This window comes from Treponema sp. C6A8 (assembly GCF_000619925.1).
In the GTDB taxonomy this organism is placed as follows: domain Bacteria; phylum Spirochaetota; class Spirochaetia; order Treponematales; family Treponemataceae; genus Treponema_D.
Genome location: NZ_KK211042.1, coordinates 1 through 115,343 on the forward strand (window position 1 = coordinate 1; position 115,343 = coordinate 115,343).

The 115,343-nt window shown below is 41.5% G+C and carries 94 protein-coding genes, 3 tRNA genes, 1 rRNA gene and 1 pseudogene (1 of these 99 running past the window's edge); 42 read left to right on the forward strand and 57 right to left on the reverse strand.

Annotation, left to right across the window (positions count from 1 at the left end):
* The 6 genes from T530_RS0111985 to T530_RS14905 form a co-directional block, all read right to left on the reverse strand.
* A 16S ribosomal RNA gene (locus tag T530_RS0111985) occupies window positions 1-93 on the reverse strand; the annotation flags it as partial.
* Between the two features lie 351 nt (window positions 94-444).
* Window positions 445-2,346: an RNB domain-containing ribonuclease gene (locus T530_RS0111990; protein WP_027729218.1), complete on the reverse strand. Its 1,902-nt coding sequence runs from the start codon at window positions 2,344-2,346 to the stop codon at window positions 445-447.
* A 32-nt stretch (window positions 2,347-2,378) separates the two neighbouring features.
* Window positions 2,379-3,644 carry a hypothetical protein gene (locus T530_RS0111995; RefSeq protein WP_027729219.1) on the reverse strand — a complete coding sequence of 422 codons (1,266 nt, stop codon included), beginning with the start codon at window positions 3,642-3,644 and terminating at the stop codon, window positions 2,379-2,381.
* 99 nt (window positions 3,645-3,743) lie between these two features.
* Window positions 3,744-4,865, reverse strand: a complete 1,122-nt coding sequence (locus T530_RS0112000; protein WP_009104877.1) for an ABC transporter ATP-binding protein — start codon at window positions 4,863-4,865, stop codon at window positions 3,744-3,746.
* Window positions 4,866-4,957: 92 nt separating this feature from the next.
* Complete coding sequence (locus T530_RS0112005; protein WP_027729220.1) at window positions 4,958-6,478, reverse strand: phosphoglucomutase; 1,521 nt, start codon at window positions 6,476-6,478, stop codon at window positions 4,958-4,960.
* Window positions 6,479-6,515: 37 nt separating this feature from the next.
* On the reverse strand, window positions 6,516-7,367 hold the full coding sequence (locus T530_RS14905; protein WP_051537979.1) for a phosphatase PAP2 family protein: 852 nt from the start codon (window positions 7,365-7,367) through the stop codon (window positions 6,516-6,518).
* 141 nt (window positions 7,368-7,508) lie between these two features.
* Between T530_RS14905 and T530_RS0112015 the strand changes: the two genes are divergently transcribed.
* The gene (locus T530_RS0112015; protein ID WP_027729221.1) at window positions 7,509-8,342 is read left to right on the forward strand and encodes an oxidoreductase; all 834 of its coding nucleotides are present in this window, start codon (window positions 7,509-7,511) and stop codon (window positions 8,340-8,342) included.
* Window positions 8,343-8,353: 11 nt separating this feature from the next.
* On the opposite strand, the gene T530_RS0112020 is transcribed toward T530_RS0112015, so the two are convergent.
* The 13 genes and pseudogenes from T530_RS0112020 to rpe form a co-directional block, all read right to left on the reverse strand.
* Window positions 8,354-9,124: a hypothetical protein gene (locus T530_RS0112020; RefSeq protein ID WP_027729222.1), complete on the reverse strand. Its 771-nt coding sequence runs from the start codon at window positions 9,122-9,124 to the stop codon at window positions 8,354-8,356.
* A 31-nt stretch (window positions 9,125-9,155) separates the two neighbouring features.
* The gene (locus T530_RS14910) at window positions 9,156-9,833 is read right to left on the reverse strand and encodes a tetratricopeptide repeat protein (protein ID WP_051537980.1); all 678 of its coding nucleotides are present in this window, start codon (window positions 9,831-9,833) and stop codon (window positions 9,156-9,158) included.
* A 37-nt stretch (window positions 9,834-9,870) separates the two neighbouring features.
* A complete protein-coding gene (locus T530_RS0112030; protein ID WP_027729223.1) occupies window positions 9,871-10,782 on the reverse strand; it encodes a sigma 54-interacting transcriptional regulator in 912 nt (303 codons plus the stop codon).
* A gap of 54 nt (window positions 10,783-10,836) precedes the next feature.
* Window positions 10,837-13,189 (reverse strand): annotated as a pseudogene (rpsA, locus tag T530_RS0112035) (30S ribosomal protein S1).
* Window positions 13,190-13,329: 140 nt separating this feature from the next.
* Window positions 13,330-14,073, reverse strand: a complete 744-nt coding sequence (locus tag T530_RS0112045; RefSeq protein WP_156011660.1) for a pseudouridine synthase — start codon at window positions 14,071-14,073, stop codon at window positions 13,330-13,332.
* A gap of 52 nt (window positions 14,074-14,125) precedes the next feature.
* Window positions 14,126-14,665 carry an SMC-Scp complex subunit ScpB gene (scpB, locus tag T530_RS0112050; RefSeq protein WP_027729227.1) on the reverse strand — a complete coding sequence of 180 codons (540 nt, stop codon included), beginning with the start codon at window positions 14,663-14,665 and terminating at the stop codon, window positions 14,126-14,128.
* A gap of 116 nt (window positions 14,666-14,781) precedes the next feature.
* Window positions 14,782-15,594: a ScpA family protein gene (locus tag T530_RS0112055; RefSeq protein ID WP_027729228.1), complete on the reverse strand. Its 813-nt coding sequence runs from the start codon at window positions 15,592-15,594 to the stop codon at window positions 14,782-14,784.
* On the reverse strand, window positions 15,569-16,141 hold the full coding sequence (gene folK, locus T530_RS0112060; RefSeq protein WP_027729229.1) for a 2-amino-4-hydroxy-6-hydroxymethyldihydropteridine diphosphokinase: 573 nt from the start codon (window positions 16,139-16,141) through the stop codon (window positions 15,569-15,571). The genes T530_RS0112055 and folK overlap by 26 nt, the downstream gene beginning before the upstream one ends.
* Before the next feature lies 1 nt (window position 16,142).
* Window positions 16,143-17,276: a recombinase RecA gene (gene recA / locus T530_RS0112065; protein WP_027729230.1), complete on the reverse strand. Its 1,134-nt coding sequence runs from the start codon at window positions 17,274-17,276 to the stop codon at window positions 16,143-16,145.
* Window positions 17,277-17,400: 124 nt separating this feature from the next.
* Window positions 17,401-18,495, reverse strand: a complete 1,095-nt coding sequence (locus tag T530_RS14370; RefSeq protein ID WP_051537981.1) for a lipopolysaccharide assembly protein LapB — start codon at window positions 18,493-18,495, stop codon at window positions 17,401-17,403.
* A gap of 10 nt (window positions 18,496-18,505) precedes the next feature.
* Window positions 18,506-19,843 carry a hypothetical protein gene (locus T530_RS0112075; RefSeq protein ID WP_027729231.1) on the reverse strand — a complete coding sequence of 446 codons (1,338 nt, stop codon included), beginning with the start codon at window positions 19,841-19,843 and terminating at the stop codon, window positions 18,506-18,508.
* Window positions 19,844-19,848: 5 nt separating this feature from the next.
* The gene (locus T530_RS0112080) at window positions 19,849-20,850 is read right to left on the reverse strand and encodes a tol-pal system YbgF family protein (protein WP_027729232.1); all 1,002 of its coding nucleotides are present in this window, start codon (window positions 20,848-20,850) and stop codon (window positions 19,849-19,851) included.
* 3 nt (window positions 20,851-20,853) lie between these two features.
* Window positions 20,854-21,486 (reverse strand): ribulose-phosphate 3-epimerase, encoded by a 633-nt coding sequence (rpe, locus tag T530_RS0112085; protein WP_027729233.1) that lies wholly within the window; start codon window positions 21,484-21,486, stop codon window positions 20,854-20,856.
* Window positions 21,487-21,693: 207 nt separating this feature from the next.
* Here rpe and T530_RS0112090 point away from each other — a divergent pair, with 207 nt between their 5' ends.
* The 3 genes from T530_RS0112090 to T530_RS0112100 all read left to right on the forward strand — a co-directional run bounded on the left by T530_RS0112090 (window position 21,694) and on the right by T530_RS0112100 (window position 26,536).
* Window positions 21,694-22,629: a tetratricopeptide repeat protein gene (locus T530_RS0112090; RefSeq protein ID WP_027729234.1), complete on the forward strand. Its 936-nt coding sequence runs from the start codon at window positions 21,694-21,696 to the stop codon at window positions 22,627-22,629.
* Window positions 22,630-22,739: 110 nt separating this feature from the next.
* Window positions 22,740-25,499 (forward strand): transcription elongation factor GreA, encoded by a 2,760-nt coding sequence (greA, locus tag T530_RS0112095; RefSeq protein WP_027729235.1) that lies wholly within the window; start codon window positions 22,740-22,742, stop codon window positions 25,497-25,499.
* Between the two features lie 80 nt (window positions 25,500-25,579).
* Window positions 25,580-26,536: an MBL fold metallo-hydrolase gene (locus tag T530_RS0112100; RefSeq protein WP_027729236.1), complete on the forward strand. Its 957-nt coding sequence runs from the start codon at window positions 25,580-25,582 to the stop codon at window positions 26,534-26,536.
* On the opposite strand, the gene deoC is transcribed toward T530_RS0112100, so the two are convergent.
* Window positions 26,533-27,246: a deoxyribose-phosphate aldolase gene (deoC, locus tag T530_RS0112105; RefSeq protein WP_027729237.1), complete on the reverse strand. Its 714-nt coding sequence runs from the start codon at window positions 27,244-27,246 to the stop codon at window positions 26,533-26,535. The genes T530_RS0112100 and deoC overlap by 4 nt on opposite strands.
* Before the next feature lie 144 nt (window positions 27,247-27,390).
* Between deoC and T530_RS0112110 the strand changes: the two genes are divergently transcribed.
* The 5 genes from T530_RS0112110 to T530_RS0112130 all read left to right on the forward strand — a co-directional run bounded on the left by T530_RS0112110 (window position 27,391) and on the right by T530_RS0112130 (window position 32,847).
* Window positions 27,391-27,561 (forward strand): DUF362 domain-containing protein, encoded by a 171-nt coding sequence (locus tag T530_RS0112110; RefSeq protein ID WP_027729238.1) that lies wholly within the window; start codon window positions 27,391-27,393, stop codon window positions 27,559-27,561.
* A gap of 88 nt (window positions 27,562-27,649) precedes the next feature.
* Window positions 27,650-28,618, forward strand: coding sequence for a M23 family metallopeptidase (locus T530_RS14375; protein WP_051537982.1), 969 nt, complete (start codon window positions 27,650-27,652; stop codon window positions 28,616-28,618).
* Window positions 28,619-28,637: 19 nt separating this feature from the next.
* On the forward strand, window positions 28,638-29,630 hold the full coding sequence (locus tag T530_RS0112120; protein WP_156011648.1) for a hypothetical protein: 993 nt from the start codon (window positions 28,638-28,640) through the stop codon (window positions 29,628-29,630).
* A 198-nt stretch (window positions 29,631-29,828) separates the two neighbouring features.
* On the forward strand, window positions 29,829-32,408 hold the full coding sequence (locus tag T530_RS0112125; protein ID WP_027729240.1) for a penicillin-binding protein 1A: 2,580 nt from the start codon (window positions 29,829-29,831) through the stop codon (window positions 32,406-32,408).
* A 31-nt stretch (window positions 32,409-32,439) separates the two neighbouring features.
* Complete coding sequence (locus T530_RS0112130; RefSeq protein ID WP_027729241.1) at window positions 32,440-32,847, forward strand: ParB N-terminal domain-containing protein; 408 nt, start codon at window positions 32,440-32,442, stop codon at window positions 32,845-32,847.
* Window positions 32,848-32,878: 31 nt separating this feature from the next.
* On the opposite strand, the gene T530_RS14380 is transcribed toward T530_RS0112130, so the two are convergent.
* The 11 genes from T530_RS14380 to pgk form a co-directional block, all read right to left on the reverse strand.
* Complete coding sequence (locus tag T530_RS14380) at window positions 32,879-33,763, reverse strand: 23S rRNA (adenine(2030)-N(6))-methyltransferase RlmJ (RefSeq protein WP_051537983.1); 885 nt, start codon at window positions 33,761-33,763, stop codon at window positions 32,879-32,881.
* Window positions 33,757-35,769: an NAD(+) synthase gene (locus T530_RS0112140; protein WP_027729242.1), complete on the reverse strand. Its 2,013-nt coding sequence runs from the start codon at window positions 35,767-35,769 to the stop codon at window positions 33,757-33,759. The genes T530_RS14380 and T530_RS0112140 overlap by 7 nt, the downstream gene beginning before the upstream one ends.
* A gap of 21 nt (window positions 35,770-35,790) precedes the next feature.
* Window positions 35,791-38,385, reverse strand: coding sequence for an ATP-dependent chaperone ClpB (clpB, locus tag T530_RS0112145; protein WP_027729243.1), 2,595 nt, complete (start codon window positions 38,383-38,385; stop codon window positions 35,791-35,793).
* An 84-nt stretch (window positions 38,386-38,469) separates the two neighbouring features.
* The gene (locus tag T530_RS0112150) at window positions 38,470-39,642 is read right to left on the reverse strand and encodes a hypothetical protein (RefSeq protein ID WP_027729244.1); all 1,173 of its coding nucleotides are present in this window, start codon (window positions 39,640-39,642) and stop codon (window positions 38,470-38,472) included.
* Between the two features lie 101 nt (window positions 39,643-39,743).
* Window positions 39,744-39,962: a hypothetical protein gene (locus T530_RS0112155; RefSeq protein ID WP_009105739.1), complete on the reverse strand. Its 219-nt coding sequence runs from the start codon at window positions 39,960-39,962 to the stop codon at window positions 39,744-39,746.
* Window positions 39,963-40,013: 51 nt separating this feature from the next.
* Window positions 40,014-43,028: an insulinase family protein gene (locus T530_RS0112160; protein WP_027729245.1), complete on the reverse strand. Its 3,015-nt coding sequence runs from the start codon at window positions 43,026-43,028 to the stop codon at window positions 40,014-40,016.
* A 19-nt stretch (window positions 43,029-43,047) separates the two neighbouring features.
* Window positions 43,048-44,457: a flagellar motor switch protein FliG gene (locus tag T530_RS14385; protein WP_027729246.1), complete on the reverse strand. Its 1,410-nt coding sequence runs from the start codon at window positions 44,455-44,457 to the stop codon at window positions 43,048-43,050.
* Between the two features lie 93 nt (window positions 44,458-44,550).
* Window positions 44,551-44,943 carry a 30S ribosomal protein S9 gene (gene rpsI / locus T530_RS0112170; protein WP_009105733.1) on the reverse strand — a complete coding sequence of 131 codons (393 nt, stop codon included), beginning with the start codon at window positions 44,941-44,943 and terminating at the stop codon, window positions 44,551-44,553.
* Between the two features lie 15 nt (window positions 44,944-44,958).
* Window positions 44,959-45,387 (reverse strand): 50S ribosomal protein L13, encoded by a 429-nt coding sequence (gene rplM / locus T530_RS0112175; protein ID WP_009105730.1) that lies wholly within the window; start codon window positions 45,385-45,387, stop codon window positions 44,959-44,961.
* A 146-nt stretch (window positions 45,388-45,533) separates the two neighbouring features.
* A complete protein-coding gene (locus tag T530_RS0112180; protein ID WP_009107157.1) occupies window positions 45,534-45,755 on the reverse strand; it encodes a hypothetical protein in 222 nt (73 codons plus the stop codon).
* A gap of 219 nt (window positions 45,756-45,974) precedes the next feature.
* Window positions 45,975-47,243: a phosphoglycerate kinase gene (gene pgk / locus T530_RS0112185; RefSeq protein ID WP_027729248.1), complete on the reverse strand. Its 1,269-nt coding sequence runs from the start codon at window positions 47,241-47,243 to the stop codon at window positions 45,975-45,977.
* Between the two features lie 301 nt (window positions 47,244-47,544).
* On the opposite strand from pgk, the gene T530_RS0112190 reads away from it, so the two are divergent.
* Both T530_RS0112190 and T530_RS0112195 read left to right on the forward strand, forming a co-directional pair.
* A complete protein-coding gene (locus T530_RS0112190) occupies window positions 47,545-48,558 on the forward strand; it encodes a radical SAM protein (RefSeq protein ID WP_027729249.1) in 1,014 nt (337 codons plus the stop codon).
* Between the two features lie 29 nt (window positions 48,559-48,587).
* Window positions 48,588-49,070: a hypothetical protein gene (locus tag T530_RS0112195; RefSeq protein WP_027729250.1), complete on the forward strand. Its 483-nt coding sequence runs from the start codon at window positions 48,588-48,590 to the stop codon at window positions 49,068-49,070.
* A 214-nt stretch (window positions 49,071-49,284) separates the two neighbouring features.
* Here the strand turns inward: T530_RS0112195 and gap are convergent, their stop codons facing one another.
* Together gap and T530_RS0112205 are read right to left on the reverse strand one after the other, a co-directional pair.
* Window positions 49,285-50,316, reverse strand: coding sequence for a type I glyceraldehyde-3-phosphate dehydrogenase (gap, locus tag T530_RS0112200; protein WP_009107166.1), 1,032 nt, complete (start codon window positions 50,314-50,316; stop codon window positions 49,285-49,287).
* A 141-nt stretch (window positions 50,317-50,457) separates the two neighbouring features.
* Window positions 50,458-50,530: transfer RNA gene (locus tag T530_RS0112205), tRNA-Lys, on the reverse strand.
* A 199-nt stretch (window positions 50,531-50,729) separates the two neighbouring features.
* On the opposite strand from T530_RS0112205, the gene T530_RS0112210 reads away from it, so the two are divergent.
* Window positions 50,730-51,035: a hypothetical protein gene (locus tag T530_RS0112210; protein ID WP_027729251.1), complete on the forward strand. Its 306-nt coding sequence runs from the start codon at window positions 50,730-50,732 to the stop codon at window positions 51,033-51,035.
* 7 nt (window positions 51,036-51,042) lie between these two features.
* Here T530_RS0112210 and T530_RS14915 read toward each other — a convergent pair whose 3' ends face one another.
* Genes T530_RS14915 through T530_RS0112225 form a run of 3 tightly spaced genes read right to left on the reverse strand, consistent with a single transcriptional unit; the run spans window position 51,043 to window position 57,815 of the window.
* Window positions 51,043-52,443 carry a hypothetical protein gene (locus tag T530_RS14915; RefSeq protein WP_051537984.1) on the reverse strand — a complete coding sequence of 467 codons (1,401 nt, stop codon included), beginning with the start codon at window positions 52,441-52,443 and terminating at the stop codon, window positions 51,043-51,045.
* Between the two features lies 1 nt (window position 52,444).
* Window positions 52,445-55,339 (reverse strand): hypothetical protein, encoded by a 2,895-nt coding sequence (locus T530_RS0112220; RefSeq protein WP_027729252.1) that lies wholly within the window; start codon window positions 55,337-55,339, stop codon window positions 52,445-52,447.
* A complete protein-coding gene (locus T530_RS0112225) occupies window positions 55,287-57,815 on the reverse strand; it encodes an adenylate/guanylate cyclase domain-containing protein (protein ID WP_027729253.1) in 2,529 nt (842 codons plus the stop codon). Before T530_RS0112225 ends, T530_RS0112220 begins: the two co-directional genes overlap by 53 nt.
* Window positions 57,816-58,032: 217 nt before the next feature.
* Between T530_RS0112225 and T530_RS0112230 the strand changes: the two genes are divergently transcribed.
* The 6 genes from T530_RS0112230 to T530_RS0112250 all read left to right on the forward strand — a co-directional run bounded on the left by T530_RS0112230 (window position 58,033) and on the right by T530_RS0112250 (window position 63,216).
* Window positions 58,033-59,223 carry an ABC transporter ATP-binding protein gene (locus tag T530_RS0112230; RefSeq protein WP_027729254.1) on the forward strand — a complete coding sequence of 397 codons (1,191 nt, stop codon included), beginning with the start codon at window positions 58,033-58,035 and terminating at the stop codon, window positions 59,221-59,223.
* A gap of 32 nt (window positions 59,224-59,255) precedes the next feature.
* The gene (locus T530_RS0112235) at window positions 59,256-60,164 is read left to right on the forward strand and encodes an ABC transporter permease (RefSeq protein WP_027729255.1); all 909 of its coding nucleotides are present in this window, start codon (window positions 59,256-59,258) and stop codon (window positions 60,162-60,164) included.
* The gene (locus T530_RS0112240; RefSeq protein WP_027729256.1) at window positions 60,164-61,042 is read left to right on the forward strand and encodes an ABC transporter permease; all 879 of its coding nucleotides are present in this window, start codon (window positions 60,164-60,166) and stop codon (window positions 61,040-61,042) included. The genes T530_RS0112235 and T530_RS0112240 overlap by 1 nt, the downstream gene beginning before the upstream one ends.
* A 100-nt stretch (window positions 61,043-61,142) precedes the next feature.
* Window positions 61,143-62,189: an extracellular solute-binding protein gene (locus T530_RS0112245; protein ID WP_027729257.1), complete on the forward strand. Its 1,047-nt coding sequence runs from the start codon at window positions 61,143-61,145 to the stop codon at window positions 62,187-62,189.
* 45 nt (window positions 62,190-62,234) lie between these two features.
* Window positions 62,235-62,432, forward strand: a complete 198-nt coding sequence (locus T530_RS15380) for a uracil-DNA glycosylase family protein (RefSeq protein ID WP_371180465.1) — start codon at window positions 62,235-62,237, stop codon at window positions 62,430-62,432.
* 100 nt (window positions 62,433-62,532) lie between these two features.
* Window positions 62,533-63,216 carry a GTP pyrophosphokinase family protein gene (locus T530_RS0112250; RefSeq protein WP_027729258.1) on the forward strand — a complete coding sequence of 228 codons (684 nt, stop codon included), beginning with the start codon at window positions 62,533-62,535 and terminating at the stop codon, window positions 63,214-63,216.
* A 6-nt stretch (window positions 63,217-63,222) separates the two neighbouring features.
* Here T530_RS0112250 and T530_RS0112255 read toward each other — a convergent pair whose 3' ends face one another.
* Window positions 63,223-64,227, reverse strand: coding sequence for a bile acid:sodium symporter family protein (locus tag T530_RS0112255; protein WP_027729259.1), 1,005 nt, complete (start codon window positions 64,225-64,227; stop codon window positions 63,223-63,225).
* A gap of 135 nt (window positions 64,228-64,362) precedes the next feature.
* On the opposite strand from T530_RS0112255, the gene T530_RS15350 reads away from it, so the two are divergent.
* The gene (locus T530_RS15350; RefSeq protein ID WP_051537985.1) at window positions 64,363-65,607 is read left to right on the forward strand and encodes an OmpA family protein; all 1,245 of its coding nucleotides are present in this window, start codon (window positions 64,363-64,365) and stop codon (window positions 65,605-65,607) included.
* A gap of 28 nt (window positions 65,608-65,635) precedes the next feature.
* Here the strand turns inward: T530_RS15350 and T530_RS14400 are convergent, their stop codons facing one another.
* Complete coding sequence (locus T530_RS14400; protein ID WP_197018284.1) at window positions 65,636-67,300, reverse strand: bifunctional diguanylate cyclase/phosphodiesterase; 1,665 nt, start codon at window positions 67,298-67,300, stop codon at window positions 65,636-65,638.
* Window positions 67,301-67,418: 118 nt separating this feature from the next.
* Between T530_RS14400 and T530_RS0112270 the strand changes: the two genes are divergently transcribed.
* Entirely contained in the window at window positions 67,419-69,017 is a 1,599-nt protein-coding gene (locus tag T530_RS0112270) for a RecQ family ATP-dependent DNA helicase (RefSeq protein WP_081773739.1), read from the forward strand.
* Here the strand turns inward: T530_RS0112270 and T530_RS0112275 are convergent.
* Together T530_RS0112275 and T530_RS0112280 are read right to left on the reverse strand one after the other, a co-directional pair.
* Entirely contained in the window at window positions 68,965-69,189 is a 225-nt protein-coding gene (locus T530_RS0112275; protein WP_027729261.1) for a hypothetical protein, read from the reverse strand. The genes T530_RS0112270 and T530_RS0112275 overlap by 53 nt on opposite strands.
* A complete protein-coding gene (locus T530_RS0112280) occupies window positions 69,186-69,629 on the reverse strand; it encodes a cytidine deaminase (RefSeq protein ID WP_027729262.1) in 444 nt (147 codons plus the stop codon). Before T530_RS0112280 ends, T530_RS0112275 begins: the two co-directional genes overlap by 4 nt.
* A 197-nt stretch (window positions 69,630-69,826) precedes the next feature.
* On the opposite strand from T530_RS0112280, the gene T530_RS0112285 reads away from it, so the two are divergent.
* Window positions 69,827-69,900 (forward strand) — tRNA-Arg (locus T530_RS0112285).
* 42 nt (window positions 69,901-69,942) lie between these two features.
* Here the strand turns inward: T530_RS0112285 and T530_RS0112290 are convergent.
* Window positions 69,943-72,174: a hydratase gene (locus T530_RS0112290; RefSeq protein WP_027729263.1), complete on the reverse strand. Its 2,232-nt coding sequence runs from the start codon at window positions 72,172-72,174 to the stop codon at window positions 69,943-69,945.
* A gap of 202 nt (window positions 72,175-72,376) precedes the next feature.
* Window positions 72,377-74,554 (reverse strand): DUF4954 family protein, encoded by a 2,178-nt coding sequence (locus T530_RS0112295; RefSeq protein WP_027729264.1) that lies wholly within the window; start codon window positions 74,552-74,554, stop codon window positions 72,377-72,379.
* Window positions 74,555-74,599: 45 nt separating this feature from the next.
* Between T530_RS0112295 and T530_RS0112300 the strand changes: the two genes are divergently transcribed.
* On the forward strand, window positions 74,600-77,413 hold the full coding sequence (locus tag T530_RS0112300) for a pitrilysin family protein (protein WP_027729265.1): 2,814 nt from the start codon (window positions 74,600-74,602) through the stop codon (window positions 77,411-77,413).
* 95 nt (window positions 77,414-77,508) lie between these two features.
* A tRNA-Asn gene (locus tag T530_RS0112305) sits at window positions 77,509-77,581 on the forward strand.
* Window positions 77,582-78,027: 446 nt separating this feature from the next.
* Here the strand turns inward: T530_RS0112305 and queD are convergent.
* Window positions 78,028-78,432 (reverse strand): 6-carboxytetrahydropterin synthase QueD, encoded by a 405-nt coding sequence (queD, locus tag T530_RS0112310; RefSeq protein WP_027729266.1) that lies wholly within the window; start codon window positions 78,430-78,432, stop codon window positions 78,028-78,030.
* A 79-nt stretch (window positions 78,433-78,511) separates the two neighbouring features.
* On the opposite strand from queD, the gene T530_RS0112315 reads away from it, so the two are divergent.
* From T530_RS0112315 to T530_RS15050, 9 genes are all read left to right on the forward strand, one after another.
* Window positions 78,512-80,218: a UDP-N-acetylmuramoyl-L-alanyl-D-glutamate--2,6-diaminopimelate ligase gene (locus T530_RS0112315; protein WP_038074717.1), complete on the forward strand. Its 1,707-nt coding sequence runs from the start codon at window positions 78,512-78,514 to the stop codon at window positions 80,216-80,218.
* 26 nt (window positions 80,219-80,244) lie between these two features.
* Window positions 80,245-81,378, forward strand: coding sequence for a D-alanine--D-alanine ligase family protein (locus T530_RS0112320; protein ID WP_027729268.1), 1,134 nt, complete (start codon window positions 80,245-80,247; stop codon window positions 81,376-81,378).
* 44 nt (window positions 81,379-81,422) lie between these two features.
* A complete protein-coding gene (locus tag T530_RS0112325) occupies window positions 81,423-82,889 on the forward strand; it encodes a peptidylprolyl isomerase (protein WP_027729269.1) in 1,467 nt (488 codons plus the stop codon).
* Window positions 82,890-82,899: 10 nt separating this feature from the next.
* Window positions 82,900-84,543, forward strand: coding sequence for a 6-hydroxymethylpterin diphosphokinase MptE-like protein (locus T530_RS0112330; protein ID WP_027729270.1), 1,644 nt, complete (start codon window positions 82,900-82,902; stop codon window positions 84,541-84,543).
* A gap of 66 nt (window positions 84,544-84,609) precedes the next feature.
* Window positions 84,610-84,759 carry a hypothetical protein gene (locus tag T530_RS15170; protein ID WP_156011650.1) on the forward strand — a complete coding sequence of 50 codons (150 nt, stop codon included), beginning with the start codon at window positions 84,610-84,612 and terminating at the stop codon, window positions 84,757-84,759.
* 166 nt (window positions 84,760-84,925) lie between these two features.
* The gene (locus tag T530_RS0112340) at window positions 84,926-85,138 is read left to right on the forward strand and encodes a FeoA family protein (RefSeq protein ID WP_027729271.1); all 213 of its coding nucleotides are present in this window, start codon (window positions 84,926-84,928) and stop codon (window positions 85,136-85,138) included.
* A 25-nt stretch (window positions 85,139-85,163) separates the two neighbouring features.
* Entirely contained in the window at window positions 85,164-85,385 is a 222-nt protein-coding gene (locus tag T530_RS0112345; protein WP_027729272.1) for a FeoA family protein, read from the forward strand.
* Window positions 85,386-85,396: 11 nt separating this feature from the next.
* Entirely contained in the window at window positions 85,397-87,775 is a 2,379-nt protein-coding gene (feoB, locus tag T530_RS0112350; RefSeq protein ID WP_027729273.1) for a ferrous iron transport protein B, read from the forward strand.
* Window position 87,776: 1 nt separating this feature from the next.
* Window positions 87,777-87,920, forward strand: coding sequence for a FeoB-associated Cys-rich membrane protein (locus T530_RS15050; protein ID WP_081773741.1), 144 nt, complete (start codon window positions 87,777-87,779; stop codon window positions 87,918-87,920).
* A gap of 190 nt (window positions 87,921-88,110) precedes the next feature.
* Here T530_RS15050 and asnS read toward each other — a convergent pair whose 3' ends face one another.
* A complete protein-coding gene (gene asnS / locus T530_RS0112360; protein WP_027729274.1) occupies window positions 88,111-89,571 on the reverse strand; it encodes an asparagine--tRNA ligase in 1,461 nt (486 codons plus the stop codon).
* A 104-nt stretch (window positions 89,572-89,675) separates the two neighbouring features.
* Between asnS and T530_RS0112365 the strand changes: the two genes are divergently transcribed.
* Genes T530_RS0112365 through T530_RS0112385 form a run of 5 tightly spaced genes read left to right on the forward strand, consistent with a single transcriptional unit; the run spans window position 89,676 to window position 94,567 of the window.
* Entirely contained in the window at window positions 89,676-90,929 is a 1,254-nt protein-coding gene (locus T530_RS0112365; RefSeq protein WP_027729275.1) for a YhjD/YihY/BrkB family envelope integrity protein, read from the forward strand.
* Between the two features lie 40 nt (window positions 90,930-90,969).
* Window positions 90,970-91,500 (forward strand): adenine phosphoribosyltransferase, encoded by a 531-nt coding sequence (locus tag T530_RS0112370; RefSeq protein ID WP_027729276.1) that lies wholly within the window; start codon window positions 90,970-90,972, stop codon window positions 91,498-91,500.
* Window positions 91,501-91,512: 12 nt separating this feature from the next.
* Complete coding sequence (gene asnA / locus T530_RS0112375; RefSeq protein WP_027729277.1) at window positions 91,513-92,544, forward strand: aspartate--ammonia ligase; 1,032 nt, start codon at window positions 91,513-91,515, stop codon at window positions 92,542-92,544.
* Window positions 92,545-92,555: 11 nt separating this feature from the next.
* Window positions 92,556-93,542 (forward strand): hypothetical protein, encoded by a 987-nt coding sequence (locus T530_RS0112380; protein ID WP_027729278.1) that lies wholly within the window; start codon window positions 92,556-92,558, stop codon window positions 93,540-93,542.
* A complete protein-coding gene (locus tag T530_RS0112385; protein ID WP_027729279.1) occupies window positions 93,533-94,567 on the forward strand; it encodes an RluA family pseudouridine synthase in 1,035 nt (344 codons plus the stop codon). The genes T530_RS0112380 and T530_RS0112385 overlap by 10 nt, the downstream gene beginning before the upstream one ends.
* On the opposite strand, the gene T530_RS0112390 is transcribed toward T530_RS0112385, so the two are convergent.
* Window positions 94,532-96,370 carry a hypothetical protein gene (locus tag T530_RS0112390; protein ID WP_038074718.1) on the reverse strand — a complete coding sequence of 613 codons (1,839 nt, stop codon included), beginning with the start codon at window positions 96,368-96,370 and terminating at the stop codon, window positions 94,532-94,534. The two genes, T530_RS0112385 and T530_RS0112390, sit on opposite strands and share 36 nt — an antisense overlap.
* A gap of 1 nt (window position 96,371) precedes the next feature.
* Complete coding sequence (locus T530_RS0112395) at window positions 96,372-97,343, reverse strand: hypothetical protein (protein WP_027729281.1); 972 nt, start codon at window positions 97,341-97,343, stop codon at window positions 96,372-96,374.
* A gap of 145 nt (window positions 97,344-97,488) precedes the next feature.
* On the opposite strand from T530_RS0112395, the gene T530_RS0112400 reads away from it, so the two are divergent.
* From T530_RS0112400 to T530_RS0112415, 4 genes are all read left to right on the forward strand, one after another.
* Window positions 97,489-98,043 (forward strand): STAS domain-containing protein, encoded by a 555-nt coding sequence (locus tag T530_RS0112400; RefSeq protein ID WP_027729282.1) that lies wholly within the window; start codon window positions 97,489-97,491, stop codon window positions 98,041-98,043.
* Window positions 98,044-98,463: 420 nt separating this feature from the next.
* Window positions 98,464-99,516: a polyprenyl synthetase family protein gene (locus T530_RS0112405; RefSeq protein WP_027729283.1), complete on the forward strand. Its 1,053-nt coding sequence runs from the start codon at window positions 98,464-98,466 to the stop codon at window positions 99,514-99,516.
* Complete coding sequence (locus T530_RS0112410; protein WP_027729284.1) at window positions 99,516-100,037, forward strand: tetratricopeptide repeat protein; 522 nt, start codon at window positions 99,516-99,518, stop codon at window positions 100,035-100,037. The genes T530_RS0112405 and T530_RS0112410 overlap by 1 nt, the downstream gene beginning before the upstream one ends.
* Entirely contained in the window at window positions 100,034-100,336 is a 303-nt protein-coding gene (locus T530_RS0112415) for a hypothetical protein (RefSeq protein ID WP_027729285.1), read from the forward strand. Before T530_RS0112410 ends, T530_RS0112415 begins: the two co-directional genes overlap by 4 nt.
* A 65-nt stretch (window positions 100,337-100,401) precedes the next feature.
* Here the strand turns inward: T530_RS0112415 and T530_RS0112420 are convergent, their stop codons facing one another.
* The 4 genes from T530_RS0112420 to T530_RS0112435 all read right to left on the reverse strand — a co-directional run bounded on the left by T530_RS0112420 (window position 100,402) and on the right by T530_RS0112435 (window position 104,363).
* Window positions 100,402-101,598, reverse strand: coding sequence for a chemotaxis response regulator protein-glutamate methylesterase (locus T530_RS0112420; protein ID WP_027729286.1), 1,197 nt, complete (start codon window positions 101,596-101,598; stop codon window positions 100,402-100,404).
* A gap of 44 nt (window positions 101,599-101,642) precedes the next feature.
* On the reverse strand, window positions 101,643-102,470 hold the full coding sequence (locus tag T530_RS0112425; protein ID WP_027729287.1) for a protein-glutamate O-methyltransferase CheR: 828 nt from the start codon (window positions 102,468-102,470) through the stop codon (window positions 101,643-101,645).
* Window positions 102,471-102,555: 85 nt separating this feature from the next.
* Window positions 102,556-103,581, reverse strand: a complete 1,026-nt coding sequence (locus T530_RS0112430) for a sugar kinase (protein ID WP_027729288.1) — start codon at window positions 103,579-103,581, stop codon at window positions 102,556-102,558.
* Between the two features lie 164 nt (window positions 103,582-103,745).
* Window positions 103,746-104,363, reverse strand: coding sequence for an imm11 family protein (locus tag T530_RS0112435; protein ID WP_027729289.1), 618 nt, complete (start codon window positions 104,361-104,363; stop codon window positions 103,746-103,748).
* A gap of 231 nt (window positions 104,364-104,594) precedes the next feature.
* Between T530_RS0112435 and T530_RS0112440 the strand changes: the two genes are divergently transcribed.
* Entirely contained in the window at window positions 104,595-105,458 is an 864-nt protein-coding gene (locus T530_RS0112440; protein ID WP_027729290.1) for an Rpn family recombination-promoting nuclease/putative transposase, read from the forward strand.
* Window positions 105,459-105,539: 81 nt separating this feature from the next.
* Here the strand turns inward: T530_RS0112440 and T530_RS0112445 are convergent, their stop codons facing one another.
* The 7 genes in view from T530_RS0112445 to T530_RS0112475 are tightly spaced (at most 32 nt apart) and all read right to left on the reverse strand, a layout consistent with a single transcriptional unit that may run on beyond the window.
* Window positions 105,540-106,646: a hypothetical protein gene (locus T530_RS0112445; protein ID WP_027729291.1), complete on the reverse strand. Its 1,107-nt coding sequence runs from the start codon at window positions 106,644-106,646 to the stop codon at window positions 105,540-105,542.
* Window positions 106,643-107,056 carry a biopolymer transporter ExbD gene (locus T530_RS0112450; RefSeq protein ID WP_027729292.1) on the reverse strand — a complete coding sequence of 138 codons (414 nt, stop codon included), beginning with the start codon at window positions 107,054-107,056 and terminating at the stop codon, window positions 106,643-106,645. The genes T530_RS0112445 and T530_RS0112450 overlap by 4 nt, the downstream gene beginning before the upstream one ends.
* A gap of 22 nt (window positions 107,057-107,078) precedes the next feature.
* Window positions 107,079-107,687 carry a MotA/TolQ/ExbB proton channel family protein gene (locus T530_RS0112455; RefSeq protein ID WP_027729293.1) on the reverse strand — a complete coding sequence of 203 codons (609 nt, stop codon included), beginning with the start codon at window positions 107,685-107,687 and terminating at the stop codon, window positions 107,079-107,081.
* A 32-nt stretch (window positions 107,688-107,719) separates the two neighbouring features.
* Window positions 107,720-109,402 (reverse strand): hypothetical protein, encoded by a 1,683-nt coding sequence (locus T530_RS0112460; protein ID WP_027729294.1) that lies wholly within the window; start codon window positions 109,400-109,402, stop codon window positions 107,720-107,722.
* A gap of 10 nt (window positions 109,403-109,412) precedes the next feature.
* Complete coding sequence (locus T530_RS0112465; RefSeq protein ID WP_215904675.1) at window positions 109,413-112,319, reverse strand: tetratricopeptide repeat protein; 2,907 nt, start codon at window positions 112,317-112,319, stop codon at window positions 109,413-109,415.
* Complete coding sequence (locus T530_RS0112470) at window positions 112,306-113,694, reverse strand: hypothetical protein (protein WP_027729296.1); 1,389 nt, start codon at window positions 113,692-113,694, stop codon at window positions 112,306-112,308. The genes T530_RS0112465 and T530_RS0112470 overlap by 14 nt, the downstream gene beginning before the upstream one ends.
* A gap of 23 nt (window positions 113,695-113,717) precedes the next feature.
* Window positions 113,718-115,343 carry the 3' end of a 2-hydroxyacyl-CoA dehydratase gene (locus tag T530_RS0112475; RefSeq protein WP_027729297.1) on the reverse strand. The gene runs 2,892 nt beyond the window's last position, so the window shows 1,626 of its 4,518 coding nt (coding positions 2,893-4,518); its start codon lies beyond the right edge, outside the window — the gene reads right to left on this strand; it ends in the stop codon at window positions 113,718-113,720.

Below are 115,343 nucleotides of genomic sequence, written 5' to 3' on the forward strand. Positions count from 1 at the left end.
TCATGATTAGCAAGCTAACCAATCACGCTCGACTTGCATGCTTAAGACGCGCCGCCAGCGTTCGTTCTGAGCCAGGATCAAACTCTCCATGATTATTTCAAAACCCCGAAGGGTATTGATTACCAATGAATTAAAGTTCAATCAAGCTTTTTCTTATCTGCTGAATTGATTTACAATCGAACCTCAAGAACTGAGATTCGCGGGTATGTTTTTAATGATACAAAACATATAAAACTTGAACTATACAGTTAGTTATTTCCTTCCCTGTTCTGTCAAAAACCTTTTTAGAAGTGTCGCTCAGCGGTGCTGTGCGACGGTGAAAATTAATATATATTCTTTATAAAAAAGTGTCAACACTTGAGTTATTTATTTTTCAAATATTTTTAAGAAATATTTGTTATTTTAATTATTGCCGGAACACATCCAGCAATGACATTTTCGTCTTTATACAACTTCAAAATCTGCAGATAATTCCGGTATATCAACTTTTTTCATCTTTAAAGTGCGCTTATCATTAAGTTCTATATCAGTGATTCCCTTTATAGTAGCCTGCATATCAATTAAAGGAATCAGAAACAAGGCTTCATTTCCTCTAATATCGATACAAACGCCTTCAAAAGTCAATTCAGGATTCTGCAAAAGATAAACAAGCTTCCAGTGGGTATCACTTTTTCGGCTTGCCTTTTTAGCGGCAATAGAAGCGGCATCGCCGGCGGCAACTTTTTCAAGCATTTCATCCTTTGGCATAAGGCGGCGGCCGTCAATAAAAGCGCGGAGCTGCTGGTGGGCAATCAAATCTCCATAGCGGCGGAGAGGTGAAGTAACCTGCGAATAAAAAGAAAGCCCAAGCCCCGCATGTGGAGCAGGAGTAATTCCTACGCTGCGCTTTCGCATGCACTTGATTTTTGCAAAATCGCCGGCAAGACCGTCAGGGATTTTATCAGGAAATTCCGGCGCTTCCTGACTAACAAAAGGAAAAGGAATCTGATTTTTAAATGCAAACTTTGCAGCACCCTCACCTGCAAGAACCATAAGTTCTGCAATCATTCCGTTACTTTCGTATTTTTCGTCCGGGGCTACGGTAACTTTCTTTGTTTCCTTATCAACTGTAATATCAACTTCCGGCATCTGAATTGTTACGGCATGATTTTCTTCGCGGCGGGCCTTATTTTTTCTTGCAATTTCAAAAAGAGGCTTTAATTCAGGAGACTCTTTTTTATCTTCAGCTTCTTTATAAGTCATGCGGTGAACTGTAATTTTTGTTTTAAGAACTGTACATTCATCAATCTGACAGTCATCAGTAAGCTTTAACCTGAAAGAAAGGGCACGCGAATCTTCTTTTAAGCCAAGAGCATAATCTTCAAGGGCACTTTCGCAAAGCATTCGGGAAGCCCCTTCAGGAATATAAAGGGTTGTTCCCCTGCCCCTTGCCGCAATATCGATTTTTGAATCAGGAAGCACAGAACTTGCAGGATCTGCAATATGAACCCAAAGATACTGGCCGTCCCAGGCTACTGCATCATCAGGGTCATTCGAATGCTCACTGTCTATTGCATAGGAAATTCCCGGCACTTCAACTCTTTCTTCTTCAGGCATTGGGCCAAGCTGCTCGCTGGCAGAAGAAAAAGAAAAACCAAAACGTGAAGGATGTGGATTTTTTGTATAATCCCAGATTCCTGTGTCTATCAAAAGTTTATGAGCCTTTTCTATCGTCTGAGAAAAGCCTGCTTCCTGCATAACTTTAGATTTTTCAGTTTTACAGAGGGCAAAAGCTTCAACTTCCCCCATAAATTTTGCATCTTCAGGAAGATTGAGTTTTTTCTGCTTAAGGCGGGCAATAAATGCTTCCCTTATTTCAGCTTCGTGTTCTTTTTCGTAATTTTTCTGATTAAGGGCATCAATTTCTGTCTGAGAACGAGGTGTAAAAATCAGATTTCCGTTTTTGATTTCATTCTGATTAAGTAAAAACTCAGAAGAAGAGGCCAGAACTTTGTAAAAAGCCCAGATTTCATCAGTTTTAATGCCGCTGCAAGCTAAATCTGCAAGATCAGAAAAAGATAAGGGTTCAAAGGCAGTAGAATCATCACTCTGCAAAAGTTCCCAGGCTTCATGCAACATTGAAGTAAACTTTTCCCCGTCAGCCGCAAGAATATTTTCCAGAGAAGAACATGGATTATTATGTAAAAGGATTATGTCTTTTTCGCGCACTTTCTGCTCACCGTAAACGGCTTTTTTGCCGGTTGGAGTGGCTGCAGAAACCAGATAGCGCACAAGATATTTATCGCCGTCACGATCTTCAATGACGGCGGCTTGATTTTTATATAATACGACAGATTTTTTTTCCATAACCCGAATATATCAGATTATGGAAAAAATGACTATTTAGAACTCTTGCAGGTCCAGTAAAGTCCTGTTGCCCAGGTATTAAGTTTTTCGTGAGCGTAGTTGTCGCGGTACTGGAAGTCAAGGAAGGCTGTAAAGGAATTATTTTTATCCAAAGTCCAGGTAAAGTCAGGGCGGATATCAAGAATGCTTCCTCCCCAGTAATCTTTCTTTACAGGATCATCTTCCCACTTGCTGTCTTTTGAACCAAAGGCAATTGAAGACCAGCCGCCAAAGGCGAATTTTTCTGCAAACTGCCAGTTAATTCTGATTCCTGTGTAGAAGGCCATTGTGTAATCAGCATAGGTGTAGAAAGTAAAGCCTGCTTCAGGTTTTAACATAAGGTTGATTTTGCTGAAGTTGAATGTAAGGGCAGCGCCTGTTCCCCAGCGGCCGCCGTTTTCTTTATTGCTCTCTTTATAATCAATTCCAAGATAAGCATCAAAAATAAATGGCTTGAAGCCGACTGTTACGCCAGTGTAAATATTTCCTGTTGAACGGAAAACACCGTCAACTGCAGCGGCAATTGTAAGGAAATCAACCGGATGAATTTTTGCGCCGGCATTGAATAAAGGCTTGTCTGTTGTTACTCCGCTTGGAATTGCGGCACCAACTTCAATAAAGTCCTTGTAGTGGAAGCGGGCTGCAAGAGATGCTTTTTTCAATTCATCTCTTGGACCACCATTGTAATAAGAAGTATAAGAATTTGCATAATAAGTATAACCGGCAACATCAGCATCACCAGGCTTTGCGTCTTTAAGACCACCCTGAACGATATGACAGAAAGGCTCCCAGAGATTGCCGTTAAATGTTGGTGCAGGTCCAACCTTCCATTCAAGGCGGGTTCCCATTCCTAAATCCCAGTATTTATGCGGGTGATAGATAAAGTTTACGTAATAAGATTCTGCCTCACCATTAGTCCACCAGGAACCATTCTGATAGTGGTTTGTATACCAGAAAGGAGTTATTGTAGTATTTGCAAAATAAAAATCATCTGTAAATTTATTAGCAGCAATATTTGTAAGAGCGCCCCAGTTGAGCATTGCATCAACCGTACACTTTGCAACATCAATACGAGCCTGAACTGTATCTACAAAGCCGAAGAAACGCAATCCAGCAGCATCATATTCGCTGTCATTATTAAAATAAGAATTTCCGAAACTTACCGAAAGGGTATTTTTTACTCCAGGCTCGCTTAAAACCTGAGTCCAGGCTGCAGCAGTAAACATAAGAGCCGCTGCCAGCGCAACAATTTTTTTCATTTTTTTTCCTCCTAAAATAAAAAAAAAGCACCGCACCCGAAGGTACGATGCTTCTGTTTTAACAGATTATTATGTTTTAGTCAAAAAGACAGGCATTAATTACCATTTCTTTTCGATTACATCACAAATATTCTTTTCACCTTCATCAAGTGAGAAGAATTTTGCTTTTTCCATGTTAGGAACAACGTTTACAGAATCGCCAAGGCGGAATTCTGCATTTGCAGTTGTTTTAGCAATAATCTGCTGACCTTTGTTTGATACAAGGTAAAGGTGTGTTTCAGCACCAAGAGGTTCTTTGTTAACAATCTTCATCTGCATATCATCTTTTGCAGCTGGCTTGTCAACATAAGTCAAGTCTTCTGGGCGGATACCGAATGAAACTTCTTTTCCAACATAAGCTTTAAGAGACTTAGCCTGTTCAGCTGTTGGGTTAATTTCAAATGAACCTTCATCACAAACGATTGCACCGTTCTTTTCAAGAACTTTTACAGTCAAGAAGTTCATTGGAGGAGTTCCGATGAATCCTGCTACGAACTTGTTGATTGGGTTGTTGTACAAGTACAATGGTGCACCAATCTGCTGGATGAAACCGTCTTTCATTACAACGATTTTTGTACCAAGAGTCATAGCTTCAATCTGGTCGTGAGTTACGTAAATCATTGTAGCCTGAAGTCTGTTGTGAAGAGCAGCCAACTCAGAACGCATTGTTACACGAAGTTTTGCATCCAGGTTAGAAAGTGGTTCATCGAACAAGAATACTTTAGGGTTACGAACGATAGCACGTCCTACAGCAACACGCTGGCGCTGTCCACCAGAAAGTGCCTTTGGTTTTCTTTCAAGATACTGTTCAAGGTCGAGCTGTTTTGCAGCATCACGAACACGGCGGTCGATTTCTGCCTTATCCATCTTGCGGATTTTAAGACCGAAAGCCATGTTGTCATATACTGTCATATGTGGATAAAGAGCGTAGTTCTGGAATACCATTGCGATATCACGGTCTTTTGGAGGAACGTCGTTCATCTCAACGCCATCGATATACAATTTACCTTCGGAAATGTCTTCCAAACCAGCGATCATACGGAGAGTTGTTGACTTACCGCATCCTGAAGGACCTACGAATACGCAGAATTCCTTGTCTTCAATTGTGATATTGGAATTTGTTACAGCGTGAACTCCGCCGTCATAGATTTTACCAATACCTTTAAGCTCTACTTTTGCCATTATTGGCCTCCTGATAGGGTTATATTATTATTTCAATTTTATTCGACATCATGGCAGAAGTCAAATTCAAATTGTTAGATTTATGAAAAATTTTACATTAAGCTGCTGCGGTCCAGGCGGTCAAATCCGTCTGTAAGCTTGCGGGCAATTTCCACAAGCTTGGCAAGGTCGCCTTTGCGTCCGCCTTCAATGTTCAAAGGCATTACAGGATCATGAAGACTGAGGCGGAGCAAAATCCAGCCCTGAACTTCTTCAGATTTGAATGAAAGACGAACACCTTCGTAAGACTGAGGCATTGTGTAGCCTGCAGCAGCGGCACGAGATTTGAACTCTTGCAAAACTTTATTTCCGTATTCCTTAAAGTCATCGCCGGAAATCTTAAAGCGGAACTCCCCTTCTTCTACAAGAGGAGGAAGTTTTTCTATAAGACTGTCCAGTTTTTTACCTTCTTTAGCTGCCTTTGCAAGGGCAATAACAAGTTTTACGGCAAGGAAGGCACCGTCATCAAGGAAGAAGTTATCTTTCAGCGCACCGTGACCGCTTGTTTCCATGGCAAGTGGCGCAACAGTTCCGGCAGCATTGAGCTCCTTCTGCTTGTTGATAACGTTTTTGTAGCCTCTCATATAGCAGAGGTGCTTAAGGCCAAGAACTTCTTCCAGAAAGTAAGTAAGGCGGTCAGAAGTAACGCTGTCTGTAATGATTGTACTTCCAGGATATTCCGGAGCAAGGATTGCAGAAATCATGGCGATGATTGAATCGCGGTTAACTTCGCTTCCGTCACTCAAAACGGCACTCATTCGGTCTACGTCGGTATCGAAAATAAGTCCCAGGTCTGCCTTGTTCTTCAAAACGGCGCTGCGAATTGCTTCCATTGCCTGTTTGTTTTCCGGGTTTGGAATATGATTTGGAAAGTTTCCGTCAGGTTCAAGGAACTGGCTTCCGCTTACGTCGGCGCCTAAAGGAGCAAGAATCTTATCTACAAAGAATCCCGAGGCACCGTTTCCGCTGTCTACAACAATGTGAAGCTTAGAAAGAGGCTTTTCTCCATCACTAATTCCCTCTTTAATCTTGTTTTTAAGGTATTCGGCGTAAATGGAAATCAAATCACATTCAGCGTCAGCCTTAAATCCGCCCGCAAGCAGGTCAGAAGCGGCTTTATCTTCCATTTTTGAAGCAATTTTAAGGACATCAGTAATATCTTCATGCTCAAGACCGCCGTCTGCATTAAAGAACTTAATTCCGTTTCTATTGAAAGGAAGATGGCTTGCAGTAATCATTGCAGAGCCGTCAAATTTTGTCTGGTCAAAGACAATTGACATGAACATTGCAGGGGTCGTTGCCATATTGCAGTTTACAACCTTGGCTCCGGCGTGAACGATACCGCATGCAAGCGCATTTAAAAGCGCAGGACCGGATACCCGGGAATCCCTGCCGACACCAATTTTCAAATCACCGGCAGCCTTTCCAGTTTTTTTAGAAAGCCATTCCACAAAGGCGCATCCGATTTTTACAGCAATCGGATTTGTAAGGTTTACGTTTTCCCCTTCAACGCCTTCAAGCGCAACACCACGAACGTCACTTCCGTTCTGCAGTTTCATAATGTCAAATGCCATAGTTTTTTTCCTCTAATTTATTTTTTTTATAATCTTTCTATTTTCTGATTGTGAACACAAGGGCTCCAGGCGCAAGGTTCATTTCAAGTCCGCGAGTCTTTTCAACTTTATTAGCAGAAGTTTTTCTTGAAGAAGGCAGCAGGGTATGAATCCAAGGGATTAAAAATCCGTATGCCGAACCAATCACAGCTCCAGTTAATACGTCTGTAAAATAATGACAGCCGCCAGCCATACGAAGGGCTGCCACAGTAGTTGCAAGACCAAAGCTTATGCCTGTTACACCCCAGCGCCAGCCAGATTCCGGATAATATTGCCAGAATACATAGCTTGTAAAAGCCGCAGATGCAAATGTAATTGAAGTATGTCCAGATGGAAATGATTTTTTCCAGTCGCCGTTTTTAAGGTCTTCATCAGGAGTTCCATCATAATACATATAAGGTCGGGTACGAAGGACACAGTTTTTTATAAGGTCTGTAGTTCCCCAGGTCCACAAAAGAGTTTCGCCGTACATAGTCGCAAGCGTAAACCACTCGGATTTTTGAGTAGTAAAGGCAAAAAGCGGAACAGGAGCCAGAAGCATGGCAGTTCGCACGATATCACAGGTTACATCCAGTCCTTTTGAATATTTATTCATAAAAAGCTGGTCAAATGCCGGAACAGAACTTTTATCTTCCAGGTTTCCGTTATATTCATCATGATTCAGCTTGCAAAAGTTATCTAAAACAAAAATAGTTCCTGCAAAGGCAGCGCCGCTTCCAAAAAGAATAGGATCAAGAACCGGCGAAAGATTAAAAACTTTTTCCTGACTTAGAGCAGGCCTTACATCATCACAAAAAGCATGAACACTAAAGAAAGCCAGAAGGCTTATAACTGCACAAATTTTTTTCATATTTCAATTATAACACAGATGAGGGGTAATATTAAATGCATTGGAAGCTTTACTGAAGTTTTTCTTACTTTCAAAAGGTAGCATTTTTTTTATTATGCGTATAAAATTATTATAACAAAAAAATATTAAGGTCAAAATAGAATGTCAAAGAAAGTCGTATTAATCACAGGCGCATCTTCAGGGATTGGACTGACAACAGCGAAGATGCTTTTGAAAGATGGGTACACTGTATACTGCGCAGCGCGAAGAACCGAACTGATGGAAAGCCTGAAGGAAGATGGAGGACACACTGTATTCCTTGACTTAAACGATGATGCATCCATCAAATCATGCGTTGATTCGGTTCTTAAGGCAGAAGGTCATGTTGACATTCTGATTAACAATGCCGGCTATGCTACAGGCGGCTCTCTTGAAGACACATCAATTGAAGAAGCAAAACGTCAGTTTGAAGTAAACGTTTTTGGTCTGATAAGAATTACCCAGCTCTGCCTTCCTTCAATGAGGGAACAGAAAAGCGGATTAATCATAAACATTTCTTCTATGGCAGGCTTATTCTCAAGTCCTTTTCTGGGCTGGTACCATGCCGCAAAATATTCTGTAGAAGCCCTGAGCGATTCTTTGCGAAATGAAGTAAAATCCTTTGGAATTAAGGTTGCAATTATTGAACCTGGCCTTATTAAAACAAACTGGGGCGTTATTGCCGGCAATGTAATTGAAAAGAATTCCGGAAGCACAGCCTACAAGGACAATGCCCTTCTCTATTCTGATTTTTACAAGCGAAACTATAATGAAAATGCAAAAGTTTCAAATCCTTCTGTAATTTCAAAGGCAATCTACAAGGCAATCAAAGCCAGAAATCCAAAAAGCCGCTACAGAACAGGAAAATATTCTCATTCCTTTGTATTCTTAAAACGAATTTTACCGGACTGGCTCTTTGATTTCTGCACAGACAGACTGATTAAGTATTTTGGATAAGGATTAAACAGTTAGTTTTCGTAGGTATTATCAACTATACAAAGAGTGCCAAGATGACAAATAGGGCTGTAATAAGTTGTAAAACTTGAATCATGCCCTTTTGTAAAGGCATATAAAGTCACATACCAGCAATTCTCTTTAGTAACAGATGTATTTGTACTTACGTCGTCCTCATAATAAGTAGAACGCGGAAGAGGCGCAGAGTAATAGTTTGTATATCGCACAAAATCAAAATATCGTGAACCATAATATCTAACCGGCACACCGACTTTGCCTTCATTAAATTTTATAAAAGCCCTGTATTCCTCTTTATCCTGTTCTTGAAGATATTGAGTAAGGCGGATTTTTACCCTGACAGCAGAACCGTCATGATTTACAAAAGTATCATCAGAAGAAGAATTATTCTTTAATTTCTGAAATTTATATGAGTTTATAAGTGATGAAGCGGAACTTGCCTTTGTAGAAGCATTATTTGCAAGAACATTCAGGGCGCTGTATTCAGAAGCACAGGTTGAATAATTTGAATAAATCTTATAATAAACATCCGTGCCGTCAACGCTAAAAGAACCTTCTGAGCTGTCACTGGGATTTGTAGTAAATTCGACATATTTGTTCGGGAAGGTCAAAGGGTTGCTTTCTGAATAAACCGGACAAAAAATGGAAGAAGGCCCATTCAATACATAATATTCATCCAGTCCGCATGAAGGATTTAAAATAACAAAGCACGCAACAAACATACAAGAAAGAGTGATATTTAATGTACGTTTTATGCGTGCTTTCATATGATTTATTAACAGTTCAAACTGCTTTTAGTTACTCAGCTTTACCTTCAAGCTTCAACTGAATGATACGAGTTTTTGCAAGCTTTGCAAAAGTATCATCAGGAAGTTCATCATTAAGTTTTGTGTATGCTTCTACAGCTTCTGCATATTTACCCTGAGCTTCAAGTACGCGGCCATAGTTGAATGCAGCATGTGAACGCATTACAAAATCCTTATTGTCTGCAGCAAGCTTGTAGTTTGCAGCAGCGTCGTCAAGTTTGTCCAAATCTTCATAAGCAGAAGCAATGTTGAAATAAGCAATTGGAGCTGTGTAAGCTTTTTTACCAGCCTTTGCAGCTGCCTTCCAGTATGCTACTGCATCTTCCTTGTTTCCAGCCTGATAAGCGATATCAGCAGCAAGAAGATTAGCGCGAACACCACTTACACCACTATTCTTTACAAAAGAAGCAAGGTCTTCCAGAGCCTTTGTACGGCGTCCTGCAAGTTCATCATCAGAAAGGCCTGCAGAACCATTTGTAAGTGCATAAGAAATCTCATCAATTTTCTGAAGATTCTTTGCATTAAAACTTGAACTTACGCTTACAAAAATAATGTAAGCAACAAGAATTACAACAGCGGCTACAAGAACAGTAACCAGCCCCTTCTTATTTTTTTCCAGAAAATTCGCTGCCTTAGAACTTGCAGTTGGTTTTACTTCGATTTCTGCCATTTTTTTAACCTCAATTTTTTTCCCGGTAAATCCGGTCTTATTTTTTTTGTATATGTAATTCGTTTATTAATCTTATCACATAAGTACGTTGAATTCCTAGTATTCGGGCTGTTTTTGTCTGGTTCCAGCCGTTCTCTTCAAGAATCTGAGTAACGTACTCTTTTTTGAATGAATCAAGGGCGGTCTTTAAAGACTTATCCGGAAGCGAAAGGTCAGAAGGTGATGACGCAGGCGCACCCGCAAGCATAAAGTCAGAAGCCTTAAGTAAAGGAGGCTCCCCTACTATAAAGGCATGCTGCACAAGATTTTTAAGCTCGTCTATATTGCCCGCAAAAAAATAATCCTGCAAAAGGTTTACTGCAGACTGACTGAAAGCAGTGTAATTAAAACCTGTCTGCTTACAGTAAAGTTTACGATAAAATTCCAGAAGGACCGGGATCTCATCTTTACGCTGACGAAGCGGCTGCACATTAATTACAACAGAATTAATTTTGTAAAAAAGTGATTCAAGAAAATCACCGCTGGCAATCATAGATTCAATATTTTCTTCTGTAGAACTGATAACCTTAAGATTTCTTCCCAGCCTTGCGCATTCGCTCAAAAAAGCGTCTACAGGCTGCTGCAAATCTAAGGACATTTTGTTCACGCAGTTTAAGAAAAGTGTCGCATAGTTGTTCTGGCCGCCTAAAAACCAGACCTTTGCCCCGTCAAGAACCTCGGCATTTTTTAAAGTGCTGAAGCTCTTGCAGTTGATTTCAAAAAAGTTCTGGGCGTTTCCGCCCTTTTTCTGATGAACGCTGGAAGCGATATAACTTTTTCCTGTTCCCTTTTCACCATATAAGAGAACAGAAGCGTTATTTTCGCAAAGATGAGGGATTATTTTTTTTACTTCATCCATTTTTTCGTCCATCAAAGCATCAAAATAAAAACGCATTGATGCGGAAAACATGCAATGCGTTTTATCAAAGCTAAAATCTAAAAGAGTTTATTAACCGCTATAGATTTATTTTTTTGAGTTGATCATATCTCCAAGAGTATATGCTCCGTCGTCTTTGCTTTCAGAATCCATATACTGAGAAATTTCATCACGCTGCTGCTTTCTCTTGTACTCGCGAACAGAGAATGCAACCTTTTCTTTATCAGTGTTTACGTCAACTACGAATACGTTGATTTTGTCACCAACTTTGTATTTAGCAACTGCTTCTTCGAATGGAACGTCTTTGTCATCGCTAAGGTTAGCTTTGTTTACAAGACCTTCAATTCCGTTTGGAGCTTTTACGAATACACCAAAGTCTGTGATAGAAGTGATTTCTCCTTCGAGTGTCGAACCAACCTGGTATTCATCAGCAAATGCCTTCCAAGGGTTATCTGTAACCTGTTTAAGACCAACCTTAATGCGGTGAGCCTCTGGATCACATTCGATAACAACAGCTTCAACATCCTGTCCTACTGTAAGTTCGCTTCCAGGGTGTTTAACTTTCTTTGTCCAAGAAATGTCATCTGCGTGGAGGAATGCGTCGATTCCTTCATCAATAGAGATGAAAGCTCCGGCAGCTGTAAGTTTTACAACTTTTCCGTTTACCTTAGTTCCAACAGGGAATTTTTCACCGATTGAATCCCAAGGATTTTCTGTAGCCTGTTTAAAGCCAAGTGAAACACGACCAGCCTGGATATCATATCCAAGAATCATTGCTTCTACTTCCTGACCAACAGTTACCATATCACCAGGTTTGTTGATTTTCTTTGTCCAAGAGAACTCAGAAATATGAACAAGACCTTCAATTCCTTCTTCAAGTTCAACGAATGCACCAAATTCAGTAAGTTTTGTAACCTTACCTTTTACGATGTCATTAACGTGATATTTTTCTTCAAAGTGAATCCATGGATCTTCTGCAAAGTGTTTAAGAGAAAGGTTGATTCTCTTTTCTGCAGGGTCAAGACGGATAACTTTAAGTTCAATTTCCTGACCTTTCTTTACAAAGTCCTTAGGGCGAGCTACGTGTCCCCAGCTCATATCATTGATATGGAGAAGACCGTCGAATCCGCCAAGGTCGATGAATGCACCGAAACTTGTAAATGATTTTACAGTTCCCTTTACAGTATCACCGATATTAACTGAATTGAAGAAAGCATCGCGCTTTTCATCAATCTGTTCTTCAAGATATTTACGGCGATTTACTACTGGATTCAATTTATTATCTGTGTAAAGGCGCTCAATATAGAACTTAGATTTCAATCCGAGCAATGATTCAGGTTTTTCAACCTTTTCTGCATCAGCCTGACTGATTGGCAGAAATGCAGCACGGTCAATACCAAGATTAACCTCATAACCGCTCTTAACAACTTTTGAAATTGTTCCGTCAACAGGAGTCTTATCTTTCCAAGCCTGCTGAATGTCTTTCAAATAGCGCTTTGAATCAGCTTTTTTCTTTGATAAAACAGGACCGTTATTGTTGTGTCCAATCAACAAAGCCTGAACAGTATCCCCGATTTTCGGCAGATCATCTGCGAACTCCTCTGCAGGGATTAAGCCCTCTGATTTGTCACCTACATCAACGTAAACATAATCGCTTGTAACCTGAATTACTGTACCTTCTACAAGCTGACCTGCCTGAGGTGCATCAAAATTTTTGAGGGATTCCTCTAATTGTGCCTGGAATTCGCTCTTGGAGTTCTGAGTTCCTTCCATTTCCACTTCCATTTCGTCCATAGTAAACCCTTTTTTAAGAAATTTTATTTAGTATTATTTCACAAACCTTATCTATGGTCAAGTCAGATGTATCTATATAAATAGCATCTTCTGCAATTTTTAGAGAACCTTCTTTCTTGTTTTTATCCATTTCATCGCGTTTGATAATAGACTCTTTTATCTCTTCCAGCGTCATGTCGCTTACACCCTGATCAAAGCGGCGTTTTGCGCGAACTTCGGCGCTGGCATCAAGGTAGATTTTGTATTCGGCGTTAGGGAATACAACAGTTGTCATATCGCGGCCTTCGCAGACAATGCTGAGGCTTGCGGTAATCATTCTCATAAGGTCGTTTACAAGGTGGCGAACCTCTACGATTGAACTTACCTGCGAAGTATTTGCAGTTACGCGGTCATCATGAAGATGAGCTGTAACGTCCTTGCCGTTCAAAATAAAATGACTTTCTTTTGTGTATTCAATCGTCTGTTTTTTGCAGAAATCCAGAACGGCAGCTTCGTTTGTGATGTCAATTCCGGCATCCAGAAGGGCCATTGTAAGGGTGCGGTAAAATCCGCCTGAATTCAAAAATGTAATCTTTAATTTGTCTGCAATAATGTTCGCAATTGTAGATTTTCCAGTTCCGGCTGGTCCGTCGATGGCAATAATCATTATTTTTCCTCCAATAATCAGGTTATAGGTCTTAGGTTCCAGATTTCAGAAAGAGGGGAAAGCCTTCCCCTGCGGCCGCACTTCGTTGCGTCCTACCCCTTCTGCGGGCTCAAACGCCGCCCGCAACGCCTGCTATTATCCTAACACCTCTCACCTAATAAACCTTTTATTTCTTCTTTCGTTAAATCTCTACACTCGCCTGGTCGTAAATCGTCCAGGTTGACGCAGCCTATGCGCACACGCACAAGGGATTTTGTACCGATATTCTGGCTTTCGAGCATTCGTCTGATTTCGCGGTTTTTACCTTCAATCAAAATGATTTTGATTTTGCGGGCTTTTAAAACCTTACAGGATTTACATTTATAAAAAACGTTGTCTACGCGGACACCGTGCTCTAAAAGTTTTGCTGTTTCTTCACTTACGTCCTGGCTTGTTTCTACGATATACTCTTTTTCAATCTGACTTGAAGGGTGAGAAAGCTTTGCGGCAAAATCTCCGTCGTTTGTAAAAAGGATTGCGCCCTTACTGTACATATCAAGGCGGCCTACATTGTAGAGGCGTTCGCTGTATTTTTCGGAAAGCAAATCTGCGGCAACAGAACGGCCCTTTTCATCTGAAAGGGAGCATACAAAACCTGCAGGCTTATTCAAAAGGACATAGCGTTTTTTTTCTTCCAGGCTGATTTTTTTTCCGTCTACGAAAACTTCATCTTTTGAGGTGACTTTTGTGCCTAACTCCGTAATGACAGTGCCGTTTACGCTTACGCGGCCGTCAAGAATTATCTGTTCGCTTGCGCGGCGGCTTGCCACGCCTGAATGTGCTAAAAAAACCTGAAGGCGGAGAGGCTCTTCCTGTGCGTGCTCTGTCTTCAAGCCGCTGCGCACATCATCTTTATTTGCCTTAACGGCAGTTTTATTCTTATTTTTGAGAAAATCGTTAGCGGGCAAGTTCGAATCTCTCCTGTTCGTCTTCGTCGAGTTTTGGAAGTTCTGAAATTGAGTTGAGGCGGAAGAGCTTTAAGAACTCTTTTGTGGTTCCGAAAAGTGTCGGACGGCCTGCAACTTCTTTTTTGCCCACTTCCTTAATAAGATTGCGTTCTACAAGCAGACGGATCATGTTGTCTACGCCGACGCCGCGAATCTGCTCGATTTCTGCGCGGGTAATAGGCTGTGAGTAGGCAATGATGGAAAGAGTTTCCATTGCGGATTTAGAAAGTTTTCCGTCGCGCTTTGAGCCGTACTGTTCTTTAAGAACATCCCAGTATTCTTTTTTTGGTGTCAGGCAGTAGCCGCCTGTAATCATAGAAAGTTCAAGACCGCTTTCTTCGGCAGAAAGGCGCTCTTTTAAAATTTCAAGGCATTTTTCGGTTACTTCGTCGGAAAGCTGGGCCTTCTGGGCAAGCACTTTGGGTGCGACCGGTTCGCTTTCCAGGAATAAAATAGTTTCGATTAATGCGGTTTCTTTACAAAAATCCATATCTTTTACCTTAATAAAAAGTCGGCAAGCACAGCTTGCCTCTGAGCCGTTTTAACGATAATCCTAAAAAAACGTTGCTCAGCAACGTTTTTTTTTAACGGATTTTCGATTATCGGCTAATTTGTAGTCAACTCTTCTTCCGTAGGTACATATCCTGCATTGTCTTCGCGGGCGCATATTTTTATATCACCAAAATGGCGGTTTTGGAAGATGGTTATCATTTTAAATTTTACAGCTTCAAGAATTGCCATGAAGGCACAGATTACGTCCATAGGATTTCCCGGACGGGTAATTAAATCTGTAAAAAGGCATTCTTTTTTGTCTTCAAGAAGCTCGTTCATCAGGGTAATTTTTTCGTTTACCGAAATTTCCTCGTACATATTGAGGATTTTTTCGTTTGAATACTGACGCATTACCGATTTGAACATGGACTGAAGCTTCTGCAAAAGCTCCCATGTATCAACTTCTTCCCACATTGCATCAGAATCATCAAAAGGAAGGACTCGCTGAATCTTTTTACGCTCAAAATTCCATTCAGAATCATCTTCCTGCTCTTCCATAAGGGAAGTGAGCTTCTTAAACTTCTGATATTCAATAAGTTTTTCTACAAGTTCTGCGCGAGGGTCTTCTTCATCTTCATCGTCGTAGGCAACTTCAACAGGAAGCAGCATGCGGCTTTTCATGTAAATAAGTTTTGCAGCCCAGCTATAGAATTCGGAAAGGTCGCCTAAATCTGTCTGAACGGCGTAATCAAGATATTCAAGATACTGGTCGGTAATCTGCGCAATCGGAATGTCGTAAATGTTTACCTTACTTTCGCGGATAAGAGCCCAGAGCAAATCAAGAGGACCTTCAAACTCTCCTGCCCTGTACTCACGTTTTTCCTTTACAGCTACCGCTACATCAGCATTTCTTTGATTTTCTTCCATTCCGCACCGCCTGATTTTTATTCATTTCCCCAAATAAATCATCCAGCTTCCCCAGTTTTTCAATATCAGCTGTATTCTGGAGAGCCGGAGATGAAATAAATTCATCCCTTATTGATTTATCGGAAGATTGGTCCAAAATCTCAATAGCTGGAACGAGCACAAAAGCACGTTCTTTTACACGCGGATGCGGAATCTGGAGATCTGGAGTATCTATTTTTGCGTTACCAAAAAGTTCAATATCAATATCAAGCGAGCGGGGACCAAAGCGGATTTCCTTTGAACGGTCACGGCCGAATTCCGCTTCGATTTTCTGTGTTGTCTTTAAAAGACTTTCAGGACTTGTATCGTCCGGCACAAAACCAACGGCTGTCATGTTATAAAAATCATCCTGATCTTCAACATACATAGCGCGGGTTCTGTAAACAGAAGAAAATTTTGCGTTTACAAGGACTTTAGACAAACGTTTCTCTGCCCCGCCTAAGAGTTCAAGCGGAGTTTTTCCAGCGAAAGATTTGTTTGATCCAAGTCCAAGTAAAACACGAGTCATTTTAGAATAATCCTTCCTGTGCCGAAGGAGCAGGTGCAGCTTCTGCCTTCTTTGCAGGCTTTTTAGACTTTTCTGCATTTACCGGAGTGCCGTCCTTATTTTTAAGAACCTGTCCCGGGAAAACTTCAGCGCGGATTTTTTCTTCAATCTGAGCGGCAATTTCTGGATGCTGTTCGATAAAGGCAACAGAATTTTCCTTACCCTGACCGATTTTTTCTTCACCCATTGTGTACCAGGCACCACGCTTATCAACGATTCCGTGTTTAACAGCAGAATCCAAAAGAGAAGCAGTAGCGTTGATACCCTTACCGAAGTAAATATCAAGTTCACACTTTCTGAAAGGAGGTGCAACCTTATTCTTAACAACCTTTACGCGAACGCGGTTTCCGATTGCATCATCATCACCTTTTCCGTCAATTGTTTCAACACGGCGGATTTCCAGACGAACTGATGAATAGAACTTCAGGGCCTGTCCACCAGTTGTAGTTTCAGGGTTACCGAACATAACGCCAATCTTCATACGAATCTGGTTGATAAAGATTACGATACAGTTTGACTTTCCGATGATTGCTGTAAGCTTACGCAGAGCCTGGCTCATAAGGCGGGCCTGCATACCCATAACAGCGTCACCCATCTCACCTTCAATTTCCTTTTCCGGTGTAAGGGCTGCAACAGAGTCAACAACAATTACGTCAACTGCACCAGAGCGCACGAGGTTTTCTGTAATTTCAAGGGCCTGCTCACCTGTATCAGGCTGAGAAACCCAGAGTTCATCAATATTTACACCGAGATTTTTTGCATAAACAGGGTCCAGAGCGTGTTCTGCATCAACAAAGGCTGCAACACCGCCAAGTTTCTGAGCCTCCGCAATTGCGTGCAGGGCAAGAGTTGTTTTTCCCGAACTTTCAGGACCATACATTTCGATGATTCGTCCGCGAGGGTAACCGCCGATTCCCAAAGCCTCATCAAGAAGAATGGAACCAGACGGAACAACATCAATACCAGAAGCATTAGCCTTGTCGCCAAGTTTCATGATTGCGCCCTGTCCGAACTGCTTTTCAATCTGAAGACGAGCCGCCTCCAGAGCCTTCATTTTCTCCGCGTTATCCATCGGAGTATTTGTATTTACTGACATTTAGCCACCTTCCTCCCTGTATATAATATGGCTTCGACATTCATATTTTGACAAAAATTTACAAGAAATTTTTTACAAATTTACTAGATTTTGAGTAAGTTTACAAGTATTAAGACAAGTAGGTTTACAGCTTTCTTACAGTCTGATAAAGAGAACGTCCCTTTACAGTAACATTTGATCCATTAACCTCAAGCTGTCCGAGAACCTTAACATACTGGTCGCTTTCTACATTAGGAACAACTTCAAAGCGGACAAGAACAGTTCCTTCATAGTGGCGAAGCTGCTCATCACCGATGATAAAATCGCAGGAATAAGAGCCGTCTTCATAAGTATTGGCATTTGAAACCTTTCCGCCCCAGCTTACCCAGCAGTCATCATAAAGAGAAGGATTTTCCTTTACCGAAGCAAAATCCGGAACATCCTTGATTGTATCAAAATCCGGAATTTCAAAATAAGTTGAAAGGACATGCGCCTTCTGCTTGATTGCAGCAGAAGCATTTGAATTTGAAAGACGGTTTACTTCTATTTGAGAGGCATTGTCGCGGTGCTCGTTAAAATACTGAATTGCAGCAGTATAGGTTTTTGAAATTTCCTTGTCAGACAGAATAAACTGATAAGTCTGACCTGATAAATCACTTTCCCTGGCATCTTTTTTCTCTTCATCAGAAAGCTCAAGGGCACCCAAATCTGCGCGGGAAGGAACGTAAGGTTTTCGCCCCGGAAAGAGCACAAAAAAGAGAGCAGATCCCAGAATGCAGGCAGCGACAGGAAGCAGGATTCCCCACACTCTGTCTGTATTCACTCCAAGCGGAGGATAAAACTGTTCGATGCGGCCGGTATCTACCCAGCGGCAGATTGTATCATAATCGCCGTGAGTGCGGACAAATTCAATTGCCTCACCGGCGGTTTTATTCTGAGGATCGTTTTCCTTGATTTCAAGATAATACTGAAGGGCGCGGTCTGTTTCACCGCGGCGAAGGAAGATTGCAGCCTGCCCCAAAAGCAGGTTTGAATCTGTCATTTTTAAGCGTCTTGCATGCTGAAAATATGATGAAGCAGCCCCGATATCACCAATGTAAAGGCAGGCAATTCCAAGCTTTAAATAGTAATCAAAATGTTCCTGATAGGTGTCCGCCTTGTCTTCCAAAAGTTTTATTGCCGTTGAAAAACGACGGCGGCTCATATACTTCCATGCAACTGTAAGAGTATCCTGACGCATAACTCAGATATTATAAACCTAAAACCTCTAAAATTGCATCTAGTTCTGCGTTAAGTTGGAAAATTTCTGCACGATTTAAGCTTGCATCATCCTCTTCAAGGGCAATAATGCGGTCCAAAAGGTTCTGAACATACTCCGGAGTAAGCTGATGGGCTGATAATTTACTTTCATCAAGCTTAAGACGTCTTTTTGCAGTTACAGCCTTCTTTTTCTGCTGGGCATTCATCTGAGAATCAGACTTCTCTTCTTCTTTCGGCTGAGTCTGAACCTGTGGCAGAACTCTGGACTGATTTTCCTCTCGAACTGGATAAGCTTCATCTGCCGAGTAAGATTTATGACTGTCATTTAAGACAACTTCTTCAACTTCCTCTTCTTCGTGAGGGTAAAGATATTTATCTCCATGAGGCTTGTCTGAATCGGTGGCAAAGGCCATGTAGAAAATACATTTTCCGCTTTCGTTAGGATTAAGCTTAAAAGTCGGCCATACAACTTCTACAGCCGAGTTATTATAGGCAAAAACCGAATCAAACTGGCGGTAGCTGTACATATTAGGTATCCATTCGTTTTTATCAAAGGTAGAATAATTTCCAAGAGCAACGCATTCCGGAGCAGTACAGTCCGAACCATAGAAGAAAATCTGCATTGCAGCATTGATATTGCGGCTTACAATCCACTTTTCATTTTCCATGGTCTTATAAAGAACTTCATTCTTTACAGGAACATCTTCGCGGGTATAGAAATGATAATTGTCAGTTTCGCCAAGAATTGTATCAAGAACGGCTTTAAGTCCCAGTTCACGGCGTCTTGTGGTACGGTTTGTAACAGATGCAGTTACCTTTACCATATCAGAATGTCCCTTTTCTTCAGAAGGGAAAATCATAAATTCAACGACAACATCTGCAGTATCAGGAACTGAATAAGTGATGCGAAGTCCCTTATCGCTCATCGAATATTCTGATTTTACATTTCCATCATTAATGAGCTTGATGATTTTATTGTTTGATTTGAGGAAGAAGGCGCTTGAAGTAAACTCGTTTGCAGATGAAAAAACAGGAATGAGTTTATCAGCCCGGTTATGAAGGGCAATATTAAAGCTTCCCACTCTTTTTTTATAGCGAAGAAGGACAATTCCCTCACTGATTGACTGGGCTTTTCCAGAAGTTTCAGACCATTTACCAGAATCCTTTTTTGAAGGCTTTTCCTCTGACTGCTGATTTTGGCTTTCGCTTTCGCCGGAAACTTCAGTTTCAGTCTTTTCTGACTCAGGAGCTTCGACATCTGTACTTTTACATGAAGCAAAAAGAGATAATAAAAGCGCTATTCCAAATATTTTAACAAACTTCATCATAATCCCTACTCTTCTTCATCAAATTCATTAATGCTAACAGCATCAACAGCGTCTGCAGCTTCATCAGGCTCAGAGATCTGGCTCTGCTCAGAAAGAAGCCTCTGAACGTCAATTGCTTTTTTACGAAGCAGACGAACCTGGTCTCGGGTTTCATTGAAAGGTTCGGCGCTTGGAACATCAACTCCGTCTTTATAGGAAACAGAATTATATGATGAGCCGGAATAAGCCTTTGAATCCTTCATCATCTGAATCTGGCCTTCAAGGTCACGAACCTGGCGCTGGAGGTTGGCATTTTCCTGCTGGGCTTCGCTAAGCTTCTGGCGGGTCTGGTCAACGGCTTCAAGATTGTACATTCTCAGCTGGCGTTCATAATCTTCCTTTGCAGAAAGATATTCTTCGCCGGTCTGTTTTAAAAGATAGAGAAGTTTTTCTTCCCGCTGGCGCTGAATGATTGAATCAAGCTTAAACTGAGCTTCAGGCTTTTTTGCGCAGGCAGGATAATCTTCAACTACCCGCTCGTAAATAGGGCGGGCTTCGTCGTAACGGTAGCCTGCATAAAGTGATTCACCAATGTAGAACAAGGCAAGAGGATATAAATCGCTCTTTTCATTCTGGTGGCAGAAATCACTTAAAGTTATGATTGATTTATCGTATTCGTTAAGATTAAAAAGAAGCTTACCCTTGTAAAACTGAACGCGGGGGTAATAAACGGATTTTTTATAGTTTTCAAGATAGAAATCGCAGTCATCAAGGGCTGTCTTATCCTGTCCCGCATTAATTTCCGAAGAAATCAGCATGAAATAGGAATCGGCATTGCAGTTTTCAGGATAAGCAACGGCTTTTTTTAGCATAAAAACCGCAGTCATCCAGTCACCTTCGGAATAAGCCTTGCAGCCTTCTACAAAAGCAGCAGTTCCGCTGCCGCTTGAGCTGACGGCGCAAAAAAGCGCTGAACTTGAAAATAAAGACAATCCCAAAAGTGCAATTACTGCGATTCTATTTTTCATTCTTTAAGCCTTCCAATTTAGAGAGCCATTAAAAAACGAAGAGCCTGAAACAATCACATCTGCGCCTGCGTCAATCACAGACTGAAGGGTGTCGTTATTCACTCCCCCGTCCACAGAAATCAGATAGTTATAATTGTTTTCTTCCCTTAATTTTTTAAGCTCACTCACCTTTTTTAAACAAGATGGGATAAGTTTCTGACCGCCGTATCCCGGATTTACGGTCATCACTAATATAATATCGGCACATTCAAGGATTTCCTTTATTGAAGAAATCGGTGTAGACGGCACTATCGAAACGCCGGCTTTTTTTCCAAGCTCGTGAATCTGCTGGATAATTCTGTGGGCGTGAACGCAGGCTTCAAGGTGGAAGGTAATCCAGTCAGCGCCAGCTTCGGCAAAGGTCTTTACCTGCTTTTCAGGATGCCAGGTCATCAGATGAACGTCAAAAGGAAGTTTTGTAAGCTTACGGATTGAGCGGACAACCGGCTGACCGTATGTAATTTCAGGAACGAAATCTCCGTCCATAACATCGATATGAACTACAGAACCATTATTATCTTCAATCTGCTTAATTGCCCTTTCCAGGCTGCTAAAATCGGCCGAAAGCAGAGACGGCGCCAATACAGGAGTTTTCATTTACCACAGATTTTATACTTTTTCCCTGTCTTTTTCCATATTTTACCCAAGTTTTAGAGGCTGCAGTAAAAACTGTATAAAATATCAGCTTAACAAAAAATTATCCTTGACACATAATCAATTGTGCTGTATAAACTTTATCCCCTTTTTCACTTTTTTGTAGTTGATTAAAAATTTATTCTCAGATAAAATTAAAATAATAGGATTATGGAGACAGAAACAAAAGCCGGCCTGAAGAAAGTCATTCAGCTTTTTGAAGACGGGCAGCCTGAGCAGGCACAAAAGGTTATCAGTAATCTCTTTGAAATTGATATTGAATCAAAAGAGGTTGCCTATGCCAACAAGTGCTGTATCTTCTGGATTGATGCGATTAAGAGACTTGAGGACACAGAAGATTCATACGTTCAGAGCGAAAACATTCTTTCTGAATGGCGGGCATTTCAGAATTTCATATCCCACGAGACCTTTGTTTACGAACCGGTTTTATTTGCCGTTCAGAAGGGATTTTTTTCTACAGCGCTTTTTCACTTTTTGAAAATAGTTGACGGAATAAAAGATTCTTTCCAGCGGGCAGACATCTACAGAAAAGCCGGCATCTGCTATAAAAAGCTTGGGGATTTTGAAAACGCTAGAAACTGTCTTACAGAGGCGAACAACACTCACCCTAACCTGGCATCGGTTCTTGCTGAACTTGCAGACTGTTATTCACTTTGCGGGGACGACAGGGTTGGAAAGGTTTTGTTCCGCGAAGCATTTTTTAAGGCGCCTGAATTCATTGAACTTGATTTTCTGGATTCGGAACTCATCAAATGTCTGATTACACAGACACGTGAAAAAGGCTTTGAAAAAAAAGAGCAGCTTTACTGGATTCCGGTTTACGGAACCTTGAACGGAGTTTTCAACGTAAAAAGGGAACTCAATTCACAGGAAGCAGGTCAGCTTCGAAAAAACATTTATGCTATGGAAAACGAGTTTAAAGATCCTGCCTGTAATGCAAAAATACTCGTTCCAAAGATGCTGAACAATTATTTTTGGCTGATTGACCATTATGTTCTTACAAATGAAAGTGCCGCCAAAATTAATGAAGTTCTGTTAAAAATTAAATTATTGGACTCTTCGATTTACGAAGCGTACATTAAATAGAGGGTTTTAAAAGGTAAAGCTAAAAAAATGCTGCATCGCAATTTTTTTTAACGCTTTGCTATCCAACAAAGCCCGCTCTGACCGGCGGGCTTACACAAGGAGTTTTTACTATGGCAGATTTAATTCAGTCAGTAGAGGACATGCTTAAAGAAGCAACTTGGACAAGAGCCGCTATCAGCAATTACAAAGAAAGCGACATTAAAGAACTGGCTAAAATTTTGGAGCAGGCAAACAATGAAAACTGCGTAGACCAGATTTATGCTATTTGTGAAGAGCAGCTCGTTCACTCAAAAGACAGCATCATTGCTCTTTATATCTGTGGTATTACAGACCTTAAAAAAGGTGTCCTTGATAACTCTAACCTAGAAACCCTTGTAGACATTTTCCTTAAAAATCACAAAGAGAGCGTTGTTGAATCATTGTGTGAAGACATCCTCAGCGATGACAGCACAAACCGCTTTGCCCTCAGAACTCTTGCAGACTGCTATGCTGCAGATCCTGATAAAAAAGACAAGGTTTGGGAAATTTACGCTACTCTCGTAAAAGTAGATTTTGAAGAAGCAGTTCTTGCAAAAGCTTTGGGTGAACATTTTGAATCAGCTTCAAAAGAAGACCCTGCAAATGAAAAAGTTTTGATGAAGACTGCAATTGAATACTACAAAAAGGCAATTCTCCGCTTTATCAATCAGAACAACTACAACGGTGTAAAAGAAGTCTGGACAAAACTTATTGAACTTATGCCTTCTGAATTCGACTTCTTCCAGCTGCTCCGCCGCAAGATTGCTAAATCTATGGGCGAAACAAAGACTACAAACCTTATGCAGGACCTTTACGAATGGTATAAGGCAAACAAAAAATGGAAGATTGCAATTTCTATCCTTAAGCAGAACCTTGAAGTTGACCCGAAAGACACATGGGCCCGCAATCAGATTATTGAATGTTACCGCGGTCGCTACGAAGGTCACTCACAGCTTGAAAACTATATCCGCTCTTCTAACCTTGGACAGAGCTACCGCAACGTATTCGAAGCTATCAACGACTTTGAAAAACACATTGCATTTGATAAGGGAAGCTTTGTATTCCACCGCAACTGGGGTGTTGGTAGAATCCGCAAGCTTGACGGCGATTCAATCGAAATCAACTTTGGTAAAGTAGTTGGAATCAAGAGTATGAAGCTTTCTATGGCTGTTACAGCTCTTAAACCTCTTACAAAAGACCACATCTGGGTTCTTAAGGCTACAAAAACAAAAGAAGACCTTATCAAGATGGTTAAGGGTTACAAGGAAGACGGAAAAGAAAAGTACGGTACTGAATGGACTCTTAAAACAATCATCAAGAGCTACAACAATAACTGTGACTTCAAGCACATCAAGGCTGAACTTGTTCCCTCAATCCTTTCTACAGGCGAATGGACTTCATGGAACCAGAAAGCTAAGAAGATTCTTGAATCAAATGCAGAATTCGGCGTAGATCCTAACGATATCAACATGTACACAGTACGTGAAAACGAAATCACACCGGAAGAAAAACTTTCTAACGAGTTCAAGGCTCAGAAAGCCTTCTTTGCCCGCGTAGATATCTTGATGAAGTTCTTCTACAACGACATTACAGACAACACAAGCGATTACTTTGCAGAAATGTACTCATACTTCACAAGTTACCTCAAGAACATCAGCAAGGTTGACGAGCAGGTTCTTGCAGCTTACCTTGTTGTTAAGAGAATCGGTACAGAAGACAAACAGTACGCTTTCCAGACACGCGAAACATTTGCAGATCTTTACAACAAAATTGAAGATCCTCGCGTAATCTACGAAGAATTGAAAGATACAAAGAATACAAGCCTGCGCGCAGACTTTATCAGCTGCATCAGACTTCTTCCAGACTGGCAGACACAGTACATCAGAATGTTCCCTACAGTACTGGACATGAAGATGTTGGATACTCTTATCAAAGACGGCTACACCGAAGAAGTTCAGAAATTCATCAAGGTTGCATTCGAGCAGTTCAAGGACTACCGCGAAGCAGTTCTCTTTATGTTCAAGGAATGCCAGGATAAAGAATGGTACCAGAATGCAGGCGTAAGCTACGAAAAACAGCTTATCACTTTGATAAACATCATCCAGCTTGCAGAAAGAGAGATTTTAAACCACGTTCACTCAACAGAGAACAAAAAGATTAAGAAGACTGCTACTACCCTGCTCTTCAAAGACGACGCACTTTTCAACTTCATGTTCAGCGGCGACGAAAGCACAGTAGTTAAGATGTACACTCTTATTGATGATACACCGTTTGACGATCCTACAGCTAAATCTCAGACTCGTAACAAAATTCTGGAAAAATACCCAGACTTCAAGTTCCGTGTATCTGAAGAAAAAACTTCCGGACAGGCTAAGGGTATGATGGTTACAGCTAAGAAACTTGAAGAAAAGAAGGCTGAACTCGACAATATCCAGAACGTACTCCTTCCAGAAAACGCTAAGGACGTTGCAGAAGCACGCGCTAAGGGCGACTTGAAAGAAAACGCTGAATATAAAGCAGCCCGCGAACAGCAGCACATGCTTACTCTTAAAGTTCAGAACTTGCAGTCAGAAATTGCACGCGCTGTAATTTTCGACCCTACAACTTCTACAACTTCAGTTGTTTCATTTGCAACAGTAGTAACACTTACAAACAGCGACTCAGGAAAAGACGAAGTATTTACAATTCTTGGACCTTGGGAATCAGATCCAGACAACAACGTTATTTCTTACATGTCTCCGTTTGGAAACGCAATTATGGATAAGAAGGTTGGAGATACAGCAGTATTTACAATCAACGACCACAAATACAGCTACACTGTAAAGGCTATTAAAAAGGCTACAAATTACTAATTTGCCCTCTTTTTAGTTTGGTTACAGGCTGTTCGGGAAACTTCCTGGGCAGCCTGTTGTTTTATATATGAGGTTATGCCATGTCTGAATCTACGTCAAAAATGATTGAACTCCTGCCGGGGGGATATTACATTCCGGGCTCAACAAACATAGGAATCATCACGGAAAAAACTTTTGCCGGAACAAATGTTTATATGGTAGATTCCGGGACTACAGAAATTGACGCAGAATATATTCTTTCTATTCTTGATGATTTTTTTGCCAAGCAGGGAAGAAAATATAAGATTAAGGCAATCATTAACACGCACGGGCACACAGACCACGCCGGCGGCAACCTATATCTTCAGAAAAAAACAGGCTGCCAGGTCTGGATTTCTAAGCTGGAACGCCCTTATATCGAAAACCCGGAATTACAGGCAGCAGACATCTGGGGAGGAACTCCGCCTCATGAAATTCAGACAGCCTATTTCAGACCTCAGCCTTCTAAAGTTTCAAAAATAATCAATGAAGATGTAAAAGTTAGGCTTTCTGGCGGAAATACCATAAGTTTTATTTCCCTGCCCGGCCACAGCTTTGAGATGACAGCCCTTGTTTACACTGATAAAGAAGGAAAAAAAGTCGTTTACGCGGGAGACGGCATTTTTACCCGTGGAGAGCTTTCTAAGCACTGGATTCCTTTTATGCTGAATCCTTTTAAGTTTATGAAGGCGCTTGAAAAACTTTCTGAACTTGAAAATGTTGAATGGTGCGTTCCGGGACATGGGGATTGCATCCACAAAAATCTTAGTGAAACTATTGAAATGGATTCTCTTGCCATTCTGGAAACAAAACAGCTTTTACTCAATCTGATTTCTGAAGGAAGAAAAACAAGCGGCGAACTCTTAAAAGAAGTTGCTGACTTGAATGAAATAAAATTAGGATTCGGGCAGTCCGTTTTAATCCGGAGCACGCTCAAATCCTATTTAGCCGCCATGCACGACATGGGGCTGATAAAAGTAGTTATTGAAAATAATACTTTTTACTGGTGCAAAGCCTAGTCTTCAAAAGCCTTTACGATTGCAGCGCCACTTGAAGTTCCAATGCGGCTTGCACCGGCTTTAATCATTTCCTGAGCAGCTTCTGCAGTTCTAACTCCGCCTGAAGCCTTAACACCCATATCATTTCCAACTGTCTTACGCATAAGCGCAATGTGGGCAGCTGTAGCGCCGTTTGGAAGAAGTTTTCCTTCCTTGTCTTTAATGATTGCAAAACCTGTAGAAGTTTTTACAAAATCAGCGCCGGCTTTTTTAGCACACTGACAGCAGCTTACGATAGCTTCATCGCTGAGATAGCAGGTTTCAAGAATTACCTTTACGCAGATATCCTTGCCAAGTTTTTTGCCTTCATCTTTTGATGCATCAACAACAGCAGCAATGTCCTTGCCTACTTCTGTAAAGCGGCCGTCTTTTGCAGCTCCAACATTAATTACCATATCAACTTCATCAGCACCGTCCTGAATGCAGGTTCTTGCTTCAAAAGCCTTAACACAAGAAGGAGTTGCTCCCAAAGGAAAGCCAACAACAGTACAAACTTTTACAGAAGAATTCTTAAGAAGTTCAGCCGAAAGTTTTACATAACTTGGGTTTACACAAACAGAGGCAAATTTATAATCTGCCGCTTCCTTACAAAGTTTTTCAATTTCTGAAACTCCAGCCTGAGGAGCCAGAAGTGTGTGGTCTATATAAGACGCAATTTCTTGTTTAGTCATACTTTAATTATATAGGAACGCAATACCTTGTCAATTTCAAGTTTTATCCCAAGTAGATAATAAAACAGTTGCCGAAATAAAATTCATATTGTATATTTATTAAAAATTGACTGGCAAAATTTTCAATTTTTATAGGAGCAAAATATGGCATACAAAATCAATGATGCTTGTGTAAACTGCGGAACTTGCGAACCAGATTGTCCAGTTGGAGCAATCTCAGAAAGCGGAGATAAAAGAGTTATCGACGCTAACGCTTGTATCAGCTGCGGAACTTGCGCTGCTGAATGTCCAGCAGAAGCAATTGTAGAAGAGTAATTTCGTTTTACGATTTTACCCAAAGACAGGTTCTCTGGCAGGAATCTGTCTTTTTTATTTTAAAAACATAAGTTATTATTTAATAAGAATGATTAAAAAGTTTCTGCTCCTGACAATTCTTTCCCTTTCCTCTCTCTGGGCGCAAGGCATAAACCAGCCAATAATAATAGAAAAGAATAAGCTGCCTGAATTAGACAGTCTTAAAGCCTATGTTTATATAGAAGAGGATGGGCAAAAAAAGCAGGAAAAAAATTTTCAGTTCATTCAGTTTTCTAAGATTATTGAAGATAACAACATCGCAGTAACAGCTGGACGGGAGCCTGAATATATATTCTATAAATATAAGGTTTCAGAAAAATTTTCAGTTCTGGAACTCTGCGCCCGCTGCAATATTAAATACGACACAATCGTAACCTTGAATTCACTTGCCAGTAAAGATGATGTAATAGAAGGAAAAACACTCATAATACCGACCGTTCAGGGACTTTTTATTCCCCTTGATAAGGGGCAGACGGCAATTGAAGTACTTTTACAGGAAAATTATAAAAATCAAAACTTAACAAAATCAATCTTATACTATAAAATTGAAGAACGAAGTTTTGTGTTTTTGCAGGGATTAAGGCTGACTCCTACAGAGAGGGCTTTTTTTCTTGATTCCAGCCTGATGCTGCCGCTGGCCGAAGATACCTTTTACGTTTCTTCAGAATTCGGAAAACGTAAAAATCCGCTTTCCGGCCAGATAAAGGATCACAACGGAATTGACCTTGCAGCACAGGAAGGAACTCCAGTCTATGCCGTAAAGGACGGAGACGTGGCTTACACAGTAAATGATGATCCGACATTCGGAAATTACATCATCTTAAGCCATGATTTGGGAAAACAGACAAGTGTTTATGCCCATCTTTCAAAAATCTTTGTTGATCAGTACCAGCATATAAAAAAAGGTACTGTAATCGGGCTTGTAGGCCATACCGGCATGGCGACAGGGGATCATCTGCACTTTGAAATCCGCAAGGGTGGAAAGGCTATGAATCCGCGAGAGAAACTTGATTTTTAAGGATTTGATGAAGGTAGTATTGGAATTAAAGAAACTGCGATTTCTCTTTTTATTTCCAGTGGTTATGTCTTCTGCAGGCCATCTTCTTTTTGCAGAAACATTCAGAACCAGTAAACTTTATTGTGCAGCTATAGAACAGGAACCCGGTTTTGAAACGCAGACCATACTGGGGACAAACGAATCGCTTGCAATAAAACTTCCTCAAAAACGCAATTTTATTGAAGGAATTGAAATCAAATTTGATATTCCTGAAGATATTGCTTACTGGCAGGACTGCGTTGCATGTTCTGTTTACAATAAAATCTCCCCTGCCCCGTCGGAAGATGTAATTGACTATTCCGCTACACGGGCATTTGTAAGTACCCTTCCCTGCAGACTTTCCTGGGTGCTTCAGATTCCATTAAAAGAAACAAATTTACTAAAAGAAAATCAGTATACGAGCCTGATGAAGGCTGTTGATTTTGAAGACGGCGTTATTTTTATCCGCCTTCAGCCAGTCATGAAGGGCGTTCCTGAAGAAACTTTGAACTCAAAAATTAAGGCAACAATCAAGCCTATTCTTTCTGACAAGGGCGAACTTTTCATTCAGCTTTATACAGGCGGCAACAAAAAACTTGAAAACTGCACTGTATATGTTGATGACAATCTTGTGACTCTTCCTAAGAATAATACAATCCTTCTGGAAAAGGGTGTTCACGATATTTCCGTAACTTCAGCAGCATACAGAAATGAAATCCGTACTGTAAGAATTGACCAGGCAAAAACAACTGACATTAAAATTGAAATGAAAAGCATTGAGCCTGCAATTTTTGTAACGGCGCCGGAAGGAACATCAATATTCCTGGACGACAAGCCTTTCAAAAATCTTGGAAAAGAAAACATCATCAGCGAAGGTGAACATAAAATCCGCTTTACAATCGGTGATTACGAAATTACCCGCACTCTCAGCGTCATCAAAGGTAAAACCTACAAAATCAACTGCTCTGTAGACCTTCAGATTGTAGAAGAATAAAATTTTCTTATATTTTTAATAAATTTTTATATAATTATTAAAGTTTTTGGCTCTAGTACCCGATATTATAAATGTCAGGGACATTTTCCCCTCCCACCCATGTCCCTGGCTGCCTGATTAAGGCATGGCGCTGATTCATTCAGCGCCTTTTTTTTATGCCCTTTTCGCATATCCAAAAAATCGTTATAATAACCTATTATGAAAAAACTTACGAAAGCTCCACTCATTATATCTGGTGTCTTGTTTTTCTTTGCAATCGGCATAGGAGCAGCACTTGGAGCATCACTTGCAGCAACAAGGAATATCATAAACTCTGAATACATCACAGAATTTGAAACAGCATTGCCTACAAAACTTCTGGATATAAACGGCGAAGTAATCACGGAATTTGCTTCTGATGAAAAACGAGAAATCATTGCCTTCAATGATTTGCCGCAGCATCTTGTTGACGCCCTGATTACCCGTGAAGACAGGATTTTCTTTTCACACAACGGTTTTAACCTTAAGGCTATTTTCCGCGGCGTCTTCGGTATTTTAACAGGCCGGTCGCTTGGTGGTGGTTCTACCCTTACACAGCAGATTGCGGGAACCCTTTACTGTAACCGAAATGATAAATCCATTAAGCGTAAGCTTGATGAGCTCTGGTGGGCCATTCAGATGGAACGCCGCTATTCAAAAAATGAGATTCTGGAACTTTATCTCAATAAGATTTATTTTGGTGGCGGAACTTACGGAGTAAACGCTGCTTCAAAATATTATTTCGGACACGGTGTTGAAAAAATTACACCGGCAGAAGCTGCAATTCTTGTTATTCAGCTTTCTAACCCTGCTTTTTACAATCCTTTTGACCATCCTAACCGCGCTATGGACAGACAGAAAAACGTTCTGGATTCCATGGTTGCACAGGGCTTTATTACAAAAGACGAAGCTAACGAATCTTTCAATGATTTCTGGGCTGATTTTGACTATACCCGAACATCTTCTTCGGCATATTTGATGCGTGATGATAAAGCACCATGGTTCAGTGAATATGTCCGCCGAGAACTTAGCGGCATGATGTACGGTTCAGACAATATTTATACAGACGGATTTACTGTTAATACAACCTTGAATCTTGCCCATCAGAAAATTGCCCAGGATGTAATGGAAAAGTGGATCAGTAATGCTAACACCCGCTATAAGAAAGAACATTCTGCAAAGGCTGGAGTTGCTTACGGAACTTACGTTCCTATTTCAGAAATGATTGCCCTCCTGTTTAATATTCCAGGCCTTAAGGTAAGTGAGCAGAGAACAGAACTTGTTGCAAACAATGAATTTATCAACTCTGTCAATCCGGTGCTCGACATCATTTCCATGATGAACGGTTCTGAAAAACTTAAAATCAACATTATTAACCGCGCAGTTGCAATTTCAAAGCAGGCTGATGAAAAGAATACAATCGAAGGAACAATGATTGCCCTGGATCACGAAACAGGCTACATTGACGCCCTTGTCGGCGGAAGCAAATTCGATCAGGAAAACCAGTTTATCCGCGCAACCCAGGCTAAGGTTCAGCCGGGTTCTACCTTCAAGCCTCTTTACTACTCTGCCGCAATTGATTCAAGAAAATTCACACCGACAACCATCATTTCTGACTCGCCGGTTGTTTTCCATACAGCAGACGGAAAGCCTTACATTCCTTTGAACTTCAAGGGTGAATGGGAAGGAGACGTAACAGTTTACCACGCCCTTACCCGTTCCATGAACGTTCCTTCACTTAAGGTTCTTGACGGAATCGGATTTGAAGCCGCTATCAGCCGCGCTGTTGCCCTTCTGGGAATCTCTAAAGAGGATTTACCAACAAGAGCCTTTGTTCCTGGCTACCCTATCGGTCTTGGTGTTTGTTCTGTCCGCCCGGTTGAAATGGCACGCGCCTACGCAATTTTTGCCAACGGCGGTAAGGAAGTTACTCCAATGGCTATCAGAACCGTTGAAGACAAGAACGGCGACGTTATCTTGAATCCTGAGCTTGAAATCAGAAAGGCACAGGCAGCCAAGGGAGATAAGATTCAGGTTATCACTCCTCAGACTGCTTATGTAATGGTAAAACTTCTGGAGCAGACAGTCTTCAATGGTGGTACTTTGAGCGCCCAGAGCTGGCACTTTGAATATCGCGATGAAAAAGGAAAGAAATATACAATGCCTGCCGGCGGAAAAACCGGTACAACCCAGAACTGGGCTGATGCATGGACTTGTGGTTTTACACCTTACTATGCGGCTGCCTTCTGGTTCGGTTTTGATAAGCCTGGTCAGTCACTTGGTTTGAATATTACTGGTGCCACCCTTGCCGGTTATGCCTGGGGGGAATATTTTGATAAGGTTCACGCAGACTTGCCTCTCAAGCAGTTCGCCCGCCCTCTTGAAGGCGTTGTAGAGGCAACAGTTTGTTCTGTGAGCGGTAAAATCCTTACAGACGGCTGCGGAGACCATAAAACAACTCAGTGGTATCTTGAAGGAACTCAGCCAACAGAAATCTGTCCGGTTCACTCAAGCCAGTCAAGTTCAATTATTGCTGTAAACCGCCTTGAACGTGAAATGTATAAATCAGGACATCGATACACCCAGAAGGTTGATGCAACACCTCTTAAACTTGACTTGAACTTCCTCAATTCAAATTATGTACCTCCACGACGCAAATCAGATGATTTTGCCCAGGATCAGGAGCATGATAAGACAGAAAACACTGGCAATAAAGCAAAACAGAATGTAGAATATGATTATAACTATCTGATGGAATAAAAATCAGTCAGCAAAGGCGGCGGCAGAGAGAATGTTAATAGCAATTAAGGATATTAAGATAAAGAAAAGAGTTCGCAAAGATTTAGGTGACCTTGAAAATCTTAAGGACAGCCTTAGAACTTATGGTCTGTTAAATCCTATTACTCTTAACAGCCGCTACGAACTGATTGCCGGGGAACGCCGTCTTACAGCTGCAATGCAGCTTGGCTGGACAAATATTCAGGCAAACATAATCGATAATCTTACAGAAGTCGAACAGCTGGAAATGGAAATTGAAGAAAACAACCAGCGAAAGGAATTTACAGATCAGGAGCTTCTGCAAGGCTATATGAGACTTGAGCGCCTTAGAAACCCGGGATTTTTCTACCGCATTTATTTATTCTTCAAGCGTCTTTTCCAGAAAATTGCAGACTGGTGGGCTAAGAGGAAGAAGAAATAGCCACAGATTGGACACAGATAAACACAGATTATTATTTTAGAAGATTTTCTATAACTGAAATTATTTTTTCCATATCTTCTTTTAAGTGCCAGGGGGCATTTAAGACAAGCATTCCGCTTCCGTAAAGTCGAGGCGGATTTTTTTCGCTCTGTTGGTATTCCTTAAGGCTCATTTCCTGATGGCTGTCTTTGGCGGCTACTTCCAGACGCAAATCGCAGATTTCGGTATTTGGATTTACAGAACGTGCAGAAGACTGAATGTCATTCAGCATCTGATTGATTTCCTGCTCGCGGTGGGAAAGAAGAGGATACCAGAGCATTATGATTCCGTTTGTCCATTTTTTATTTACGGCTGTAATTGTTTTAGCGCAGTCTGTGTAATCTGAAACTTCTTCGTAGCTTGGGTCGATTAGGACGGCACCCCGCTTGGTTTTAGGGGGCGTAAGAGCCTTGAGCATTTCAAAGCCGTTGCGGTTGTGAACCTGAACATTTTTACAGGGCGCTTCAAATTCCGGGTGCAGCATATTTTTTTTGAGATTTTCTACTTCCTGAGGATGAAGTTCTGAGAGAACTATAAAATCCTGCTGACGGGAAATGACGCGGGCAATTTCCGGCGAGCCTGGATAGAAATTTTTGAAATAGTAGCGGTCAATCAGAGAAATATAATCGCTTAGTAGGGAATGCGAGCCGGAAATCTCCATCTTTGAAGAAATAAGACGGGAAATTCCCTTCTCTGCCTCGCCCGTTTTCTGGCTGCGGTTATCAAGCAGGTCGTAAAGGCCACTGCCGGAATGAGTATCAAAATAGGTGTAAGGCTTGTCCTTTTTGTTGAGGCTGGAAAGGACAAAAAAAAGCGTAAGATGCTTGAGGATGTCGGCATGGTTTCCGGCGTGAAAGGCGTGCTGATAGCTTAGCATGACTTGCCGCCTGTTTTAATGCCGCTAACCTCTGCTTCCAGTTCGTCGATTTCCTTAAGCCAGATTGCGGCTGAAGCATCGCTTGGCATTCGCCAGTCACCGCGCGGAGAAAGGTTGATTGTACCCACTTTTGCGCCGTCGGGCATGCAGGAACGCTTGAACTGCTGACTGAAAAAGCGGCGGTAGAAGGTGCGCAGCCATTTGAGTTTTGTTGCGTCGTCGTATGGAAGGTCGGCGTTTTTTGCAAGGAAGAAAATCTTCTTCGGGCTGAAGCCGAAACGCAAAAGATAATAGAGATAAAAATCGTGTAGCTCGTAAGGGCCGACAAGGTCTTCTGTAACCTGGCTGATTTTGCCGTCGGTTGGCGGAAGAAGTTCAGGGCTTACCGGAGTGTCCAGAATGTCGCGGAGAACGGCTGAGTAGGCCTTGTTACCGGCGTCAGCTGCCTGCTCGCAGAACCATTCAACAAGATAGCGGACAAGGGTCTTTGGAACCGAAGAGTTTACGCCGTACATGGACATGTGGTCACCGTTATAGGTGCACCAGCCCAGAGCAAGCTCAGAAAGGTCTCCTGTTCCGATTACGATGCCGTTTGTTTTATTGGCGTAGTTCATAAGAACCAGAGTTCGGGTGCGGGCCTGTCCGTTTTCGTAGGTGACGTCGTGAAGATTTTCGTCCTGACCGATGTCCTTAAAGTGTTGGCGGACTGCGTCTGCAATAGGGATTTCTTTTAAGGTAGCGCCGCATTCATTGGCAAGCTTGCAGGCATTATGATAAGTACGGTCGGTTGTACCGAAGCAAGGCATTGTAATCGCGGTGATTTTTTTGCGGTCGAACTTACAGAGGTCGAAGGCGCGGCAGGTAACAAGAAGTGCAAGAGTTGAATCAAGACCGCCCGAAAGCCCGATTACAGCTGACTGACACTTGATATGACGAAGACGTTTTGCAAGGCCCTGAGCCTGAAGGGTAATTACCTGTTCGCAGCGGATGGTACGGTTTGCTTTGTCAGACGGCACGAAAGGATGAGGGTCGATGAAGCGTTTGAGAGTGCTGGTGCCACCTACCCCCGCCAGAGACTCCTCGTCCCCGCACAAATCAATTTGAACAGTCACATAATCTGCCGCAAAGGGAGCGTGGTTTACCGAAAAGCCGAAGCTTGTCGTACGGCGTCGCTCCTGACAGAGGCGTTCAATATCAATATCAGCGTAAATTATTTCGTCATCGCCAAAAAGCTCAGACTGAGCAAGAATAGTTCCGTTTTCACAAATCATCTTGTGGCCTGCAAAAACCATATCCTGAGTGGATTCGTCTTTTCCGGCGTTAGAATAAATATAAGCCGCAATCAGCTTTGCGCTGTGGTTCTGAACAAGATTTCTGCGGTAATCAGCCTTACCGATAATTTCGTTTCCGGCAGAAAGATTAACGATAACGTTTGCGCCGTTGAGAGCATGGCGTGTAGAAGGCGGAAGCGGCGTCCAGAGATCCTCGCAGATTTCACAAGCTATTTTTACTTCAGGATTATTTTCATCACAAATAAGAATGTCAGTTCCAAAAGGTACATCATCAAAGCCCGCAAAAGAAATAAAGCGGGGTTCCATATCAGGCTGAAATGGAGTGAACTGACGGCGCTCGTAGAACTCGCCGTAATTCGGAAGGAAGGTCTTTGCAATCAGGGCAAGAAGCTTTCCCTTATAAAGGGCAGCGGCACAGTTATAAATACCCTCACCAACCGCCAGCGGCAGTCCCACAAAAATAAGGCTGTCATGGCCGGCAGTTTCCTTAATTATAGAAGAAAGAGCAGCCTCGGCCCCCTTTTGCAGGCTTTTCTGGAAAAACAGGTCACCGCAAGTGTAGCCTGTAATTGAAAGTTCAGGAAAAACGACAATTTTTGCGCCAGCGGCACAAGCCTCTTTGGCAACCTTAATTATATTTTCTGCATTAGTACTGCAGTCCGCAACCACAAGGCGCGGACTAAGGCAGGCAGCCCGAATAAAACCAAAATTCATGGAATTATTGTAGCACAAAACTTAGGCTTTCACAAACTCCAGCGCATTTCCATCTGCGGCGGCAGAAACCTTAATGCAGGTGTCCTCACCAAACTTTCCGGCAAGCAGCTCTTTGGCAAGCTGATTTTCCACGTAGGTCTGGATGGCTCGCTTTACAGGGCGGGCACCCATGCTAGGGTCGTAACCTTTTTCGGCAAGGAAGCTTACGGCAGACTCATCAAAGCTCAAAGTAATTCTGCGGTCTGCAAGGCGGGCTGCAACACGTTCAAGCTGATTGCGTACAATGCCTGTAATATGCTCTTTTCCAAGCTGTCCGAACATTACGATTTCATCAATTCGGTTCAGGAACTCAGGACGGAAGGTTTTCTTCAAAAGAACATCAATTTCTGGGCGCAGGGCATTCAGTTTTTCCTGACTGTCGGCTTCAAGAATCAAATCACTTCCAAGATTGCTTGTCATGATGATGATGGTGTTCTTAAAGTCTACAACACGGCCCTGACCGTCTGTAAGACGGCCGTCATCAAGCACCTGCAGGAGCACATTGAAAACATCAGGGTGAGCCTTTTCCACCTCATCAAAGAGGATTACGCTGTAAGGACGGCGGCGAACTGCCTCTGTAAGCTGACCGCCTTCATCATAGCCGACGTATCCCGGAGGCGCTCCAATAAGGCGGGTAACTGAAAACTTTTCCATATACTCACTCATATCGATTCGGGTAAGAGCCTTTTCATCATTAAAGAGGAAGTCGGCAAGTGTTTTTGCAAGCTCAGTTTTACCAACACCTGTAGGACCGATAAACATAAAACTGCCAAGCGGACGATTAGGGTCGTTCAAACCGCTTCGGTTACGGCGGATGGCGTCACTTACCACCTGCACTGCCTCGTTCTGACCGATTACACGCTTGTGAAGTACGTTTTCAAGCTCCAGATACTTCTGCTTTTCACCTGTCATCATTTTTGCAACAGGAATTCCACTCCAGCTGCTTACAACCTTTGCAATGTCTTCTTCGGTAACACTCTGACGCAAAAGGGAATCGCTTCCGCTGTCTTTACGTGTAGCTTCTGCCTGCAAGGCTTCATCCAGCTGTTTTTCGAGCGACGGAATTATGCTGTATTTGTATTCAGCGGCTTTTTCAAGGTTCCCTTCGCGGGTAAACTTTTCTTCGCTGAATTTTGCCTGTTCAATCTGTTCTTTTAAGTCGCGGGACTTATTAATAGAAGTTTTTTCATTCTGCCACTGAAGCTTCATTGCATCGCGTTCAGAAGTGATTTCAGAAAGTTCTTTTTCCAGCTTGGAAAGTCGTTCTTTAGAAGCGGCGTCATCTTCCTTACTCAAAGACTGCTTTTCAATCTGAAGCTGCAAAATCTTTCGTTCAAGGCGGTCAAGTTCAACCGGCTGGCTTTCAATTTCCATTTTCAGGCGGCTGGCAGCCTCGTCCACAAGGTCGATTGCCTTATCCGGCAAAAAGCGGGAAGTGATATAGCGGTTAGAAAGAGTTGCTGCGGCAACCAAAGCTTCATCTTCAATGCGGACACCATGATGGATTTCGTACTTATCGCGAAGACCTCGTAAAATGGCGATTGTATCTTCTACAGTCGGCTCGGCGCAGTAAACCTGCTGGAAACGTCGCTCCAAAGCGGCATCTTTTTCTATATACTTGCGGTATTCATCAAGGGTTGTTGCGCCAATGGCACGAAGCTCGCCGCGCGCCAGAGCCGGCTTAAGCAGATTAGAGGCATCCATGCTGCCCTCAGAAGCACCTGCCCCCACAAGAGTATGAAGTTCATCAATAAAGAGAATAATCTGTCCGTCAGACTTCTGAACCTCAGTAATCAGAGCCTTAAGTCGCTCCTCAAACTCACCTCGAAATTTTGCGCCTGCAACAAGGCTTCCCAAATCAAGGGCAAGGAGACGCTTGTTTTTCAAAGACTCCGGCACATCTTCGCTGGCAATTCGGCGGGCAAGGCCTTCTACAATGGCAGTTTTTCCTACACCCGGCTCACCAATGATTACAGGATTGTTTTTTGTACGGCGACAAAGCACCTGCATTACACGGCGGATTTCTTCATCACGTCCGATTACCGGGTCAATCTTATCCTGACGGGCAAGAGCTGTAAGGTCTCGGCAATATTTTTCCAAAGAACGTGTTTTACTTTCCGGGTCCTGAGAATCTACAGTCTGATTTCCGCGCACAGATTTAAGGCTTTCAATAATCGCCTTATGGGTAATTCCGCTAGATTTAAGGAACTGTCCTGCCTCGCCGTCACTCTGGCTCATGGCAAGAAGAATATGCTCAGTAGAAAGAAACTGGTCTTTTAGGGCAGCCATCTCCCCTTCTGCCTTGGCAAGGATTTTCTGCATTTCGTTAGAAAGATAAACCTGGGCAGCGCCGCTTACCTTAGGGGCAGCCGAAATTGTATCTTTAAGTCTTTTTGAAAGCTCATAAGAAGGAATACCTATTCTGTCGATTATTGGGGCAACAAGTCCGTCCTTCTGGTCAATAAGGGCAAGCAGAACGTGAAGTCCGCTTATTTCAGAACTGTCGTTTTTTAATGCAATGCTGGAAGCCTCCTGCAAGGCCTCCTGAGATTTTATTGTAAATTTTTCGTAATCCATAAACAAAAACCTCCGTTATTATTTTTAATTATCACAATTAAAATAATAACAGAGGCTTATATTCGGCAAGTTTTTTCTTAAGTTTTAGACTTCGCCGTCTTCTGTATGTCCGAACTCGCATACAGCCTTTTCAATTTTTGCAAATTCCAGCTGCTCAAGAGTTTTTTTATTCTTTTTATAAAGTTTGATTTCACCGGTTCCAGAAAAACCTTCTATTAAATTCATAACCTTACGCTCGCCTTCCGGCAGTTCCAGAAGTCTGTTATACAAATCCTTTACGTCGCAGTAAATATCAACATCAATTACGTAAGTTTTATTATGAACGCTGACAGACCAGTGAAGTTTATCGTCATTTTCGCTGCCTTCAGGGCTCTGAATACAGTCCCAGATGCAGGAATATTTATTTTTGCCAGAATCAGCGGTAAAGCTGATATCATTCCCTTCAAAAGTACCTAAAAAGCTTATGCGGTCATTAAATTCTCCTTGAACAGAAAAGCTAGAGCCAAACAAAAGCTTACCTGAAATATTGCTTGTAAGGTTGCTGGAAGAAATATGGAACCATTTTTTAGGGAAATTCTTTCCAATATAACGGTCTGTGTAACCAAAGGAATGTTTTTCATCAATAATATAGGTGATTCCGTCAAAAATCATTGTGCCTGAAAATTTTGCAAGACAGCCGCAAGGAAACCACAAGGTATTTTTGCTTTTATAGCCATCTGTAAAACTTGTCTTCAACTGATATTCAATATTCCATTTTGAAGAACCGGCCCCACACATATATTCAGGATGCTCTTTTACATCACTTTCAGAAATTTCAACTTCGCCGGAAATATGAGATTCATCAAAAAAGCATTTTCCCATTCGAAGCTGAAAGGGTTTGTTTTTTACAAGGCAGTCATGCTGTGAATGATATTCGCAAAGCTGCTTGGATTCCTTTCCAACCATTCCGATTCTGATAGAACAATATGAAGGACGAACAATTGATTCTGTTTCAAGATTGCGGGCAGAAGCAGTTCCGGCAAGCACATACTGCAAATCTTCTTCAGAAATTTTTACGCGAGGCTTAAAGCCCAAAAGAGGATTAGAAGGCGACAAAGCGGGATTCACAGCTTCAAATTCAATAAAAAATGATTTTTCCACACCCGACTGCTCTTCTATGGCAGTAAAAATAAAACGCCACCAGTTTATTCCGGTTCTTTTTTTAGGATTTTTAAAACCCCTTTTGATGTAATTTATTGTTTTAACGTTATTGGCCATTTAAAAAACAATCCTTATTCTACTTACTCAATTAATTTTCGGTAAAATAAGGATTTTTATAAAGTAAAAAAAAGAAATTGTATTAAAATCAGTTAGAAAACTTACGGAATCATTCTTCCGATTGCCTTGTTCAATTCTTCCTGCTCTTTAGGGAAGTTATCGTTCAAATATTCAAAGCACTGAACAGCGGCCTTCTGGGCATGCTCGTACCAAATCTGATAAAGTTCTGTTTTTATATCTTCTCCAGGGAAAGGAGCACCCTGCACATCAGAAACCAACCCTCTGAGCATTTTTACACATTCCAAAACCTTTTTATCCATATATCGCCTCACAATAAAAAATCGTTATCACTTATACCTAAAACATTATACCTATATTTGAATTACTTTTCCACAAAATTCTTTTGATTTATCGCAAATTACAAACTTTCGGCTATTTTTACTGTATTCCAAAAGCCTTTGGGCAGCTTTATGCACGTCTTCAGGAGTAACAGTAAGGGTCTGCTCCAGACGTTTTTGAATCATATCGGCAGTTGTACCAAAAAGGAAGCGGTTGAAGCCCCTCACTCCCCTCTGACTCGGGCTGTCAGGAACAATTTCATCACTGTAATTAGAAATTATGCAGCATTCAACTTCTTCTTCTGAAAATTCTTTCTTGCAGACTTCTTCAAGCGATTCAATAAAGAGATCAAGAGATTTAAAAGGTGTCGGATCCCGCCAGCTCATCATTGCAAAAATCTTGTCAGATGCATCTGGTGCACAGGAGCCGCCGTAAGCACCACCAGTCATTCGGATTTTTTCCCAGAGTAGATGGCCGTTGAGCCAGGTTGAAAGAATATCCTCAGCAGCAGCTGCTTTTGTGAGCCAGATTGTGCATGGAAAATACATTGCCGAAAAGCCCGACTGAGTTTTTACCTTAATAACTTCTGTCTTCTCTTCCGGTTTGCATTCATATATATATGGAAGATAATCTTTAAGTTCATAACCTGCGCTCGGCTTAAGAGTTTTAAGGCCTGTATTTTTTACAAAGGCAGGAAGAAGTTTTTCTACTTCTGAAAGGGAGTCGGAATCAGCAGTAACGTGAAGGATACAGCCCTGATCCAAAATTGACTCATACAGTGCCTTATATTTTTTCAAAAGATCAGGAACCTGTTTTTTGGAGTAGGAATTTATATGGAAATACTGACTCACACCGTAAAAAAGTTCGTTCATGGCAGAAGCTTTATTAAAGAAACTTCTTCCCCGCAAAGAAAGATAGTGATTTGCGTGATGAACAAAGTTTGATTTTTTATCAAGCTGATTTTCGCTGAGGATTGTTTTAAGGCGTTTTGCGTCATCAAAAGACATTTTTGAAATAATCTCGCTCAAAAGCTCAAGACTTTCCTTTGTTTTATGAGACAGGAACTTTGCAGAAATACTGATCCAGCTGCGGCCGGCGATATTTTTATTCTTGTAGCTTGCTGCATTTTTACGGCTGTCCTCAGAATCAGGCAGTTCCCCGATAATGGTACGGGTCCCCACATCTCCCATAATGCAGGCCATTTCTGCGGTGCACTCGTCCCACTTTTTTCCGTTCCAGCCAAGATCTGTAAGGGAATCTATCATAAGAGGAAGGTCTTTAAAATCGGCCGGCGCTATATTATCAATCGGGAAAGCCACATCAACATAAACAATTCCGTTTGTATTTTCATCGCTTAAAACAAGAGCAATGCTGCCGTTTACACCCTGCACTTCAGAAACTTTAGTCTGAATATGATTCAAATCAGCCTTCAGCTCCGAAACTTTCAAGTGAGGAATGCAGGAAAGTTCTTCCGGACTTTCCACCCGCGACTGATATGCATGAAGTTTTTCAAGCTCAACTTTTAAGGCAGCCTTATCAAGGCTTTTTTCAAACTTTTCAAGGCGGTCAGACTCGCGCTTATTGCGCTCTTCAAAATATTCTTTAGAAGGCTCTACGATTACGTCTGCATGAAGAGAATTATCAATAAAATATTTTTTAATCAGATTTTTTGTGTAATCCGGGTCAGAAGCAATCTTCTGCTTGATTTTTTCAAAGTCACTTATCGGCGAAAGATGAAGTTTAGGTTCAAAGCCGTTTGTCCAGCCGGAAAGCACCTTGCTCATAAGGACGATGGAATAAGGACCGAAGTGGCGGCCAACCTCACGAAGGTTAAAGTCAATTCCCATAATTGCAGAATTAACGTCAGCCTGGGAAACGCCTTTTTCATAGATTGACTCTAGGGCAGATTTTATAAGCTCAAAAACCTTCTGTTCGTTGCCCTTCTTAACTCCGCTAAGGCCGTATGCCATAAAATTATTCTGGTGAACATAGCCGAAGTTTCCGCAGACCGGGGCAAGGTCATCCCCAAGATCAGATTCCTGAAGGATTTTTGAAAGAGGAGAACTGTCATTGCCGGAAAGAACTTCTGTAAGATAAGTTTTTTCAATGTCAGATTCGCCTGTATACCAGGCAGTGCAGACCATAGCTCCTGTAGCGCCATTGTCAGGGGCAGTATAAGTTTTGCAGACAGAAGCTTTAAGCGGCGGAGTTTTTTGAAGTTCTTGGATTTCGTCACTTATAAAAGGAGTCAGCTCTCCAATATTCGGAATAGATACCGGAGGAAAGGCAGCAGCAAGGCGCGGAATATATTTTTCTGCAATAAAATCCAGCTGTATTTCTGTCGGAATATTTCCGTATAAAAACAAAAGGCAGTTAGAAGGTGAATAAAATTTTTTGTGAAATTCCAGCCAGTTTTCGTAAGTAAGATTAGGAATTTCCAGCGGGTCCCCGCCGCTTTCGTAGCAGTAAATTGAATCAGGGTACATTGTATCAATCATGCGGTCAATGCAAACCTGATTAAAATCAGAAAAGCGGGCCTTCATCTCATTATATACAACCCCCTGAAGTGAAAGCTTTCCTTCCTCATCCATTTCCACTCGCCAGCCTTCCTGTTCAAAAGTCTGGCGGCTCAATTTTGGAAAGAAAACAGCATCGGCATAAACGTCCATCAGATTAAAATAATCAGACTGAATTAAAGAAGCCGCCGGATAGCTTGTTTTATCAGGATAGGTCATCGCATTCAAAAAAGATTTTACGCTCTGATTTTCAAGAGTTGTAAAAGGCTCTTTCAGCGGGAACTTTTCCGAGCCGCAGAGAACAGAATGTTCCATAATGTGGGCGGCGCCATAAGAATTTTTTGCAAGGGTACGGAAATTAAAAGAAAAAAGATTTTCTTCATCATCATTTATGATATGGTAAACTTCCAGTCCTGTAGCTTTGTGGCGCAGGTAAAGTCCCACAGCCTTAAAATCATGTAAATCATCAATGCTTACAACAGTAAAATTTTTATACTCGGCTCCGACCTTGTATTTTTCGTAGAATTTCATAGTAAGTTTTATCCATCAATTAAATAAATTTATCTTCGTTTCTGTCTTTTATGATTAAGTTGCCTGTTTCAAATTCATTGCGAAGCCGTGCCACAAACTGATTTGTAATGCTTTCTACATCAGACTTACGCATAGGCTTCAAAATTTCACTCTGAGCACGAACTTCATTGCGGCGACCGGCAGAAATATTTGAAAGGATTTTCTCGCAAAAATCATTGTTTTTACCGGCAATAAGATAGGCAATATCAACTTCGGTAAGATTTCTAAGCTCCTGCTGAACAAACTTGTCGTCGGCATTTATTACGTCTTCGTAGGTGAAAAGTCTCTGTTTTAAGTCTTCACCAAGGTCAGGATCATTTTCAGAAAGTTCGCCTAAAATCTCACTTTCAGTCTGCAAATCCATCTTTTTCAAAATCTGGGCAAGAGCGGCGCGACCGTCAATTGTTTCAGCCCGCTCTACAACCTGATTTTCTGCCTTTTCGTGAAGAGCCTGACTTACGCGGCGGATAATATCAGGACTGACAGACTGCATTTTGGCAAGACGCAAAACAACTTCCCTCTTTTCATCCGCTGTCATCTGATTAATGACTTTTGCAGATTTTTCAGGAGCCAGGAAAGAAAGCACCATAGACTGAACACCGACATTTTCATCCTTAATCAAAAGGTAAAGACGCTGCTCATCCAAATCTTTCAGATATTCAAAAGGCTTTTCACCTTCAAACTGAACGGCATTCTGCAGCATCTGATCTGCTTTTTCCTTACCATAAGCGCGTTCCAGCATTTCGCGGGCAGTTTCAATTCCGCCGCTGTATTTTGCCTGAGTCAAAAGCTCGTTGAACTCTGCAAGAATTACAGAAGCCTCATCCTTGTTTACAGTGCGGATAGAAGCAATTTCAGGAATAATTCGCTCAATCTGTTTTTCGTTCAAATGAGGAAGGATTTTTGCCGCTTCATCTTCGCCAATTAAAAGAAGAAACTTAGCAACGCGGCGGTAAACAGAATCTTTTTCACCGTCTTTAGGCTCACCCGGAACCTTTATCAAACCGCCCTTTTTAAGATAGGCAGCCGCATCATCAAGCATCTTTGTTGTATCAGAAGGAGTGATTTTTTTTCCGCCAAGAGGTCTGCTTTCAAACTTTGGTTCAGGCGCTTTTTCGCCAGCAGGAGCAAGACCGGCAGGAGTTTTTACAAAAGAAGCAGGCGTAAAGGCCTTTACGTTTGGAGTAGACGCAGGCTCTTCTTCTCTGGAACTTTTAATTTTAGGAGGCACAAATGATTTTACATTTTTAGGCTGACTTTCAGACTGATCCGGCTCAGATTTTATAAAAGTTTTTGGAATAAAAGGCTGAACGTTTTTTGCATCATTTTCAACTTTTCCAAGATTTTCTTTTTTTCCGTAAGCCATAGCCCGTAAATCATTCATGTTCATAAAATCATTTTACAATAAAAAAAACGCGACCGCAAGGCGACCGCGTTTTGTAAGTGCCCGATAAAGGGCACCATATCCAAACGAAAGTATAGACTAACGTTTTGAGAACTGGAATCTGCGACGAGCTCCCTTCTGACCGTACTTCTTACGTTCAACCATACGAGAATCGCGAGTAAGGTATCCGTTAGCTTTAAGAGCTGTACGAGCATCTGGATCAATCTGAACCAATGCGCGAGAGATTCCGTGCAAGCAGGCTGCTGCCTGACCGTTCATACCGCCACCCTGTACGTTGATAAGGATGTCGTATTTACCGTCATTAGAAGTTACCAGCAAAGGCTGACGAACAACCTGAAGCTGCTCCAATGAATCAAAATATTCTTTTACATCTTTTCCGTTTACAACAATTTTACCAGAACCGTCGCGAACGAATACACGTGCAACAGCAGTCTTTCTTCTTCCTGTACCGATTGCAATATTCTTAACCATGATTATCTCCTAGCCTTAAAGTTCGATTGCTTCTGGTTTCTGAGCTGCATGTGGATGCTCTGCACCAGCGTAGATTTTTACATTGTCCATAAGTTTACGGCCAAGACGATTATGTGGAAGCATACCAGCAACTGCCAAAGCGATTGGGTCTGTAGGATGTTTTTCCATCAATTTTTCAAATGTGTGAGCGCGAAGTCCGCCAACGAAACCTGTGTGGTGGTAGTAAATCTTTTTCTGTTCTTTACCGCCAGTTACAGCTACTTTGTCAGCATTGATGATTACTACGTAATCTCCCATATTCTGGTTCTTTGTAAATGTTACTTTGTTCTTTCCACGAGCAATTGCAGCAGCTTTTGCAGCAACGCGACCAAGTGGTTTTCCGGCTGCATCAATAACATACCATTTGCGAGCCTGTTCACTTTCCTTAACGAAAATTGTATTCATGATAATACCTTGAAAATAATAAAGTTTATCTTGCAGTTTCAGAACCTTTGCATCGTGCCCTGAATCTGCGAAAACCAGAATGAGCAGTTCCGATTTTCATACGGGGTAATATAATTTATCAAATTTAGAAAATAAATTCAATAGGATTATGCTTCCACTTTCTCAGCATCTTCTTTTTTTGCTTCACTCTTATCTTTGATGTCTGCAGCCCCAATAAAGAGACAGATGATTCCTACAAAAGCTGCAAGCACAGGTGCAAAACCTTTAAGGAATGCAATTACATCAGCGCCCCAGTTCAAAGGACATGAAGGAAGAACTGCAAATACAGTAAAAGCGATAAAAATCAAACCAATAATAATAGAAATCATAAAAATAAGCCTCCAGACTGAGGGGCTGAAAATTCCCCTTTTATAAAATAATAATGCAAATACGGGAAAAAGAAAAGAAAGAAAAAAAATGCCGCCCCGAAAGGCAGCATTATAAAAAGGATTGCCCCTCGCTAGTCTCGGGGCTTGAGGCATTCTCTCGATAATCCTAAACAAACCCGCTGTCGCAGCTTTGTTTTTAACGGATTTTCGATTTTAGCCTTACTTTGTAGCTAATATTGCTATACCTGGCAAAGTTTTTCCTTCGAGGAATTCGAGAGAAGCTCCACCACCAGTAGAAACGTGGCTCATCTTGTCTGCAAGGTTGAACTTGTTTACAGCGGCAACAGAGTCACCACCACCAACTACAGTCATAGCACCCTTAGATGTTGCTTCTGCAACGAGGCGAGCTACAGCTTCAGTTCCCTTTGCAAAGTTTTCGAACTCGAATACTCCAACAGGTCCGTTCCATACGATAGACTTTGAAGCAAGGATTGCGTTCTTGTAAAGTTCAACAGTCTTAGGACCAACATCCATACCCATAAGGTTATCTGGAAGATCAACTGCATCAACTGCAACTGGGTCTTTATCAGCAAATTCAGCACCACCAACATGGTCAACTGGGAGAAGAATCTTTACGCCTGCTTTTTCAGCCTTTGCAAGAAGGTCTTTTGCTGTATCAAGGAAGTCATCTTCAACAAGTGACTTACCGATTGAGTGGCCCTGTGCCTTGAGGAATGTATAAGCCATACCACCACCAACGATGAGTGTAGAAGCGTTCTTCATAAGGCTTTCAAGAACAGCGATCTTAGAAGAAACCTTAGCACCACCGATGATTGCAGTCATTGGTTTTTCTGGGTTTGTTACCATTGGCTGAATGTATTTAACTTCTTTTTCCATGAGGAAGCCGCCAACAGATTCAACTGGCATGAACTTTGCGATAGAAGCTGTAGAAGCCTGATCGCGGTGAGCAGTTCCGAATGCGTCGTTTACAAAGATGTCTCCGTATGTAGCAAGTTCTTTTGCCATTACGTCGCGCTCTGCAGCATCTTTAGAAGTCTCTTCCTTGTGGAAGCGAACGTTTTCGAGCATTGCAACTGCTCCTTCTGGAAGAGCATCAATAGCAGCTTTCTGTCCGAGTGCATCTGGAAGGAAGGTAACATCCTTTCCAAGTTTCTTTGCAAAATATTCTACAACAGGCTTCATGCGGTTCTTACCGTTGATGAACTTTTCAGCATCAGCGTCTGTCCATGTTTTACCGGCTTTTTCAGCCTTTTCCTGAGCCTTTTTTACGTCCTTTTTCGGGTCACCAAGATGGCTCATAAGAACGAGAGAACGTGGGCTCTGTTCAAGAATGTATTTGATTGTAGGAAGAGCAGCCATGATACGAGTATCATCCTGTACAACTCCGTCCTTCATAGGTACGTTAAAATCAACGCGCATAATAATGCGTTTGCCTTTAAGATCAACATCTTTAACTGTTTTAATCATTGCGAACTCCTAATAATGATTTACGAGATTATAATAATGTGTTTGTAGTTTAAAATCTAGTTCTCCAATAGCTCCCGGTAGTGGAGTATGGGTCAAAACCGCTCGGTACCTCGCTACATGCTATTTTTGTAATGAAACTATTGAACACGCCGCTAGCGCGGCAGACAAAAATAGAATGTTTTTGCCCCACACTCCACTACCTCGCGCCAATTTAGACTACAATATTAAACTTTTTCACCTTATCTGTGTTTATCTGCGTCAATCTGTGGCTATTTTTTTTCACACTTATTAAAATATCCTTATGAAGAAAGGAAGCCCATTTACACCAACCGAAATTATTTTTTCCTGTACGACCGCCTGCAACCTGCACTGCGAGCACTGTTTTGTAAACCGCGAGCCTAAAAGGCTTTCGATTGAGGCGGCAAAAAAACTGCTGCTTTCATGCAAAGGTTCTTCTATAGATAAAGTTGGATTCAGCGGCGGAGAGCCGTTTTTGTATATGGATTTTTTGTGCGAAATTACCCGCGCTGCCATCGAAAGTGACTTTATGTTCGACCAGATTATGACCAACGGCGACTGGTGGAAAGACGAAAATGATTTACGTACCATTCTTCAGAAAGTCTACGATGCCGGCTACGACGGCAAAATCGGTCTCAGCTGGGATTCTTACCACGGCCAGAATACTAAACGCATGGAAACATTTATTGGCGCAGTTCATAAAATCTTTGGTGAAGATGCAATTAACATTCAGACGGTAGATGACGAAAACAAAAAAGGGGAAAGCCTTCCCCTCGCTCACACTTCGTTGCTCGCTACCCCTTCTAGCGGGGTGAGTGAAGCAGCTGGGCTGCTTCTTGATGAATCGAAAGCCGTTAAGAAATCTGCGGCAGCAGATTTTAGGCTATCTTCTCTCCCCCCCGCAACGCCCCCGAAATTGCCGCCTGTTTACCACCTTCAGCGTTCCTTCCCGTCTGATGATGCCCGCGCCTGGCAATATCGCAAATGGTTCCGCGAAGACTACTGCGAAGGACCCGGTCACATCTTTTATGTTCACGCCGACGGTAACATCGCCCCATGCTGCGGTTTTGCAAATGAAAATCCAGACCTCTTCATCGGTACAATAAATGACAGCTTTGAAAAGCTCATGCAAAATGCATCTCAAAACCGCATGCTTCAAATCTGCTACGAAGAAGGCCTCTCCCACTTCCGTCGCCACGGTTTAAAGAAAGTCCTCAAAGCCCAGGGCAAAAAACTTCCCAAAGGCAAATGTGGCGACATCTGTTCCTTCTGCGATTTTGTATGTAAATGTTTGTAAAAATCCATTTTATCAAGTAAATTATTATTATGCGTACAAAAGAAAAAACAGAATTACAAAAAGAAAAAATCATCCAGAGAATTGAAAAAAATCTTGGAAAGAAAATAGAAAGCTGTGAACTTGCTGAATTACGAGGAACAATAGAAAGCGTAAATAAAATCGGCATTTATCCTAAATCCGGACTGGGAACCGCCTGGGGACTGATTTTGTTCTGTCAGGGAGAGAATGGCAGTCAGGACATTTATTTCTATTATCCTGCTACTGAAGGTATGTTTGACTTCTTTTTCCGCCAGAACAGCGGCGATGCCCCGGCAGAAGATCAGTTTATCAGCCTTAACGATTTAGAAAACCTGACTTTTGAAACTCCTAAAAAATCCTTCTTTTCTTTCTTAAATCCCGATGAAAAGAGAACGATTTTTGTAACTGCAAATGCCGGTAATGAATCAGTAAAATTCTGCTTTATGCTGATGGAAAACCGCGCAGAAGAAGTGGCTGAAAAATTAAGAAAATAGCCACAGATAGGACACAGATAAACACAGATTTTTTAGCGGCAGGGAAAATTTTTAGTATACATAACTTATCTGAATTTATAAGTTATCATATTAAAGCATCCTTTATCTGCGAGAATCTGTGTCCCATCTGTGGCTAATAAAATCCGTATAATCCGTGTCTAAAGACAAAAAAAGCCTCGCACGAAGCGAGGCTTTTTACTCAATCAACTAAAACTTAGCAGTTCTCTGCAAAATATTTAATTGTTCTAACCATCTGGCTAGTATATGAGTTTTCATTATCATACCATGAAACAACCTGTACCTGGTATGTATCGTCGTCGATCTTAGAAACCATTGTCTGAGTAGCGTCGAACAATGAACCGAACTTCATACCGATAACGTCTGAAGATACGATTTCGTCTTCGTTGTAACCGAAAGATTCAGTTGCAGCAGCTTTCATTGCAGCGTTGATTCCTTCTTTTGTTACATCTTTACCCTTTACTACAGCAGTAAGGATAGTTGTAGATCCTGTAGGTGTTGGAACACGCTGTGCAGAACCAATCAATTTTCCGTTCAATTCAGGAATTACAAGACCGATAGCCTTTGCAGCACCTGTTGAGTTTGGAACGATGTTCTGAGCACCAGCACGTGAACGGCGGAGGTCACCCTTGCGCTGTGGACCGTCAAGAATCATCTGGTCGCCAGTGTAAGCGTGGATTGTTGACATGATACCAGAAGCGATTGGAGCGTAGTCATTCAAAGCTTTAGCCATTGGAGCGAGACAGTTTGTTGTACAAGAAGCTGCAGAAATGATGTTGTCGTTCTTTGTCAAAGTTTTGTGGTTTACATTGTAAACGATTGTAGGAAGGTCGTTTCCAGCTGGAGCTGAAATTACAACTTTCTTAGCACCTGCTGTGATGTGAGCAGCAGCCTTATCTTTTGCACAGTAGAAACCTGTACATTCAAGAACTACGTCTACTTTGTTAGCTGCCCAAGGACAGTTAGCTGCGTCTTTTTCTGCAGAGATTTTGATTTCTTTTCCATCAACGATGATAGAATCTTCTGTAGCTGATACAGTGTGTTTTCCTTCACCGATGCGGCCCATGAATCCACCCTGTGCTGTATCATACTTCAAAAGGTGAGCAAGCATTTTTGGGCTTGTCAAATCGTTGATAGCAACTACTTCATAACCATCAGCTTCGAACATCTGACGGAAAGCCAAACGACCAATACGGCCGAAACCATTAATAGCAACTCTAACTGCCATAATATATCTCCTAAAATTAATTAGATTAAATTTTATAGGTTTAAAATAATGAATTTTTAACAAATAGTCTACTACAAAGATATAAGGGAGAAAAAAATCGGGTTAAAAGAAAAAGGACTCTGAAAAATCAGAGTCCTTTTCTGAGCTACACTGGATTCGAACCAGTGACCCACGCCTTAAAAGGGCGTTGCTCTACCTACTGAGCTAGTAGCCCAACTCATTCTTGCGAATGCTTGATTAATATATTCTTTATTAAAAAAAGTGTCAATAGGACAATAAGCAAAAATCATAAATTTTTGATTTTTTTTTTGATAATTTAAAAATAAAAATTTGCTTTTTATAAATTCCGATGTAATAATAATTGAGCAGGGTGGGAAATAAAGTCTGTAATTTTTGAAAAAGGGGGTGTCTTTATGGGGAAAATAGACGAAGAGAAGCTGATTGAGATTGTCAAAAAAACTGCTATCGGGCTTGTTATTACTGCAGCCCTTGTCTTTCTACTTGTATCTGCAAAAATTTTCAGTGTAAGTCAGGCATCTCCGGGTCAGTACGAAAAGAACTTCAGTAAACTTTCTGTTACTGAAAAAAATATGGTCAGAAAAATGAAGAAAACCGGAGAAGTTCAGTCAAAGGTAATCGGAACAAGACGCTCTACCGGCGGTAACGGAAAATTTATTAACGAAGTTGAAAAAAATCACCGTTCGGATAAAAAGAATTAAGATTTCTCTAGAATTTCCAGCCGGCGCAGACTTGCGGAATTATTAATCCTAACTGCATGTCGGTCAGGGAAGAGTAGACAAAATCGCAGCAGGCTTCTACGTAGAGGCCTTTTATAATTACTGCTTTAAATGAAAGGCCTCCATCGTAGCAGAGATTAAGACTGTTCATGGTCTTTGAAGTCTCATTTGTGGAATAGATATATCTGAAACCGAGAAGACCTAGCAAGCCTGCCCCGCCATGGAATTCCAGTGTAAAGCGCTGGGAAGAATTTGCGGCATCTTTCTGTCTGAAAAGCGGAGGCTGGTAGATGAGATTAAAAGTGCCGGTAACTAAGTTTCCCTCAATAGTATAATAGTCAAATTTGGAAGTCATTCTTGAATAAATACCGGAAAGCCCGAAGCCAAAATTACCTGCAGAAGTTTTTAGAGGAATTAAATTAGTTTTTGCGCAGACGCTGGCTGGCCAGATTGAATTTTTCATGTAATCTGGAATTACATCGTCAAATAGAATCACTGGAAGGGCGTAACCGGCACAAAGCTCAAAGCTGGCCTTTTCCCTCCTTGCATGCTTTTCTGCCTTCTTTCTTTCTTCCTCTGCAATTCTTTCTTCTTCGGCAAGACGCTGTTCTTCTGCAAGCCTTCTTTTCTCTTCAAGACGTCTCTCTTCCTCTGCCAGTCGCCTTTCCTCTTCTTGAGTTTCCTCAAGATGCTTCTGCTCTTCTTCCTGTCTTCTTCTCTCTTCTGCCAGGCGTTTTTCTTCTTCCTCTGCCCTTTTCTGACGAATTTCAGGCCATGGATTACTTATCCTGATAATTCCACTCTCTGAAGATTTTCCACTAGGGTCAATGACCTTTATTTTCCAGTCTCCGTCATTAAGCACAGGAACTTTTAATCCGGTTGCAACAAGAGAAGAGCCGCTGCCCCTTGTAACAAGTTCAACGTCCAGAACTTCTCCCGTTGCAGAATTTACAAGCTGAGCTTTTGAGCGGGGCTGAATATTTTTTATATCAACGGGAATTACCGCTGAATCTACAGCAGTCTCAGGAATCTGCCAGCCTTCAGATGGAAAGGATTCGATAGAAGGCAAAAGAGCTTTTGTAATTCTGAAGCCCTGCCAGTCTGTATAACTTCCTTCGCGGCCAAGAATATCCACGGCTTTTACCCTGAATTCAAATTCGCCGGGCATTTCTGAAATTTCTATAAAATTCTGCTGGGTTGTAAAAGATTTAACTTCCCCGCTGGCTTTATTACGAACCTGAATCTGATACTCAAGAACATTGTCATCCTGGGCCCATTCAAGTTTTTCAGTAACGGGTCTGGATTTATCCTGGGCAAAAGGATTCTGTGTCAAAAATCCAAAGATTAAAGAGAAAATCAAAATGTTTTTTACGTTTACTTTTGCAAACATCTTATTCTACAAAAATCTCCCCCGGATTTTTTACCTTAATTTTTCCAGGAAGTCCAATATCAATTTTAAAGTTTCCGACAGAAACCTTACTGTGCTGCTCTTCACGGCCTTCTTTGTTTATAGAATATGCCGTCACCTGCCATTCAAACTCACCGACATCAAGAAGCTTCAAATCCTTAAAACGGAAGCTTGTGTTTTTTCCTGTCTTTTCAGTGACGATATGCTGAAGTTTAACAGAATTTCCGCCAGATGCTGAAGGCACCGAAGTCTTTTTATAAAGACTGAAAGTATAATCAGTCGCCCCTTCTACCGCATTCCATTTGAATTTCAGGACTCTGTTCTTTCTAAGGAAAGTTGAGTTCATGACAAAATTCATTGAAGGCTCTAAAAGTTCTGGCTTATCAAGTTCTGGAACCGCGCCTACCATAAAACTCTGATACTTTGGCGCATTTACAATCGTGCCGTCTGCCAGGCTTGCAATTATAGTCCACCTGTAGGTACCTTCTGCAAGTTCAGACATGCTGACAGCCTTTGCCGGATTTTCAATTACAAAGACAGTTTTAAAGCTTCCGTTAGCCTGAAGTTTCTGCAGAATAAACTGTGATTTTTCAGGCGCATCAAGGCCTTCCTTCCAGTTGAGGACAACAGGCTCTTTTAAGGTCTTCAAACCGTCAAGCCGGATATTGTTTATTGGAGAAAGAAGCTGTACAGGATCCGCTCCCCTGAGAGAGAAAAGAACTGCTGAAGGTGAGCCTCGTTTAAGCCCCGTAAAATCAGTTGCCTCAACAGCCGGCTGAACGATACATTCAAACTCATCAAATTTATCAGCTATATTTTCAAGCTGGAAGGAAACTTCATTTTCTTTCACATTAGGATTTTCCGCGATTTTAAGATTTTTTGTCTTATCAATAATGCGGACAGAATAAAAATCGGCGCCGTCAACCTTCTGCCAGCGAACTTTCAAAGGTCGGACAGGAGAAATCATTGCCGTCTGATTTTCAAGAGGCAAAGTTATCACAGGAGCAGGCAAATCTTTCATAACAATTAATCTGTTTGGCTGGGTAAATTCAGTTTTACCACCGCCTTCATCAGCAAGACCTGCCCTCCAGAAATAATTTCCGCCATCAAGATTTATATTGCTGACTTCAGTCGAATCCGTGCGACTTTCATATACAAGAGAAGTAAAGTCAGCGTCTTTAGAAATCTGTATCAGGCTTACAGCAGTACGACCTTCCTTAATTTCCTTCTGCCTGGCTTCGTCGCTGAGTTTCCATGAGAAAGCGGTGTCGCCTACACTTTCAACTTCTACAACAAAATTATCAGGAGGATAGATAAGCCTGTTTTTCTGAGGAACATAATATGAAACATTAAAGCGTTTGATTTCTGACCAGGATTCTTCAATTCCTTCTTCAGGAGAAGCTTTTCTTCCTACCTTCCAGAAATATTGTCCGACAGGAAGTCTTTCGGGAACAAATACATTCTGAATGCGGTTTTCTTTTGTTTCAGTCTGATAAACGATATTTTCAAAAAGTTCTGAATCTGAAACCAAGACTCTATAACCTTCCGGGCCGTCTTCAGATTTCCAGCGGAAAGTCGTAGACAGAGAATCATCCATATAGAAAAGATTTGCATTTTCGCCCGGGATCACCGCTATTGGGGCAGTAAGGCTTTCGGCTTTTGAAATCGTAAATTGATTTACCGGAGTTGACTCTATAAAACCTGTATTCTGCAGGCTGTAAAACGGTGTAAGGCGCCAGAAATAAGTACCTTCTTTCAGGGTATTCAGGCTATAGCTTGAGGAATTTACATCAACAACAAGCACAGGCTGATAAAAATCAGGAGCAGATGAGATTTCCAGACGGTAATAGTCTGCGTAATCGCTGCCTTCCCAGGTAAAATTGATTTGAGGAAGTTTTGTTCTGTATTTAATAGAAGAATTATCCAAAGGTGAAGTCAGCACAGTTTTTGCTATATTTTCTGTTCTTATTCGGCCGGAAATCTTATCAGAAGCTTCGTTTCCCTCTTCAAAAATACGCCAGTACAAAGTTCCTGCCTCAGCCTTAATATCAAGGAAATTTTCATTCTGAATGCTGCAGGTATTTTCCAAAGTAGTAAAATCTTTTGATTTTGATGTCTGTACTATGATTGATTTGCCTGCAAGAGCATCTGAAACACGCCATTCAAGATGAACAGAAGGAGCTCTTTCTTCAAAATTCAAAACCAGTAAATCACTTGGAATTGAAGTTACAGAAAGAGGAACTTTTTTTATCTCTCCTGAATTTTCAACTTTTACACTTTCTCCGGCAGTAAGGGAAACTTCCCCGGCATCGCCTTCCCCACCGCTAAAAAGGCTTCCGCTTCCGGCACGCAGCTGAAAACTTGATTCTCCGTCAGCATCATTAAGGGCCGCAAGACGACTTCCCCTTTCAATCTGAATGGTACTGCCGTTCTGCATTTGAATTGCAAGACCAGAAGAAGAGCCTGAAGAAGTATCAACATCAACTCCGCCGCCACCAACAGTCAGACGCACGCTGCCGTCAGCAGACTTAAAAATCTGCACCATGGAGTTTTCGTGCACGTCAAGGATTTCGCCACCATTAAAAGTGATAGTTGCGTTCGCCATATCGGCAGTGCGGATTGTATCTTCATTATATAGAGGAGAATTCTGCTGTAAACGTTCCCAAACTACCCTGTCGGTGAATTTTCTCTGCGCAACCTTATACTTAAAGGTGATGCTGGCAATTGCATCCTTGTCACTTCTGGTAGAAGACAGGTTCAAGTCCTTCCAGAAAAGCAAGAGGCTTGCAGCGCAGACACCTAGACAGATAAATGTGATGAAAAAATCACGAGCCAGAGTTTTGAGTTTTGACTTGAATCTTGTTTTCTTCTTCGTCAAGATTTACTCCTTCAAAATCAGGCTCAGGAATTCCAAGCATAGCGCGGACTTCATGTATATTTTTAGGGCCATCAGGGCCAACTGCCTTGCGACAGTCTTCATCAATCTTGAAATCAGGGTCGGCTTTCTTAAAGAAGGCTTCAATATCAAAATTAGGAAGATTTACAACCGCATAGAAATGCTGGGCACCCTTTCCCTTTACTTCAAATTCAACTGGAATCTGCTCGGCAATAATCTCATAAGGCATATCCACTGGCGAAATTTCAAAGCTGTTTTCTTCACAGCGGATATAGCGGGTCTTCAAAAGATTATAGGTATCTTCCGTAATCAAAAGATCAGTTCCGCAAGGCTTATTGCTGGCTTCCGTTCGGCTTGCAAAGTTTACTGCATCACCGATTGAAGTGAATTCCATCTTATCATAAGAACCCATAAAACCTACTGTTGCGCGACCGGTATTTATGCCGGCACCGATTCTAATGTGAGGTTTATATTTTGCAAGAGGCTCGCCTTCGTGGGCTTTTGTAAAGGCCTCGGCGTCCTTATTGTACTTCATCAGAGAGTAGCGCATTGCAATTGACGCTGTAATGGCGCTGATTGCGTCATCCATAATGTGCTGGGCATGATTCTGCTCGAAGTCTTCGCGTTTTGCGACCAGGGCCGCTTTTTCTTCATCACTGAGGATGCAGTTATTTTTACGCTGGATTTTTCCAATATGGTCTTCAAGCGAAAGTTCGCAGTCTAAATCATCATTGCGGAGAACGCCCCAGCAGGCCATGATTGCATCGCCTTCAAATTTATCAACAACACCGCCGGTATTTGTAATACAGGTTACCATGCGGCTCATATAGTCGTTCAAAAATCCGATGATTTCTGCGGCAGATTCTTCACCAAAGCGGTTCTTAAAGCCGTCTGAAATTGCAGTAAAGCCTCGGATATCGCTGAAGAAAATTGTAATGTCTTTTAAGTGCGGTTCAAAATCGATTTTCTTCAATACAATAGCGTCTGTTACACCCTTGTTTGTAAGTTTTGTAAAGGTATTGAGGATTTCACGCTCTTTTTTTGTGGACTGAATGAGAACGCCGATTTCATCCTTGCGGTTGGTATTTAGCTCTTCAAAAAGCTCAGTGTTAAAGTTGGCCTTGTTAATTTCGTTGGCAACCGCCGTAAGGGTTTTTAGCGGAGTACTCAGCGATTTTGAGAAGACATAAATTATCAGTATCGCGAGCGAGAGGATTGCCACTGTAAGATAAATATTTCGCCGCGTTGTTGCGTTTACCGCCTCAAGAATCACTGACGTTTTTACGACTGTGATAATGGCGCCGCTTCCGTTTGTCAATTTATGGAAAGCACCGATGTATTCAGCATCCTCTTCTCCATCATTCTGGGTAAAGGTGAGCTGTCCGTTATTGGAAAGGCTTTCCTTCATCTTCTGCACGATAAAATTATCGCTGTAGTCGACGCTTTCCATCATAAGGCTCATATCCGGATGAATAAGGATTTCGCCCGCATTATTTACAAAGAAGGAAAGATTGATTGAGCCCGTTCCAAAACTTTCGGAAAGTGCTGCCGATGAATAGATTACGACAATACAGCGGTTTTCGGCGAAAGCAGAAAGAGGTGAAAACATTGCAATTGCCGGAACATTGAATACCGGCGAGGCATTTTTTAGAACATAATTGCCCTGATATGCCTTTTCAACTGAATCTGATTCAAAACATATGTAATCATCAAGAAGCTTTTCATCAAGTTCATTTTTTATAAAGAATGATTTATTTGCATAAGTCCTGAAATCGTCGGGAAGAATGATAGCCGCTATATCCTGGTTTCGCTTAAAGAACATTGCAGCGTTGCTGGCGATTTCTTCATTACTCTGAGAATTACGCAAAAGGTCAAGGAACATTCCGACGTTTGAAAATGCCGTATTCAGGCGGTGTTCTGTATCAGTGGCAGTACGGCTATTAATAGTAAGGTTGTTGTCTTCTGCGCTGATTCTTGTATCGCCGGAAACGAACATTGAGACCAGGAAGGTGATAAGTCCCAGCGAAATGATTACAAGAGTCGAGATGATGCAGATAAGCTTAACTCCGATTGAACTTCGGTTCTTGCCAAGGCTGGAATTAATTTTCTTAAGGCGTTCTTTCTGTTCAAGAGCGGCATTCTGCCTTTTTACTTTATCCTGCTTTCTTTTGAGGCCGGCATTAAATCTTTCCATGCGGGCTGCAAGTTTCTTGGATTTCTTTATGTTTTTATTGATTGTTGCAACACGTTTTTTACGTTTTTTTTCTATATCGTGCTGCTTTTTTCTCCTGGCGCGGTCGGAAATAAAATTCCTGGATATAACGCTTCCAGCAAGTTTTATATCCGAATCTGAAGAAGAAAAGTTAATTGTCTTTAAGTTTATATTTTTTTTAGGAGAAACATTCCCCTCTTTTGTTACAAACTGCCCGTAATTTAAGTCTTTTTCAAATCCTGCCATACAGCCTTCCTGAAAATATATAATCCGACTATTCTTTATCGGCAGATTTGGAATAAAACTCAAATTTATATTTCAAAGTCAAAAATTTATGTTGCTAAAAGCTCTTATATACATTATGGTAAACATTACCGACTAAAGCTCCGGCAGAAGTCAAAAAAAAACTTTTTTTTAAGGCCCGTTCGTATGGACGGCTATTTTTTTCTAAGGGGTACTTGAGTTGAAAGGAAGTCAGGTTACCATCGACCACGTATCAAAACACTTCGGTGATTTTGTTGCGCTGGACGACATCAATTTTGTTATTAAGCCGGGCGAGTTCTTCTCGCTGCTCGGCCCTTCTGGATGCGGAAAAACTACTCTTCTCCGCATTATCGCAGGATTTGAATTCCCTGATGACGGTGCAGTTCTTTTTGATGATAAAAACGTCATTCCGCTGTCACCGGATAAGAGACCTTCAAACACAGTTTTCCAGACATACGCACTCTTTCCTCATATGAGCGTTTATGAAAACGTTGCTTTTCCATTGCGTCTGAAAAAACTTCCAAAAGACGAAATTGACAAAAAAGTTCGCGAATATGTTCATCTGGTTCAGCTTGACCAGCATATCCATAAAAAGCCAAATCAGCTTTCCGGCGGACAGAAGCAGCGTGTAGCAATTGCCCGCGCCCTCATCAATGAACCAAAAGTTCTTCTTTTGGATGAGCCTCTTTCTGCCCTGGATGCTAAACTCCGCGCCAATCTTTTGATTGACCTTGACCGCATCCACGACCAGATTGGAATTACCTTTATCTACGTTACCCACGATCAGAGCGAGGCTCTTTCTGTTTCTGACCGCATTGCAGTTATGAACCAGGGTCACGTACTCCAGATTGGAACTCCTTTTGAAATTTACGAAAGCCCTGCAACTCAGTTTGTTGCCCAGTTTATCGGTGAAACAAACCTTTTTGATGCAGAAGTTGTAGACTGCGTCCCTCACAAATCAATTAAAGGTGAAGATGACTTTATGGCTACCCTTTCTGTACCTGAACTTGGAAAGCAGGCTCCTCTTGCAACTGATACGGCCGCAGAAACTGCCCTTGACCGCTACATGCAGGTAACTGATTACGAAAAAACAGACAAGGGACAGAAGGTTGCCTTTACAATCCGTCCGGAAAAAATCCGCATTACTCTGGAACCGCCTTCTACTGGAGGTCGTACAGACATCAACGTATTCAGCGGTATTGTTGAAGAGCCTATTTACTCTGGTTTCCAGTCAAAATTCTATGTTCGTCTTGATACAGGAAAAATCATCAAGGTTTTCAAGCAGCACACAGACTACATGGACAATGGCCCTGTAATTCAGTGGAAAGACAAGGTATATGTAAGCTGGTCAGCAGAAGACGCTTACATTGTTGAAGACATCGAAAAATAGGTGTCAGGTTTTAGGTTATAGGTTATAGGTTTATGAAAAATAAAACTTTAACAAAAGAACGAAGAGATGCACACCTTGGAATATTCTACGGCTGGCCGATGGGATTGTGGTTCTGCATTTTCTTTATTGCTCCCCTTGTAATCATTTTTATATACAGTTTTCTTAAAAAAGGCATTTACGGCGGCGTTGAATGGCAGTTTTCTTTGAAGGCCTACCATCAGATGTTTAAGCCCGAATACGGAATTATTGTCATGCGAACGCTGAAAATCACCGTAATTTCTACTGTGATTACGATTTTAGTGTCGCTTCCCTGCGCCTATGCAATGGCTAGAAGCCGTCATCAGACCCTTCTGCTCTTTTTGATTATCATTCCGTTCTGGACAAACTCGCTTATCCGTATTTTTGCCTGGATGAGCATTTTGAACAATGACGGTATGCTCAATCAGATTCTTTTGAAGCTGCACTTAATCAAAGAGTATGTTCCTTTCTTGTACAATCAGACTGCGGTAATTCTTGTTTCGGTTTACATGTATATTCCTTATGCAATCCTTCCGATTTTTACTGCCGTTGACCGCTTTGATTTTTCTTTACTCGAAGCAGCCCGCGATCTTGGAGCAACAAAAGCCCAGTCAATGATTAAGGTTTTGATTCCTGGCATTAAGAGCGGAATTATTTCTGCCTTGATTTTTACTTTTATCCCGATTTTTGGCGCTTACACAGTTCCTCTTCTGGTCGGCGGTAAAGATTCTTACATGCTTGGTAACATCGTTGTTGATCAGGTTCAGAAGACCCGTAACTGGCCACTGGCAGCGGCATTCAGCCTTATCATCACTTTGATTTCTGTATTCGGAATTATCTGGATTACAAGAAGCAATGATGCAGAAGCTAAACTTCGCAAGAAGATGGCAAAAGAAGAAAATTACGTAGGAGGTACAAACTAATGGACCATCCTTTTTACTTTTTCTTACATAATGCTATTGGCGGTCGCCGACCTAACTCAGAAAACGCGCGTCACGCTAAAAAAACATGGCGAAAAGGCCGTCAGATTTTCTCTTTTTCAAGATTTATGCTGGCGATTACAATTGTTTTCCTCTTTTTGCCGCTTTTAGTAATCATCGTTTATTCTTTTAATAAGGGAAAAAGCGCTGTTTTTACAGAACCTTCATTAATCTGGTATAAAAAGCTCTTTTTTGATTCTGCTGATTTGTGGCATGCCCTCTGGAACAGTCTTGTCGTTGCTTTCAGCTCGGCAGCGGTTTCTACAGTTTTAGGCGCCGCCGCTTCAATCGGTATCAACTGGTACAAATTCCCGGGCAAAAAGTTCATTCAAACTCTGGCCTACCTTCCAATGGTTCTGCCGGAAATTATCATCGGTATTTCAATGGTAATTTTCTTCAGCGGCGTAAAGGTTCCTCTCGGACTCTTCACCGTTTTTGCAGCCCATACAACTTTCTGTCTGCCTTTTGTTTTCCTTATGGTAAATGCCCGCCTTGACGAGTTTGATTTTTCGATTGTAGAAGCCTCACGCGACCTTGGCGCAACAGAACGTCAGACAATGCTTAAAGTTGTAATTCCTGCAATCATGCCTGGAATTATGTCAGGATTTTTGATGGCAGTTACAATGTCTCTGGAAGACTTTGTAATCACCTTCTTTGTTGCAGGCCCTGGTTCAACTACCCTGCCGCTTTACGTTTACTCGATGATCCGCTTCGGCGTTTCTCCTGTAATCAACTCCCTTTCTTTTGTTATGGTATTATTTACCTGCGCAATCGCATTTGTGCTTCGCAAGGGACTTAAAGGAATTGCTGCAAGTCACTAAAATAAAAGTGATTTTGCCGCAAATAAATTGTGAATAACTTGCCGGACTTAAGGGGCAGTCAACTCCGCCGGTAAGATTCTTTATATTTCAAGGGACTAGAATGAAAAAATCAAGTCTTCTTACTGGCGTTGCAGCACTTGCAGCCCTCATCACTTTATCATCTTGCGGAAAAAAAGATGATAACACACTTTATCTCTTTAACTGGACTTACTATACTCCGGATTCTGTTCTTCAGGATTTTGAAAAAGAGTATAACTGCAAGGTTAAGGTTGATACTTTTGACTCAAACGAAGTTATGTATGCAAAGCTTAAGGCTGGCGCTGACGGTTATGACATCACATTCCCTTCTCAGGACTACACTTCAATCATGATTAAACAGGGAATGCTTAAAAAGATTGACCACGCTGCCTTTACAAATGCTTCTAATATCAACCCAAAGGTTCTTGATAAACTTACATTCGACCCTAACATGGATTATTCAGTTCCATATTATATGGGTGCTGCCGGAATCTGTGTAAACAAGCAGAAGGTTCACAATTACAATAAATCATGGACAATTTTTGAGCGCGAAGATCTCAAAGGCCACATGACAATGATGGACGATATGCGCGAAGTTATGGGTGACGCACTTGCCCTCAAAGGCTATTCTGTAAACACAGTTGACAGCAAAGTTTTGGGCGACATTACAAACTACATCAACCAGAAATGGAAGCCAAATCTTGTAAAATTTGATGCAGAAGGCTTTGGAAAATCTTTTGCAAATGAAGATTTCTGGGTTTGCCAGGGATATGCAGAAGTTGTCTATGGCGAAGTTCCAGAAGAGCGACAGGAAGAAATGATTGACTTCTTTATTCCTCCAGAGGGCGGCCCAATGTATGTTGATTCTATGGTAATTCTTAAGAATGCAAAACACTACGACCTTGCAATGAAGTTCATCAACTTTATTCACCGTCCGGAAGAATATGTAAAATTCCTTGATGAGTTCCGCTTCCCGGGTTTTGTAAATCCTTCGGCAGAACCACTGAGAACTACAACACCAATGTACAAGGCTGAAGAAATGGAATCTTGCGAACTTAAACTGGACGTAGGCGAAGACCTTGAAACCTTCAATGAGTTCTGGGAATCAATTCGTTTTAGTGCAGACTAAATCTAATATACACTTACCTTCGTGAAAACGGAGGTAAGTCTTTTTATGCCTTCTACCCCCGTCATCCACACAATTCCACCAGTTTACAATTCAGAAAGCAGGATTTTAATCCTGGGCACTATGCCCTCTCCCAAAAGCCGGGAAGCAGGATTTTTCTACATGCATGCTCAAAACCGTTTCTGGAAAATTTTACCAGCATCTGTCTCCCAAGCCCCAGTCCTGCAAACGCCGTCTGGACCTTAGAAAAACTGATTGAAGAGTATAAGAGTATTTTAAAATTTTCCTTGCCGAAACCTTTTAACTCTTAGTATGTTTAAATAATAAACACTTATGAGCAAATAAAATGAGCGATGAAAATTTAATTATTGAAACACTTCCGGCATCGCTGGCGAATGAACTTTCGATCCCGGGTGATTTTTATAAGATGGCCTTTCAGTTTCAGCAGATAATGATGATTTATGAAAGTGCTATTAAACAGATTGAAACTAAACTCGAAATTCTCAATAAAGAAAGCAGCGTAAACCGTACGCGTAATCCTATCAGCACGGTAAAAAGCAGAATAAAAAGTCCTGAAAGTATTGCAAAAAAGCTAGAAAAGAAAGGCTATCCTGTCAATTTTGATTCAATGATGAAAAATCTGAATGATATTGCGGGAGTTCGTGTAATCTGTCCTTATATTTCGGACATTTACACAGTCCGTGACATGCTTATGAAGCAGCCGGATTTGACCTTAATCAAGCAGAATGACTATATCGACAACCCTAAGGAATCGGGCTACAGAAGCCTTCACCTGGTAATGGAAATTCCGGTTTATCTTTCTAAAACTGAACATAATGTCCGGGTAGAAATCCAGCTGAGAACTATTGCCATGGACTTCTGGGCAAGTCTTGAACATCAGCTGCGATATAAAAACAGCGCAAAGGTTCCCGACAGTGTCCGCCGGGAACTCTTCCGCGTTGCAGAAACAATTGCAATGACCGACCGCGAAATGGAAGAAATTGCGATTGAACTGCAGGCTTTAGACTAAAAACTATTAAGCAGAAACTGCTTTATCAGCATCTTTTGCTTCTTCATTTTCATCTGTAACTGCATGAGCAGCGAGGAAAGCGGCATAAAGAGCGCCAGAGATGTTGTGCCATGTGCTGAATACAGCGCCTGGGATTGTTGCCAATGGATACTGTGCAAAGTGTGCTGCAGCCAATCCTGTTGCAAGGCCAGAGTTCTGCATTCCAACTTCAATAGAAAGGGCACGGCACTTTGACTGCTTAAGGCGAAGAAGTTTTCCAAGACCAAAGCCAGTTGCATAGCCCAAAAGGTTATGCAGCATAACAACAAATACAATTGTAAGACTTGTGTTGAGGGCGTTTAAAAGTTTTGCAGAACTTGCAGAAACTACAGCGGCAACAATTGCTACGATTGCCAGAGTTGAAACAGCAGGCAAAACCTTAACAAGAGCTTCTGTAACTTTTGCAAAGAAGTGATTGATAATCAAACCTGCAATAATTGGAAGCAAAACAACCTTTACGATAGAAAGGAACATTGCCATAACTTTTACATCAACAACCTGACCAATATAAAGTTTTGTCAAAAGCGGTGTAAGGATTGGTGCAAAAATTGTAGAAACCATTGTCATTCCAACAGAAAGAGGAACATCACCCTTAGACATATAAGTCATAACGTTAGAAGAAGTTCCACCAGGGCAGGTTCCGACAAGCATAACACCAACTGCAAGTTCAGCTGGAAGATTAAAAATCTTAATCAATACAAATGCGATGAGAGGCATAAGTGTGAACTGTGCCAGAAATCCAATCAAAATATCTTTTGGACGGCTGAATACAACTTTAAAATCCTGTGGCTTGAGTGTAAGTCCCATTCCGAACATTACAATTCCTAAAAGCCAGTTTACACTGCTTGTTTTAATCCAGTTGCAAGTTGCAGGCTTAAAAAGCGCAAGTGCAGCGACAGCAATAACAATCAAAGCCATAAATTTGCTGATATAATGGCTGATTTTTTCAAGTACATCTAATGCTTTAGACATTTTTTACCTCTATATTTAAGTATTATTAAATTATTTTAGTATTATTTAAGTTTTTAGTAAATATATAAATGCTTTTCAGCATCCCTTAAAAAGGATTTTTAAAGGTTAGAGGAAACAAGTGCCGATAATGACAGCATGAAGAAGTCATTTTTTTATCCGGTAATTTTGTTGTTTGTTATTCTGGCACTTTACACTCCTATTTACGGCCAGACCGATTCGGGAGATTCTGACTCTGACGGCGTACTTTTTGAATTCCGACAGAACAAGGGAGAATCTTTTCTTCATATTTCAACTATCGAAGAAGAAGCATACTTAAACGGCAGGCTCAACAACCGCACTCAGATTGTAAACCGCACTGCAACCACAGTAAAAGACACATACGAAGACGGCTCTGCACTCCTTCATACTCACTACATGACAACTGAAAATTATCTTATGAGCGTAAGCGGACGGCACTTGAACTGGGGAGAAGAAGATTTTGTAAACCTTACCCGCACAAAATCAGGTGAGTTTTTAAATCCTGATAACGAATTTCTTCCGACGGTTCAGAATGTTCCGACTTTTCCAAAATCACGGGTAAAACCAGGCGACAGCTGGCGGGCAAGCGGAAAGGAAGTTCACGACTGCCGGGAAATGTTTTCTATGACAGATGCAATTTCAATTCCTTTTACTGCAGAATACTGCTACATCGGCGATGAAATTATTGACGGCGTAAGGCTGAATGTAATTGAAATTTATTATGAATTTTCACAGGGAATAGGCCGCACCTCAGCTGCCACAGGAACTTACGCAGGCGCCAGCGGATTTGCCCAGCAGAAAATCTGGTGGGACAGTTCAAAAAGCGACATCGACCATTACATAGAAACTTTTATGATTAAGATGGTTGATATCATGGGCATCACCTACACTTTCAAAAGTTCAGCCCACGGTGAAGTGCTGGAATATAAATCAGTAAATGATGAAGCAAGCGTAGAAAAACTTCAGGAACGTGTAAATGACATGGCCCTTGAAAACATCAATATTACACGAGGAGAAAAAGGCCTTACAATCAGCCTGGAAAACATTCAGTTTGAACCCGATTCAAATGTGCTGCTTCCGACAGAAAAAGAAAAACTCAGAAAAATCGGGGCTCTTCTAAAAGATTATTCCAACGACCTTTTGATTACAGGTCACTGTGCAGAACGCGGAACTGTCCAGAACCGCCAGATTCTTTCTGAACAGAGGGCAGAAGCAGTTGCAACCTATCTTGAACAGCTTGGAGTTCGTGACAGCCTCCATATTTTCACCCAGGGAAAGGGTTCCACAGAGCCTGTTGCAAGTAACGCAACCGAGGAAGGCCGCAAGAAAAACCGTCGAGTTGAAATAATTCTGGCGGATTAGGCGGCAGTTGCGGGGGAAGACGGCACTTCTAATGATTAGTTCTCAGCGCCGATTTATCGCCGCCAAGGTAGGCATCGCAGTCTATGATATTCATAGGCTTACCCCGTAAAAATCCCTGAACGATATTGCAGTTATAGCGTTTCAGCAGATTCAACTGGTCAGGCCTTTCAACTCCTTCAGCAATTGTTTCAAGTCCCATTTTTGTTACCATATTAATAATGGAACTTGTGATATTTGCCTGAATTCCATCCATTGAACAGATGTCATTAATGAAGGACTTATCAATTTTAAGAGTATCAAGCGGAAGCTGCTGAAGATAATTAAGAGAAGAATAGCCCGTTCCAAAATCATCAAGAGAAATCTTAAAGCCCAAATCCTTGAGAGACTTAAGCTTTTCAACCGTTGTCTGAATATTGTTAATCATCACGCCCTCGGTGATTTCAATTTCCACATATTCAGGGTCAATTTCATACTTTCCGATGATTTCCATCAATTCATCAAGAAAACCGTCCTGCTTAAGCTGGATAGGAGAAACGTTTACGGACATAGTTCCCTTAAAATCATATTTATCCTGCCATTCCTTAAGGCGCTGCATTGTGGTGTTCAAAATCCACTTTCCAAGCGGGAGGATAAGGCCGGTTTCTTCTGCAACAGGAATGAAAACAGAAGGTGGAATTTCACCAAGTTCAGGTTCATCCCAGCGGATAAGGGCTTCAAAACCACGCAAAAGTCCCGTGCTGATTTCAAACTGAGGCTGATAATTCATGTAAAAATTGCTGTCCAAAACTGCATTTGCAAGTTTTGTCTGAAGCTGAAGCTGCTGGATAAAGACTCTCTGCATCTCAGGTTCAAAGAAGCAGATATTGTTCTTTCCGTGCTTTTTGGCGTAGTGAACAGCCATATCGGCAAAACGGATAAGCTCATCCTTTGATTCAGAATTATCAGGAAAAATTGAAACGCCGCCTGAAATAAGAATATGCTCATTCTGGAAACATTCAAAAATAGTATCAGCAATGGTAACGACAGAATCCCGGCTTTCAACTTCCGAAATCAAAACCATAAATTCATCATCACCATAACGGAAAATACTGATTGTATCGCGCTCAAAACGGCGGAGAATATCGGCTACCCGGATAATTAAATTATCACCCTCTTCATAGCCGATTGATTCATTGATATTTTTAAGGTCATCAATATCCAGAATCAGCATTGCAGCCTTTGTGCCGTTATATTTACAGGTATCGAGCACAATTTCCAGGTTGTCAGTAAAGCCTGCCCGGTTCAAAAGCCCTGTAAGAGGATCTTTTATGATTGATTCACGAAGTTTTTTCGAATAATTTTTTTCAATGGTAACATCAGAAAGCGTAATTACAACAACATCATCTTCCAAAGGAGATATGTCAAATCTATACCAGCGTTTTGTCGCCGCAGAATAATAAGATGACTTGGGAAAAGGCTTCTCATTTAAGGAAGCTATCAAAGAATCATATCCAAAACTGTCTTCTCCAATGTTGTGACGGAATTCTGACCATTTTGAAAATCCCTGAATGATATATCCGGCCAGCTTTTTCATCTGAGAGTTCTGAAATTCTATCTGAAAGTCATTTATTTTTCCCTTTTCGTCATATAAAAGTTTTGCAACGACAACGGGGTTAGCAATTTTATTTATAACTTGAAAAAAATCTAAATTCATTACCATATAATTATATGGCTTTTCCTTTGAAAAATCTGCGAATGTTTTGTTATAAAAAATTTTGGCTTTTTTTTCCCGGATTTTGTCAAAAACAGATAAAGTGAGCCATATTATATATATGGAAATTAAAATTTTAGAATCAGAAGAAGAGGATGATTTAGTTACCCGAACCGCAAAGGAAAATTTCGGAATAAATTACCTTTACCCCTGGCAGCGGATGGTGGTGGAAAATATTCTGGGCGCTTACGAGTGCCATAAAAAAATGGCAGGATGCAGTGAGGAAGAAAAGGCGGCATTTTATAAAGAAGAAGATGATTCTTTTTGCAGGGGGCGGCAGATTGTACTCCTGCCCACGGGCGCCGGGAAGTCACTCTGCTTTCAGATTCCCGCAATTTTGCTTGACGGTCCCAGCCTTGTAATTTATCCCCTGCTCGCCTTAATGACTGACCAGCAGCGGCGTATGGAAGAAGGAAGTCTTGGCTGCGTTGTTTTTAGAGGCGGTCAGACTGATGAAGAACGGGAGGAAAACTTCCGGCGGATAAAGGAAGGGGCGAAAATAATTCTTGCTAACCCGGAAATTCTGGCAAGTGACAGGCTTTTGGAGCGTCTGCGCGAAGTTGGAATTAAGCATATTGCAATTGATGAAGCCCACTGTGTATCTGAGTGGGGCGATTCTTTTCGGCCGGCTTATCTGGAGCTTGGCAATGTGATTGAAAGTCTGAATCCGCCTGTAATTACAGCCTTCACCGCTACGGCGTCGCCAGAAGTTTTGAGCCGGGTTGCAGAAATTCTTTTTAAGGGGGAAGCTCACGTAGTAAGAAGTGAAAGCGACCGTCCCAACATTCATTATTTTGTAAAGAAGGCCGCAGCGAAGAAAAAAGAAGCTTTGTATCTTGCGGCAACCGAAGAGCGGCCCATGATTATATTCTGCGGAACCCGGGACAAGGCTGAAGATATGGCTAAGGAGTTGAACGTTTGCTTTGGTGGCGACACTGCCAAATTTTATCATGCAGGACTCCTAAAAGAAGAAAAAACTGAAGTTGAAGGCTGGTTTTATAATAGCCGGGAGGGGATCTTATGCGCCACATGCGCTTACGGAATGGGCGTTGACAAGAAGGATATTAAAACTGTCATTCATCTGGAGGCGTCTGAAACTGCAGAGGCCTATATTCAGGAAGCAGGACGCGGAGGCCGGGATGGCAGTGACGCAAAGGCAATTCTTTTATGGAGCCTTTCAGATTCCCTGCGTTATTCCGATTTTGCAGAAGGGAGCCGGCAGAGGGCAATGAAAAATTTTGCAGAAACGAATGACTGCAGGCGGCAGGTACTTCTTGACGCTCTTGGAGCGGAAGAAGCTTACTGCCACGGCTGTGATTTATGCAATCAAAGAAAGATGACAGAAAAGGAAGGTAAAAAAGCCAGGCGTGAAAATATCAGTGACTGGGAAACAGCCTACAATCTTATAAAGCATGCCAGAAACTTCTACACCCAGGAAGAAATTGAAAACGAACTTCTGGAAAAACTGAATTCAGATTCAATCAAAAAGATTGGAAGAAGAATCTGGAATCATTCTGATGCAACGGAAATTATTTCTCAGCTTATGGAAAGCGGAAAAATAAAAAAAGGCGGAATTTTCTGGAAAAACCGCCTTCGTATCAGTCCTATTACTCCTCAGGTGCGGCCTCTCCCTCGCCTTCTGCAGGGGCTTCGGGCTTAGGTGGCGGTGGAGGTGCTTTAGGCGCCTTTTCTTTTTTAGGGCGGGCAGGCTTTTTCTTGTAGCTTGTAACGAATTTTGCAAACTCAACTATAAATAAGGCCGCAATAATTGTAATAATTACGCGAAAATCTGTTATAACGCCCATTACTAACTTTACATAATTTACATTCATAGATTCTGCGTGGCCCCTATTTCTCCAGCCGGCTTAAAGCTTTCCGGAAGGATTTCATCCATTGTCATAAGTCTGTATTCACTTTTGCTTTTTGCAAGAATAAATATAAAATCACCGTCGCAGAATTCGCGCAAAGCCTGGCGGCAGACTCCGCAGGGAGTACACCAGCCTGTGATTTTTTTCTGAGGCCCGCCTACAACGGCAATTGCCTTGAATTCCTTTACCCCTTCACTTACAGCCTTAAAAAGAGCTGTTCTTTCTGCGCAGTTTGTCGGCCCGAAAGAAGCGTTTTCGATATTACAGCCGGTATATATAGTTCCGTTTTTTGCCAGCAGCGCCGCCCCCACCGTATAGCGGGAATATGGCACGTATGAAAAGTCCAGCATGCGGAAAGCGTTTTCGATTAGAGTTTCTATTGTTGATTTATCTAGTTGTTCCATATGGGAATTTTATGACGAATCAGAATAAAAAACAACTTCTAATTGCTAAAAAGTGGAATTTTAGATATTATTAGGACATCTTTTGGTCCTGTAGCTCAGCTGGATAGAGCGGCCTGACTGCTCCAAGTTTTCGCAGCCAGCCTAATTGGCAGGTCGTGCGTTCGAATCGCATTTGAGCTATAGTAAAAAAAATGAATGACACTGTAGCTCAGCTGGATAGAGCGGCCGCCTCCTAAGCGGCAGGTCGTGCGTTCGAATCGCATTAGTGTCATAAAAAAGGCTTCGGATTTTTCCGAAGCCTTTTTACTTTTACCTAGTTTCTGTAGAAATTAATCAAACAGCCGGCAAGGATGATTTTGCGTTCGTCGTCGGTCAAATCGCCTACAGAAAGCTCAAACTCGTTTACCTTTCCGTCGGCTTTTACAGCATAAGCCTTAATTGAAGGCAATTTTTCTTCAATCATCTTCTTTACGCCCGGAATGAAAACGTAATCACCGTTGGAAAAAGGAAGATTTTTGTCTCCTTCTTTGTACAAGAATGGAAGCATACCCCAGTTGATGAGGTTAGAGCGATAGCGTTTTGTTGCGTATTCGTTTGCGATGTTTGCAGAAGCACCAAGTACACGCTGACAGGAAGCAGCCTGCTCGCGAGCCGATCCATCACCTGGTTTTACAGCAAAGATTGTAGAACCTGTTCCGGCATTAGCTGCGCGCTTTCCAAGTTCTGCATCTTTTTTAGTAAGATTTTCTACAGCAGCTTTGATTTCTGCCTTAATTTCATCACTCATATCGCGGACAGCCTTTGCACGTCCAACGTAAGCTGGGTCTTTACGGCTTAAAGTGAACTCTGCAAGTCCCAAAGGATTTGAACGGAATGATGAAGTTTCTCCGGAAGGAATAAGTTCGTCTGTTGTTGTTACAGGGTCATGAATTTCGCTTACAACCTTAATCAAAATGTCGTCAGCAAGTGCCTTCTGTTCCGGCCAGTCTTTGATGTTAGGACCAAACTGGATTTCAACTTCCGGATGAGCAAGACCTTTTGAATCGTAAACGCGTTTTTCGTAGATTCCCTTGTCAAAGAAGTATTTCTTTCCGCTGAATTCTGTGTCGAACTCTGTTGCAGGAGTAAGGAAGCCTTTGTTTGCGGCAGTTGCTGCAATAGAGCGGGCATCCATAAGGGCAACAGAAGAAAGCTGACCGTTCTGGATTTTTGAACCTTCGCGGTTAGGGAAGTTTCTTGTTGAGTGACGAATAGAGAAGGCTCCGTTTGCAGGAGTATCTCCGGCACCAAAACAAGGACCACAGAATGCAGTCTTAACAATGGCACCAGCATCAATCAAAGCGCTGAATGCACCGTTCTTCATAAGTTCCATATAAACAGGCATAGATGCAGGATATACGTTCAAAAGGAACTTGCCGTTACCGGTGTCTTTTCCTTTCAAAATGTCTGCTGCGGCACAGATGTTTTCAAATCCACCGCCGGCACAACCAGCAATAACACCCTGATCAACGTAAAGTTTTCCGTCGATAACCTTGTTTTTAAGAGTAAAGTTTACTTTATCACCAAATGAAACCTTTGCACGTTTTTCTGTTGCGTCGAGGATATCCATAAGGTTTTTATTAACTTCTTCAATTGTGTATGCGCAAGAAGGATGGAAAGGCATTGCAATCATTGGACGGATTTCGCTCAAATCAAGTTCGATTGCACCGTCATAGTAAGCGCCTTCTTCAGGATTCAATTCCTTGTAGTCCCCTTCACGACCGTGAATTGCATAGAACTCGCGGATTTTTTCATCTGTAGACCAGATAGAAGAAAGACAGGTAGTTTCTGTTGTCATAACGTCAACGCCGATACGGAAATCAGCAGAAAGTTTTGCAACGCCAGGACCAACAAATTCCATTACCTTATTTTTTACATAGCCGTTATCAAAAACAGCCTTGATGATTGCAAGGGCAACGTCCTGTGGACCAACGCCAGGAAGGGGCTCGCCAGTCAAGTAAACTGCAACAACTCCAGGATAAGCTACATCATAAGTTTTGTTCAAAAGCTGCTTTGCAAGTTCACCGCCACCTTCACCGATTGCCATTGTACCAAGGGCACCGTAACGAGTATGGCTGTCTGAACCCAAAATCATGTCGCCGCACTTTGCAAGCATTTCGCGGGCAAACTGATGGATTACAGCCTGGTGAGGAGGAACGTAGATTCCGCCGTATTTCTGAGCACAGGTAAGACCAAACATGTGGTCATCTTCGTTGATAGTTCCGCCTACAGCACAAAGAGAGTTATGACAGTTTGTAAGAACATAAGGGAGAGGAAACTTTTCCAGACCAGAAGCACGGGCTGTCTGAATAATTCCGACATAAGTAATATCGTGAGAAGTGATTTTATCAAATTTAATCTTGAGTTTTGACTCATCACCGCTTGTATTATGCTTCTGCAAAATTGAATAAGCCAGAGTTTTCTTTGCACCTTCAGAAGCCGAGTTGCCGGCAGTCTCTGAAAGTTTTCCATTTACAAGGTAAGCGCCCTTATCCCAGAGTTTCATATAAATAGCTCCTGTGTAAGCAGGCCGGTCAGAGCCTGCGGTGTTCTATAGCAAAGCGCGAGTTCCAAAGGAACTCGGTAAGCTCTGCGACTTAAAATAAAATTGCGATGCAGCAATTTTTTAGCTTTACTTCATATTTTCAGTATAAATTAAATTACTTTGAGATAAAATAGCATAAAACGGCACTGTCCGCAATATTTCTCTAGAGTTTTACAAAAAGTTGCTTTACATCAGAAATGAAATTCTTAGTATCTTCCTTAAGAGAAATCAGGAATTTATTATCCTCAAGAGGTCCGATTACAGCATTCATTTCTTCCTTACTGCGGTAAACCATATTTCTATAATAATCAGTATAGTCTTTCTTGCGGGACTTTACCGAAGAATCATAGATAACCTGGGCGCAGGAAGAAACATCCTGCACAATATTGTCAAAAATCTCAGAATCAAATTCTTCTATACCGCGTGAATAAAGCGTTTCAAGAAGATAAAGAGAATAACGAACCTTGTACTGGTCGTAAGAACACTGGCACATATTATAGAACTGATGAACCGATTCCCAGTTATTGATTGAACCGTTTTTAATTCCGTCAAAAAGTTCCATAACCTTCTGATGAGGAATAATCTGGCCGCCAACGTTTTCCCATTCAGTATAGAGAGGAAGTTTTCTTATTCTTTCTATTATATCTGCGGTCAGGCTCTGTGAATTAAGGCTCTTTCCGTATTCCAGAAGAGTTCTGGTTGCAAAATATTTTACAATCTGGCGGTAGATACGGTAGGCTTTTACAGGCTTACAGATTGTAGCGCCGAACTTTTTCTGGCAGATGGCATCCGTGAGGGTAAATACTGCATCAGGATTTTTATGAAGATAATCCTTTGCGTACTGATAGCGTCTTTCAACCATCTTTTCATCTTTAATTGCAAGAATGCCTGAATCGCCCTGTTTTTCAAGATAATCAGCCGTAAGATTGATAATTCTGTCCAGTGCGTAAAGGATTTCTTCCATAGTATCAGGAGCATAAGGATCAGTTTCAATATTCTGAACTTTTACGACACGCTTATCGCGACCAAGAAATTTATTTTTATTTCTTGTAATCGCAAACATATCATAAATAAACCACCAGGCTGGAATAATATGAATAGTTGGGTCTCCGTTCTGTCCCTGGCAGACAAGAGAGAAAGGATACTGAATATCAAGCTCATACTGATAGCTGCCCTTGGAAACAAGAACAAAGCTTGCAAAACGTGAATTGTGCTTAAAATCGCTGCAAAGTCCTGGCCAGAAGCCGCGTTTGGCAAAGATTTCACCGTCAGGGCTGCGGGAGTTATGGTTACTTCCGATTGTTGCGCCCGCCGCAATGTTTGACTGACCCATAACGGTAGTTGCAATCAGGAATGATGAGTTGTGATGCTGCTCGTGATATGGGAAAATCAGGTTATTCAAAACCTCACAGCAGGAAATTGTAGAATTATCGCCTAGAACTGAGTTCAAAAGACGGGCGCCATACTTAATGTTACAGTTTCTTCCTATTACAAAGCGGACTGCAATGGCATTATAGAAAACATGAGTTCCGTAGCCCATAATTCCGTTTACAAGAATTACGCCTTCACCAATCTGGCTAGGCTCTTCTGGCGTAGAAAGAATCGTGATATTTTTGATTTTCAAGCCGCCCTTGATGTAAACGCACTTTCCGATTTTGGCGTCCTTAATGATATTTGTCTGCTTGATTACACAATCATCATCGATAAAGCCCTGAGAATCCAGTTCCGCAGAATGACCGCTGTCAACCATTTCTACAAAACGATTCAAAAGCTCTTTATCATCACGGTAGTGTGACCACAAATAGGCATCAGCTGTAATCATCGATTCAAAAGGAAGGATGCGGCGGCCGTCATTTTCGTTTGCAACGCCAATCCACATACGACGGTCTTCAGTATCTCCTTTTTTGATGATTCCGACACCGAATTTCGAATGATTTGTACAGTAAATTTCACTGACGTCAAAAAGAATAACCCGGTTACCTATTCTGTAGTTTTCAAAATATTTAACGTCATAAATGGCAAAATCATCGCCAGTGATGATGTCCTTAAGTTTGGAATTACGGATTCCGGCTTCAAGATTCAAATCATGGAATTTAATCATAACCGGACGGAGTTTTCCCAGCACAATATAGCCGGAAAAATAGCAGCCCGTAATAAGAGAAGGATCAAAGCCGTCTTCTCCTTCATCTACATAAAAATTTTTCCAGGAAGAGTCTTCATTGTAATTTTGATTTGCTTTCAGGACAGAAATTTCGTTAGCTGTAAGGTGGCGCTTTCCGTTTAGTAATTCGGAAGGAATATTATATTTATGTTTTTTTTCAATAACTTCAACATTAACCATTCTTCTAGTTTACACTTAAATCGGCTGGTATGCTATAATCATCTTATGAAAAAAACTTTTTTTATTGCAGCCCTGCTCTCTTCACTTTTTTTTAACAGGCAGACACTTTCGGCTTCGCCCGAAACCCAGATAAAACAAACAGTACTGGAAAACGGAATGAATGTTTTCCTTTTGGAAGACACCAGCGATGCCCTTGTTCATATAGAACTTTCAGTAAAGGCAGGATTTTCTTCGCAGACGCAGAGGACAAACGGATTTTTCAAGCTTTATACAAACCTGATAAAGGCTCAGTTCCCAAATCTTGATAAGGCAATGTGTAATTCTGATTCTTCAAACTACGCAATTACGGTAACAACTTCTGAAACTGAAGATACTCTGCTAAGGCTTTCGGAGACGGCACTTGCCCTTCAGTACACAGACGAAGAACTTGCCAGACAAATCAGCCAGCTGAAAAGTGAATCTGATGAAAACTCCAAAAGCATGGCAGGCTTTATAAACTCTGCAATTGATTCAAAAGTTTTTTCTGCCGCTCCCTGGCAGCATGATTCGGGCATTTACCCTCAGATTTTTAATAAAACCTCGCAAAAAGAGGCCCGCCTTATTCTCCAGTCAATCGGACAGAAATGGTACACTCCAAAAAACAGTGCTCTTTTTATAAGCGGAAACTTCAATTCAGAAAAACTCCTTGCCCAGGTGAAAAACAGCTTTGGAAGATTTTTTTCAGCATCTTTTCCGCCGGCAGTAAAAACAGGACTTCCCGTAAATACCAAAAAACGCTTTGTGCTTCACAATGAAGAATTTTCAGCAGACCTTACCCAGGTTGTAATTCAGTACACAAATTTTTCAAAAGATGACAGCGAACTTTCTGCAGCAGCCATGAATCTTCCTTCATCAAGCCTTAAAACAGCCCTTCTTGAAGACGCAAGCCTGAATATTCCCGGCGATGAATACATTCATATTGCCGCAGCCCACAAAAAAGATACTTCCCGCGTGATAATCCAGAGTCTTTTGCAAAAGCCAGCTGATCCTAAATCAAAAATTACAGGCTGTGCCCAGACTCTGAAGTTTTTAAATATCCTGGGAGCAAGCAAAATCAGGGCAGAAGAAGTAAATTTTGCAAAACAGCAGCTCTTTTTTGAATTTGAAAACATAAAATCAAATCCAAAAGCCTTTATGCAGCAGCTCTGCGAATACTGGGGAATCTGGCAGTACCAGAAATTAAGTCAGACTCCTGCTTCAAAGGTAAGCATCACCCTCACAGAAGATTTTCTTTCTCAGCCAGAAGTTCTTTCTAAAATCACCAGCGAGACCCTGCAGGCTCAGTTTGACAACAACGGGGAGCCCTTTGTTTTTGTCATCGTTAATTCTGATGAATACAAAAAAGCAAAATCCGAATACAAGGCCGCAGGATTTGAAGAAATCACGATAAAAAATGCCTCCTGGTACAGCCAGCAGATGTTTAAGGAAATTAAAGAGCAGTTCAAGCCAGATGAAGAAGTTGAATTTGCATCATCAAAGACTTCCCCTGACAACGATTACTATCTGAGAAATAAAAATCAGATAGAAAGCCTTACTCTGGACAACGGAATTTCTCTGACAAGTAAGAAAAACACAAGCTCAACTGACATAGCTCTGCTTCTTTCGATAAAGGGCGGTGAATTGAACACCTCTCAAAACCACGGATTTGAAGAAGCTGTAATAAACATTATCGCAGGCATGATTCAAAAAGAAGTCCGCCAGAAGCAGGCAGATGGAATTGTTTTAGGAAGCGTTTCCATCAGTCCAAAAACCTATACCGGCACAAGTTCAGTTTTAATCACCTGTATTCCTCAGGATTTTAACGCCGTCTGTCAGGCTATCAGCAAAGCCATGATTTATGATGAAATCCCCCCAGCCCTTGCCGACCGGGCAGTTTCATCCCGCCGCTACAAAAAACGCCTTGAAAACGGAAGCGCGCCACGCCAGCTTTACACAACAGTCATCAACAGCATTTTTGGAAAAAGCGCAATGCTTTCTATTAATAACACAACTGATGACATTCTTTTGACAACAGACTACAAGGCAATTCTACAGGCCTACCCTGATTTTCTTGACGCGACCCGCTACGACCTTATCCTTACCGGCAATTTTAATGATGACAACATTGCCTGCCTTAAAAAAGAATTTGAACTTTTTGCCCCAAAGAAAAAGCCTTTTGCCGTAAAAAAACTCCAGCAGAAGTTCCCCGATAAAAAAGCACTTTACGTAAAAATTAATCACACATTCCTGACAGATATTCCAGCTGAAAAAGCAGGCCCAATGCCAGCTGTTTTAATTCCGACAACAGAATTCCTTGACCCAGTAATTTTTGGATTTAAAGCTCCAGCCGCCGGAACAAGAGAAGCAGCAATTTTCAATGCCCTTTTAAACTATCTGGAAGATGAAATTCAGGCTGAACTTATTAAAAAAGACAAATCCTATGAAAACAAATGCTCCGTTCAGTTCCCGGGCTATTGCCTTGACGCAGGCTTTGTACTCATTCAAAATGTCCGCCACCTGCGGGAAGTTGAAGAAGCCCTGAAAGCTGCTGTCCAGAATCTTAACGCAAGGTTAATTTCCCAAACAGCCAATTCTTCTGTATTGCCACAGATTAAAAACCTCTGGACCAAAAAACAACTGGAAAGTACCGCTTCAAACCAGGGCACCGCCCTTCTCATGCAAAACGGCATTGAACTTTTCCCTGATGCGGAAAAAGCAGACTGGTATCTTGAACTCTACAACATCATCCAGACCGCCGGCCCCCAGGATTTTATTGACGCCATGCAATACTTTCCTGCAAGCCCAGCTTTGAAGGTGATTTCAAAGGATACAAAAAATTAAAAAAAGTTGAAAAATTTGCAAAATATTTAATTTGACCTGTTGACACTAAATGCTGATTTCATTATATTAATATTCACGTTCAGCAATGAATGTTCGGTTGCTTAGCTCAGCTGGTAGAGCAATGGACTGTTAATCCATGTGTCGCAGGTTCAAAACCTGCAGCAGCCGCATCTTAAAAATAAAAGACTTTCTAGTAAGTGCTAGAGAGTCTTTTTTATTTTAACCCAATTCTACTACGTGTCAGAGGCGGCTGCTGCAGGTTTTGAAGCGAAACGAGCGCGCCGACAGGCGAAAAGCGTCCAGGGATGGACGCGACAGCGAGTGTAGCCGGCATGGAGTGAGGCACCACGGAGGGTGCCGAACGGAATGCCAAAACCTGCAGCCCAACGGTAAGGAAAGCACCACCCACAATTGTAAAGGCGTAGCCCCCGTTAGGGCATGGAGTGGTGGCGAAGCCAGCGACCGCAGTGCAGCGAGGACGCCGAGGGTACCGAGCCACGGAAAGCCCGACCCGCTGCGAAGCAGCGGGGAACGGTACGGTGGTTAAAAATCAAAACTCCAACTTCCGGATGTCCCTAACCACCTATCACTTGCGTAAACGCAAGTGCATTGGACTAATCCAAAATATACCTTGCCCGGCTGGTATCCGTTTCAAAAACATCAACCGCATACAAAAATGCCCGACCATCCCCGGCAGCAGGCTTAGACAAATCCTCCCCTTCCTGAGAAAGACGGTTCAAAATGCCGCTGGCAATATACATGGCAATGCGTTCGGCACTAGGGTTCTGATCAAAATATTCAAAATCATTAAGATTTGTGTGGTCAAGCTCCTTGCAAACCTCGCGAAGAGCCCCTTTCAGCTTTGTAAAATCAAGCAGCATTCCGCCCTCGTTCAGCTGACTGCCGCAAACATGGGCGTAAACCTTATAATTATGACCGTGCAGATTTTCGCACTTTCCATTGTAATCTCTTAAAAAATGAGCTGCTGAAAAATCAGCTTCAACACGAACTTCAAACATGCCTAAAGTATATTAAATTGCGCTCACTTTCGCAAAGTGAAAGTTGTTTTTATTTTACAAACACTCTAAAATAAACTTTATGAAAAAATTACTTTCCCAGCTTCTGCCCGCTTTTGAAAATACCCTTCTTGCGGCAGATGGAACTAAAATTACAGACCTTAAAGAAATCAATGAAATCCCAATAGAAAATCTTGTTTTTGACTCGCGCGAAGTTACAAAAAATACTCTCTTTTTTGCGCTGCCGGGAACTCATATCGACGGAAACAATTTTATTGCCCAGGCAATTGAAAAAGGCGCAAATGCCGTTGTTTTTCAGGGAAGCCTGACTCCAATTCAGAAAGAAGATGTTTCTAAGGCTATTGTTCAGCGCACTTTAGACAATGCAATTTCTGATGACCAGCCTAAGTTTGCGCCTGTACTTATTAATGTGCCTGACGCTCGTTTTTCTATGGCACCGGTTTCGGCAACTTTCTATGATAATCCTTCTGAGCGCCTTGTTGTAATAGGCGTTACTGGAACAGAAGGCAAAAGTTCGACTGTAAGTTTTATCTGGCAGCTTTTGCGCGCCCTCGGCCACAAGGCAGGTTTTATTTCTACGGTTGAATATTCTTTTGGCGGGGACGCTGTGCCAAATCCTCAGCATCAAACTACTCCGGAAGCTACTATTATTCAGCATCATTTGAATCAGATGCTGGAAAATGGCTGCCGTTTTGCAGTTGTAGAAACTTCTTCCCACGGGCTTTCTCCAAAACTCAACCGAACGGGAAACATTCTTTTTGACTGCGGCATTTTTATGAACGTTACTCTGGAGCATCTTGAGTTCCATAAAACTTTTGAGCAATACCGCGACGACAAGGCTAATCTCTTCCGTAAGCTTGGCGATACTGTTCACGTAAAAAATATCGGCGGAGAAAAGACAAAAATCACGCCGGTTGGAATTGTAAATCTTGAAGACCCTTCAGCTGAATATTTTGTAAAGGCTACAAACCAGAAGGTTTTCGGCTATACAACTTTGGGAAAGGCCGGACGCAATGCAGAAGAAGGAAAGAAGGCAGAACTGCCGGAAATCCCGGCTGGCCTTGAATATATGACAGCTGATAACATTCTTTCTGACGCACAGGGACTTAACTTCAGCGTAAAGGCTCCTGACGGCACTTCTTTTGACGTAAATTCAAAGCTTCCTGGCGCCTTCAACGCTTACAATCTTATGGCTTCTATTATTGCAGTAAGCAGCATGACAGGACTTTCTTTCAAGGAAGTGGCGGCAAAAATACCGGAACTTACTCCGATTAAAGGACGTATGACAGTAATCAATCAGGGACAGCCTTTTGAACTGATTATTGACTATGCGCATACACCTTCAAGCTTTGAAACAATCTTCCCGCCAATCAGAAAGCGCTGCAAGGGAAAGATGATCTGCGTATTCGGAAGCGGCGGCGAGCGTGACCTTACAAAACGCCCTCTCCAGGGTGCAATTGCGGCAAAGTTCTGCGATACAGTAATTCTTGCTGATGAAGACCCTCGCGGAGAAGATCCTGTTGAACTTCTAAAAATGATTGCGGTTGGCGCCGAAAAAGAAGGAAAGGTTATGGGTGAAAACTTATTTATCACCCACGAGCGTCCTAAAGCAATCCGTCAGGCCTTCAGCATGGCGGGCAAAAATGACATCGTTCTGCTGTTGGGAAAATCGCACGAAAACAGTATTATTTATAAAGACGGCGCAATGCCTTATGATGAAATCACAGAGGCTAAAAATGCGCTTTCTGAAATGAATTATAAAAACTAAAACAAAAATTACGAGGAATAATAAAAATGAATATTTGTGTAATTTACGGCGGAAAATCTGGCGAGCACGAAATTTCTTTGATTTCGGCAGCTTCAATTGTCCGTAACATTAAAAAAGAAAACAAAGTAATTCTGATTGGAATTGCAAAAGACGGTAAATGGTATTTACAGGGTGATGATGAATACGAGCGTGCTTTGAAAGACACAGCTTCGCCTCTAAAAATCACAGAAGATAAAAAGAAGCTTGTTTCTGTTCTTCCTGGCGCCGGCAAGGATGCCTTTGTGTCAGCAGACGGAACAAAGCTCAGCATTGACGTTGTATTCCCTGCCCTTCACGGAACTTACGGTGAAGACGGCACAATTCAGGGACTCTTTGAAATGGCAGAAATCCCATATGTCGGCTGTACCCACATGTCAAGCGCCGTCACAATGGATAAAGAAAAAACTAAGATGCTCTGGCAGAGCGCAGGTCTTCCAGTTGTACCTTATGTATGCATGAAGCGCCACGTAATGCTTAATTCTGCAGTTTACGACGAATTTCTGGAAGCAACTGAAAAAGAACTGGGCTATCCTATGTTTGTAAAACCATGCTGCGCAGGAAGTTCTAACGGCGCTGCAAAGGCAAACAACCGCAAGGAACTCAGCTTTGCAATTATGGAAGCCTTCCTCTGGGATGACAAAATCCTTATCGAAAAATCAATCAACAACGCCCGCGAAATTGAATGCAGCGTAACAGGAAACTCAGTTACCTTCCCTGCAGAAAGCGAAACAGAAGAAGTTCTTGCCTACATTCCTGGCGAAATCAAACCGACCCACGAATTCTATGATTTTGATGCAAAATACAATGATGAAAACGGAGCCCTTCTTGTAATTCCTGCAGAACTTTCAGAAGACGGAATTGAAAAAATCCGCAAGACAGCCTGTGCCGCCTACCGCGTTCTGGACTGTACCGGCCTTTCCCGCGTTGACTTCCTTATCGACAAGGACTCAAATCAGGTTTTCCTTAACGAAATCAACACAATGCCTGGCTTTACTTCAATCAGCATGTTCCCTAAGATGTGCGAGGCAGCCGGTCTTAAATACGCCGACCTGATTGACCTTCTTATTGATGAGGGAATTGCCCGCTACAAGGCCAAGAAGGAATTGCAGACATCCCGATAATCTGATAAAATTAAACATTATTTCTTATATAAGGTGTACTAAAAATGAAAAAAAATAGTGTATACACATTAGGCTCACTTATCATTCTTTTGATTTGTGCCTTCGTATTCGTAATCCTTCCGGCAATGACAGGAGCCGGAGAAAAGCAGCAGACTGTAGTAGAATTCGGTAAATACAATGGAAAGGCAATCCGCTATGAACCTAATTCAGATTTTTCTGACGCTGTATCTTACTACGGACAGATTTATCAGTATTATGGCCGCGAACTTGATTCAAATGCTTACTACGAAATTTTCTATAACGCATTTAATCAGACAGTTATGCAGTACGCATATAAAGATGCAGTTGAAAAAAGCGGTTACACAGTTCCAAAATCAGCTGTAACACGCCAGCTCATTCCTTACTTCTCAGAGAACGGAAAATATTCTTCAAAACTCTACCGCTCTACTTCAAAAGAAAAAATCCGCGAACTTACAGAAAAAGCAGAAAAAACACTTTTTGCTTCACGCTTTTATGATGATAACTTCGGTTCTGATGACGACAAACTCGGCTCTGACAGCCTTTACGGTTTGAAACCATCTTCAAAGGAACTCGACTTTGTATCAAACTACGGCGGAAAACTCCGCGCCTTCAATGCAGCAGTTTTTGCTCTTTCTGACTATCCAAAATCAGAGAAAGTTGCTTACGGAAAAGCAAACACAGACAAATTCATCAAGTACAACCTTTCAGTTATTTCAGTAGAAGACAAAGCAACTGCAAAAACAGTAGCAAAACGCATCGCTTCAAATGAAATCACTTTCACAGATGCTGTAAGCGAATATTCAAACAAATCTTTCAGCAATGCAGAAGGAAAACTTACAAACTCTTACCGCTATCAGATTGAAAACATCCTTGTTGAAAAAGCTGATATGGATAAGCTCGTAGCCCTTTCAAAAGATGACGTCAGCGATGTGATTCCAACAGGCGCTTACTTCTCAATCTTCAAGGCTGATGATGATGCTGTTCTCCCTGACTTCGATTCAGACGACACTGTAAATCAGGTAAGCTCATACATCACAACATACGAAAACTCAATTATCGAAGACTATTTCACAGAAAAAGCAAAGGCATTTACTGCAGAAGCTAACAAAACTTCTTTCAAGGCAGCCGCTGCAGCTTTGAACGTAAAAACAACAGAACTTGAACCTTTCCCATTGAACTACGGAAACGTTTCTGTTACTTCTTCACTTTCTTCAAGCGAAGCTGCTTTCCGCAATGCTGATTCAAACGAGAACTTCCTCACAGCAGCCTTCTCTCTTAAGAAGAATGAGATTTCTGAACCTCTTCTCTTGAACCGCAACGTTGTAGTTCTTCAGCTTACAGAGGAAAAAACTCCTGATGCAGATGCAGACAAGAGCCTTCCAGACTTGGGAAGCTTTGATAAAGCCGCTGCGCAGTCTGCAATCCTCAAGAGCGACAAATTTGAAAACCACTTTATGGAAGTTTACTTCCGCCAGATGATGAATAACTAGGACAGGTAATTTGCCCGAACAGATTCAAAACGAAAAGCCCTGCCTTGTGAATACTCCGCAGGGCTTTTCTGTTTCTTACAAGAATAAGCTCCTCTATTCAAAATACGCGCCGCAGAAGGCAATTTTAGCCGCAATAGAAAAACTTACGGTGCTGCCGGGAACCCTTTTTTTGTGCTGCTCGCCGGTTCTCCCCTACGGCCTCAAGGAACTCTGCCAGAAACTAGACGACAAAAGTTTCTGCGTCCTCTGCGAATTTGACCGCGACCTTTCACAATTTTCAGAAGACTTTTTTTCTTCCCAGAATTTTAAAGATGAGAAAACCGCGCGCCTGACACTTCCCCAGTTACAAAGGCTCCCAATCCTTTTGAATGAAACTTCCTATGCTCCAATGCAAGGCACGCGGCTTTTACCTTCGGGTACTTTTAAGCGCGTTATCCGCCTGGACTTCAGTGCCGGCGTTCAGTTTCACGAATCTTTATACAGCGAACTCACCGCAGCCTGTACAAGGGCTATTATGACCTTCTGGGCAAACAGAATGACCCTGGTAAGGTTCGGCCGCAAGTATTCCCAGAACTTTTTCAAAAACTTAAAGCTTCTTCCTGCTACAATTCCAATTCAAAACTTCTTCGGTTCAGTTTCAAAACCAATCATCGTCTTTGGAGCAGGACAGAGCCTGGAAGAAGGAATTGACCTTATTAAGAAAAATTCATCTTTCTTCTATATATTATGCGCCGACACAGCCCTTCAGCCACTCCTGGAAAACGGCATTGAAGCTGACGGCGTTTTTATAGAAGAAGCCCAGTCTGTAATCAAGAAGGCCTTTATAGGCACTCAAAAAAGCCGTACTCAGATTTTTGCAGGACTTTCTGCAGTACCCCATTTAGATAAAATTAAGCAGCCTGAAAAATTAAGCTTTTTCACGACAAAATACACAGGCGGAAAGTTTTTAGATAATCTTTCAGAAAAAGACATCCTGCCGCCGGAAAACGAACCTTTCGGCTCTGTAGGCCTTACAGCAGTTTACTATGCCCTTAAATTCCGATCTTCTACAGAAATCCCGGTTTACCTTTACGGTCTTGATTTTTCCTATAGCGAAAGCTTTACCCACGCCCGAGCAACCATGGCTCATAAAGAACGCTTTTTGAAAAACAGCCGTCTTTTCCCTCTTGCAAATTTCGGCGCAAGCTTTGGTTTTTCAAGTGAAAAGGTTATCGGGAAAAACAATAGCGCCGTCTACACTACCCGCACCCTGAAAAATTACGCAGAGCTTTTTAAGGGATTATTTGCAGGCACTCCAAATCTTTTTGACGCCGCTTCTACAGGCCTTGAGCTTGGCCTTCCTCATAAAAGCCCGGAAATCTCAACAGCTTCTGAAAATCAAAATGCAGATGCAGGAAAGACCTTCTCCCAGGCTCAGATTTCAGCAATCAAGGAATACTTTGCCAGTGAACGCGCCGCTCTGGAAGAACTTCGCGACCTTCTTACAGGTAAAATCTCCCTTCCGGAAAGCGAAAGAACTTCCCGAATCACAGAACTCGCGGCCCCGCGCGAATACCTCTACCTTCACTTTGCAGACGGCGTCCGCTTTTCTTCCGACATTTCCTTCCTCAAGCGCATCCGCACGGAAATCGACTTTTTTCTTAAATTTCTATAACAATTCATTAATGTTTTATTAAAGGCCTTCCGAAATATAAAGCAAATAAAAATTAAGGAGGCACTCATGAATCATCTTGAATTCGAAAAGAACGGACGACGATATTGTCTTACAGGGACAGTCATTACAGTTTTCTTAGATAACGGTATAAAACTGCGTCAGCTTTTCTTTAAAGATGCAAAGACAGCCAGAGACGCATTTCTTGCAGTAGCATAAATCATTATTCATACATATACTCCTCCTATTTGGGGCCGGATGACAAGTCATGGTGGCAGACTTATCATCCGGTCTCTTTTTTTTTCGTTAGTTTAACCAAACATATTGCACAAGTTGTTAGTTTACACTAATATAACTGTTAGATAAATCTAACAAAAGAGGAAATATGTTACCTTTGGTTCTGGCAAACACCGGGGATGAACACATAATAAAAAAAATCTCCGGAAATGACGAAGTAAAAAAACATCTTGAAAATCTGGGTTTTACCCCGGGCACATCAATCAAAATCATCAACACCCTTTGCGGGAATGTAATCGTAAAAGTAAAAGATTCGCGGGTCGCTCTTAATGAAGATATGGCGCGCAGAATTATGGTTTAATCTGGCAATTAATTAAGAGGTATATATGAAAACATTACGTGAAGTAAAAATCGGAGAAACCGTAAAGGTTGTAAAACTCCATGGAGAAGGTGCGGTAAAACGCAGAATTATGGATATGGGCGTAACAAAAGGCGTAGAAGTTTACGTTCGCAAGGTTGCTCCCCTTGGAGATCCTGTTGAAGTTACAGTGCGCGGATATGAGCTTTCACTCAGAAAAGCAGACGCAGAAATGATAGAAGTTGAGTAGGAGAAAATAAAATGGCAGAAAAAATCAGAATTGCACTTGCAGGTAACCCAAACTGCGGTAAAACTACCCTTTTTAATGCGCTCACAGGTTCTAATCAGTTTGTAGGAAACTGGCCTGGAGTAACTGTAGAAAAAAAGGAAGGAAAACTTAAAAAACATGATGATGTTATAATTACAGACCTTCCAGGTATCTACTCACTTTCTCCATACACTCTGGAAGAAGTTGTAGCCAGAAATTATCTTATCGGCGAGCGCCCAGAAGCAATTTTAAACATTGTAGACGGAACAAACCTTGAAAGAAACCTTTACCTTACAACTCAGCTTGTTGAGCTTGGCATCCCGGTTGTTATTGCCCTCAACATGATGGACCTTGTAAAGAAAAACGGTGATAAAATTGATGTTGCTGAACTTTCCCGCCAGCTTGGCTGCAAAATCGTAGAGATTTCGGCCCTTAAAGGCGACGGCGTTATGGAAGCCGCAGAAGAAGCAATCAAGGCAGCAAAAAACGTAAAGACAGTGCCACAGCATACTTTCAGCGGGGCTGTTGAACATGCTCTTGCCCACATTGAAGAAGCTGTTGTTCACAATATGCCAGAAGAACAGCAGAGATGGTATGCCATCAAAATTTTTGAACGCGATGACAAGGTTTACGAACAGCTTAATCTTAAAAAAGAAACTCTTTCTCATATTGAAGCAGATATTGCAGCTGCAGAAAAAGAACTGGATGATGATGCAGAAAGCATTATTACAAACGAACGCTATATCTACATTGCAGGAATTCTTAAATCAAGTTACAAAAAACACAATGCAGGAGCCCTTACAAACTCAGATAAGATTGACCGCATTGTAACAAACCGCTGGCTTGGTCTTCCAATTTTTGCTGCAATCATGTTCCTGGTTTACTGGATTTCTATGGTTGGTGTTGGTGCTATGGCTACCGACTGGGCAAACGACGGTCTCTTTGGTGACGGTTATCACCTCTTTGGAATCGGCACTGCCGCTTATGAAGAAGCTGCAGAAGAATACGGTGATACACCACTTATTCTTGAAGCAGTAGAAAATGGTGAAACAACATACGTTGTAGAAGATGAAGAAACTCTTGAACTTTCTGATCCGATTGAAATTACTGATAAAATGGTAGAAGAAGCTCAGGCTATGGCAGAAAAATATGGCGAAGAAGGCCCAGCTCCAGAGGATTACGGAATTTGGGTTCCTGGTGTTCCTGTTCTTATTGGAAACCTTCTTGAAAGTATCGGCTGTGCTGAATGGCTTTCTGGTCTTATTCTTGACGGTATTGTTGCAGGTTGTGGTGCAGTTCTTGGCTTTGTTCCTCAGATGCTGGTTCTCTTCCTCTTACTTGCCTTCCTTGAAGCCTGCGGTTACATGGCTCGTATTGCCTTCGTACTTGACCGTATCTTCCGCAAATTCGGACTTTCTGGAAAATCCTTTATTCCTATGCTTGTAGGAACCGGATGTGGTGTTCCTGGCATTATGGCAAGCCGTACAATTGAAAACGAACGCGACCGCCGCATGACAATCATGACTACAACTTTCATTCCTTGCGGTGCTAAAGTTCCTTTTATCGCTATGATTGCAGGAGCAATCTTCAGTGGTTCAGCATGGGTTGCAACTTCAGCTTACTTTATTGGTATGGCTGCAATCATCATTTCTGGTGTAATGCTTAAAAAGACAAGAATGTTTGCAGGTCAGCCTGCCCCATTTGTAATGGAACTTCCTGCTTACCACATGCCTACTCTTGGAAACGTACTCCGCTCAATGTGGGAACGCGGCTGGTCATTCATTAAAAAGGCCGGAACAATCATCATGCTTTCTACAATCGTAGTATGGTTTACATCATTCTTTGGCTGGGCAGATGACGGCTTCAGAATGCTTGCAGAAGACGAACTTGATGCTTCTATCCTTGCAAAAATCGGTGGAGCAATTGCCTGGATTTTCAGTCCTCTTGGATGGGGAAACTGGCAGGCTACAGTTGCTTCTATTACAGGTCTTGTTGCAAAAGAGAACATCGTTGGTACAATGGGTATTTTGTACGGCGGCGGAGAGCTTTCTACTTATCAGACTCTTGCACAGGCCTTTACAAACATAACAGGTTTTTCATTCCTGGTATTCAACCTTCTTTGCGCTCCTTGTTTTGCCGCAATCGGTGCCATCAAGCGCGAGATGAACAATACAAAATGGACCTGGTTTGCAATTGCATACCAGTGTGGATTTGCTTACGCAGTCGCTCTCATGATAAATCAGTTTGGAAAACTCTTTACAGGAAGCGTAAACGTAATTGGAACTATCTTTGCTCTTGCCGTGCTTTGCGGTATGATTTACATGCTTTTCTTCAAGAAGTACAGTGAAGCAACAAAACTTGGAGTAAAATAATATGGGAACAGTTATTGTATCTTTAATTCTTGCTGGACTTGTAGTACTAACTCTTACAAGTATGATAAAAAAGAAAAAAGCTGGTAAATCAAGCTGCGGATGCGGCTGTTCCAGCTGCTCTGGAAGTTCCTGCTGCGGTAAATAATAGCCGCAGATGGGACGCAGATAAAAAAGAGATGGCTGATAATCAGCCATCTCTTTCTATTTAACTCATCTGCCTAAATCTGTGTGCATCTGTGGCTAAAATTTAGAAGTCAGCAAGTTTTGGTGCACGTGGATATGGGATAAGTCGCACGCAAGCGTGCTTACCAAGTTTCCTTACGGAAACTTGCGTACTAAAAATCCGCCAGCTTAGGAGCTCTAGGGTAAGGAATTACATCACGAATATTTTCCATACCAGTTACGTAGCGGATAAGACGTTCAAATCCAAGACCAAATCCTGAGTGAGGAACTGTTCCGAACTTGCGCAAATCCAGATACCAGTTGTAAATGCTCTTATCCATACCGCGGCGTTCAATTTCTGCACAGAGCTTTTCGTAAGACTCTTCGCGTTCTGAACCACCAATCAATTCACCAATTCCAGGAACAAGAACATCAACTGCCTTTACAGTTTTTCCGTCTTCGTTCTGCTTCATATAGAAAGATTTGATTTCTTTTGGATAGTTGAAAACCATTACAGGGCAGCCGAAAATCTTTTCTGTAAGATAGCGTTCGTGCTCTGTTGCAATATCACAACCCCAGTAAGGCTTGAACTCGAACTTAGCACCATTTGCAGCTGCTTCTTCCAGCTTTGCAATTGCGTCAGTATAAGAAATGCGGACAAACTTAGCATTTGCAACCTTTGTAAGGCTTTCAATAAGGCCTGGCTGAATGCGCTTGTCAAAGAATTCAAGGTCTGAACGGCATTTTGTCAAAGCCCAGTTCAAAAGATATTTTACAAAGTCTTCCTGAATGTCCATGTCATCATCAAGGTCATAGAAGGCCATTTCTGGTTCAATCATCCAGAACTCTGCAAGGTGACGTGGAGTATTTGAGTTTTCAGCACGGAAAGTAGGTCCGAATGTGTAAACACGGCTCAAAGCTGTAGCCATTGTTTCTGCTTCAAGCTGACCAGAAACTGTAAGAGAAGCTTTCTTTCCGAAGAAGTCTTTTGAGTAGTCAACAATTTTATGAGCATCTTCAATCTTCATTCCGCCCTGACCAGCTTTTACACCCATCTCGGCAATTTTTTCCATGCTCAAAGTTGTTACCTGGAACATTTCTCCGGCGCCTTCACAGTCAGAACAGGTAATCTCCGGTGCGTTGATGTAAACAAAGCCGCGTTCCTGGAAGAAGGAGTGAACGGCAAATGCCATCTGGTTACGTACGCGGAAAACAGCACCAAAAGTATTTGTTCTGGCACGCAAGTGAGCGTTATCGCGAAGATATTCCATACTCATCTTGTTTTTCTGCAATGGATATTCATCCGGATTACAAGTTCCGATGCAGGTAAGATCTTCAAGGGTAACTTCAACAGCCTGTCCGCTTGCAGGAGAAGGAATCAAAATACCTTCTGCGCGGATAGATGCACCTGTATTTAATTTTTTGAGTTCAGCTTCGATATTGTTTACATTGGCATTATTTGATGGAGCATTGCGGTCAAAAGTAAGCTGGATATTAGCAAAACAGCTTCCGTCATTAACCTGAATAAAAACAAGATTTTTTGAGTCGCGAACAGTGCGAACCCAGCCAGAAACAGAAACTTTACGTCCGTCAGGCTCCGAAGTTAATAAATCTTTGATTAAAACTGGTACCATAAATAAGTCCTTTAAAACATAAAATATAGAAGATATTTTAATGATTTAACTCATTTTTTACAATTTGTATGCTATAATTATTTTCAATAAAAAACAGTAATAAGATGATAAAAACAAAGTTCAATTTTTCAGAAAAACTTTTGCATTTTTCACAGCTGATGTATTTTACCTTTTCCAATTTTGTTTCCAACAATCTTTGGGAAAGTGCCTCCTCCTGCTCCTTCGGCTTTGTTTTTTCTTTTGTTCCTGTTTCGCTGATTATCCTAACCCTGCTTACAACGATTATCCGCATAGTTCCCGAAATTGAAACTTACATCCTCAATTATGCTGCACAGTTTTATTCGGTTATAGACGTTGAATTCGCCCTTTCAAATATCACCAAGCTTCAGACCATACACCTTTTCGACATCTTCTTAGGCTTATGGCTTATCTGGATGGCAAGAAAGCTCTTCAGTTCAATCGTTTCTGCCTTAAACCGCATTTTCCGCTCGATTTCAAAACGCAAGACAACTATCAATCAGCTGGTAACCTTTTTTTCAGAATTCTTCCTTATAATTGTAATCGTCCTTGTAATCATCGCATCTTTTACAATGAACAAGATTTTAAAGTTCCCGATATTCGAACCATTTATCGAAATCTCGCCGCTATTTTTCAATAAGCTTTCCAGTCTGCTTTTTTCATTTGCCCTCTATCTCATGCTTTTTATAGTAACTCTCTACTATTATAAAATCGGTTCAGGAACAAAGCCTAAATGGAGAATCTGCATTTTTTATTCATTTCTGAATACCCTTTCTGCCTTTATCTTTTCCTTTTTCCTCAATCACTTTATCACTTTTGCAAATTACAACGTAATCTACGGTACAATCAGTGCTGTAATCATCATGATGCTTAAAGTCTACTTCTTTTTTGTAATCTTTTTGTTTTTCGCCCAGATGATTTATGCTTCACAGTTTTTCGATACCCTTCTGCTTAAGGAACTTTATCTTCTTCCAGATTTTTATGAAAATAAATTCTTCAAAAACCTCAAGCGCATCCTCTTTATAAATCCAGTAAGCAATGAAATCTCAGAAAACTCCCTTTACTATAACGGAGGAGACATTATTTTTACTCCGGAAGATGAATCCGACTGCGTTTACTATATCTGCCAGGGCTTTGTAAAATTAAGTGATGAAAATACAACCAGGCTCATAAACCTTGGCAGTTTTATAGGCGACAGCAGCTGCATTCTTGGAAAAGAACGAGGCCAGACTGCTATTGCCTTTACCCAGTGTAAGCTGATTAAAATTTCCAGAAAAGACTTCATGTCAGTTCTGCACGAAAACTCACAGGCCGCCGCTAAGGCAATGGAAAAACTATAAGTATTGTTTTTTCTTATCAAGAGTACTAAAATAAATCATTATGAGTTTAGAATTACTTGATAGTGCGGTTCGCCGCGTTCACGATTTCCCAAAACCGGGAATCCTTTTCTATGATATTACTGGCGTTCTTGTAAACCCGGATGCATTCAAATTCTGTCTTGATAAAATGGTAGAATTGTACAAGGATGCAAAACTTGATGCCGTTGCCGGTGTTGAATCACGTGGTTTTGTTTTTGCAGCTCCACTGGCAGAAAAGTTAGGCATCCCTCTTATCCTTATCCGCAAAAAGGGAAAACTTCCTGGAGATACTTACAGCTGTAAATATGCCCTTGAATATGGCGTTGCAGAAGTTGAAGTTCACAAAAAGGATATTAAAAAAGGTCAGAAAATCCTTGTAATTGATGACTTGATTGCAACTGGCGGAACTCTTGCCGCAGCTAAAAACCTTATTGAACAGGGTGGCGCTGAAGTTGCAGAATTCTTCGGAATTATCGGACTTCCAGAATTGAACTACGAAAAAGCTCTTGCTCCTTGCAAAGTAACTACACTTATCAACTACCAGGGCGAATAGAAGGCACAAAAAATGATTACACTTCCTCTTACTTACAAAAGCATTTTGAACAACAAGGAAACAGAGCACGCCATTGTTGCGATTAAAGATTTTTTCCAGCTTGCTCTTTCTACAGAATTGAACCTTACCCGCGTTACTGCCCCTCTTTTTGTACCGGCAGGAATTGGTATTAACGATGATTTGAATGGTGTTGAACGTCCGGTTTCTTTTCCTCTCAAGGCTTTGAACGAAAAGAAAATGGAAATTGTTCAGTCGCTTGCTAAGTGGAAGCGTCTTAAGGTAACTGAACTTGGACTTGATCCTGATTTTGGTATTTACACAGATATGAACGCTTTGCGCCCGGATGAAGATCTGGATGCAATTCATTCTATTTACGTTGATCAGTGGGACTGGGAAATGGCAATTGATGAAAAGGACAGAACAGTATTCTTCCTTCACGAGATTGTAAAAAAAGTTTACCGCTGTATTCAGCGCACAGAATTCTTCCTTTACGACCGCTACCCGGAAATCAAACCTATCTTGCCAAAAGAAATTAAGATTGTATTTGCAGATGATTTGCAGAGAGAATATCCTCAGCTTACTCCAAAAGAGCGTGAAGATATCGTTGCTAAAAAATACGGTGCAGTTTTCATCACTGGTATTGGCGGAAAATTGGATGACGGCACAATTCATGACGGTCGTGCTCCTGACTATGATGACTGGATTACAGAATGCGGCGATGGTCACCGCGGATTGAACGGTGATATTCTTGTATGGAATCCTGTTTTGAATTCAGCATTTGAACTTTCATCAATGGGTATTCGTGTAAGCCCTGAATCTTTGAAGGCTCAGCTAGAAGAACGCGGATGCCAGGAACGTGCTAAACTTGAGTTCCACTCTAAGCTTTTGAAGGGAGAACTTACACAGACCTTGGGCGGCGGTATCGGACAGTCTCGTCTCTGTATGTTCCTTTTGAGAAAGGCTCACATCGGAGAAACTCAGGTAAGCATCTGGTCTGATGAAATCATTAAAGACTGCGAAAAACGCGGAATTAAACTTTTATAGTAAATTCTATAGTGAAAGAAAAAGAATATAAATTTCGTTCCAATGAAATTGAAACTCAGATTCCTCATCTTGCAGAAAAGGGAATTACTGAGTTTTCAATTCATGACGAAAAACTTTCGTGTGATAAAACTTCTCTTTTAAGAATCATGCGTCTGGCTGCAAAAAAAGCGCCGGACGTATATTTTTCTTTTTTGATTGATGCAGGGACAATTGACCGCGAGCTTGTCGGCGCCTTGCAGAATCTTTTCTGTTCTATTGATATTCCTTTGCGCCCAGTTGAAAAAGGCGGAAAACTTTTATTTGACAAAAAATTCTTTGCGAATAAAGCAAACCTTTTGAATCAGGCTGGAATTGTTTTTGGATTTCAGCTTGAATATGCAGCGCAAACGGGAGACACTCTTAAGGCTTTTATGGAACGCCTTGATTTTGCGGTCAACCAGTATCCAAATCACATTGATTTTTCACAGACTGAAAATGCGGAAGAAGCTCAGACAGCCTCTGTAAGCGGCATCTTCAGCGCAAAGGATATCCGCTATGCGCGTGACCTGAGCTTTGCCTGCCGTACTTTCTATTCTGCCGGCCGTGCAGTGCCCTGGTTCTTAAACGTGCTTAAACCATTAAAAATCTACCCTTCCCGCTTTTTTGCAGACTTTGCTGAATGGCAGCGCTGCAACAACTGTGATTTTAAAAGCGGCTTTTTACCGGAAGAGCAGAATCATACAGATATAGAAAAAATGCAGCTGCTTTTCCTGGCAGAAAAATACGAAGAAAAAAATCAGCACGACTTAATTGCACTTGTGGACGATATTGTTAGAATTAACGGTGCAATTTCCCGCCTTGAAAAAGAAGGTGATTCCTGCGAACTTGAACTTTCTTATTCTGCAGATGATTTACTGGGCCCGGAAGCCTTTGATTTGAAGGCCTTCTTGGAAAACGTCTGCATGGAACCTGCAAAAATCAAACTTAAGATAGAAAACGGCGAACTCAAATGCTTATAAAGATTCGGGTAAATAAAAACTGCCGTCTTGATGAATTACTGAGGGAAGAGCTGCCTGCAAGAGTGGCTGAAGGAGTGCATCCTGCCACCGCCAGTGCTGCTTCCGCCGGCATCAGAGCCCCCTCCACTCCGGCAATCTCAAACTCCAAAATCCGCCGTCTTATTTTAGCCGGCAGCGTAAGTGTAAACGGCCGTCAATGCCGCCGCCCTGCCTTTGAACTGCGAGGACACTCTGAAGTAAACGTAGACTTTGAGCCAGAAAAATTCTTCTTTGAAAAGCAGCCTGACGACATCGATTTTGTAATGACCGACCGCGATGTTCTGTTTGAAGACGAAAATCTTATTTTTGTAAATAAACCAGCCTTTCTCCCGGTTGAACAGACAATCACAGGGAACAGAAAGAACCTTCACGACGCAGTAGTCGATTTTTTATGGAAGCGTAATCCTGAACTGAGAAATCCGCCTTACGTTGGCATAATGCACCGCCTGGACCGCGAAACTTCGGGCGTTATTCTTTTTACAAAAACGAGAGCGGTAAACAAGGCTGTTCACGACATGTTTGAAAGCCACAATTTTACAAAAATTTACAAGGCAGTTGTTGCAGCGGGTAAAAGTGGCGTCGCTCAGCCAGCCCGCCCACTCAAAGCTGGCAGCAGCTTCACCGTAGAAAATTACCTTGGCCGGGTTTCATCAAAATCTCAGGCCGGAAAATGGGGGCCGGTATCACAAAAAGAGGGCGGTCTCTATGCAAAGACTACCTTCCATATCTGCCAGGAAATAAGAGTTGAAGGAAAAAAATGCTTCTTAGTTGAATGCGAGCTTTTTACAGGCCGCACTCACCAGATTCGCGTTCACTTAAGCGGGGCGGGCCTTCCGATTTTAGGAGACACTCTCTACGGCGGAGTGCCTGCAAAACGCATCTATCTTCACGCAGAGCGCCTTTCCTGCTCAGAAGGAGAACTCAGCTTTGACGTGCAAAGCCCTTTCGACCTATCTGACAGTATGTCTTGCAAAGAAATAAAGTGACATCAAAACAAGAATTCCTGCATAGAGAATAAAACCGATAAATATTGCCGAAGCCGAAGGAACAACTCCTACAATAACGTAATTAATCAGCTTAAAGATATACAAAAGCCATTTGTTCAAGAAATGACAGATTATAATTATAAACGGGAAGCCGAAAACCCAGGTCATCTTAAAATACTGATTAACCTTCGTCCTGTAATTCCATGCAACAGAAGCATAGCCGATTAAAAGAATCACAATCCAGAATGGATAGAAAATACGGTTCAAAAGGGCTTCGCAGTAAACTTCAGATGAATAACCGTAAAGACTGGCCTTTTTTACCAGCTTGTAAAGGTTTCCAAAAGGAATGCGGGCAGGCTCGCTTGTCTGAGTTTCCAGCATTGTAAAATCGCTGTAATTCATCGGGAGCAGAATATATTCCGGAACATGGGCAGTCTCTCCTGATTCATAAACATAAAGAGGTTCCGTTCTGATATTCGGATCATCACGGCCTACAGAATTCAGCATGATATATGGAATAACACTTACTTTAGGATCTATTCCCAAAAGTTCCTTTGTTTTTTCGTTGATAGATTTGATGGAAACAGGAAGAACCTTTGCATAAGGCACTGTCATGGTTCTGTAAAGGCTGCCGTCTTCAGATATTGTCTGAATCGTCAAATCACGCAGATACTGAACCGTGCGGCCAGTTTCCTTAATTGAAGTTACACCACGGAAATAAATGATATCCTTTGACCCGTCCGTATAAGTATAAGAAAAGCAGATATCATTCAAATCTTCAAAACTTTCAAGCTGGAAAACTTCATCATCAAAGAAGCAGCGCTCATCAATGCGCTTTGAAGCAACATCAAGATAGAAGATAACATCAGGATCTGTTGCGTAATCACGGGAAGACAGGAATAAATCACGGAAAATATAATAGGCAGTCAAATCATCATTTTTTACAAGTGCAAGATAGCCTTCATATTTTGCATCGTAAAACTGCTGGTCCTTATTTTTTGCAAGATCGTGCTCTGTCGTTATCTTATTCCAGGCTTCAGTTGCAATAACCCTCAGTTTATCAACATTCGGGTCTTTAGGGCTTGAAAGCTTAAGACCTTCCTGAGCGTAGTAGTGGGCGTTAATCCACTCACCTCTGTCATAGCAGGAAGAAGCGTTCAAATAGCACTTATAGGCATCAGAGATTTTTCTTGTATCAATATTTACCTTAGAAAAATTATCATGAGTTTCCTTGCTTGAACGATAAATTTCAAAACGGATATTAGAAGTATTTTCGCGGTTGATTTCTACATCTGAACGATCTTTTAATTCCGCAGCTTCTCTTGAATTAGGATCCAAAACAAGGGCAGCGTCAGCATAGGCATAACTTTTTGTATAAACGCCCTGCTCAAAAAAAGACTGGCCAACCTTTATATACTGGGCAACAAGTTTCGGATGATTGATAATATTTCTCTTTCCACGGCTGATAAGGCTTCCAAAAACTTCCGTACTCATCGTAAGGACAAAGGCGCAGGCGCAGGCATAAATAATGAGGATTTTAAATCTTCCAAGCATTGCAGAAGAAAAGCGGCTTATACTTCCCTCACAGTTATTTCCAAAATAAACTGAAAGGCTTACAAGGAAACCTGAATAAACAACTGAAGGAAGATAGCGTAAAAAATATCCCACACCAACAAGAAGTTTGTATTTGGCGCTGGCATTTTCAGGCACAGCAGAAGGAATGCTTCCTATAAAACCAGCCACAAGGCTAACAATAAGCGCAAAAACTAAAAAAAAGGATAAGGTTCCAATAATCTTTTTCATCTTAGTCATTCTCCTTTTTTGAAGCGCTCTTTTTCAAAATGAACTTAATAATGCCGGTAACTGTAAGCAGCAGTCCGAAAACAGAATTTACAAAAACAAGGAAGGATTCCTGTATGAATCTGTTTGTAAAGTCAAAGAATCCTATTTTATAAATCTGTCGGATTACAGGAGCAAAGCCGGCAGAAAAATAGATTGAATTAAAAATCAGGATTGCAGAAAGAGTTACTACAACGGCGCAGACATTCAGCAAATTCCAGTCAAAGAGGGAAGAAAGACCGTATACCGAACAAATTGCAAATGCTAGTGAAAGAAAGCACAAATATGCAATAAAGCCCTTGGAAAAGGAATTTTCGCCATATTCAACAAGGCTTTTGAGATTTATAAAATTAGCAATAGAAGAATCATCAAAAGTACTCTTAATGATGATGTCTTTATAAGATTTTCCAGCCTTCAAAAGTTCAAAATCTTCATCAGAAAAAACAACTCTGTAGCGGGCAGGTATATCATTTTCAGTATCAAGCTCAATAATTCTGGTCACACGGTCAAAATTATAATCTTCTACCAAATAGTAGATTTTATCTCCAACCTTTCTGAAATAGCCGCCGGTAAGCCCTTGCTCTGCTTCGATTTTCCCAAAGTCATAATTGTTATTTACAAAAGTCTTAAGCTTATAGTTCATAGGAAATACGACAGCCCAGGTAAGCGCAAAAATAAAGATATAGGCAAAGGTCTGAAGAGGGCCAAAAGCATGTCTTATGCGGTAATAGCACAATACAGGACAGATTAAAAAAGCATAGCAGGATGAAATATAAAAAAAGGATTTGATAAGGTCTGGAGTCTGAAACAAAGCCATAGGCCGGCCGGCTGTAAAATTTGTAACGTTCAGATAAAGCGAATAAAGGAAGGTCGCCAGAAGGGTTCCCAAAATGAGTAATACCAGATAAATCAAAATAAAATACAATGCTTTTTTCATTACAGTCTTTCCTATCTATATTATCGGCAGATTTTATATTAATGATTAATCGTGTTAAAATAATTAAAATAATTAAAAGATTTGACGATGTAAGAATTGTTAGTTATAATTAAATAGAATAAATTACTAAGGAAAAGATACGCGTATGGATAGCAACAATTCAATTATTCCAGGATTTGACAATGAAAAGGATGACAGCCTTTCAATTGCATTAAAGAAGGCTGAAGGTGTAAACCGCGGAATTTTCATTTATCTGAACGGTTATATTGATACTTATAATTCTAGTTTTTTCCAGAAACAAATCACAAAGGTTATTGAAGCAGGTTACATCAATTTGATTTTCAACTGTTCTGCTCTTAACTATGTTTCTTCAACTGGTATAGGTTCATTCACAGTATTTTTAAAAATCGTAAAACCAAAAGACGGAGACGTTGTTCTTCTTGAGATCCAGCCTAAAGTTTATGAAGTTTTCCAGCTTTTAGGTTTCTCTCAGTTCTTTAATATTAAATCATCTGCAGAAGAGGCTATGTCTTATTTCTCTGCAGGCGGAAGTTCAGCTCCAAGCTCAACCTTCCCTCTGATTATTTCCTGCCCTGTATGCAACAAAAAGCTGCGCGCAACAAAAGCAGGCCGCTTCAGATGTTCAGGCTGCCGTTCAATTCTTGCAATCAACGACGGCGGTGAAGTTACACTGGGCTAAAAACTATTAAGACTGCAAGCAGGGGTATTCCTTAAGGAATACCCCTTTTTTTATCCACAATTTATTCCACCTGATATTTTTCAAAATGTGGATAACTTGTGGAAAAGTTCTCAAAATGTTTCACATGTTATATTTGTGAAACAAATTCCAGGTATAGTTTATGCCATAAACCCCTACACAACTTATTCTGTTATCAAAAGTTAATTATTGATATTATCTAAACTTAACTTGTTATAACAACTATTCGCAACTTTTTTTTGCATTTTTTTACAAATTCTATTGACACGAATTTCATCCACAAGGACAAAATCAAATTGTGGATAACTTGTGGATAAGGGGTGAATTATTGTTGATAAATGGTGAAATTCTCTGAAAATTCAAGGATTTGTTTTTTTGTCAATTCTTTTATATAATTTAGTTATGAAACAGGAACTTTTAAATAGGCTCACAAAAATAGAGGAAGCACTTAACAAGTCACTTTCAAAAGAAGTCTCAAAGAAGTGGCAGGATAATTCTTTTGGAAAGCTTTCAGCAGCCATTACAGAAAACTTCATTCAGAACCTGATTACTCCAAATAAAAACCTTATAGACCTTGGAGGAAAGCGCTGGCGTCCTCTTCTTTTAATTTTATGTTATGAATTGCAGAGCAAAATAAATGCAGCTACAAAACTCTCAGAAGATACAGCCTACTCTCTTACACCGCTTGTAGAGTTCGTTCACACAGCAAGCCTTATCCATGATGATATAGAAGACTCAGCAGACTTGCGCCGCGGTAAGCCTGCAGCTCACATCACCTATGGTCTTGATACAGCATTAAACGCCGCAAGCTGGCTTTATTTTGAAGCCCCGGTCTGCATTAATTCTACAGAAGTAAATATCCCGGATGATCGCCGCCTTACCCTTTACAAGGTCTACACAGAAGAACTGCGCCGCCTTCATCTTGGACAGGCAATGGATATTTTCTGGCACAGAACACCAGAACTCTTCCCGACAAAAGACGAATATCAGGGCATGGTACGCTGTAAAACAGGTACACTGGCCTCTATGGCTGCTAAAATCGGTTATATCGCGGGAGGAGCCACAGAAGATGAAGCTGATAAGGCCGGAGAAACCGCAGCAAATATTGGAATGGGCTTTCAGATTATTGACGACGTGATTAACCTTACAAGCGGAAACCCGGGCAAAAAGCGCGGAGACGATATTGTAGAAGGTAAAAAGAGCCTGCCGGTTCTTATCCACGTAGAAAAAAATCCTTCAGATGCAGAAAAGATTGCAAAACTTATGAAGCAGGCAGCTCAGGAAGGCATTGATTCACCAGCCGTAGAAGAATGCATAAAGCTTTTGGAAAGCAGCGGCTGTATAAAAGCAGCAGCAGAAGAAGGAAAAAAGCTTATTAAGGACAACCTGGGCTTCTTTAATTCTGATTTGATTTCAGAACTCTTTACTTCAATGATTCCGGAGAATTTCAGATAATGACAGAGCATCCAGATAAATTAAACAATGAAGCTATTCACCTGGCCTCTGCAGGACATTTTCCTGAAGCAATTGCCTGTTTTAAGCGGGCCCTTACACTCGACCAGTACAACTATCTTTTGTGGTTCAATATGGGTGTAACCTACCGCGACATGGGCAACACAAAGGCAGCCAAGGACTGTCTTGCAAAAGCATATTCAATTGCGCCTCATAATCCGGATGTAGCAGAAACCTACGCGCAGATTTGCCTAACACTTAAGCTTTACAACCAGGTTCAGGAAATCTGTGAAGAAGAACTTGATTTCAATCCTCTTGATACACATTTGTGGAATCTGCTTGGTGTAAAATGCTTTCAGACAGAAGATTACGAAGCCGCAGCAGATTTTTTTGAGCAGGCCGTTTATATCAACCCTTATTATGAAGATGCGCTTTTTAACCTTAAGGACACCTACAATGTGCTTGGAAACAAAACCGGCGAAGCTGAATGTACTAAAAAGCTTCAGGAAATGAATGCCCTATGAAAGACGCCATAAAAGAATTTATTATAGAAAAAGATTTACGCCGCACCTGGAAGCAGAAAATCGGGCATACACTCTGCCTTTTGATTCCAATTGCTTCAGCCTTTGCAGGCTATTACCTTTCTCCGGCCATTACAGCCTTTCTGACAGACTCAAAGCTGGAAGACGGATACACACCCCAGGAAAGCACTAAATTCGCCCTTACACTGGTATTTTTCGCCATTCCATCCATTATACTCTTCGTTAAATCAAGAAACACGAACCCTATTATGAAGATTCGTGTTTCATCTAAAGAAGAATAGATTCTCGGATCAAGTCCGAGAATAACATCGCAGAATTGCAGTACTAACACCGCAACTTTGCAGGGCTAGCAATGCTCGCGGGCAAGCTTTGAAATCTCGTCAGCCATCTGCATGAGAGGAACCTGCTTCTGAACGCCGCCGAGCTCAAAGGCAACCTTTGGCATTCCGTAAACGATACTTGAAGCCTGATCCTGGCCGAGAGTATAAGCGCCCTGCTTACGCATTTCTGCAAGCTCTGCAGCGCCATCGCGTCCCATACCGGTCATAATTACGCCCAAAGCATTATTCTGATAGATTTTTGCAACAGACTCAAAGAGAACGTCAGCAGAAGGTCTGTGACCGTTTCTCTGCTCATCCTGACTGAGTTTTACGTAATTGCCGTCTGCACGATGCTCTACGAACATATGATATCCGCCCGGAGCAATGTAAACATGTCCGCCTTCAATCTTTTCTCCGTCTACGCCCTCAGTAACTGTAAGTGGACAAATATTGTTCAAGCTTGCCGCAAACTCTTTTGTAAAGCCCGCAGGCATATGCTGAACAACCATTACAGGCTGTTTAAGACGTGGATCTATCATTTTAAATACATCGCGCAAAGCATTAGGTCCACCTGTTGAAATACCGATTGCAATAAGTTCAATCTTACCGCCGGAGCGGGCTGGAGTAATGGTAACAGGTTCCTTGAGCTTTGGTTTATTCCACAAAGAAGAAGCCGGCAAGTCGGTCTTCTGAATGGTAAAGTTCTTAGCAGCTTCTTCACCCTTCTTAAGAACAACCTGACGCTGTGCTTCACGCAGTTTTACCTGCTGAGTAAAGAAATCAGCTTCAGGAATTTCTTTTCCGTGAGCGCTCGCATAAGCACCACCATAAGACGCAATATATTCAATAATTTCACTTGATACATCAGCAATTTTAAGTGTTACAGAAGATCCGCCCGGCTTTGTAATAAAGTCAGAAGCACCAAGCTCAAGACACTGCATGGTAACTTTTGCACCTTCAGTAGCAACACTTGAAAGAATGATAACAGGAACTTTAATTTTCTGTTCCTTGCGTTTTTTAAGGAATTCAACACCGTTCATTACCGGCATTTCAATATCAAGAAGGATTACATCAGGATTACACTGAGGAATTTTATCCAGCAAATCCTGACCATTTTCAGCCTTTCCGCATACTTTCAAGCCGGTTGTTTCATCAACAATTCGTCCAATAAGGTTGCGCATCAAGGCTGAGTCATCACAAACCAATACCGAAATATCATCCATAGCATATACCTCGCAAGTTTAATTGAGATTTATTGAACTTTTTTTTATTTATCAAGAAGTTTTCTATAAAGACAAGCCCATTGTGTCTTTAAGAATTCAAACTTAGTATTCATACCGAACAGGGACTCAGAATGTCCGATGTAAAGATATGAATGAGCTGCCATTGAATTCCAGAAGTTATCAATTACCTTAAGCTGGGCAGGCTCATCAAAATAGATAAGAACGTTACGGCAGAATACAACATCAAGATTGCGTGCACCGGAATCGTTCTTAAGGTTATGGTAGTCGAATTTGATTTTTGCCTGCAAATCCTTGCTTACCTGATAACCGCCTTCTACCTTGGTAAAATATTTCTGCAGATAATTTTCAGGAATACCATCAACTTTATTATCTGCATAAAAACCAGTCTGGGCGGTCATAAGACATTTAAGGGAAATATCTGATGCCGTAATCTGGAAATCCCAGCCCATAGGTGTAATTTCCTTCATAATCATAGCCAGAGTATAAGGCTCTTCACCAGTAGAACAGCCGGCACTCCAGATTTTTATTGTCTTATCAAAAGAATTTTTTGCCTTTTTGGCTTCTATGATATTAGGAATTACATAATTGATAAAAGCATCAAAATGAGGCTGATTTCGGAAGAAGCGGGTAAGGTTTGTTGTAACCGCATCCAGCATCTCCTTCATTTCCTCGGTGCTTTTTGTAATCAGGGCATAATACTCCTGAGGAGTGGACATATTCTTTTTGCGAAGCAGTTCTTTTATTCTGCTGTCGAGAATTGACCTGTTTGTTGCAGAGAATGTGATACCGCTTTCATCATAAATGACCTTTCGAAAAAGTTCGTAGTCTGCATCATTAAGTACTTCTAACATAAGTAAAATTATAAACCTACATTATCCAAAAGTAAAACTTTAAATTTAAAAATGAGACATATTTAGAACAATTTGTTTTATATTTTTAGCGTTTTACACGCCCGCTGCAGTCTCCCTTCATCAAAGAAAGCACTTCCTGCTCGCTAACCATGTTAAAATCGCCCTCTATACTGTGTTTCAGGCAGCCCGCAGCCACCGCAAAGCCAAGTTCTTCCACAGCCCGCATTTTTTTGAGCTCGCCGTAGATAATGCCTGCAGTAAAGGCGTCCCCTGCCCCCACACGGTCCACAATATTAATTTCGTATTTTGGGCTTATATATGATTTTTTTTCTTTCGCGTCGTAAAGAAGTCCAGACCAGCCGTTCACGCTTGCAGATTTAGATTCCCGCATGGTAATGCAGACTTTCTTAAAATCAAACCTTGCCGCAAGTTCATAGGCTGTTTTTTCATATCTCGTCTGGTCAATTTTTGAAAAGTTCTCGTCATTATCCCCAATTCCGAATACCACATAAGCGTCTTCTTCGTTTGTAATACAGATATCCACGTTTTTGCAGATTTTTTCCATTACAGAGCGGGCTTTTTCTGCCGTCCAGAGCTTTTTTCTGTAGTTCAAGTCAAAAACGACCGTGATTCCTTTTTTTCGGGCAATCTGACATGCGCTTACGCAGATTTCTGCAAGAGAGTCACTCAAAGCCGGAGTAATGCCAGAAAGCATGAAGATTTCCGCCCCCTCAAAAATGCTGTCCCAGTCGTAATCTTTTTGAGTTGATAGAGATACGGCAGAACCGGCACGGTCATAAATTACCTTTGCCCCCCTCTGGCTGGTCCCTTTTTCAAGAAAGTATATGCCGGTTCTGCCGTCTTCCGAACGGGAAATAAACCGGGTATCAACGCCGAATCTTCTTAAATAATTTACGGCGCACTGTCCTATTTCATTTTCAGGAAGCCTTGTCACAAAAGCACTCTCAATTCCGTAGTTTGCAAGGCTCACCGCCACGTTTGCCTCAGCCCCGCTGTAGCTGGCCTCAAAGTGCTCCGCCTGCACAAAGCGCAGATAAGCTTCCGGCGCAAGCCTGAGCATGATTTCCCCGAATGTGATAACTTTTGGCATACTTCCCTCAAAAATTATAATTTTTTAATTGTATACTGGAATTTTCCCTACAAAAATTATATCACAGTTTTTGGGAATTTATATTAATTAGTCACAATTGGTATTTGTGGGAGTAAAAAAATAACCACACTACACACTTCATAAGTTGTATAGTGTCATTTATTTTAAGAAATAATAGTGCCGCCTAAACTGCATTTTACTTTCTCAAATTTAATATTATCAAATTTCTGTTTCTGTAATATTTTTTTCATAGATTCTGAAACGTATATTCCTCTTGGAAGTACACCAAAAGAAGTTTCTTTTGGAAAAAAATTATGTCCTTCAAGTTTTTCGGATGCAAAACATGGAACCAAAATTGCATTATTTGCAGGCACTCTTGTTGTCAGTTCTAAATCAAGAACATCTGGAATACTTTCAAATATCGGAATATAATAATCCCTTGTTTCAGTCTCTGAACTGACAGGAACTTTTATCCAACTGAAAGAATCCTTTGAGCCTTTATTTTCTTCAATACAGTTTTTCAATCGTTCTGATAAAAGATAATATGCAAATTGATTGTACTGATAATCAAAAAATTCTTTTTCAGGTACATTGATATTTTGAGTTATTCCATTTTTCGTTATGCGCTTTTGTACCAAAACCAAATTGCATGGAAATCGTCTGTTCTGCTTTATAAAGTTATCAACATCTAAAGGGGAAATAATTTTTTCATCAGCTAGCTTTGCCATTGAAAATTCTTTTGAGCTACCTTCTTTAGCCGTAAAAAAAACACACTTATTCATTTTTACTCCAAACCTGATTTTAAATTCAACAGGTCTTCCAAATTACCCTTTATAAACTCTGTTATACCTTTATTTATTATTAAAACATAACACCTGATAATCATTGTATCCTAACACTTTACAATTCAGTAGGATTTTACAGATTTTTTTCTCAAAAAACATATCTTTTTCCTAAAATTTTTGTCAAATCAGCATCATCTTGGAAAGTATATAGGTAAGGAGATTATGCAAATGGAAAACACAACCTATCACTCAAAATCAATTGAAGAGCTTACCTTTACAGATGACGGAATGTTTCAGGCAGTCCTTCACGATCCGGAAATCTGCGCAGAACTTGTAGAGAGGCTTCTTCACGTAAAAGTAAATCACGTCGAATACCCAAAGCTTGAAAAACAGATTGCACCTTACTATTCGACAAAAGGTGTCCGCCTTGATGTCTACATTAAGGATTCTGATAAAATCATAGACGTAGAATTACAGTCATATCCGCAGGAGGCCCTTGGAAAACGTACACGTTATTACCAGTCCATGATTGACATCGACAGCCTTATGAAAGGACAGGATTATCCGGAACTGAAAGAAAGCTATATTCTTTTCATCTGCAAGCATGACCCTTTTAAGGATGAAAATGGCAGATGCTACAAACTTCCCTGCTATACTTTCAGAAATCAATGCTCTGAAAATCCTGAAGTAAATTTAAATGACAAATCATGCAAGGTAATCTATAATGCAAGTGCATACAAAGAAGCAAAAGACCCGAAGATTCAGGCTTTCCTGCATTTTATAAGCACTAATGAACCTGGGAAAGATGATTTATCAAGACGTCTTTCTCAACTTGTTGAAAAGACAAAGGAAAACGAGATATTCAGGAGGGATTACGCAGCTATGAACTTACACGACCGTGACATTCAGAGAGCCGCTCGCAAAGAAGGCATTGCGGAAGGTATTCAACAAGGTATTTTCCTTGGAACAGAAGAAAAAGCTGTAAAAACAGCAAAAAATCTTTTAAAAATGAATCTACTTTCAACAGAACAAATAGCTCAGGCTTCTGAACTTCCTATAGAAAGAGTTCTTGAACTGAAAAAAGCTCTTTAAAAATCAGCTTAATATGATCTAACAACATCACCTTGCCCGCTGTGGGGGCAAGGAAAATATCTTCTATAAAAGAGAATAAGTCTAAAGTTTTTTAATTGTGTACTGGAATTTTCCCATTGATGTAAAATCGGCACGTTCGAAGCGCCATTTTCCGATAATCTGGGAACGGATTTCCTGCTGGGCAAGAGACGGTACAATAGATGATGGATTAAAGTCTACGCTTGTAACGTTTCCGCTTGGCTGAACTTCAATAAAAATTGAGACATTAATTGTTGTATCAACCTGATTAGCAGCAGCTTCAGACAAATCTATTCTTGGTTCGGCAGGTTCAATAAGACCGCGGGAAGAACCGTCTGCCATTGCAAACTGATTATGTCCGCTGCCATTTGAAACAGAAGCTGTGAGTTCCGAAGTATGACTTGTTCCGGCAGAACCTTTGTAAGTAGCGTTTTTAACACCTTTAAGAGCACCTGTTGTAGAGGAAGAAGCTGTTTCGTTTATGGAACCATCCTTTTCCTGCAAACTTGTAACGCCAGAACTTGACGAGTTTGCCTTACCTGAGGTTCCCGTTACAGAAGAAGAAGCCGAAACTTTCTGTGGCTGAGAAGATGTTTCTGCTGCATCATCACTTGAGTCATCAAAATCATCCCAGTTGAAAGATTTTGTTGAAGTACTTTTTGAAGACATCTGTTCTGCCATCAAATCTTCTACACTCTTGGCATATTCAACAGGAGCCGCCGGAGCCTGAGTTTTAGCAGGCGCAGTTACCTTTTTCGTTTCCGCAGGCTTTGCAGCTGCCTTTTCTGCAGATTTTTTAGGTGTGTCTGCAATCTTCTTTGTAGATTTTGCAGGTGCCGGGGCAGGAGCTTCTTTCACCTGTTCCGGCTTTTTTATCTGCTTTTCTGAACTTGTGGCCTGAGGCGCTGGGGCAGCTGCTGCGGCAGCACTTTCCTTTTTTTCTGTTTTGGCAACCGGAGTGCTGGAAAGCACAATCTGAACCGGCTTAAAGTCATTTTTTTTATAAAAGGGCTTTGCAATAATCAGAAATAGGAAAATTATCAGCCACAAAAGGACGGTTCCCGCCAAAGCCACAAATTCACTTGTGTTCTGGGGATTGCTGTCGCGTCCAAAGAGCGGAGTTCTTTTATATTGTATTTTCTGGATTTTTGTCCACAAATTTTCTGTCATTTTTTGGATGTTGTCCTCAAATTAATTACCGCGTATCCGCTTTCACGGATTACGTCAAAAAGTTTTACGATTGTTCCGTTTTTAACTTCGCTGTCTGCTTCTAAAGAGATTGGAAATTCAATCTTTTTTGTATCGCCGGTATCGTATTTTACAAGTTCAGCCTTAAGAGTCTTCATATTAACTTCTTTTTCATTAAAATAAAGGCTTCCGTTGGCTTCAGCTGTAATTGTGATTCCCTTCATCGAAGTTCCTTCGGCTGTTGTGCTTTCAGGAAGATTCAGTTTTATTCCCGGAAGAATGGCAAAGGTTGTAGAAACCAGGAAGAAGAGAATCAACTGGAATACGATATCAATCATTGGAGTCATATCTACATTAGAAGTTATTCTCTTTCGGTTTTTGCTTAATCTCATAAAACAACCTCTCTTGAACTGACTACACTCTGCCTGTAAGGCGGACAAGAACTTCAGTTACCTTTGCTTCCATTTCTACAAGACGATGATTTACGCGGGAAATAAAATAGTTATGGAAGACAACAGAAGGAATTGAAACGATAAGACCTGCAACAGTTGTTACCAATGCTTCAGAAATTGCAGTTGCAAGCAAAGCAGGATCACCCATTGTACCGCCGGCACCAAGAACACCAAAAGCCTTGATGTTACCTGTTACAGTTCCTAAAAGTCCAAGCAGAGTTGCAATGTTTGCGATTGTTCCAAGAGGTGTCAAAAGATGCTCAAGACGAGGAACAACAAAGTCCATTTCTGCTTCAACAAGCTCGCGCAAATCCTTTTCCTGATAGCGGCGGCAGTCAAAGGCCTTTTTAAGAACCTGAGCCATAGGTGTGCCTGCTTCTGTACAGGCAACGGCACATGCGTCAAAATTCTGAGAGCCAAGAGAGCCCTGCAAATCGTTCATCAGCTTTTCATCACGTTTCTTTATGTTCATAAAATAAAAACAACGCTCAATAATAATAAAAGTTGCAATGATTCCGCACAAAATGATTGGAAACATCAATACTCCGCCTGCTTTAATACTGCTTAACATTTCTAAAACCTCCAAGTTTTTTCTATATTAGATTAGAAGAAAAATTTAACCATTGCAGAAGCTGTACCGCTTCTTGTTATATAATCTCCGGCGTAAGTTCTTGTTGTACCAGAGAAGAGCTTGATAATATCTGTAAGTTCAGCCCCGATACTTACCGCCTGAGTAATTTTTACAAAACCATCAAGATTGAAAATAGGCACGATTGAAGTTGAACTGTCATCAAGTCCGAAATCTGCTGTAAGGCTTGTGCTGAACTTGCCGCTGGCGCTTGTAAGACCTACGCCCAGACTGATAAGCTGATTATATTCAAGAACCGGAATATCAATCCAGTTTGATTTTAAGCCCGCAGTCAAAGAAAGGATTTTATAATACCAGGTAAGGCTTAATTCTGAGTAAAGAATGCTCAAATCATCCTGCTTATAAAGATAGAAGCCGTTATAGGCTCTTTCATAAGAAGGCTGCCATCTGCCGTTTCCAAAGGCTGTCTTTTTATAGGCAACTTTTGCAGCGGCAGTAAAGCCTTTTCCTACAGGCAGGTATGAATCAAGCTGAATGTACCAGTCTGTAACTTCCTGAGGAATAAAGTTCAATGAAGTAAACTTATATTTTTCTTCAAGATCTGCTACACGGGTTCGCTTGGCAGAAAGTCCGCCTTCAAGACCTATGCTAGCCTTGCGGTTTGAAAAAGGAACCGGGAAAACTGCGCTTCCGCCCAAGGCAAAAGGAGCAGTAATGTAATTATTGTTCATTGAATCACTTAAGAGGGCTCCAACGTTTGCGTAAGCCCTGAATATCTGATTCTGCCATAAAGCTTCTACCTTAAAAAGTCCGCGGTTAGAAATCTTTCCGCATTCAGAAGTTCGGTTTTCATAGTCATAGGCAATGGAACCGTTTGTATTTGAATCCATCCAGTAGGAGCCTGAAAATCCGATATCAAAAGCGCCAAGGTCAACGTTGCCAAAAAGGCTTGGAGAAAGGCCTAAAACGCTAACGTTTTTCATAAAATCGGCATAAGAATCTGTGCCGGTGATGGCAGAATAGCGGTTATAGAAGTCTGCATTAAGAGATGCGCCCGCAGAAAAAATATCATTAAACTGCCAGGTAAAATCAGCACCACCCTTTACGTCATTCTGGGTAATATCGCTGAAATTAGGAACCTTATTCTGCAATCCGTTTACTAAAACCTTGTAGTTACCGTTGAGGTTTACAAGTGCCTTATTTTTTTGAATTGTTTTTGTGATATTAATTCCTGTTGTACTGTCTTTATAGCCGTCTTTCAGAGAATGTCCTGAATAACCTGCAGCAGAATCATGATTAAATCCGATAAAGAAAGGATTCTGTCCGCTCAAACGGTAAACAGAAAAATCACCGTAGAAGAGAGCCGGATAGCCGCCGCCTACCTTACCTTCAGCAAACACAGATTTTTCCTTTTTGGCCGAAGCGGCATCTGCAACTCCAGGCTTTTCCTGAACTGTTACGTCCGGAAGAAGAGGAACGATAGAACCGCTTCCCTTTGGTTCTTCAACGACATCAGAAAAAGCAGGCAGGGCATCTTCCCCTGCAATCAGATTGCCAGATTTAATAACCGTAGTTAAATCATCAAGTTCAATATTTTCAGCTTCATTTGACTGGGCAGTAAGATTTCCCGCCATGAGAGCAAGGCTCGCAAAAATCAGAACCTTTGTTTTAGTATTTTTATTTTTTTTCATATTCATATTCTGTTTCCTAATTTCCTGTAATTCTATCAACTGATTCAGCATAGTGACTCTGAGGATACAATTCCTTTAGAGTTGCAGCTGTTTCGCGGGCATCACCCATAAGTTTTGCAGCAGCAAAGGCCTCTGCGGCAGAGTAAAGACTTTCTGCAGACTTTTCTGAATTGCCGGAGCTTCTGTAGGCAGCAGCCGCTTCAAGATATTCCTGGGCCGCAGTCTTATTTTCGCCATTTTTTCTATTATATTCTGCAATCATGCTGGTGTTCTGGGCAAAAAATTCCTTTTCATCATCAGCAGTCTGCAGCGCCGCCAGTTCCTTTGCAAGTTTAATTCCTTCAGCCTGAGTTTCATTATTTCTCAGATAAAGGCGCACAAGTTCCGTGCCGATTTTTCGGCCTTTTTTGGAAGAAGCTTTACCGGCCTTTTCATATTCGTTCTGCTTGAGGGCAAGAGTCTTGTCTGTACCCGAAACAAGACGTCTGAGCTCCTGAGCTTTCTTTCCGATTCCGTCACCGTTTGCCTGCTCCGGATATTTCTGGATAAGAGTTTCGGCCGCATTAAGGGCGTTTTCAAAATCCTGCTCGTCGTAGTAGGCGTTCAAAAGACTTGTGTAGACACCGTAGGCATAAATGCTCTGGTCGTATTTTTTGATGAAAACCTGGCAAAGCATGACGGCTTTTTCGTAAGAACCAAGTCTGTAATTGCAGTCGGCGCAGAAGAAAAGAGCCGCATCACTGTATTTGCCGTCTGCATACTTGTAGATGTACTGATTAAAGCGGTTTTCTGCAGTTGAATAATTTTTTTGAGAATAATACATCTCACCCTGGTGGAAAACAGCATCTTCTGCTGTCTGCGAACGAGGAGCTTTTGTTATGATTTTTTCAAGATTTTTTTCTGCCTGGTTCAAATCGCCCTGCTTTTCATAAATCTTTGCAATTTCAAAAAGAGCAAGAAGGGCAAAATCTGCTTTATCGTTTGTGTAGGGAATCAGGACATCCACAGCCTTCTGAGCGTTACCCGAATCTGCATAAATCTGGGCATTCAAAAGAACAGCTTCCTCTTTTTCTTCCTTAGTCTGGGAAATTTTTACAAGCTTTTCTGCCTGAGCTGAAGCGCTCTTAAAATCGCCGTTCTGAAGGGCGCTTTTTACGGCAAAGTCCAGAGACTGACGGAGATATTTAATTTCCACAGGTTTTGACTCAGCTTCCGAATTGAAGCGGACAAATGAGGCATAGGCATTCTTGAATTCGCCAAGATTATATTCTGCATAAGCCTTATAGAAGAAAGAAAGCAGCAAAAAGTCTTTTGAAGAAGAGGCCTGAGAAATATAGGAATTAAAACTGCTGCGTGCCTCGTTCCATTTTCTAAGGTTGATTAAATCAAGGCCTGCGATATAGAGAGCCTCAGGAGATTTAACTCCCCGGGTCTTCTCATAAGAGCTGGAAAAATGCTTTGTGATAAAGAGGGCTTTTGCGTATTCCAGAGTTGATTTTTCATCAAGGGCGCCGTCTGCTTCAAGTTCCTTGTAAAGGGCCTGGGCCTTCATTGCATTTCCGGCTTTCAGGCAGCTGGAAGCATACATCTTTTTACATTCAGAATCGTATAGGTAGTCTTCAAGGCTTTTCTGAACTCCGGCATAATCACCCTTATTGTAAAAAAATGTTGCCGAATAATATGCTGATTTTGCATCAGGCTTTTTGATATTTGCGTAGATTTTCTGAACATCGTTCCAGTTATTCAAGACAACTGCAAAATGCAGAAGAGTTGAATAATAGGAATCCATAATATTTTCAGCCGGGGAATTTTTAAATACTTCAAAGACTTCGTCAAAATGCTTTTTTTCAAGCATGATAACCTTTACGTCACTTACAGTTTCAAGAACAATCTTTGCCCGGTAAAGCTCGATGAGGGCAGAATCCCCTTTTACACCTTCATCTATGAGTTTTTCAGCGTTAGCAAAGTAATCAAGGGCTGTTTCATAATTTTTTGCATCAAATTCGTCAATGCCAAGGCGAATCCAGAAATCACAGACAAGGTCGGGCTGTGTTTCAAAAAGAGCTGTATTACGGCTGAAAACTTCACCAGGATTTACAGGCACCTTTTTCTGATCTGCAAGAAGATAAGCTTTTTTAAGGGCGATAACAGAAAGGCTTTCAATCTGAGCGTCAATTACGGCGCAGTATAAATCATAAGCCTTCTGATATTCCTTGATATTTTCGTAGCCCTGAGCCGCATAAACGGCAGTCGTATAATAAAACTGAGGGTCAAAACTTCCTTTTGGAAGGGAATTAAAGAGGTCAACAGATTTCTTTCCCTGATTAAGATTATTGTAGGAAATAATCAGCTTTTGCAGGGCTTCATTAAAATCAGCCTGAGAATAATTATTGCCCTTTGAAACTACATATTCAAACTGGCGGACAGAATCCTTAAAATTATCCTCAAAAAAATAAATGCGGCCGGCATAAAGAAGACTCTGATTGTAGATTTCCTGATTTGCGGCAGTATCAGAGCCTTTTGTCTTTTTTGCAGCAAGGTAAAAACTTGAAAGGGCATTTTTATAAAGGTTATTTCCAAAATATGCCTTTCCTAAAAGATAATAGCATTCAGGAGTCTGAGGAGCATCTTCATTAAGGCTATTCAAAAGAAGCAGCAGTTCTTCCTGTGCGGAATTATTCATTCCGACGCCAGTAAGGGCTCTGGCCTTTTGCAGGCGAACTTCATTGATATAGGCGGAATCCGCATATTTTCTTTCAAAAGTGGATGCCTTTTCTATTACACCCGGCAAAAATCCGGTTGAGTAAGCAGTATTAATTTCGTTATAAAGAGCCGTCTCCGACGCTGCAATATTCTGCGCGCCCACAAAGGCACAGAAATTAAGCAGAAGAAGAGATGTAAGTATTATTTTATTTTTTATCATAAGCCGGGAAGAATTGTTCATTTGATTTTACCTTTGTAAGATAAACAAAATCAGACTGATAGAGGCGCATGAAATCATCAAGCGTAAGTTTGCTTCCATTCATATAAACTGTACAGGTAAAAGTACCGTCATCCATAAAATACGGAAAGAAAACCGCATTCTGATTAAATACACTTACCTCAGGTGATACGCTTCTGTCTGTTTCACGGATTGCAGCCAGATAAAAAGTATCAGGTTCTGTGGCAGCAAGCACGTACAAAAGCGATTTAAGCACCTGAATTCTATAACCTGTGTTTTCAATAAAGGTTACAGAATTGGCAACGCCCTTATCGTTTATTGACGATGCAAAAGGATTGATTGTTACGTCAACGCCAGACTGATTGAACATATAGTTTTTATTTGCATAAACAGAAATCACAGCCGAAGCAAGATTTCGAATCCAGTTTAAAGCAAAATAAAGATTGTATTTTTGAGAAAGAACACCCTGATGGCCCTGCTCTTTTACCCAGACAGTGTCCTGCACCAGAGGCTCGCGTTTAAGCTGGGAGCCTGCAATTGGTTCTACAAGACCGTCGCAAATCCATTTTAAGAAACCGGCAGAAGAAAGGAAGAGGGACTGCCCTACCGAAGTTTCGCCGATTTCATCAAAGGCGAAGGTCTTTCCGCTAGCAACGTGAACTAAATGGCCGTCACCGTCGTACATTGCGTCGGCGGCATATTTGATTTGAGGAAGAACTTCATCAATTACGGCGCACATCTGACGAACGCCGTGGTATTCATTCTGGGAAGTAAGGACATAATTCCATGGGATTTTTGATTCAGTTGTCTTCATCACATTGTCAAAGGATGAAGAATAATAGTAAGAAAAAGGAAGACCTGTCGGAGCACCGCGGGCGGCATAATTTCCAAAAATTACAAGGTCTGCAAGGGCAGATTTTCCGTATGGAGTGAACTGAACGTAAACGCCGCTGTCTTTAAGAAAATAGTAACGGGCGCTTAAAGCCTTGCCATTACTTTTATCGCGGACAAGGACAAAGCTTCCAGCTACGTCTCCTGGATAATAAGTTTTCTGTTCTATATAACTTTGTGAATCTGAAACAACCTTGATATTGATTGTTGTTTTAGGCGAAACGAATATATAGAAGAAAGAATCGTCTTCTTCCATTCTGACCTGAAATTCCTGGCCGATATCATTCGTAAATAACTCAGCCTTATTCATTCGAACCATTTCCAGCGGGGCTTCAAACCATTTTTCGGTCAGCCCCGAGCGGATTTCGGCAGAATCTGGAATTCCAAGCGTGTTATATGCGGCAAAAAGCCTGGTAAAGCCGGCAGCAAAAAGAATTAAAAATGATAAAATAGTTTTTTTATTCATCGCTATGCCCCCTCCCACAGCAATTATCCGATTGATTCCTGAGCAGGATCCGTATCGGTAAAGCCAGTGTTTCCTTCTGCGGCGCGAACTTCAGCTTTTACAAGGCTTCCGTCCGGCATGCGGATCATTCCTTCGCTGCCGACTTCATCCGGGTGTCGTCCAACCGGAGCGTTAGAAAGCAGCAGCTTCAGGCGGTTCAGCTGGTTTACTTCCGAGCTGCCCGGGTCATAGTCGATTGCAGAGATATTCGCATCCGGGAAGCGGCGGCGAAGCTCTTTAATCATACCCTTACCAGTTACGTGGTTAGGCAGACAGGCAAAAGGCTGAACGCAGGCAATACTTGGAGCTCCCTCGTTGATAAGCTCAACCATTTCAGCAGTAAGGAACCATCCTTCTCCTGTGATATTTCCAATCTGAACGATGTCGTCTACGCCCTTCATCATCTGGTAGATTGAGTTAGGAGCTTCAAAACGGCGACTCTTACGAAGGTATTTTTTCATCTTGCGGCGGTAAAGATCCAGTCCCCATACAAGAAGACGGGCATTACGCTCGGTTTTCTTAGGGAAGGCCAGCTGCTGATGGCGGAAAATACCGGTTGCAAAGGTGTAGAAGAAGAAGTCCAGCAAGTCTGGCATAACGCACTCTGCACCTTCTTTTTCGATTGTATCGACAATCTGATTGTTTGCAGTCGGATGGAATTTTACAAGGATTTCTCCGACAACACCAACGCGAGGCTTTTTAATAGGCTTAAGCGGAAGGTTATCAAAATCCTTAATAATATTGCGAACAAGGCGGTTGAAGCGGGCAAAAGAAACATGCTTTTCAAACATTGCTTCTGCCTTGGCATTCCATTTTTCGTACATCTGATTTGCGCTGCCCGGAACTTCCTCGTAAGGACGAACGCGATACAATACGCGCATAAGAACGTCACCTACAACCAGAGCCTTAATCAGATTATCAACAAGGCGCGGAGTAAGCTTAAAGCCCGGGTTCTTTTCAAAACCCTGGGCACTTAAAGAAAGGACCGGAACCTGTCCCCATCCCGCGTCATTCAAGGCACGGCGGATAAATCCAATATAGTTTGTCGCGCGGCAACCGCCACCGGTCTGAGTAATAATAAGGGCAACCTTATCAATGTCATATTTTCCGCTTTCAAGGGCCGAAATCATCTGACCGGCAACAAGAAGCGACGGATAACATGCATCGTTATTTACATAGCGGAGACCTGCATCAATTGCCTTAGGGTCAACAGCGTCCAGTACAACAAAATTGTAGCCGCCACTGCGGAAAGCCTTCTGCAAAATGCGGAAGTGGATTGGCGACATCTGAGGGCCGATAATCGTGTGGGTGTACTTCATTTCTTTTGTAAATACCACGCGGTTATAAGCCGATGTTTTTTCTTCAAGGTGACGGCGGTTTCTTCTTCTAGCCTTTACAGCCGCAATCAGAGAACGGATTCGGATTCGAACCGCACCCAGGTTACTTCCCTCATCAATCTTGATAAGAGTGTACATGCGGTTTTTAGCGCGCAAAATTTCATCCACCTGATCCGCTGTTACGGCATCAAGGCCACAGCCGAATGAAGTAAGCTGAACAAGCTCAAGATTTGCCATTTCGCTTACAAACTGAGCGGCACGGTAAAGCCTGTT

Bases quoted from the DNA above. Each gene is read 5' to 3' on its own strand.
- rpsI (WP_009105733.1), bottom strand. From the start codon at position 44,943: ATGGTTAAGAATATTGCAATCGGTACAGGAAGAAGAAAGACTGCTGTT.
- T530_RS0112315 (WP_038074717.1), top strand. From the start codon at position 78,512: ATGAAAAAATTACTTTCCCAGCTTCTGCCCGCTTTTGAAAATACCCTT.
- deoC (WP_027729237.1), bottom strand. From the start codon at position 27,246: ATGACTAAACAAGAAATTGCGTCTTATATAGACCACACACTTCTGGCT.
- T530_RS14380 (WP_051537983.1), bottom strand. From the start codon at position 33,763: ATGCTAAGCTATCAGCACGCCTTTCACGCCGGAAACCATGCCGACATC.
- T530_RS0112465 (WP_215904675.1), bottom strand. From the start codon at position 112,319: ATGATAAAAAATAAAATAATACTTACATCTCTTCTTCTGCTTAATTTC.
- asnA (WP_027729277.1), top strand. From the start codon at position 91,513: ATGATTACACTTCCTCTTACTTACAAAAGCATTTTGAACAACAAGGAA.
- T530_RS0112180 (WP_009107157.1), bottom strand. From the start codon at position 45,755: ATGATTTCTATTATTATTGGTTTGATTTTTATCGCTTTTACTGTATTT.
- T530_RS0112395 (WP_027729281.1), bottom strand. From the start codon at position 97,343: ATGAAAAAAGCATTGTATTTTATTTTGATTTATCTGGTATTACTCATT.
- T530_RS14910 (WP_051537980.1), bottom strand. From the start codon at position 9,833: ATGGCAGAAATCGAAGTAAAACCAACTGCAAGTTCTAAGGCAGCGAAT.
- T530_RS0112385 (WP_027729279.1), top strand. From the start codon at position 93,533: ATGCTTATAAAGATTCGGGTAAATAAAAACTGCCGTCTTGATGAATTA.
- T530_RS0112325 (WP_027729269.1), top strand. From the start codon at position 81,423: ATGAAAAAAAATAGTGTATACACATTAGGCTCACTTATCATTCTTTTG.
- T530_RS0112110 (WP_027729238.1), top strand. From the start codon at position 27,391: ATGGCATACAAAATCAATGATGCTTGTGTAAACTGCGGAACTTGCGAA.
- T530_RS0112100 (WP_027729236.1), top strand. From the start codon at position 25,580: ATGTCTGAATCTACGTCAAAAATGATTGAACTCCTGCCGGGGGGATAT.
- T530_RS0112405 (WP_027729283.1), top strand. From the start codon at position 98,464: ATGAAACAGGAACTTTTAAATAGGCTCACAAAAATAGAGGAAGCACTT.
- T530_RS0112410 (WP_027729284.1), top strand. From the start codon at position 99,516: ATGACAGAGCATCCAGATAAATTAAACAATGAAGCTATTCACCTGGCC.
- T530_RS0112400 (WP_027729282.1), top strand. From the start codon at position 97,489: ATGGATAGCAACAATTCAATTATTCCAGGATTTGACAATGAAAAGGAT.
- T530_RS0112290 (WP_027729263.1), bottom strand. From the start codon at position 72,174: ATGAAACTCTGGGATAAGGGCGCTTACCTTGTAAATGGAAAACTTTCA.
- T530_RS0112470 (WP_027729296.1), bottom strand. From the start codon at position 113,694: ATGAATAAAAAAACTATTTTATCATTTTTAATTCTTTTTGCTGCCGGC.
- T530_RS0112270 (WP_081773739.1), top strand. From the start codon at position 67,419: ATGGAAATTAAAATTTTAGAATCAGAAGAAGAGGATGATTTAGTTACC.
- T530_RS0111995 (WP_027729219.1), bottom strand. From the start codon at position 3,644: ATGAAAAAAATTGTTGCGCTGGCAGCGGCTCTTATGTTTACTGCTGCA.
- rplM (WP_009105730.1), bottom strand. From the start codon at position 45,387: ATGAATACAATTTTCGTTAAGGAAAGTGAACAGGCTCGCAAATGGTAT.
- T530_RS0112460 (WP_027729294.1), bottom strand. From the start codon at position 109,402: ATGAATATGAAAAAAAATAAAAATACTAAAACAAAGGTTCTGATTTTT.
- T530_RS14370 (WP_051537981.1), bottom strand. From the start codon at position 18,495: ATGCGTCAGGATACTCTTACAGTTGCATGGAAGTATATGAGCCGCCGT.
- feoB (WP_027729273.1), top strand. From the start codon at position 85,397: ATGGCAGAAAAAATCAGAATTGCACTTGCAGGTAACCCAAACTGCGGT.
- folK (WP_027729229.1), bottom strand. From the start codon at position 16,141: ATGACTCGTGTTTTACTTGGACTTGGATCAAACAAATCTTTCGCTGGA.
- scpB (WP_027729227.1), bottom strand. From the start codon at position 14,665: ATGGATTTTTGTAAAGAAACCGCATTAATCGAAACTATTTTATTCCTG.
- T530_RS0112055 (WP_027729228.1), bottom strand. From the start codon at position 15,594: ATGGAAGAAAATCAAAGAAATGCTGATGTAGCGGTAGCTGTAAAGGAA.
- T530_RS0112155 (WP_009105739.1), bottom strand. From the start codon at position 39,962: ATGGATAAAAAGGTTTTGGAATGTGTAAAAATGCTCAGAGGGTTGGTT.
- rpe (WP_027729233.1), bottom strand. From the start codon at position 21,486: ATGAAAACTCCTGTATTGGCGCCGTCTCTGCTTTCGGCCGATTTTAGC.
- T530_RS14905 (WP_051537979.1), bottom strand. From the start codon at position 7,367: ATGAAAAAAATTTGTGCAGTTATAAGCCTTCTGGCTTTCTTTAGTGTT.
- T530_RS0112420 (WP_027729286.1), bottom strand. From the start codon at position 101,598: ATGGATGATATTTCGGTATTGGTTTGTGATGACTCAGCCTTGATGCGC.
- T530_RS0112300 (WP_027729265.1), top strand. From the start codon at position 74,600: ATGAAAAAAACTTTTTTTATTGCAGCCCTGCTCTCTTCACTTTTTTTT.
- T530_RS0112280 (WP_027729262.1), bottom strand. From the start codon at position 69,629: ATGGAACAACTAGATAAATCAACAATAGAAACTCTAATCGAAAACGCT.
- T530_RS14915 (WP_051537984.1), bottom strand. From the start codon at position 52,443: ATGTTTGCAAAAGTAAACGTAAAAAACATTTTGATTTTCTCTTTAATC.
- T530_RS0112160 (WP_027729245.1), bottom strand. From the start codon at position 43,028: ATGAAATTCTACGAAAAATACAAGGTCGGAGCCGAGTATAAAAATTTT.
- T530_RS0112250 (WP_027729258.1), top strand. From the start codon at position 62,533: ATGAGCGATGAAAATTTAATTATTGAAACACTTCCGGCATCGCTGGCG.
- T530_RS0112000 (WP_009104877.1), bottom strand. From the start codon at position 4,865: ATGGCAAAAGTAGAGCTTAAAGGTATTGGTAAAATCTATGACGGCGGA.
- T530_RS0112455 (WP_027729293.1), bottom strand. From the start codon at position 107,687: ATGTTAAGCAGTATTAAAGCAGGCGGAGTATTGATGTTTCCAATCATT.
- T530_RS0112440 (WP_027729290.1), top strand. From the start codon at position 104,595: ATGGAAAACACAACCTATCACTCAAAATCAATTGAAGAGCTTACCTTT.
- T530_RS0112340 (WP_027729271.1), top strand. From the start codon at position 84,926: ATGTTACCTTTGGTTCTGGCAAACACCGGGGATGAACACATAATAAAA.
- T530_RS0111990 (WP_027729218.1), bottom strand. From the start codon at position 2,346: ATGGAAAAAAAATCTGTCGTATTATATAAAAATCAAGCCGCCGTCATT.
- T530_RS0112240 (WP_027729256.1), top strand. From the start codon at position 60,164: ATGGACCATCCTTTTTACTTTTTCTTACATAATGCTATTGGCGGTCGC.
- T530_RS0112030 (WP_027729223.1), bottom strand. From the start codon at position 10,782: ATGTTTTCCGCATCAATGCGTTTTTATTTTGATGCTTTGATGGACGAA.
- T530_RS14400 (WP_197018284.1), bottom strand. From the start codon at position 67,300: ATGAATTTAGATTTTTTTCAAGTTATAAATAAAATTGCTAACCCCGTT.
- T530_RS0112210 (WP_027729251.1), top strand. From the start codon at position 50,730: ATGGGGAAAATAGACGAAGAGAAGCTGATTGAGATTGTCAAAAAAACT.
- T530_RS15380 (WP_371180465.1), top strand. From the start codon at position 62,235: ATGCCTTCTACCCCCGTCATCCACACAATTCCACCAGTTTACAATTCA.
- T530_RS0112390 (WP_038074718.1), bottom strand. From the start codon at position 96,370: ATGAAAAAGATTATTGGAACCTTATCCTTTTTTTTAGTTTTTGCGCTT.
- T530_RS0112195 (WP_027729250.1), top strand. From the start codon at position 48,588: ATGCGTACAAAAGAAAAAACAGAATTACAAAAAGAAAAAATCATCCAG.
- T530_RS0112320 (WP_027729268.1), top strand. From the start codon at position 80,245: ATGAATATTTGTGTAATTTACGGCGGAAAATCTGGCGAGCACGAAATT.
- T530_RS0112365 (WP_027729275.1), top strand. From the start codon at position 89,676: ATGATAAAAACAAAGTTCAATTTTTCAGAAAAACTTTTGCATTTTTCA.
- T530_RS14385 (WP_027729246.1), bottom strand. From the start codon at position 44,457: ATGAACATGAATGATTTACGGGCTATGGCTTACGGAAAAAAAGAAAAT.
- T530_RS0112255 (WP_027729259.1), bottom strand. From the start codon at position 64,227: ATGTCTAAAGCATTAGATGTACTTGAAAAAATCAGCCATTATATCAGC.
- T530_RS0112430 (WP_027729288.1), bottom strand. From the start codon at position 103,581: ATGCCAAAAGTTATCACATTCGGGGAAATCATGCTCAGGCTTGCGCCG.
- T530_RS0112435 (WP_027729289.1), bottom strand. From the start codon at position 104,363: ATGAATAAGTGTGTTTTTTTTACGGCTAAAGAAGGTAGCTCAAAAGAA.
- T530_RS0112015 (WP_027729221.1), top strand. From the start codon at position 7,509: ATGTCAAAGAAAGTCGTATTAATCACAGGCGCATCTTCAGGGATTGGA.
- T530_RS15350 (WP_051537985.1), top strand. From the start codon at position 64,363: ATGAAGAAGTCATTTTTTTATCCGGTAATTTTGTTGTTTGTTATTCTG.
- pgk (WP_027729248.1), bottom strand. From the start codon at position 47,243: ATGATTAAAACAGTTAAAGATGTTGATCTTAAAGGCAAACGCATTATT.
- T530_RS0112345 (WP_027729272.1), top strand. From the start codon at position 85,164: ATGAAAACATTACGTGAAGTAAAAATCGGAGAAACCGTAAAGGTTGTA.
- gap (WP_009107166.1), bottom strand. From the start codon at position 50,316: ATGGCAGTTAGAGTTGCTATTAATGGTTTCGGCCGTATTGGTCGTTTG.
- T530_RS14375 (WP_051537982.1), top strand. From the start codon at position 27,650: ATGATTAAAAAGTTTCTGCTCCTGACAATTCTTTCCCTTTCCTCTCTC.
- T530_RS0112275 (WP_027729261.1), bottom strand. From the start codon at position 69,189: ATGAATGTAAATTATGTAAAGTTAGTAATGGGCGTTATAACAGATTTT.
- T530_RS0112130 (WP_027729241.1), top strand. From the start codon at position 32,440: ATGTTAATAGCAATTAAGGATATTAAGATAAAGAAAAGAGTTCGCAAA.
- T530_RS0112190 (WP_027729249.1), top strand. From the start codon at position 47,545: ATGAAGAAAGGAAGCCCATTTACACCAACCGAAATTATTTTTTCCTGT.
- T530_RS0112150 (WP_027729244.1), bottom strand. From the start codon at position 39,642: ATGGCCAATAACGTTAAAACAATAAATTACATCAAAAGGGGTTTTAAA.
- T530_RS0112445 (WP_027729291.1), bottom strand. From the start codon at position 106,646: ATGACAGAAAATTTGTGGACAAAAATCCAGAAAATACAATATAAAAGA.
- T530_RS0112005 (WP_027729220.1), bottom strand. From the start codon at position 6,478: ATGGCATTTGACATTATGAAACTGCAGAACGGAAGTGACGTTCGTGGT.
- T530_RS0112425 (WP_027729287.1), bottom strand. From the start codon at position 102,470: ATGTTAGAAGTACTTAATGATGCAGACTACGAACTTTTTCGAAAGGTC.
- T530_RS0112020 (WP_027729222.1), bottom strand. From the start codon at position 9,124: ATGAAAGCACGCATAAAACGTACATTAAATATCACTCTTTCTTGTATG.
- T530_RS0112450 (WP_027729292.1), bottom strand. From the start codon at position 107,056: ATGAGATTAAGCAAAAACCGAAAGAGAATAACTTCTAATGTAGATATG.
- T530_RS0112225 (WP_027729253.1), bottom strand. From the start codon at position 57,815: ATGGCAGGATTTGAAAAAGACTTAAATTACGGGCAGTTTGTAACAAAA.
- T530_RS0112080 (WP_027729232.1), bottom strand. From the start codon at position 20,850: ATGAAAAATAGAATCGCAGTAATTGCACTTTTGGGATTGTCTTTATTT.
- T530_RS0112295 (WP_027729264.1), bottom strand. From the start codon at position 74,554: ATGGTTAATGTTGAAGTTATTGAAAAAAAACATAAATATAATATTCCT.
- greA (WP_027729235.1), top strand. From the start codon at position 22,740: ATGGCAGATTTAATTCAGTCAGTAGAGGACATGCTTAAAGAAGCAACT.
- queD (WP_027729266.1), bottom strand. From the start codon at position 78,432: ATGTTTGAAGTTCGTGTTGAAGCTGATTTTTCAGCAGCTCATTTTTTA.
- recA (WP_027729230.1), bottom strand. From the start codon at position 17,276: ATGTCAGTAAATACAAATACTCCGATGGATAACGCGGAGAAAATGAAG.
- T530_RS0112235 (WP_027729255.1), top strand. From the start codon at position 59,256: ATGAAAAATAAAACTTTAACAAAAGAACGAAGAGATGCACACCTTGGA.
- T530_RS0112075 (WP_027729231.1), bottom strand. From the start codon at position 19,843: ATGATGAAGTTTGTTAAAATATTTGGAATAGCGCTTTTATTATCTCTT.
- clpB (WP_027729243.1), bottom strand. From the start codon at position 38,385: ATGGATTACGAAAAATTTACAATAAAATCTCAGGAGGCCTTGCAGGAG.
- T530_RS15050 (WP_081773741.1), top strand. From the start codon at position 87,777: ATGGGAACAGTTATTGTATCTTTAATTCTTGCTGGACTTGTAGTACTA.
- T530_RS0112140 (WP_027729242.1), bottom strand. From the start codon at position 35,769: ATGAATTTTGGTTTTATTCGGGCTGCCTGCCTTAGTCCGCGCCTTGTG.
- asnS (WP_027729274.1), bottom strand. From the start codon at position 89,571: ATGGTACCAGTTTTAATCAAAGATTTATTAACTTCGGAGCCTGACGGA.
- T530_RS0112415 (WP_027729285.1), top strand. From the start codon at position 100,034: ATGAAAGACGCCATAAAAGAATTTATTATAGAAAAAGATTTACGCCGC.
- T530_RS0112090 (WP_027729234.1), top strand. From the start codon at position 21,694: ATGGAGACAGAAACAAAAGCCGGCCTGAAGAAAGTCATTCAGCTTTTT.
- T530_RS0112125 (WP_027729240.1), top strand. From the start codon at position 29,829: ATGAAAAAACTTACGAAAGCTCCACTCATTATATCTGGTGTCTTGTTT.
- T530_RS0112245 (WP_027729257.1), top strand. From the start codon at position 61,143: ATGAAAAAATCAAGTCTTCTTACTGGCGTTGCAGCACTTGCAGCCCTC.
- T530_RS0112370 (WP_027729276.1), top strand. From the start codon at position 90,970: ATGAGTTTAGAATTACTTGATAGTGCGGTTCGCCGCGTTCACGATTTC.
- T530_RS15170 (WP_156011650.1), top strand. From the start codon at position 84,610: ATGAATCATCTTGAATTCGAAAAGAACGGACGACGATATTGTCTTACA.